The sequence below is a fragment of the Halomonas campaniensis genome, assembly GCF_002211105.1.
GTDB classification, from domain to species: Bacteria; Pseudomonadota; Gammaproteobacteria; order Pseudomonadales; family Halomonadaceae; genus Vreelandella; species Vreelandella campaniensis_A.
In genome coordinates this window covers 1-113993 of sequence record NZ_JPUA01000001.1, presented here as the reverse complement: position 1 = coordinate 113993, position 113993 = coordinate 1, and the positions used below count along the sequence as shown (strand labels likewise).

At 54.3% G+C, this 113993-nt stretch carries 107 protein-coding genes and 1 other RNA gene; 46 read left to right on the top strand and 62 right to left on the bottom strand.

The genetic code is table 11. The features are described from left to right. A partial coding sequence (locus JI62_RS00540) for a pirin family protein (protein WP_240513086.1) occupies nucleotides 1–621 on the bottom strand: 621 nt, incomplete at its 3' end. Nucleotides 622–734: 113 nt separating this feature from the next. Next, complete coding sequence (locus JI62_RS00535; protein ID WP_088698292.1) at nucleotides 735–1775, bottom strand: zinc-dependent alcohol dehydrogenase family protein; 1041 nt, start codon at nucleotides 1773–1775, stop codon at nucleotides 735–737. Nucleotides 1776–1912: 137 nt separating this feature from the next. On the opposite strand from JI62_RS00535, the gene JI62_RS00530 reads away from it, so the two are divergent. After that, complete coding sequence (locus JI62_RS00530; protein ID WP_088698291.1) at nucleotides 1913–2392, top strand: Lrp/AsnC family transcriptional regulator; 480 nt, start codon at nucleotides 1913–1915, stop codon at nucleotides 2390–2392. 68 nt (nucleotides 2393–2460) lie between these two features. Here JI62_RS00530 and JI62_RS00525 read toward each other — a convergent pair whose 3' ends face one another. Next, nucleotides 2461–3036, bottom strand: coding sequence for a histidine phosphatase family protein (locus JI62_RS00525; RefSeq protein ID WP_088698290.1), 576 nt, complete (start codon nucleotides 3034–3036; stop codon nucleotides 2461–2463). A 304-nt stretch (nucleotides 3037–3340) separates the two neighbouring features. Here JI62_RS00525 and JI62_RS00520 point away from each other — a divergent pair, with 304 nt between their 5' ends. Further along, nucleotides 3341–4165 carry a PDDEXK nuclease domain-containing protein gene (locus JI62_RS00520; RefSeq protein ID WP_240513085.1) on the top strand — a complete coding sequence of 275 codons (825 nt, stop codon included), beginning with the start codon at nucleotides 3341–3343 and terminating at the stop codon, nucleotides 4163–4165. Between the two features lie 87 nt (nucleotides 4166–4252). Here JI62_RS00520 and JI62_RS00515 read toward each other — a convergent pair whose 3' ends face one another. Both JI62_RS00515 and JI62_RS00510 read right to left on the bottom strand, forming a co-directional pair. After that, nucleotides 4253–5131: a YicC/YloC family endoribonuclease gene (locus tag JI62_RS00515; RefSeq protein ID WP_088698289.1), complete on the bottom strand. Its 879-nt coding sequence runs from the start codon at nucleotides 5129–5131 to the stop codon at nucleotides 4253–4255. A 94-nt stretch (nucleotides 5132–5225) separates the two neighbouring features. Then, the gene (locus JI62_RS00510) at nucleotides 5226–6242 is read right to left on the bottom strand and encodes a substrate-binding domain-containing protein (protein ID WP_088698288.1); all 1017 of its coding nucleotides are present in this window, start codon (nucleotides 6240–6242) and stop codon (nucleotides 5226–5228) included. A gap of 314 nt (nucleotides 6243–6556) precedes the next feature. On the opposite strand from JI62_RS00510, the gene JI62_RS00505 reads away from it, so the two are divergent. The 6 genes from JI62_RS00505 (at nucleotide 6557) to rph (ending at nucleotide 13516) form a co-directional block, all read left to right on the top strand. Beyond that, a complete protein-coding gene (locus JI62_RS00505; protein ID WP_170938446.1) occupies nucleotides 6557–7540 on the top strand; it encodes a substrate-binding domain-containing protein in 984 nt (327 codons plus the stop codon). Nucleotides 7541–7617: 77 nt separating this feature from the next. Then, a complete protein-coding gene (locus JI62_RS00500) occupies nucleotides 7618–9105 on the top strand; it encodes a sugar ABC transporter ATP-binding protein (protein ID WP_205737472.1) in 1488 nt (495 codons plus the stop codon). Further along, nucleotides 9098–10096, top strand: a complete 999-nt coding sequence (locus JI62_RS00495) for an ABC transporter permease (RefSeq protein ID WP_088698285.1) — start codon at nucleotides 9098–9100, stop codon at nucleotides 10094–10096. The genes JI62_RS00500 and JI62_RS00495 overlap by 8 nt, the downstream gene beginning before the upstream one ends. Then, nucleotides 10093–11085 (top strand): ABC transporter permease, encoded by a 993-nt coding sequence (locus JI62_RS00490; protein ID WP_088698284.1) that lies wholly within the window; start codon nucleotides 10093–10095, stop codon nucleotides 11083–11085. Before JI62_RS00495 ends, JI62_RS00490 begins: the two co-directional genes overlap by 4 nt. A 12-nt stretch (nucleotides 11086–11097) precedes the next feature. After that, nucleotides 11098–12654, top strand: coding sequence for an FGGY family pentulose kinase (locus JI62_RS00485; protein WP_088698283.1), 1557 nt, complete (start codon nucleotides 11098–11100; stop codon nucleotides 12652–12654). 139 nt (nucleotides 12655–12793) lie between these two features. Beyond that, the gene (gene rph / locus JI62_RS00480; RefSeq protein ID WP_170938449.1) at nucleotides 12794–13516 is read left to right on the top strand and encodes a ribonuclease PH; all 723 of its coding nucleotides are present in this window, start codon (nucleotides 12794–12796) and stop codon (nucleotides 13514–13516) included. A gap of 110 nt (nucleotides 13517–13626) precedes the next feature. Here the strand turns inward: rph and JI62_RS00475 are convergent, their stop codons facing one another. Further along, nucleotides 13627–14394: an exodeoxyribonuclease III gene (locus tag JI62_RS00475; protein ID WP_088698281.1), complete on the bottom strand. Its 768-nt coding sequence runs from the start codon at nucleotides 14392–14394 to the stop codon at nucleotides 13627–13629. Nucleotides 14395–14535: 141 nt separating this feature from the next. On the opposite strand from JI62_RS00475, the gene pyrE reads away from it, so the two are divergent. After that, the gene (pyrE, locus tag JI62_RS00470) at nucleotides 14536–15201 is read left to right on the top strand and encodes an orotate phosphoribosyltransferase (protein ID WP_088698280.1); all 666 of its coding nucleotides are present in this window, start codon (nucleotides 14536–14538) and stop codon (nucleotides 15199–15201) included. On the opposite strand, the gene JI62_RS00465 is transcribed toward pyrE, so the two are convergent. Continuing rightward, entirely contained in the window at nucleotides 15202–15672 is a 471-nt protein-coding gene (locus JI62_RS00465) for a tRNA (cytidine(34)-2'-O)-methyltransferase (RefSeq protein ID WP_088698279.1), read from the bottom strand. It lies immediately after the preceding gene. 96 nt (nucleotides 15673–15768) lie between these two features. On the opposite strand from JI62_RS00465, the gene rep reads away from it, so the two are divergent. After that, nucleotides 15769–17838 carry a DNA helicase Rep gene (gene rep, locus JI62_RS00460; RefSeq protein ID WP_088698278.1) on the top strand — a complete coding sequence of 690 codons (2070 nt, stop codon included), beginning with the start codon at nucleotides 15769–15771 and terminating at the stop codon, nucleotides 17836–17838. 127 nt (nucleotides 17839–17965) lie between these two features. Here the strand turns inward: rep and JI62_RS00455 are convergent, their stop codons facing one another. Then, complete coding sequence (locus JI62_RS00455; protein ID WP_088698277.1) at nucleotides 17966–18847, bottom strand: c-type cytochrome; 882 nt, start codon at nucleotides 18845–18847, stop codon at nucleotides 17966–17968. Between the two features lie 208 nt (nucleotides 18848–19055). After that, nucleotides 19056–20009, bottom strand: a complete 954-nt coding sequence (locus JI62_RS00450; RefSeq protein WP_088698276.1) for a GNAT family N-acetyltransferase — start codon at nucleotides 20007–20009, stop codon at nucleotides 19056–19058. Between the two features lie 170 nt (nucleotides 20010–20179). On the opposite strand from JI62_RS00450, the gene JI62_RS00445 reads away from it, so the two are divergent. From JI62_RS00445 to JI62_RS00435, 3 genes are all read left to right on the top strand, one after another. Beyond that, nucleotides 20180–20860 carry a response regulator transcription factor gene (locus JI62_RS00445; protein ID WP_088698275.1) on the top strand — a complete coding sequence of 227 codons (681 nt, stop codon included), beginning with the start codon at nucleotides 20180–20182 and terminating at the stop codon, nucleotides 20858–20860. Further along, nucleotides 20857–22242 carry an ATP-binding protein gene (locus JI62_RS00440; protein WP_088698274.1) on the top strand — a complete coding sequence of 462 codons (1386 nt, stop codon included), beginning with the start codon at nucleotides 20857–20859 and terminating at the stop codon, nucleotides 22240–22242. Before JI62_RS00445 ends, JI62_RS00440 begins: the two co-directional genes overlap by 4 nt. A 132-nt stretch (nucleotides 22243–22374) precedes the next feature. Next, on the top strand, nucleotides 22375–22974 hold the full coding sequence (locus JI62_RS00435) for a CBS domain-containing protein (RefSeq protein ID WP_088698273.1): 600 nt from the start codon (nucleotides 22375–22377) through the stop codon (nucleotides 22972–22974). 118 nt (nucleotides 22975–23092) lie between these two features. Here JI62_RS00435 and nhaD read toward each other — a convergent pair whose 3' ends face one another. The 5 genes from nhaD to JI62_RS00410 all read right to left on the bottom strand — a co-directional run bounded on the left by nhaD (nucleotide 23093) and on the right by JI62_RS00410 (nucleotide 30038). Then, the gene (gene nhaD, locus JI62_RS00430) at nucleotides 23093–24559 is read right to left on the bottom strand and encodes a sodium:proton antiporter NhaD (RefSeq protein WP_088698272.1); all 1467 of its coding nucleotides are present in this window, start codon (nucleotides 24557–24559) and stop codon (nucleotides 23093–23095) included. 157 nt (nucleotides 24560–24716) lie between these two features. After that, on the bottom strand, nucleotides 24717–26543 hold the full coding sequence (gene glmS / locus JI62_RS00425) for a glutamine--fructose-6-phosphate transaminase (isomerizing) (RefSeq protein WP_088698271.1): 1827 nt from the start codon (nucleotides 26541–26543) through the stop codon (nucleotides 24717–24719). 111 nt (nucleotides 26544–26654) lie between these two features. Next, complete coding sequence (gene glmU, locus JI62_RS00420) at nucleotides 26655–28025, bottom strand: bifunctional UDP-N-acetylglucosamine diphosphorylase/glucosamine-1-phosphate N-acetyltransferase GlmU (protein ID WP_088698270.1); 1371 nt, start codon at nucleotides 28023–28025, stop codon at nucleotides 26655–26657. Nucleotide 28026: 1 nt separating this feature from the next. Then, complete coding sequence (locus JI62_RS00415; RefSeq protein WP_240513088.1) at nucleotides 28027–29130, bottom strand: FAD:protein FMN transferase; 1104 nt, start codon at nucleotides 29128–29130, stop codon at nucleotides 28027–28029. Nucleotides 29131–29237: 107 nt separating this feature from the next. After that, nucleotides 29238–30038, bottom strand: a complete 801-nt coding sequence (locus tag JI62_RS00410) for an undecaprenyl-diphosphate phosphatase (protein ID WP_088698268.1) — start codon at nucleotides 30036–30038, stop codon at nucleotides 29238–29240. Between the two features lie 230 nt (nucleotides 30039–30268). Between JI62_RS00410 and JI62_RS00405 the strand changes: the two genes are divergently transcribed. Beyond that, entirely contained in the window at nucleotides 30269–31462 is a 1194-nt protein-coding gene (locus tag JI62_RS00405) for a cation diffusion facilitator family transporter (RefSeq protein ID WP_088698267.1), read from the top strand. A gap of 14 nt (nucleotides 31463–31476) precedes the next feature. On the opposite strand, the gene mgtE is transcribed toward JI62_RS00405, so the two are convergent. From mgtE to argC, 19 genes are all read right to left on the bottom strand, one after another. Further along, a complete protein-coding gene (gene mgtE, locus JI62_RS00400; RefSeq protein WP_088698266.1) occupies nucleotides 31477–32859 on the bottom strand; it encodes a magnesium transporter in 1383 nt (460 codons plus the stop codon). Between the two features lie 158 nt (nucleotides 32860–33017). Continuing rightward, complete coding sequence (locus JI62_RS00395; RefSeq protein WP_088698265.1) at nucleotides 33018–33446, bottom strand: F0F1 ATP synthase subunit epsilon; 429 nt, start codon at nucleotides 33444–33446, stop codon at nucleotides 33018–33020. A 24-nt stretch (nucleotides 33447–33470) separates the two neighbouring features. Continuing rightward, on the bottom strand, nucleotides 33471–34850 hold the full coding sequence (atpD, locus tag JI62_RS00390; protein WP_035556311.1) for a F0F1 ATP synthase subunit beta: 1380 nt from the start codon (nucleotides 34848–34850) through the stop codon (nucleotides 33471–33473). A 73-nt stretch (nucleotides 34851–34923) separates the two neighbouring features. Then, on the bottom strand, nucleotides 34924–35811 hold the full coding sequence (gene atpG / locus JI62_RS00385; RefSeq protein WP_009286339.1) for a F0F1 ATP synthase subunit gamma: 888 nt from the start codon (nucleotides 35809–35811) through the stop codon (nucleotides 34924–34926). A gap of 65 nt (nucleotides 35812–35876) precedes the next feature. Further along, the gene (atpA, locus tag JI62_RS00380; RefSeq protein WP_088698264.1) at nucleotides 35877–37421 is read right to left on the bottom strand and encodes a F0F1 ATP synthase subunit alpha; all 1545 of its coding nucleotides are present in this window, start codon (nucleotides 37419–37421) and stop codon (nucleotides 35877–35879) included. 16 nt (nucleotides 37422–37437) lie between these two features. After that, nucleotides 37438–37974, bottom strand: coding sequence for a F0F1 ATP synthase subunit delta (locus tag JI62_RS00375; protein WP_088698263.1), 537 nt, complete (start codon nucleotides 37972–37974; stop codon nucleotides 37438–37440). A gap of 11 nt (nucleotides 37975–37985) precedes the next feature. Then, complete coding sequence (locus tag JI62_RS00370; protein ID WP_088698262.1) at nucleotides 37986–38456, bottom strand: F0F1 ATP synthase subunit B; 471 nt, start codon at nucleotides 38454–38456, stop codon at nucleotides 37986–37988. A 76-nt stretch (nucleotides 38457–38532) separates the two neighbouring features. Continuing rightward, a complete protein-coding gene (gene atpE / locus JI62_RS00365; RefSeq protein ID WP_022521051.1) occupies nucleotides 38533–38760 on the bottom strand; it encodes a F0F1 ATP synthase subunit C in 228 nt (75 codons plus the stop codon). Nucleotides 38761–38836: 76 nt separating this feature from the next. Then, the gene (gene atpB, locus JI62_RS00360; RefSeq protein WP_088698261.1) at nucleotides 38837–39664 is read right to left on the bottom strand and encodes a F0F1 ATP synthase subunit A; all 828 of its coding nucleotides are present in this window, start codon (nucleotides 39662–39664) and stop codon (nucleotides 38837–38839) included. Nucleotides 39665–39696: 32 nt separating this feature from the next. Then, the gene (locus tag JI62_RS00355) at nucleotides 39697–40089 is read right to left on the bottom strand and encodes an ATP synthase subunit I (protein WP_088698260.1); all 393 of its coding nucleotides are present in this window, start codon (nucleotides 40087–40089) and stop codon (nucleotides 39697–39699) included. 205 nt (nucleotides 40090–40294) lie between these two features. After that, on the bottom strand, nucleotides 40295–41224 hold the full coding sequence (locus JI62_RS00350; protein WP_088698259.1) for a ParB/RepB/Spo0J family partition protein: 930 nt from the start codon (nucleotides 41222–41224) through the stop codon (nucleotides 40295–40297). 15 nt (nucleotides 41225–41239) lie between these two features. Continuing rightward, nucleotides 41240–42007 (bottom strand): ParA family protein, encoded by a 768-nt coding sequence (locus tag JI62_RS00345; RefSeq protein ID WP_088698258.1) that lies wholly within the window; start codon nucleotides 42005–42007, stop codon nucleotides 41240–41242. 47 nt (nucleotides 42008–42054) lie between these two features. Then, nucleotides 42055–42714, bottom strand: coding sequence for a 16S rRNA (guanine(527)-N(7))-methyltransferase RsmG (gene rsmG / locus JI62_RS00340; RefSeq protein ID WP_088698257.1), 660 nt, complete (start codon nucleotides 42712–42714; stop codon nucleotides 42055–42057). Then, entirely contained in the window at nucleotides 42711–44615 is a 1905-nt protein-coding gene (gene mnmG, locus JI62_RS00335) for a tRNA uridine-5-carboxymethylaminomethyl(34) synthesis enzyme MnmG (RefSeq protein WP_088698256.1), read from the bottom strand. The genes rsmG and mnmG overlap by 4 nt, the downstream gene beginning before the upstream one ends. Nucleotides 44616–45231: 616 nt before the next feature. Beyond that, nucleotides 45232–46002, bottom strand: coding sequence for an amino acid ABC transporter ATP-binding protein (locus JI62_RS00330; protein ID WP_170938445.1), 771 nt, complete (start codon nucleotides 46000–46002; stop codon nucleotides 45232–45234). Between the two features lie 11 nt (nucleotides 46003–46013). After that, complete coding sequence (locus JI62_RS00325; protein WP_088698255.1) at nucleotides 46014–46685, bottom strand: amino acid ABC transporter permease; 672 nt, start codon at nucleotides 46683–46685, stop codon at nucleotides 46014–46016. Between the two features lie 119 nt (nucleotides 46686–46804). After that, nucleotides 46805–47581, bottom strand: a complete 777-nt coding sequence (locus JI62_RS00320; RefSeq protein WP_088698254.1) for a transporter substrate-binding domain-containing protein — start codon at nucleotides 47579–47581, stop codon at nucleotides 46805–46807. 159 nt (nucleotides 47582–47740) lie between these two features. Beyond that, nucleotides 47741–48094 carry an iron-sulfur cluster insertion protein ErpA gene (gene erpA, locus JI62_RS00315; protein ID WP_088698253.1) on the bottom strand — a complete coding sequence of 118 codons (354 nt, stop codon included), beginning with the start codon at nucleotides 48092–48094 and terminating at the stop codon, nucleotides 47741–47743. 271 nt (nucleotides 48095–48365) lie between these two features. Next, entirely contained in the window at nucleotides 48366–49400 is a 1035-nt protein-coding gene (gene argC, locus JI62_RS00310) for an N-acetyl-gamma-glutamyl-phosphate reductase (protein ID WP_088698252.1), read from the bottom strand. A 155-nt stretch (nucleotides 49401–49555) separates the two neighbouring features. Here argC and JI62_RS00305 point away from each other — a divergent pair, with 155 nt between their 5' ends. The 5 genes from JI62_RS00305 to JI62_RS00285 all read left to right on the top strand — a co-directional run bounded on the left by JI62_RS00305 (nucleotide 49556) and on the right by JI62_RS00285 (nucleotide 54443). Next, nucleotides 49556–51355 carry a chloride channel protein gene (locus JI62_RS00305; RefSeq protein WP_088698251.1) on the top strand — a complete coding sequence of 600 codons (1800 nt, stop codon included), beginning with the start codon at nucleotides 49556–49558 and terminating at the stop codon, nucleotides 51353–51355. An 88-nt stretch (nucleotides 51356–51443) separates the two neighbouring features. After that, a complete protein-coding gene (gene hemJ, locus JI62_RS00300; RefSeq protein ID WP_022521043.1) occupies nucleotides 51444–51875 on the top strand; it encodes a protoporphyrinogen oxidase HemJ in 432 nt (143 codons plus the stop codon). Beyond that, nucleotides 51875–52684, top strand: a complete 810-nt coding sequence (gene thiD, locus JI62_RS00295) for a bifunctional hydroxymethylpyrimidine kinase/phosphomethylpyrimidine kinase (protein ID WP_088698250.1) — start codon at nucleotides 51875–51877, stop codon at nucleotides 52682–52684. Before hemJ ends, thiD begins: the two co-directional genes overlap by 1 nt. Before the next feature lie 36 nt (nucleotides 52685–52720). Further along, a complete protein-coding gene (gene hemL, locus JI62_RS00290) occupies nucleotides 52721–54001 on the top strand; it encodes a glutamate-1-semialdehyde 2,1-aminomutase (RefSeq protein WP_088698249.1) in 1281 nt (426 codons plus the stop codon). Between the two features lie 79 nt (nucleotides 54002–54080). Then, a complete protein-coding gene (locus JI62_RS00285; RefSeq protein ID WP_240513084.1) occupies nucleotides 54081–54443 on the top strand; it encodes a hypothetical protein in 363 nt (120 codons plus the stop codon). A gap of 58 nt (nucleotides 54444–54501) precedes the next feature. Here the strand turns inward: JI62_RS00285 and JI62_RS00280 are convergent, their stop codons facing one another. From JI62_RS00280 to JI62_RS00255, 6 genes are all read right to left on the bottom strand, one after another. Next, nucleotides 54502–55407: a curlin subunit CsgB gene (locus tag JI62_RS00280; RefSeq protein ID WP_240513083.1), complete on the bottom strand. Its 906-nt coding sequence runs from the start codon at nucleotides 55405–55407 to the stop codon at nucleotides 54502–54504. Between the two features lie 57 nt (nucleotides 55408–55464). Continuing rightward, a complete protein-coding gene (locus tag JI62_RS00275) occupies nucleotides 55465–55965 on the bottom strand; it encodes a hypothetical protein (protein WP_088698247.1) in 501 nt (166 codons plus the stop codon). Between the two features lie 275 nt (nucleotides 55966–56240). Continuing rightward, entirely contained in the window at nucleotides 56241–57071 is an 831-nt protein-coding gene (locus JI62_RS00270; protein ID WP_088698246.1) for a CsgG/HfaB family protein, read from the bottom strand. Nucleotides 57072–57155: 84 nt separating this feature from the next. Continuing rightward, entirely contained in the window at nucleotides 57156–57584 is a 429-nt protein-coding gene (locus JI62_RS00265; RefSeq protein WP_088698245.1) for a curli assembly protein CsgF, read from the bottom strand. Further along, a complete protein-coding gene (locus JI62_RS00260; RefSeq protein ID WP_170938444.1) occupies nucleotides 57584–58105 on the bottom strand; it encodes a CsgE family curli-type amyloid fiber assembly protein in 522 nt (173 codons plus the stop codon). The genes JI62_RS00265 and JI62_RS00260 overlap by 1 nt, the downstream gene beginning before the upstream one ends. 24 nt (nucleotides 58106–58129) lie before the next feature. After that, entirely contained in the window at nucleotides 58130–58822 is a 693-nt protein-coding gene (locus JI62_RS00255) for a response regulator transcription factor (RefSeq protein ID WP_088698244.1), read from the bottom strand. A 283-nt stretch (nucleotides 58823–59105) separates the two neighbouring features. Between JI62_RS00255 and rdgB the strand changes: the two genes are divergently transcribed. The 4 genes from rdgB to JI62_RS00235 all read left to right on the top strand — a co-directional run bounded on the left by rdgB (nucleotide 59106) and on the right by JI62_RS00235 (nucleotide 62545). Beyond that, the gene (gene rdgB / locus JI62_RS00250; protein WP_088698243.1) at nucleotides 59106–59714 is read left to right on the top strand and encodes an RdgB/HAM1 family non-canonical purine NTP pyrophosphatase; all 609 of its coding nucleotides are present in this window, start codon (nucleotides 59106–59108) and stop codon (nucleotides 59712–59714) included. Beyond that, the gene (gene hemW / locus JI62_RS00245) at nucleotides 59707–60891 is read left to right on the top strand and encodes a radical SAM family heme chaperone HemW (RefSeq protein ID WP_088698242.1); all 1185 of its coding nucleotides are present in this window, start codon (nucleotides 59707–59709) and stop codon (nucleotides 60889–60891) included. The genes rdgB and hemW overlap by 8 nt, the downstream gene beginning before the upstream one ends. Before the next feature lie 46 nt (nucleotides 60892–60937). Then, nucleotides 60938–61612, top strand: a complete 675-nt coding sequence (locus JI62_RS00240) for an OmpA family protein (RefSeq protein WP_088698241.1) — start codon at nucleotides 60938–60940, stop codon at nucleotides 61610–61612. A gap of 87 nt (nucleotides 61613–61699) precedes the next feature. Continuing rightward, on the top strand, nucleotides 61700–62545 hold the full coding sequence (locus tag JI62_RS00235; protein ID WP_088698240.1) for a 23S rRNA (adenine(2030)-N(6))-methyltransferase RlmJ: 846 nt from the start codon (nucleotides 61700–61702) through the stop codon (nucleotides 62543–62545). A gap of 19 nt (nucleotides 62546–62564) precedes the next feature. Here JI62_RS00235 and mnmE read toward each other — a convergent pair whose 3' ends face one another. From mnmE to rpmH, 4 genes are all read right to left on the bottom strand, one after another. Further along, nucleotides 62565–63935: a tRNA uridine-5-carboxymethylaminomethyl(34) synthesis GTPase MnmE gene (gene mnmE, locus JI62_RS00230; protein ID WP_088698239.1), complete on the bottom strand. Its 1371-nt coding sequence runs from the start codon at nucleotides 63933–63935 to the stop codon at nucleotides 62565–62567. A 122-nt stretch (nucleotides 63936–64057) separates the two neighbouring features. Further along, nucleotides 64058–65746, bottom strand: a complete 1689-nt coding sequence (gene yidC, locus JI62_RS00225) for a membrane protein insertase YidC (protein ID WP_088698238.1) — start codon at nucleotides 65744–65746, stop codon at nucleotides 64058–64060. Nucleotides 65747–65867: 121 nt separating this feature from the next. After that, on the bottom strand, nucleotides 65868–66260 hold the full coding sequence (gene rnpA, locus JI62_RS00220) for a ribonuclease P protein component (protein ID WP_088698237.1): 393 nt from the start codon (nucleotides 66258–66260) through the stop codon (nucleotides 65868–65870). A 13-nt stretch (nucleotides 66261–66273) separates the two neighbouring features. Further along, nucleotides 66274–66408 carry a 50S ribosomal protein L34 gene (gene rpmH / locus JI62_RS00215; RefSeq protein WP_088698236.1) on the bottom strand — a complete coding sequence of 45 codons (135 nt, stop codon included), beginning with the start codon at nucleotides 66406–66408 and terminating at the stop codon, nucleotides 66274–66276. A gap of 533 nt (nucleotides 66409–66941) precedes the next feature. On the opposite strand from rpmH, the gene dnaA reads away from it, so the two are divergent. The 4 genes from dnaA to gyrB all read left to right on the top strand — a co-directional run bounded on the left by dnaA (nucleotide 66942) and on the right by gyrB (nucleotide 73326). Next, nucleotides 66942–68408: a chromosomal replication initiator protein DnaA gene (dnaA, locus tag JI62_RS00210; RefSeq protein WP_088698235.1), complete on the top strand. Its 1467-nt coding sequence runs from the start codon at nucleotides 66942–66944 to the stop codon at nucleotides 68406–68408. Nucleotides 68409–68468: 60 nt separating this feature from the next. Continuing rightward, on the top strand, nucleotides 68469–69572 hold the full coding sequence (gene dnaN / locus JI62_RS00205) for a DNA polymerase III subunit beta (protein WP_088698234.1): 1104 nt from the start codon (nucleotides 68469–68471) through the stop codon (nucleotides 69570–69572). Nucleotides 69573–69699: 127 nt separating this feature from the next. Then, nucleotides 69700–70803, top strand: a complete 1104-nt coding sequence (gene recF / locus JI62_RS00200) for a DNA replication/repair protein RecF (RefSeq protein WP_088698233.1) — start codon at nucleotides 69700–69702, stop codon at nucleotides 70801–70803. Nucleotides 70804–70905: 102 nt separating this feature from the next. Beyond that, entirely contained in the window at nucleotides 70906–73326 is a 2421-nt protein-coding gene (gyrB, locus tag JI62_RS00195) for a DNA topoisomerase (ATP-hydrolyzing) subunit B (RefSeq protein WP_088698232.1), read from the top strand. Nucleotides 73327–73553: 227 nt separating this feature from the next. On the opposite strand, the gene gmhB is transcribed toward gyrB, so the two are convergent. The 3 genes from gmhB to glyQ all read right to left on the bottom strand — a co-directional run bounded on the left by gmhB (nucleotide 73554) and on the right by glyQ (nucleotide 77307). Further along, nucleotides 73554–74102 (bottom strand): D-glycero-beta-D-manno-heptose 1,7-bisphosphate 7-phosphatase, encoded by a 549-nt coding sequence (gene gmhB / locus JI62_RS00190; RefSeq protein WP_088698231.1) that lies wholly within the window; start codon nucleotides 74100–74102, stop codon nucleotides 73554–73556. A gap of 167 nt (nucleotides 74103–74269) precedes the next feature. Further along, the gene (gene glyS / locus JI62_RS00185; protein WP_088698230.1) at nucleotides 74270–76336 is read right to left on the bottom strand and encodes a glycine--tRNA ligase subunit beta; all 2067 of its coding nucleotides are present in this window, start codon (nucleotides 76334–76336) and stop codon (nucleotides 74270–74272) included. Continuing rightward, complete coding sequence (gene glyQ, locus JI62_RS00180; protein WP_088698229.1) at nucleotides 76336–77307, bottom strand: glycine--tRNA ligase subunit alpha; 972 nt, start codon at nucleotides 77305–77307, stop codon at nucleotides 76336–76338. The genes glyS and glyQ overlap by 1 nt, the downstream gene beginning before the upstream one ends. Before the next feature lie 109 nt (nucleotides 77308–77416). Here glyQ and rfaD point away from each other — a divergent pair, with 109 nt between their 5' ends. Both rfaD and waaF read left to right on the top strand, forming a co-directional pair. Continuing rightward, entirely contained in the window at nucleotides 77417–78373 is a 957-nt protein-coding gene (rfaD, locus tag JI62_RS00175; RefSeq protein WP_088698228.1) for an ADP-glyceromanno-heptose 6-epimerase, read from the top strand. Beyond that, entirely contained in the window at nucleotides 78366–79409 is a 1044-nt protein-coding gene (waaF, locus tag JI62_RS00170) for a lipopolysaccharide heptosyltransferase II (protein ID WP_088698227.1), read from the top strand. The genes rfaD and waaF overlap by 8 nt, the downstream gene beginning before the upstream one ends. Here waaF and JI62_RS00165 read toward each other — a convergent pair. The 5 genes from JI62_RS00165 to JI62_RS00145 form a co-directional block, all read right to left on the bottom strand. Continuing rightward, on the bottom strand, nucleotides 79399–81000 hold the full coding sequence (locus tag JI62_RS00165; RefSeq protein ID WP_088698226.1) for a sulfatase-like hydrolase/transferase: 1602 nt from the start codon (nucleotides 80998–81000) through the stop codon (nucleotides 79399–79401). The two genes, waaF and JI62_RS00165, sit on opposite strands and share 11 nt — an antisense overlap. 145 nt (nucleotides 81001–81145) lie before the next feature. Further along, on the bottom strand, nucleotides 81146–82123 hold the full coding sequence (locus JI62_RS00160; protein WP_240513082.1) for a glycosyl transferase family 90: 978 nt from the start codon (nucleotides 82121–82123) through the stop codon (nucleotides 81146–81148). Continuing rightward, nucleotides 82123–83178 carry a glycosyltransferase family 4 protein gene (locus JI62_RS00155; RefSeq protein ID WP_170938443.1) on the bottom strand — a complete coding sequence of 352 codons (1056 nt, stop codon included), beginning with the start codon at nucleotides 83176–83178 and terminating at the stop codon, nucleotides 82123–82125. The genes JI62_RS00160 and JI62_RS00155 overlap by 1 nt, the downstream gene beginning before the upstream one ends. A gap of 3 nt (nucleotides 83179–83181) precedes the next feature. Continuing rightward, nucleotides 83182–84027 (bottom strand): glycosyltransferase family 2 protein, encoded by an 846-nt coding sequence (locus JI62_RS00150; protein ID WP_240513081.1) that lies wholly within the window; start codon nucleotides 84025–84027, stop codon nucleotides 83182–83184. After that, entirely contained in the window at nucleotides 83961–85115 is a 1155-nt protein-coding gene (locus JI62_RS00145) for a glycosyltransferase (protein WP_088698222.1), read from the bottom strand. The genes JI62_RS00150 and JI62_RS00145 overlap by 67 nt, the downstream gene beginning before the upstream one ends. A 562-nt stretch (nucleotides 85116–85677) precedes the next feature. Between JI62_RS00145 and JI62_RS00140 the strand changes: the two genes are divergently transcribed. Both JI62_RS00140 and JI62_RS00135 read left to right on the top strand, forming a co-directional pair. Then, nucleotides 85678–86991: an O-antigen ligase family protein gene (locus JI62_RS00140; protein WP_088698221.1), complete on the top strand. Its 1314-nt coding sequence runs from the start codon at nucleotides 85678–85680 to the stop codon at nucleotides 86989–86991. Then, nucleotides 86991–87896, top strand: a complete 906-nt coding sequence (locus tag JI62_RS00135) for a glycosyltransferase family 8 protein (RefSeq protein ID WP_088698220.1) — start codon at nucleotides 86991–86993, stop codon at nucleotides 87894–87896. The genes JI62_RS00140 and JI62_RS00135 overlap by 1 nt, the downstream gene beginning before the upstream one ends. Before the next feature lie 45 nt (nucleotides 87897–87941). Here the strand turns inward: JI62_RS00135 and JI62_RS00130 are convergent, their stop codons facing one another. Beyond that, nucleotides 87942–88655, bottom strand: a complete 714-nt coding sequence (locus tag JI62_RS00130) for a 3-deoxy-D-manno-octulosonic acid kinase (RefSeq protein WP_088698219.1) — start codon at nucleotides 88653–88655, stop codon at nucleotides 87942–87944. On the opposite strand from JI62_RS00130, the gene JI62_RS00125 reads away from it, so the two are divergent. The 3 genes from JI62_RS00125 to waaA are packed head-to-tail and all read left to right on the top strand — an operon-like array spanning nucleotide 88654 to nucleotide 92474. Continuing rightward, nucleotides 88654–89751 carry a glycosyltransferase family 9 protein gene (locus tag JI62_RS00125; protein ID WP_088698218.1) on the top strand — a complete coding sequence of 366 codons (1098 nt, stop codon included), beginning with the start codon at nucleotides 88654–88656 and terminating at the stop codon, nucleotides 89749–89751. The genes JI62_RS00130 and JI62_RS00125 overlap by 2 nt on opposite strands. Beyond that, nucleotides 89741–91171 carry a bifunctional D-glycero-beta-D-manno-heptose-7-phosphate kinase/D-glycero-beta-D-manno-heptose 1-phosphate adenylyltransferase HldE gene (gene hldE / locus JI62_RS00120; RefSeq protein WP_088698217.1) on the top strand — a complete coding sequence of 477 codons (1431 nt, stop codon included), beginning with the start codon at nucleotides 89741–89743 and terminating at the stop codon, nucleotides 91169–91171. Before JI62_RS00125 ends, hldE begins: the two co-directional genes overlap by 11 nt. 10 nt (nucleotides 91172–91181) lie before the next feature. Continuing rightward, nucleotides 91182–92474: a lipid IV(A) 3-deoxy-D-manno-octulosonic acid transferase gene (waaA, locus tag JI62_RS00115; RefSeq protein ID WP_088698216.1), complete on the top strand. Its 1293-nt coding sequence runs from the start codon at nucleotides 91182–91184 to the stop codon at nucleotides 92472–92474. A 23-nt stretch (nucleotides 92475–92497) separates the two neighbouring features. On the opposite strand, the gene rpiA is transcribed toward waaA, so the two are convergent. Next, entirely contained in the window at nucleotides 92498–93172 is a 675-nt protein-coding gene (gene rpiA / locus JI62_RS00110) for a ribose-5-phosphate isomerase RpiA (RefSeq protein WP_088698215.1), read from the bottom strand. Between the two features lie 163 nt (nucleotides 93173–93335). Here rpiA and ilvA point away from each other — a divergent pair, with 163 nt between their 5' ends. Then, nucleotides 93336–94850 carry a threonine ammonia-lyase, biosynthetic gene (ilvA, locus tag JI62_RS00105; RefSeq protein ID WP_088698214.1) on the top strand — a complete coding sequence of 505 codons (1515 nt, stop codon included), beginning with the start codon at nucleotides 93336–93338 and terminating at the stop codon, nucleotides 94848–94850. Nucleotides 94851–95313: 463 nt separating this feature from the next. On the opposite strand, the gene JI62_RS00100 is transcribed toward ilvA, so the two are convergent. The 3 genes from JI62_RS00100 to JI62_RS00090 form a co-directional block, all read right to left on the bottom strand. Next, nucleotides 95314–95928: a 5-formyltetrahydrofolate cyclo-ligase gene (locus tag JI62_RS00100; RefSeq protein ID WP_088698213.1), complete on the bottom strand. Its 615-nt coding sequence runs from the start codon at nucleotides 95926–95928 to the stop codon at nucleotides 95314–95316. Between the two features lie 30 nt (nucleotides 95929–95958). Next, nucleotides 95959–96141: non-coding RNA, 6S RNA (gene ssrS / locus JI62_RS00095), on the bottom strand. Between the two features lie 92 nt (nucleotides 96142–96233). After that, nucleotides 96234–96533 carry a cell division protein ZapA gene (locus tag JI62_RS00090; RefSeq protein WP_088698212.1) on the bottom strand — a complete coding sequence of 100 codons (300 nt, stop codon included), beginning with the start codon at nucleotides 96531–96533 and terminating at the stop codon, nucleotides 96234–96236. A 288-nt stretch (nucleotides 96534–96821) separates the two neighbouring features. Between JI62_RS00090 and JI62_RS00085 the strand changes: the two genes are divergently transcribed. The 4 genes from JI62_RS00085 (at nucleotide 96822) to JI62_RS00070 (ending at nucleotide 101435) form a co-directional block, all read left to right on the top strand. Then, nucleotides 96822–97400: a UPF0149 family protein gene (locus JI62_RS00085; RefSeq protein WP_088698211.1), complete on the top strand. Its 579-nt coding sequence runs from the start codon at nucleotides 96822–96824 to the stop codon at nucleotides 97398–97400. 73 nt (nucleotides 97401–97473) lie between these two features. Beyond that, nucleotides 97474–98829 carry a Xaa-Pro aminopeptidase gene (gene pepP / locus JI62_RS00080; protein WP_088698210.1) on the top strand — a complete coding sequence of 452 codons (1356 nt, stop codon included), beginning with the start codon at nucleotides 97474–97476 and terminating at the stop codon, nucleotides 98827–98829. A 94-nt stretch (nucleotides 98830–98923) separates the two neighbouring features. Then, a complete protein-coding gene (gene ubiH, locus JI62_RS00075) occupies nucleotides 98924–100153 on the top strand; it encodes a 2-octaprenyl-6-methoxyphenyl hydroxylase (RefSeq protein WP_088698209.1) in 1230 nt (409 codons plus the stop codon). A 34-nt stretch (nucleotides 100154–100187) separates the two neighbouring features. Then, entirely contained in the window at nucleotides 100188–101435 is a 1248-nt protein-coding gene (locus JI62_RS00070) for a UbiH/UbiF/VisC/COQ6 family ubiquinone biosynthesis hydroxylase (protein ID WP_170938442.1), read from the top strand. A gap of 12 nt (nucleotides 101436–101447) precedes the next feature. Here the strand turns inward: JI62_RS00070 and JI62_RS00065 are convergent, their stop codons facing one another. The 3 genes from JI62_RS00065 to gpmI all read right to left on the bottom strand — a co-directional run bounded on the left by JI62_RS00065 (nucleotide 101448) and on the right by gpmI (nucleotide 105602). Further along, nucleotides 101448–102764 carry a S41 family peptidase gene (locus JI62_RS00065; RefSeq protein ID WP_088698207.1) on the bottom strand — a complete coding sequence of 439 codons (1317 nt, stop codon included), beginning with the start codon at nucleotides 102762–102764 and terminating at the stop codon, nucleotides 101448–101450. A 118-nt stretch (nucleotides 102765–102882) separates the two neighbouring features. Further along, nucleotides 102883–104019, bottom strand: coding sequence for a murein hydrolase activator EnvC family protein (locus JI62_RS00060; protein WP_088698206.1), 1137 nt, complete (start codon nucleotides 104017–104019; stop codon nucleotides 102883–102885). Between the two features lie 5 nt (nucleotides 104020–104024). Then, complete coding sequence (gene gpmI / locus JI62_RS00055; RefSeq protein WP_088698205.1) at nucleotides 104025–105602, bottom strand: 2,3-bisphosphoglycerate-independent phosphoglycerate mutase; 1578 nt, start codon at nucleotides 105600–105602, stop codon at nucleotides 104025–104027. A gap of 204 nt (nucleotides 105603–105806) precedes the next feature. Here gpmI and JI62_RS00050 point away from each other — a divergent pair, with 204 nt between their 5' ends. The 3 genes from JI62_RS00050 to JI62_RS00040 are packed head-to-tail and all read left to right on the top strand — an operon-like array spanning nucleotide 105807 to nucleotide 107542. Next, nucleotides 105807–106229 carry a rhodanese-like domain-containing protein gene (locus JI62_RS00050; RefSeq protein ID WP_088698204.1) on the top strand — a complete coding sequence of 141 codons (423 nt, stop codon included), beginning with the start codon at nucleotides 105807–105809 and terminating at the stop codon, nucleotides 106227–106229. A gap of 41 nt (nucleotides 106230–106270) precedes the next feature. Beyond that, the gene (gene secB, locus JI62_RS00045; protein ID WP_007112152.1) at nucleotides 106271–106771 is read left to right on the top strand and encodes a protein-export chaperone SecB; all 501 of its coding nucleotides are present in this window, start codon (nucleotides 106271–106273) and stop codon (nucleotides 106769–106771) included. Nucleotides 106772–106774: 3 nt separating this feature from the next. Then, on the top strand, nucleotides 106775–107542 hold the full coding sequence (locus JI62_RS00040; protein WP_088698203.1) for a 16S rRNA (uracil(1498)-N(3))-methyltransferase: 768 nt from the start codon (nucleotides 106775–106777) through the stop codon (nucleotides 107540–107542). 25 nt (nucleotides 107543–107567) lie between these two features. Here the strand turns inward: JI62_RS00040 and JI62_RS00035 are convergent, their stop codons facing one another. Further along, a complete protein-coding gene (locus JI62_RS00035) occupies nucleotides 107568–108116 on the bottom strand; it encodes a hypothetical protein (RefSeq protein ID WP_088698202.1) in 549 nt (182 codons plus the stop codon). Continuing rightward, nucleotides 108109–109737 (bottom strand): sodium:solute symporter, encoded by a 1629-nt coding sequence (locus JI62_RS00030; protein ID WP_088698201.1) that lies wholly within the window; start codon nucleotides 109735–109737, stop codon nucleotides 108109–108111. Before JI62_RS00030 ends, JI62_RS00035 begins: the two co-directional genes overlap by 8 nt. Before the next feature lie 172 nt (nucleotides 109738–109909). On the opposite strand from JI62_RS00030, the gene JI62_RS00025 reads away from it, so the two are divergent. From JI62_RS00025 to ruvX, 4 genes are all read left to right on the top strand, one after another. After that, complete coding sequence (locus JI62_RS00025; RefSeq protein WP_088698200.1) at nucleotides 109910–110602, top strand: CvfB family protein; 693 nt, start codon at nucleotides 109910–109912, stop codon at nucleotides 110600–110602. A 76-nt stretch (nucleotides 110603–110678) separates the two neighbouring features. Then, nucleotides 110679–111635 (top strand): glutathione synthase, encoded by a 957-nt coding sequence (gshB, locus tag JI62_RS00020; RefSeq protein WP_088698199.1) that lies wholly within the window; start codon nucleotides 110679–110681, stop codon nucleotides 111633–111635. A 72-nt stretch (nucleotides 111636–111707) separates the two neighbouring features. Then, a complete protein-coding gene (locus JI62_RS00015; RefSeq protein WP_088698198.1) occupies nucleotides 111708–112265 on the top strand; it encodes a YqgE/AlgH family protein in 558 nt (185 codons plus the stop codon). After that, on the top strand, nucleotides 112265–112720 hold the full coding sequence (gene ruvX, locus JI62_RS00010; RefSeq protein WP_088698197.1) for a Holliday junction resolvase RuvX: 456 nt from the start codon (nucleotides 112265–112267) through the stop codon (nucleotides 112718–112720). Before JI62_RS00015 ends, ruvX begins: the two co-directional genes overlap by 1 nt. A gap of 36 nt (nucleotides 112721–112756) precedes the next feature. Here the strand turns inward: ruvX and JI62_RS00005 are convergent, their stop codons facing one another. After that, entirely contained in the window at nucleotides 112757–113782 is a 1026-nt protein-coding gene (locus tag JI62_RS00005) for an aspartate carbamoyltransferase (RefSeq protein ID WP_088698196.1), read from the bottom strand. Nucleotides 113783–113993 lie beyond the last annotated feature (211 nt).

Below are 113993 nucleotides of genomic sequence, written 5' to 3'. Positions count from 1 at the left end.
CCCCTGCCGCCCGGGAGCCACGGGTAGCTGTTCGTGGCTACCGGCAGGCAGCCGCAATGTCGACATAAATATCCCCGTCAGCGTTTCGATAGGGCCTGTATCGCCCTGCCACTCCCCGGCGATCAGGTTCAGCTCACCGCCACCCGGCAGCTTAATAGCAGGTATGGATTCCTGCTGCAGCCCTACGTAGCGCGGCTCGCTCATTTTCAAGTGCGATGGCAGATTGACCCACAGTTGCAGAATCTCCAACCGGCCGCCGTCGCGTAGAAACTCCTCCGGCGAAATTTCCGCATGCACAATGCCGCTGCCCGCGGTCATCCACTGCACACCGCCCGCATTGATCACGCTTTGATGCCTGGCGCTATCCGCATGGGCCAGCGAACCTTCCAGAATAAACGTGACCGTTTCAAAACCCCGATGCGGATGCGGGCCAAACGGTAGACCCTGATTGTTAGCCGGGTAGGTTTGAGGGCCATGATGGTTAAGAAACAGAAAGGGATCTAGCTGCTCCAAACCAGGCCCCGGTAGCGGCCGACGAGTGGTTAAATCGCCAATATCATCGCGCTTGGCCGGGTGCTGGGCGATTACGCGACGCACGGTTTGGTTAGTGTTTGCTGGCATAACTTACTCCTTATCAATACTTTCCAGCGTAAAACCTATAGCCGCGGATGAGGAGCGAATAATTTGCCCTGTTTCGTTGCAGGAAATTGTTATTAACACGCTCAGCTACTTCCTCAGAACTCGGTGACGACGGTTACCCCCGTCCCTTCAAACTTGTCCATGTTTATCAACGCATCAATGGATTGCTCAAGCGTAACCCGCTTGCCGATCAGCTTCTCAGGTGCCAGCTTGCCAGATTGAATCATCGCCAGCATGGCGTCATAACGATGTGCCTGCATGCCATGACTGCCCAGAATCTCCAGCTCGTTGGCAATCACCTTGCTCATCGGTACAGCGGGGGTGCTGTGATCCGCCAGCATCAGTCCCACCTGGACATGCTTGCCACGCTTACGCAAATTGCTGATGGAGTTAAAGCAGGTCGTTGGGTGACCTAGCGCATCCAGCGAGAGATGGGCGCCCCCTTGGGTGATCTCGACCACGGCCTCGACCACATCGGCTACCTGGGTGGCATTCACCGTGGCCACAGCCCCCAACTGGCACGCCAAGGCCAGGGCCTGATCGGAAATATCCACCGCGACTACGTTCGCACCGGCCGCGCTGGCGATCATGATGGCCGACAACCCGACACCACCGCAGCCGTGCACGGCTACCCACTGCCCGGCGGACACGCGGCCCTGATCCACCACTGCCCGGAAAGAGGTCACGAACCGACACCCCAAGCTGGCGGCGGTGGCAAAATCCAAGGTGTCGGGCAGGGCGACCAAGTTCACGTCAGCGTAGTGAATGCCCACGTACTGGGCAAAGGAGCCCCAGTGGGTAAAACCGGGCTGGAACTGGCTATCGCACACCTGGTGGTGGCCTGCGTTACACTCCGGACAGGTACCACAGCCGCCTACGAAGGGTACCGTTACACGGTCACCGACCCGCCACTTAGCCACGTCTTTGCCCACCGCCTCCACCACCCCAGAAAGCTCGTGGCCGGGTACATGGGGCAGACGAATATCTGGGTCGTGACCCATCCAGCCGTGCCAATCACTGCGGCATACTCCGTTGGCCATCACCTTGACCACCACCCCATGAGGCGCTGGTGAAGGGTCGGGCACCTGCTGGATGCTGGGCCGGGCGGAAAACTGCTCAAACACAACGGCTTTCATGGGTGACTCCTGCGCGGTATTGATCGTTTTTAACTATAACCAACCACACCTGAAATTACTTTTCGAATCAATGGACATACACGCTAATTTTGCATCACTCTTTCTTTTATACGCATAAACATGAAAGAGATTTTCAAATGATCCCACTGGATAACGTAGACGCCCACATCATCGATAGCCTTCAAGCCGATGGACGGCTATCCATCGCCAAGCTGGCCGAGCGACTGGGAATGAGCGAAGCCACCTGTTGGCGACGCCATAAACGCCTGGAGGAACTGGGCGTGATCGAAAGCTACCAAGCCACGCTGAACCGGCGAAAGCTTGGCGGTAACGTGCTGGCATTTGTGCAGATCACCTGCACTCAGCACAGCGAAGCGGCCACTGCGGAGTTCGAACGCATTATCCGGGCCAGTTCCCGGGTACTAAGCTGCCACAACACCACCGGAGAGGCGGACTTCCTCTTGCAGGTCATCGCCCTCGACCTCGATGATTACAGCCGCTTCGTAGAAAAGGTGCTACGCCAGCTACCGGGGGTATCGAGTATTCACTCCAATATCTCCCTGCGGGAAATGAAGGCGACCAGCCACTTGCCGGTTAAAGAATTGCTAGGGCTATAAGCCAGCCAGTTAACGTTGGCTTTTTACCTGGTTCATTCCGCCAGAAAAAACGGCAACTGAACAACTGACTATTGACCACTAACGTTTAGCCGTCCCACGACTTGAAACGAATCAACCGTTGGGCGTAGTACGATCATCTCGCCAGAGCCCACACCACCGCCAACCAGCGCAGTGATATTCACTTGGTGGGTGACCAGCAGCAAGTTGCCCTCCCCCTGCCATGCTGCAATCTGTTCCTGGGCGGTTTGGGTAATTAGCGCCTGATCAACCTGCCCGCGAAAGAACGAATCCAGCCAGGGGACAGGTTCTACACTGCCTAACGCCATTAGCTCAGCGGTATCCAACGCCCGGCACCAGCTTGATGAATACACCGTCGCAATGGGGATATCCCGCTCACGAAACGCGCGACCAGCAGCTTCTGCCTGAGTACGTCCAGCCGCAGAAAGATTACGCTGAGTCTCGCAGCGGCCACGCTCAAAGCCTGGCGGGTCGCCAATGCCAGGGGCCAAGGAGTGGCGCATTAGAATCACCAAGCCGCCTTCTTGGAGTGCTTGCCAGGTGGCGTCGTTTGCCTGGCTAGTGGTCGAGATTACGCTCAACACAGCGAGCAGCAGGGCTATCGTGAAGTGGCGTAGCATGGGCATGGAAAGGCGTCCTTAAATCGGCAAAATTTGATATTGTTAGACATAAGTCAGCTGTAATTACTCTATGACGCCAAGGGTAAGCCTATGACCGAGCAGAGCCCAATCGCTTTTAGCAGCCTTGTCAGTGCGATTACCCAACAGATAGAGCAAGCCGCGGGCAGGTTCGCCAAGCCGTGAATACGGCCATGGCACAAAGCTACTGGGAAATAGGCCGTTTAATTGTCGAGCACGAACAGAAAGGTAATCGCCGTGCCGAGTTGGTAAGCAGCAGCTACAGCAGCTCTCGCAACAGCTAACCGAGCGGTTGGGTAAAGGCTTTGATGTCACTAACTTGCGCAATATGCGCCAGTTTTACCAGAGTTTTCCAATTCGCGACGCAGTGCGTCTCGAATTGAGCTGGACGCACTATCGCACCCTCCTGCGAGTGGAGAATCCCCAAGCTCGCGACTGGTATTTGCAAGAAGCAATCAACCAAAGCTGGAGCGCCAGAGCTCTAGAACGCCAAATAAGCACTCTCTACTTCGAGCGTCTGCTGGCCAGCCAGGATAAATCCCAGGTTGAACAGGAAGCCAAAGACAACACCCGGTCGCTGGCTGAAACCGCTAAGGACTACCTGCGCGACCCTTACATTCTGGATTTTCTTAATCTGCAAGATGAAACCTATCAGGAAAGCCAGCTAGAGCAGGCCATTATCAGCAACCTGCAGCAGTTTTTACTGGAGCTGGGCAAAGGCTTTGCCTTTGTGGAGCGCCAGCAGCGCATCCGTTTTGATGACGAGGATTTCTATATAGACCTGGTGTTCTACAACTTCAAACTGAAGTGCTTTTTACTGGTGGATCTAAAGCTCGGCAAGCTCAGGCATCAGGATATCGGCCAGATGGATACCTATGTGCGCCTATACGATGAGCAGCGCAGGGGCAGCGACGATAACCCCACCATCGGCCTGGTGCTGTGCAGTGAAAAAAGCGAAGCCGTGGTGAAGTACTCGATGCTGGCCGAACAAAAGCAGCTGTTTGCAGCGAAGTACCTGCCGTATCTGCCCACCGAGGATGAACTCAAACGCGAGTTGGAGCGTGAGCGGACTCAGGCAGTGGAACAGCTTCAGCAGCAGGGGCTGGACGATAGTTGACCCGTAAATTATTACCAAAGCTAAAGTTGTTGGTTCTAGAATGGCTATCCTTGCCATAACCGCTAAAGGCCGATTTTATAAGCTACTTCACTCAATATTCTGAATCTGCTCCCGCATCTGCTCGATCAACACCTTCAACTCCACCGCGCAGCGTGTCGTCTCTGCCACCACCGATTTTGACGAGAGCGTATTAGCTTCGCGGTTGAGTTCCTGCATTAGGAAGTCCAAACGGCGGCCTTTGGGGCCTTTCTGGGCGAGCTGGTGGCTCACTTCTTCGATATGCGCTGTCAGGCGATCTAACTCTTCATCTACATCGGCTTTTTGCGCCACCAGCACCAGTTCGGCTTCCAGGCGCTGGGGGTCGAGTTCGGTTTTGGCGATTTCTAAACGTTCCAGCAGTTGGGCGCGTTGGCGCTCCAGAATCTGCGGTAACAGGCTGCGCACGGTGGCGACCTGCTCACTTACCGCCGTCAGGCGGGTGGTGATCATCTCGGCGAGCTTGTCACCCTCGCGGGCGCGAGCGTTGATCAGTTCATCCAGCGCTTGGTCAAACAGGGTTTTGGCGGCGGCTTTGATGGCCTCTTGATCGAGGTGCTGGGTTTCCATTACGCCGGGCTGGTTGAGTAGCTCCAAGGTTGTCGGAGGAACGGCACTAGGCACTTGCTGCTGAATCGCGCTTAGCGCATCAGCAATGGCGGCTAGGCGAACGCTATTAACAGCGGGGGCCTGGGCAGTTTCGGCGCTCTCAAAGCGCACGCTGCACTCGACTTTGCCACGCGCCAAGCGAGCGCGTAGCGATTCGCGCAGTACCGGCTCTAGATCACGCAGGCTTTCATGCAAGCGGAAGTGAGGCTCTAAATAACGCTGATTCACCGAGCGGATTTCCACCTGCAGGGTGCCAAACGGGGCAGCCTGCTCGGTGCGGGCGAAGGCGGTCATGCTGTGTACGCGGCGGGAAGTGGCCATGGTTTATCCTGGTAGTGAATATCGGTGTATAAAGCATTGCCCTAAATAGCTAGCCTATTCATTCGATTCAATAAGTGCTGTGCGAAAGAGCGTATCAAACACCCATTATTTCTGGCTGAACCTCTATGAGCAGATGCGGATCCTGCGGTGGCGTATCAATCAGTTCGAAGACGCGGTCGATCATCTCAATCACATTTTGCCGAACCATCATCAAACGCGGATGAAAGGCAGCGGCTAGTGGATCCCAGTCAAAACAGCCGAAAATAATATCATCCAGGTAATAGCCATTTAGCTGTAGTCCGCGAACAATGCCTTCAAGGGAAATCGTGGAGTTGACGAACATAGCGCTGGGCGGGGTAGACCGCTTAAGCATATATCTTTCAAGGGCAGTCTGAGCCTTATCGGCAGCATAATCACAGGGGAGAATATTCTCTTCCGCCGTCACCAATCCCACTTCCTCTCTCGCTTGCTTGAAGCCGGCAATACGCTCGCGGGTATTGTGATCCTCATCACGGCCGCCAATAAAGAGTACAGGGTCGTCACTGCGCTTCTCTTCAACCAGGCGGTTGAGGATGGCATGAGTGAGCTGCCGCGCGCCCTCACGGTTATTAGAAATCACCGACGGTGCCTTACTGCCAGGAAGGTCGAGATTAATGCTTTGCACGCCGCTCTCTGCACACATCTGCGCAATCGTATCGGGATCCGTTGCGCCGGTGCATACCAGGCACTCGACACGGTAAGCAAGCATCATACGGGCAGCTTCACACTCTTGCTTGGGATCTCGATTCGTACACGAAACAATCGCAAACAGCCCCCGACGCCGTGCTTCTGATTCGAAGTGTTGGGCTATCGAACTGAAATAGCGGTTGTCGTACAGCGGCAAAATCATGCCGATGATACCTGAGCGCTCACTCCGCAAGGCACGGGCCTGCATGTTGGCCGAATAGCCCTCAGCCTGTGCAAGCGAAAGAATTTTGCTGGCCAGTTTCTTGCTGATGCGACGGCGCTGCCAAGTGCCGTTGAGCACGGCACTGACGGTACTGGGCGATGTTTCTGCCAACCTCGCCAGGTCGTAAATAGTCAGCCGCTTGGATGAAGAGTCGCTAACCACGTGGCAGCTCCTTGGGATTAGATAAAAGTAGCATTGACGTAATGCTGTAATAGATCAATCCTACGCTATGCACAACCGATTGTGCATGCTAGATAAAATGACAATAACGATAGCGATGACGCATCGCTTAGTACCACTCAACGTATCCAGCACTGTGTAAAGTTTCTGTGCATTAAATTCCTATGCATTGTGAGGCTCGGAAGCGTCTGCGCCATTTCATTTGACCACGACGCAACGTACAGCAGCACTATTAAAGCGCTTCAATGCACGCTATTCCACTGACTGGGTCAGCCAACAGCAAGCAGGAAATCACAATGAAATACAAAGCACTTCTTACCGCAGCTACGCTATCAGGCATTATCGGCAGCACTGGCGCAATGGCTCAGGAGTCTCCTACGATTGCCGTGGTCGCCAAAGTGGGCGGCATCCCATGGTTCAATGCCATGGAAATGGGCATCGAACAAATGGGTGAAGAGCTTGGAGTAGAAGCCTATATGGTGGGCCCCACCAGTGCTGACCCCGCCCTGCAGGTGCGTGCGATAGAGGATCTGATCAGCCGTGGCGTCGATGTCATTGGCGTTGTTCCGAATGATCGCGAGGTTCTTGAGCCGGTATTGGAACGGGCACGTGAGCAGGGAATTATCGTACTGACACACGAAAGTCCCGAATCGGTCAACATCGACTACGACTTTGAAATGATTTCAGCGCAGCAGTTAGGTGAGGAGCACGCCAAGCTACTGGCTGACACCACCGGCTGCGAAGGCTCTTATGCCGTTTACGTGGGCGGACTCAGCGTGCCCGCTCATAACGCTTGGGCAGATGCTGCCGTGAACTGGCTTGATGATAACTGCTCGGGCTTGACTCAAGCCGCTGATCGTTTCGGCGTTGCCGAAAGCGTCGATGACAGCCGCAACACCACCCTGGACTTGCTGCGGGCCCATGAAGACTTGGCCGGTATCATGTCGTTTGGTAGCCAGGGAACCATCGGCGCGGCTCGAGCAGTGAAAGAACGGGGATTGGAAGGGGATGTGGCCGTTATGGGCCTGTTCTCTCCGGGCCAGGGGCGCCGCCTGGTGCACGAAGGTGTGATTACCGGTGGTTTCCAGTGGAGTCCTCTGGATGCGGGCAAAGCGTTCGTTGCCCTGGGTGAGATGCTCTATAACGGCGAAGAGATTAGCGATGGCGCTGACTTGCCTGTACTGGATGAAATTACCCTGGACGGCAAAACGATCTTTGCCTCACAGCCACTCAAGCTGAGCAAAGATACCGTGGATGAGCTGGCAGAGCTCGGCCTGTAAGACTGCGCTTATTGATCGTGTAAAAGACTGCCGCGCTCCTGAAGAGCGCGGCAGTGATGTTGAGAGAGGAGCCTCCAATGGGCGAGATCGCGATTCGAGCGCGCCACGTCAGCAAAGTTTTCGGACAAAGCCGCGTCCTCGATGATGTCGAATTCGAACTTCGCCGTGGTGAGGTACTTTGCCTGGCAGGTGAAAACGGTTGTGGCAAAAGTACGCTCATTAAAATTATCAACGGTGTTTACAAGCCTGAACCCGGCATTGAGTTCACGTTCGGCGATGAAACCCTCTCTGCCATCAGCCCGATAGAGGCGCGCAGCCGGGGCATCCATGTGATCTGGCAAGATCTCGCGCTGTTCCCGCACCTGACCGTCGCGGAAAATATCGTCTTCGATGACTACGTTGCCAAACCCTGGCGACCTATTTCCTATAAAGATGCGCTGACGCAATCCCGCGAGATCATTCAGCAGTTTGGCCTAGACCTGGATCCGATGGCCCGTGTTGAAGACCTTTCAATTGCCCATCGTCAACTCGTTGCTATTTGCCGCGTGCTGCGTGCAGGGGCCAGTATCATTTTTATGGATGAGCCCACCGCCTCGCTTACCTATAAAGAGGTACAAACGCTGCTGGGCATTACCCGCTCACTGGCGGCGAAAGGCATCTCCATTGTGTTGGTCAGCCACCGGCTGGTGGAAGTGCTGGACGTTTGCCAACGCGTCACCGTGCTCCGCAACGGCAAGCTGGTCGGCACCTACCCCACCGAAGGGATGACCCAGGCGCGACTTTCCACTTTGATGACCGGACTGGAACTTGAACAGACCCCTCGCGCTGAAACACACACAGGCGCCCCAGTACTGGAGCTTAAAAACTTAAGTCGTGAAGGAGAATTCGAGAACATCTCTTTCACCCTGCATCGCGGTGAAATTCTTGGCCTAACGGGGTTGCTGGGTGCTGGGCGTACCGAAATAGCTCACACAATTTTTGGGATGACCCAGCCCACTTCAGGGCAGCTGCTAAAAGAGGGTCAGCCGCTGACGCTTCGCTCCAATCGCGATGCCGTGCGCCATCGCATTGCCTACCTCTCTGAAGACCGGCTCAATCTTGGCCTGGTGCAAAACCAGTCCATCAATATGAATACCGCAGTGACCGTCCTACCAAGACTGGAAAAACCGCGCTTTTTTCTCTCCCCTCAACGCATCAAGGCACTGACCGCCCACTGGATTGAGCAGCTTAAAACCAAGGTGAGTGATGCCGAGCTTGCCGTCTCCTCGTTATCCGGCGGTAACCAGCAACGCATTGCACTCGCCAAATGGCTGGCCACTGAGCCCGAGGTTCTCATTCTTGACTGCCCGACAATTGGCGTCGATGTAGGCGCCAAAGCCGGTATTTTCGACATCATCAGAAATCTTGCCGACCAAGGCATGGCCATCATTCTGATTTCAGATGAGGCGGGGGAAATCTGGATGAACGCAGATCGTGCGCTCGTATTGCGCGAGGGGCGCATCTACTCCGAAGTCATACCTGCGGAGACCACGGAAGAAGCGCTGGAGGCGATCATCAATGCATAAGCGACTGCTAAACAGAAGTATCGGCACTGAAGGTACTCTATTAGGTATCCTCATGCTGCTGTGCGTGGTGTTGGCACTAGCGACCGATAGCTTTCTTACCCTTCAGAACCTGTTCGACCTGCTTAACAATCAGTCGGTCAATATCATCTTTGCAGTGGGCCTGGTCGTCGTGCTGATTGCGGGAGGGATAGATATTTCCTTCGCAGTGGCGGCATCCGTGGTGCAGTACGTGGTGCTGTCACTGCTGATGAATTACCTGGGCGGGGGCAGTTGGTTGCTTGGCGTCCTGCTTTCGATGCTGGTTGGCATGCTACTGGGGCTCTTCAATGCGCTGCTGATCCATCGCTTCCGAATCGTTTCGATCATCGTCACCATCGGCACATTTAACCTGTTTTTCGGCCTCTTGATGTACTTCACCAGCGGAGTGTCCATCTACGATATTCCCGATTGGCTCTACTACTCCGTTCCACTGCTTGACCTACCCGCCGAACGCGGATCAGCCACGCTCTACTTACCCGCTGCCGTCATGGTGGTGATGGTCATACTCACCTGGTTCATTCTGGCCCGTACCGGTTTTGGTCGCGCGATCTACGGTTTCGGATCAAGTCCCGAGTCCGCTCGCCGCTCTGGCGTTAGCGCCTGGAAGATCCATGCCTTTGCCTACGGCTGGCTGGGGCTATGCGCGGGGGTGGCGGGCCTGATGCAGGCGCATATCGTGCAAGAGGTCGTACCCAACGCCTTGATAGGCCAGGAGTTGCCAATTCTGGCAGCTGTCGTACTGGGCGGCGCGACCCTGGGTGGCGGGCGCGGCTCAGTGCTCGGCGCCGTACTGGGTGTACTGCTTCTCGCCGTTGTCCAAAACGGACTGAATCTGCTGGGCGTCACTCCTTACGCCTTCCGCATGATTGTCGGGCTGATCATCTTGATTGCGATCACCACCAGCAACCTCGGCAACCTGTTGCCCCGCACCACCAAGGCGAGGAACGTATGACTAAGCGCCTAAATAAACAGCCCTCCACGGCCAGGCTCCGCCTGGGTGGCGATACCATTGAGGTCATCGCCATGACGGCTCTGCTCATCGGCAGCATTGGCCTCTTCTCGCTACTGGCACCGGGATTTCTGACCGCCACTAATTTTGGCTCGATGTCGATGCAGTTACCGGAACTGGGGTTACTCTCACTGGCGATGCTACTGCCCATCATTTCCGGTGGCCTGAACCTTTCGGTGACCTTTACCGCCAATATCGCAGGGTTGATGACCGCCTGGCTAGTACAGGGGTTACTGGCGGGCATGGGAATACTAAGCGTTCCCATGGCGATTATCGCCGGGCTTGCCGTTGGCGCTGCCGCAGGCTTTTTGATTGGCGTTATCGTTGCCTATGTGGGCGCCCACCCCATTTTAGTATCGCTGGGTGCGATGATTTTTCTCCAGGGGGTAGGTGAGTTTTTAACCCGCGGCGGCGGTATTTCAGGCATGCCGGGGGTATTTCAAACCATCGGTAGCGGCAGTTTTCTGGGCATACCCATCCCCATGTTGATCTTTCTCGCCGCTGCCGCAGGATTGATCTACATCATGCATTTCACCCGCACCGGCTTCTCGATTTATATGCTGGGCTCCAACCCACGCGCGACCGAGTACTCGGGCATTAACGTCAAGCGCGTGCTGATCACCGTCTACACGATTTCCGGCATTTTGGCAGGGTTAGCGGGCATGGTAATGCTCGCCCGCTTTAACTCTGTACGTGTAGGCCATGGCGAGAGCTACCTACTGATCACGGTGTTGGCCTGTTTTCTGGCCGGGGCAAACCCCTTTGGTGGCTTTGGGCGCGTCCTTCCCCTGGTGCTGGGCTTGATGAGCCTGCAGATCATCGCTTCCGGCATGAACCTGATGGGCGCCAGCCAGCATCTTGCCACCGCGGTATGGGGGGCTTTTCTAATTATTGTCATGGCACTGCGTATGCCATTTATCAAACAGTCTTGAGTAAGGTTTTCCATGAGTCATCAAGCACATGTTCTAGGCATCGATATTGGTACTGGCAGCGCCCGGGCGGGCATTTTCACGCCGGATGGCGTGATGCTGGCCGAAGCGAAAACACCGATTGCAATGCATCGCCCTGCCGAGCATCACGTGGAGCAGAGCTCAACGGATATCTGGCGCGCGGTATGCAGCGCGACACAGCGCGCCCGCGAGGCTGCCGGTGTAACGGCAGATTCCATCACCAGTATGTCGGTGAGCGCAACCTGCTCGTTGGTGCTCCTTGATAAGCAGGATAAGCCGCTAGCGCTCTCACCGGGCGATGAGGCGTGGAATATCATTGTGTGGATGGATCATCGGGCCACCGCAGAAGCCGCTGAGTGCACGGCTACCCAGGCAGCACCACTGCGCAACCTGGGGGGCGTCATGTCTCCCGAGATGCAGATGCCTAAGCTCATGTGGTTGAAGCGCCACCGGCCCGAGCTTTACGCCCAGATCGGCTACGCAGGTGATCTAGGCGACTGGCTGGGCTTTAAATGCACCGGCTCTCTCGAACGCTCGGTCTGCATGCTCTCCTGCAAGTGGACGTTTGACCCGCGCCCTGGTCATGGCTGGGATCACGACTTTCTAAACCAGATCGATATGCAGGATGTACTCGAATGCGCCCGCCTGCCCGAACAAGCCCTTCCCGTGGGCGTAGCACTTGGGCAGTTAACTGAAGAAGCCGCCAATGACTTAGGACTGACGACTCGGTGTACCTTTGCAGTGGGCATGATTGATGCCTATGCCGGTGCCCTTGGCACGCTAGGCAGAAGCCTCGCTGATGCGCCCGAGCGCCGCCTTGCCGTGATTGGCGGCACCTCCACCTGCCATATCGGCGCCCAGCCCGAACGGCGCGAAGTACCCGGCGTGTGGGGCCCCTATCCGGGGGCGCTATGCGATGGTTTTGTGGCCAACGAAGGGGGGCAAAGTATTACCGGCGCCCTTCTAGATCACTTGGCGGCGCTATTTTCCGCCAGCAGTGAATTCGGCGACGATCTTCATGGCGCATTATCAGACCTGCTACTCGAACGCTTGGCAGCCGGTGACCCTGCCTCTGATACCCATGTTTGCCCTGATTTCATTGGCAACCGCTCGCCCTTGGCCGATCCGGAAATTCGCGGCACCATCACAGGATTGACCCTTGATACGCCTCGCGAGAGTTTCATTAAGGTTTACTGGGCGGCAGCCACCTCGCTGGTTTACGGCACCCGCGCCATCATAGAGCGTATGAATGCCCATGGTTATGCCATCGATACCTTGCACCTCAGCGGAGGGCATGGACGTTCAGCACTACTGCGCAAGCTCTATGCCGACGGTACCGGTTGTCGGGTTGTGCTGGCGGATGCGCCGGAACCCGTACTGCTTGGGGTTGCCGTAGCGGCCCTGGCTGCCCAGGCCAATGGAGAGGTGCTCAGCGTTGCCAATGGCCTCACCCCAGGCGAACAAACAGTAGAGCCCGACCAGGCAATGCAGGCGCTGCACACTGTGCGTTATGCCGCTTTCAAGAAACTGTACGAAGGGCGCCTCGACTGACATAAACCACCTTTTTCAAAACGCTAGCTGGACGCTAGGCCAATCAGCGCACGCCCAGACGTGTACAATGGAGGGCTTTTCCTTGTTACGTGTTTATTGAGAGGTACTATTTGTGAGCAGTGCTAAGCGTCCTGATGTTGTGCGCCCAAGTGGTCGCGAAGCCGACCAGCTCCGTGAGATCCGCCTGACCCGCGACTACACTCGCCATGCGGAAGGTTCTGTACTGGTGGAGTTTGGTGATACCAAGGTGCTGTGTAACGCCAGCGTAGAAGCCACTGTACCGCGTTGGTTGCGTGGCAAGAATCAGGGCTGGGTAACCGCTGAGTACGGCATGCTGCCCCGCGCGACGCATTCGCGCAGCAACCGCGAAGCGACCCAGGGTAAGCAGGGCGGCCGCACGCTGGAAATTCAGCGCTTGATTGGCCGTAGCCTGCGCGCAGCGGTCAATTTGAAAAAGCTGGGTGAGTTCACCATTACCGTGGATTGCGACGTGATCCAGGCTGACGGCGGTACCCGTACCGCAGCGATCACCGGTGGCTGCGTGGCGCTGATGGATGCGATCCGTTACTTGCAGCGCGAGAAGAAGATTAAAAGCGATCCTTTCAAGCAGCTGGTAAGCGCCATTTCCGTGGGCATTTATAAAGGCGTGCCGGTACTGGATCTGGATTACCCAGAAGACAGCAAAGCCGATACCGATCTAAACGTAGTAATGACCGAAAGCGGCGAGTTGATCGAAGTACAGGGCACCGCCGAAGCGGGTGCTTTCACCCGCGCCGAGCTTAACGCGATGCTTGATTTAGCCGAAACCGCCGGTGGTGAGTTGCGCGAGAAACAGCGTGAAGCGTTGGGAATTCGCGGGTGAGGAGTAAGGCGTAAAAAACAACAGGCCAGCATTTAGCTGGCCTGTTGTTTGTCACCCCGGCTAATCAGCAAGGGTGACAGGCGACGCGGGAAAAGTGCGTTGTCTAACGCTTAAAGCGCCAGGTCGTACTCAACGATTAGCGGTGCGAACTCAGAGAAAGTCGCATCGTAATCGATCCACGCGTCGACCACGTGGCGGCGGAAGTTGGGGCCGACTAACTGATAGTCGATCCGCCAGCCTTCCTGGCGCTCACGGGGCACATCTTGGTCAAGCTTCGGCCACCAGGTGTACTCACCTGCATCGCGGTTGATTTCGCGGAAGGTGTCGATAAACCCGGTGGGGCCAAGCACCTGATCCATCCAGGCACGCTCTTCGGGGCGGAAGCCTGAGGTCAGTTGATTATCCGACCAGTTGGCCAAATCGACGGTTTTATGGGCAATATGCCAAGTACCGCAGAGGATGTATTCGCGGCGTTTGCGCGACATCTTCGTCAAGTACTCTTGATACTGCTCCATAAACGACTGTTTGGCTTTTTGATCACTTCCGTCAGGCATCAGGAAAGAGACGATACTGAAGCGTTCATAATCCGCCTGCAGAAAACGTCCTTCATGATCACACTGTGGAAACCCAAGGCCATACATAATCGCCTTGGGAATTTTGCGGCAATAGAGTGCCACACCGGAGAAACCGTCCTCTTCGGCATCCAGGAAGTAGCCTTCATAGCCTTCCGGATACAGAATGTGGTCACCCAGTTCAAAACTTTTTGCCTTGATGTTCTGCACGCAGACCACGTCGACATCCTGCTGAGCCAGCCAGTCCAGGAAGCCACGATCGACGGCATCACGAATACCATTGACATTGATGCTGGCAATTTTCATAAATCGTCCCTTTTGCGTCGCTGCTGTATGATACCCGACGTTTAGACGTTTGGGTAAAGGCAGCAGCTAAAACTTGCCATTTACCCTACTTTTATTGTTGCTTTCGTGCCGATTTAAACCTACCGCCTAGTGAGGAATACCGTGGCCACCACTCTACAACCCTACCAGCGCGATTTCATTGCCTTTGCCATTGAGCAGGGCGTGCTTAAATTTGGTGAGTTTACGCTTAAATCCGGCCGCGTTAGCCCCTACTTTTTTAACGCCGGCTTGTTCCAGACCGGCCGTGCGCTGGCCAAGCTGGGGCGTTTTTACGCCCAGGCGATTGTCGATAGCGATTTAAACGCCGACGTGCTGTTTGGCCCGGCCTATAAGGGTATTCCGCTGGCAGCCGTTACAGCGGCGGCCTTGGCCGATCATCACGATCTGGATATGCCCTACTCATTTAACCGTAAAGAGGCCAAAACCCACGGAGAAGGGGGCAATATCGTTGGCGCACCTTTATCAGGCGATATTTTAATCATTGATGATGTGATTACCGCAGGCACCGCGATTCGCGAAGTGATGACGCTGATTGAGCAGAGCGGTGCCCGCGCCGCTGGCGTCATTATCGCGCTTGATCGCCAGGAGCGCGGTCAAGGCGAGCAGAGCGCGATTCAGGAAGTGCAGGCCCAGTACGGCATGCCGGTAGTGAGTATCGTCACCTTAGAGCAAGTACTCACTTACCTTGAAGAGCACGCCGGAGGAGAAATGCTTGCCTACGCTGAAGCGATAAGAGCGTATCGCGACCGCTACGGCATTACTCACTGATTAGGCTTGCCCTGCGCCAGCAAAGCCTTGCTGGCGCCACGCTTCGTAGCTCACAATAGCCACGGCATTGGAGAGGTTCAGGCTGCGGTTGTTGGGCTGCATGGGCAGACGCAGCTTGTGCTCAGCGTCTAGCGCTTCGTGTACCTGGGGTGAAAGCCCGCCGGTTTCCGAGCCGAACAGCAGTACATCGCCTGGAACAAAGTCGGCATCGCTGTAGCGGCGCGTACCTTTGGTAGTGATCGCCCAGATGCGCCGCCCCTGCATCGCTGCTTGAAAGGCGTTAAAATCCGCGTGGCGAGTGACGTTAGCCAGGTCGCGGTAATCCAGCCCGGCCCGGCGCAGCTTCTTCTCCTCCAGGTCGAAGCCCAGCGGCTCAATCAGGTGTAACCGGCAGCCATTATTGGCCACCAAGCGCATGATATTGCCCGTATTGGGCGCCATACGCGGTTCAAAAAGCGCTACTTCAAACATCGCCACCTGCCTATTGTTCGCCCATTATGCATTGACCAAGCGCCGCCGATTGTAATCGAAATCGCCTAGCAACTCTCGCAGAGGATCACCCACGCCATGACGCCTGCAACGCCCAAGAGCATTCTTAGCCGGATTAAAGGGCTGAACCCGCGCCAGCAGGAAGCGGTGCGTTATATCGATGGCCCCTGTCTGGTGCTGGCGGGCGCAGGTTCCGGTAAAACCAGCGTGATCACCACCAAAATTGCCTACCTGGTTCAAGAATGCGGGATGAGCGCGCGCAGAATCGCCGCGGTGACTTTTACCAACAAAGCCGCCCGGGAGATGAAAGAGCGTGTGGGTCAGATGCTTCACGGCAAAGAGGGCCATGGGCTAACGGTCTCCACCTTCCACACCCTGGGGCTGAACATTATTCGCGGCGAGCTGAAAACCCTGGGCTACAAACCGGGCTTTTCACTCTTCGACCCGGAAGACGCCAAGGCACTGCTGCGCGATTTAATGAACAAAGATGCCCAGGTGGACGCCGAACAGATCAACGCCGTGCAGAGCAAAATCTCCACCTGGAAGAACGATTTAGTGCTGCCCAGCGATGCGCTTTCGTTTGCCTCAGATGATGATGAGCACTTCGCCGCCCGGGTGTACGAAGCCTACGTGCGCCACCTTAAAGCTTACAACGCAGTGGATTTTGACGATCTGATTCTGCTGCCAGTGGTATTGCTACAAAACGATACTGAGGCATTAGAGCGCTGGCGGCGCAAAATCCATTACATGCTGGTGGATGAGTACCAGGACACCAACGTCTCCCAGTACCTACTGGTGAAGCTACTGATGGCGGAGCGCTCCACCTTCACCGTGGTGGGCGATGATGACCAGTCGATTTACGCCTGGCGTGGCGCCCGGCCTGAAAACCTGATTACCCTGGGGGAAGATTTCCCACGCCTGAAAGTGATCAAGCTGGAGCAGAACTACCGCTCTACCGCCACCATACTGCGCGCCGCCAACACGCTGATCGCCAATAATCCCCACGTTTACGAAAAGACCCTGTGGTCCGATATGGGCGACGGCGCGCCGATTCGGGTCATCGTCAACCGCCATGAAGAGGCCGAGTCTGAGCGAGTCGCCAGCGAAATGCTCACCCGGCGCATCAAGGAGAAGGCCGAATGGCGGGACTTTGCGGTGCTTTATCGCGGTAATTTTCAGGCCCGTTTGTTGGAGCTTAAGCTGCAGCACTACCAGATTCCTTACAAGCTCTCCGGCGGCACGTCGTTTTTCTCGCGCAACGAGATCAAGGACACCATGGCTTACCTGCGCCTGCTAATTAACCCCGCCGACGACAATGCTTTTTTGCGCATAGTGAACGTGCCGCGCCGTGAAGTGGGCCCAGGCACCGTCGAGAAGCTTGCCAACTACGCCACCGAGCGCTCGATATCGCTGTTTGCCGCCTGCCACGAGCTGGGGTTGGAACAGGTATTACCGACCCGAGCCGTGGAGCGGCTATCGCGCTTTACCCACTTTCTCGACAGCGTGCGTAAACGCATGGATCAGGGCGATGCCATTGCCGCCATACGCGACATGCTACGGGATATGGATTACGAGGCGTGGCTGTATCAAAACGCCAGCGCGCCCACCGTGGCCGAACGGCGCATGGCTAATGTATGGATCTTGATCGATCAGTTAGAGAAGTCGCTTAACCGCGACCCTGAAGAGAGTACCGACGCTACAGAGACCGAAACCGACGGTGTGGAAGCAGCTATTTCGCGCCTGGTGCTGCGCGATATTCTGGAGCAGCAGGCGGAAGAGGATGATTCCGATCGCGTGCAGCTACTCACCATGCACGCCTCCAAAGGGTTGGAGTTCCCCCATGTCTATCTGATGGGCTTAGAGGAGGATCTACTGCCCCACCGCAACGCCATCGAAGTAGGCACCGTGGAGGAGGAGCGGCGACTAGCCTATGTGGGCATTACCCGGGCGCGGCGCACGCTAACCTTGACCCTTGCCCGCCAGCGCAAAGCCTACGGTGAACTGATGGACTGTGCGCCCAGCCGCTTTTTAGACGAGTTACCTGGGGAGGATCTAGAGTGGGAAGGTCGTGCCGATAAAGAGGATCCGGATAAAAAGCAGGCCCGTGGCAAAGACGCCATTGCCGGGCTGCGTTCGCTGCTAGGCTGATAAAGCGGGAGTGATAAAACCGATGCTTTAAAAATGAGGCCTTTAAAATAAGAATATCCACAGGGCGGTGACTAAAACACCCTGTGGATAAGATAGCTAAGCTATGAGCCTGCTGTGCTGTGTGTCGTTACTGAGCTTCGGCCATCATGTAATCGACAATCGCCATCACTTCTTCATCAGAAAGGTTCGGGTTGCCGCCTTTGGCTGGCATAGCGCCGATACCGTTAATGGCGCTGGCGTAGAGCTCATCAGCCCCCTTCTCTAAACGCGCCGCCCAAGCTTCTGAATCGCCTTTGGTCGGGGCTCCAGCGACACCATTGTCATGACAAGCCGCGCAGCCAGAGCTTGCGTAAAGGGCTTCGCCATCTAAATCGCTACCGCCACTCGCTTCTTCAGAGGCGGCCGCGTCTTCTTCACTCGCTGCGTCGTCATTTGAAGCCGTTGCTTCTTCAGTTGCCGCTTCTTCGCCTTCAGCAGCAGCGGTCTCTTCGCTAGCAGCCTCATCGGCGGCAACTTCGTCGCTGGACGCTTCGTCGTCTGCAGCAGCTTCGTCACCGCTACTCAACTCGGGTACTTCCATAACCGGCTCAACCATATAGGCAACTGCCGCTTCCACTTCCTCATCGGAAAGGTTGGGGTTACCGCCTTTGGCTGGCATGGCGCCAATACCGTTGATGGCGTGGTCTAGCAGCGTGGCGAAGCCTTGTTCAGCACGTTCAGCCCAAGCCTCTTCATCACCACGAATAGGTGCGCCCGCAGCGCCCGATTCGTGACAAGCGCTACACACATTGCCGTAGATGCCCTCACCGTCGATATCCCCGCCACTGCTGCTATCGCTAGGGGGTGCCGCTGCGGTGCCACAGTCTTGGCCTTGTAAACAGAGTTGACCCACCGGCGCCAAACGCTCGGCAATCGCATCACGTGCGGCGTCATCTTGGGCATAAACACTGGATGTGCCCGCCATGAAGCCGAGGGCCGCCAGCCCGCTCATGATCAGCTTAGCTTTCACTCTCACCACCTCTTGAGTATTGTCATAAAACGTTTTTTATCAATCTCTGTCTCAACTGCTGTCTCAAACCCTATGTGCGGTAACGCCAACATCGATGATGCACCGCCGAGACGCCAAGACGTGCGTATAGAACTAGTATACCGGCAACGTAAAGCGCAAGAAAATGCTACTAAGCGCGCTTATGTGATCCATAGGTACTATCTAAGCCTTATTTTGGCTCTTCGCTCCTCTCTCCACCACCTTTCCACGCTAATAAACGCTGCTGGGCGTAACACACAAAACCGGCCTGCTGATAGAGCCGCTTGGCTGGTAAATTAACGTCATCAACGCCCAGCGCCACTTCCTGTACACCGGCCTGTTGGGCGAGCGCCAGGGCTTTATTTAACAGCGAACGCCCCAAGCCTTTGCCACGCCATGCCGGCGTTAGGCCCATTAACATTAACTCCCAGCGGCCTAACGCCGGGCGTGGCGCCAGTAGTAGCACGCCTACTACGACATTTTGAAAGCCAACGGCGTACCAGTGCTGTGGCGCTTGGGGATCCTGTTGATAAAACCCGGCTAATAACTCTTTAATTGAAAGTATGTCGCGAAGGGGGCGGCTATCCAGCGATCCCTCGCCCACTTCGGTCAACAGACTCAGCTGCTCCGCCAGAGAAAGCTCACCAAAAGGCTGCAGGGACAGCGGCAACGCTTCATTCATCGCTAACCGGCGGTGAGTGCTACCGATTAAATACTCCAAGCAGACTAACCGCTGCATACCGTGTTTAACCAACAGCCCTTCTGTTTCGGCGGCTTCGGAAGAAAGCTCCAGATGACATAGACGAATATTTTGCGTTTTCACCCACTGGCGAGCCGTATCTAACAGCAAAGGTGCGGGAGCTGCCACTTTTTGCGGTAGCCCTGCTTTTGGTAGCCATAGCTGCGCCATATTCATGGGCAGACGTTGTACCCAGATAGCGGCCGTTACCTGCCCCGCCTCAAGCGTTACCCATAGTCCTTCCCACTGAGTATCTGACTGATGGTACATAGCCTTTACGGCAGCGCTCAGGGCCGATTGCTGGGTGGGATCATAGGCAGCAGCAAGCTTTAGCAGTGCCTCGCGTCGCTTCTCTGGCGGGCAGGGCATTACGTTTAAGGTGCTTGAGGGGTACTGAGACATCATAGTTGGTCAATCAAGTGCAGAAGCTCCGAAGGAGTCATAAAGCGTGCTACGTTATTAGCCTACAATTTATAACCTCATCCTGACGGCCTAAGCCTTTGCACGCCACCCTTATCACTGCTTATTTCAAGATTTAATGGTGACGAGTGATTTGAAGGAGTAACCCACCCGCCATGCGTATATTGTTGGTAGAAGACGATCCAAGCTTAGCCTCGGGTATTCGCTTGGCCTTAAAGCCCGAGCACTTCACCGTGGATCACCTTAGTGATGGCATTACTGCCCTGGCCGCATTAAAGGAGGGCGAACCCTTTGATGTGGTTATTCTCGACCTGGGGCTGCCGCGCATGGATGGTATGCAGGTACTAGAAGCCGTACGACGGCAGGGCAATCGCGTCCCCATTTTAGTGTTAACCGCCCGGGATGCCGTTGAAGAGCGTATCGCAGGGTTAGATGCGGGTGCCGATGACTATTTAACCAAACCGTTTGAAGTCGCTGAATTAAAAGCACGCCTACGCGCCCTGTTGCGCCGTAGCAGCGACCAGGTAAACAGTGCTTTGGAGTGCCGAGGTATTCGCCTTGATCCTTTGACCATGCAGGTTAGCTACCAGGGGAAACTCGTGGCGTTATCGCGCCGTGAGCTCACCTTACTGCAAGAGTTTATGAGCCACCCGGGACGCGTATTCACCCGCGATACGCTAACGCGCCTGGTTTATGGCTGGGATGAAGACGTAGAAAGCAACGCCATTGAAGTCCATGTGCACCACCTTCGGCGCAAATTTTTTCCTCACCTGATTCGCACGCTGCGCGGTATCGGTTACGTCATGGATAAAGCGGATCAGGATGAGCACTCATGAGCTCCATTCGCCAACGTACTCTAGGGCTGGCGCTGCTGGTATTTGGCATTAGCATGCTGGTGATTGGTTTTATCAGTTATCGCTATGCTGCTCATGAAATTGAAGCACTGTACGACGCCAGCCTTGAGCAGGACGCACGCTTATTAGAAGGTCTGCTGCAAGCTCCCCTACCGGAGGAGGCGCGCGATGGGCTGCTCAACAGTCTAGAAAAGGCCTTAGGGAATGCGGCGAGATCCAATCGCCGCCTTGCAGGACACCGGACGGACAGCCAAATGGGCTTTCAGCTATGGGAAGAGGGCCGCCTCTTGGTGCGCTCAGCCAATGCCCCTGAGTCGCCGCTGGCGAGCCTCCCCGCTGGCTTCAATAGTCAGTCTATTGATGAGGTCGAATGGCGCATTTATGTGCTTGATGTCAGTCACTCCACCCAGCGAATTGTCGTTAGCGAGCGCGAAGACGTACGCGGCGAACTGATCAGGGCGGTAGCGCTACGAACCCTTTTGCCCGACCTAATTGGCCTGCCGCTTCTTACGGCCCTGCTATGGTGGTCGATAGGCTGGGGCTTGGCACCGCTATCACGCATGGCTGAGCAGATTCGCAGTCGTGATCCGCACAATTTGCAGCCTTTGACGCTTAGCCCTCTGCCCCAAGAGTTAGGCACTATTGCCGGGGCGCTCAACCGTTTGTTAGAACGAATTCGCAGAATGCGCGTACGTGAAAAGCGTTTTATTGCCGATGCCGCCCATGAATTACGCACGCCCTTAGCAGTACTGGATCTACACGCTCAAAATGCCCTGACTGCCGATAACCTTGAAGATCGTCAGGAAGCACTCAATCACCTGCGCGGCGGCGTCGCGCGGGCAACACGTTTGGTCACCCAGCTCTTAACACTGGCTCGCCTGGAGCCTGAAGAGGAGTCACAACCAGAGTACCGCACCAGCCATCTGCTGAGTGAAGTGCGTGAGACCCTGGCCAAGATTTCGCCGCTGGCCGCTGAACGCGAACAACAGCTGCTGCTAAACGCGGATGAACAGGCGGAGTGGTCAATATTAGAAGAACCAGGCGCCATTGAAACGCTGGTACAGAATTTGGTAGGTAATGCCATCCAACACTCGCCTAGACAAGGTACTATCAGCGTCACGCTATCAACGACGCCACAAGGTTTTCAATTATTAGTCGACGATCAAGGCCCCGGCATACCCAGCAATGAGCGCAAAAAAGTGGTTGAGCGCTTCCAACGCGCAGGTTCCAGCGCTGGCTCAGGGTTAGGGCTTTCCATCGTTGAGCGATTGGTGACACGTCACGGCGGCACCCTACAGCTTGACGACGCACCCAATAGAGGATTGCGCGTACGAATTTACCTCCAGCGCCCAAAAGAGGACTAACACTTTCTTTGTGTAGTCAGGGGTAGTTTACGCCTCCCTTAAGGTTGCGATAAGAATTGCGTGCAACTGTGGAGATGCACGGTGAGCCAGATACCCACGGCTCCCCCTTTTCTCCATATGGAGGTTCCCCTGATGAACCAAGTTACCTTTTCACCGAAACCCTTAATTCAACTCGGTTCAGCGCCGCTACTCGCCAAACCTGCGGCGCGTCGGCTACAGCCTACTAGCCCAGCCATGACCGTGCTGACCGACTTCTCCCAAGTAATGCCTCAATCCGTCGATGCCGATACCCCCATCGACGAAGCACACTTGAAGATGCGTTACAGCGGCGTAAGACTGCTGTTCGTGATGGATCATAAAGCGCACTGTATCGGTATTATTACCTCGAAAGAAGTGATCGGTACTCGGCGTATCAACATCGCCATGCAGCAGCGTAACATCACCCACGATGAGGTGACTGCCGAAATGATCATGACGCCGTGGCACAAGCTTAGCGCTATGCCCGTCGCCCAGTTGGCCTCGCTCACCATTGAGGATCTGGTACTGTCGATGGAAGCGGTGACCGATCAGCACCTGTTAATCACTGAGCAAAATGATCACCACGAACTCAGAATTCGCGGCATTATTTCAGCAAGCGATATCCAAAATGCGGTGGGTAAAGAGATTAACCCAGTGCCTATGGCGAAAAGTTTCGCCGACATTTGCCAAGTCATTACCGGCCACGACCTCTAACCTCTCACCGCTAACGGTTTTTAAATCCTGAATCCATAAAATGCCAACGCCCTTCACCGATTTCTCGGTGAAGGGCGTTTAAGGTGTTAACGAACCACTATTCTTGGAAACAGATCGCCTAGAACAAAGCAGCATTGATCCAAAGATGTGCGGCAATGCTAGCGACATAGCCCAACAATATGGCGGGTACCCAGCGAAGGTGAACGGCAAAGGTATAAATGCCCCGCGCCTGGCCCATAAGGGCAACACCTGCGGCAGAGCCCATGGAGAGCAAACTACCCCCCACACCTGCGGTTAACGTTATTAGCAGCCAGTTACCCTCGCTCATATCCGGGGCCATGGAGAGTACCGCGAACATCACCGGGATGTTGTCTACCACCGCCGAGATAAGTCCCAGCACCACGTTGGCCCACACCGGGTTCCAACTACCGTAAAGCGTTTCGGAGAGCAGACTGAGGTAGCCCATAAAACCCAGACCACCGACACACATAACAACCCCGTAGAAGAACAGCAGCGTATCCCACTCGGAACGGGCGATACGGCTGAAAATATCGAAGGGTACCACGCTACCCAACTGCTCCAGCTTCTTCCAATCGCCCCGGCGAGAGTAGCGCTCCCGCTTGCGCTCAAGGGAGCGTGGCAGGCTGCGGCGCAGGTAGTAACCAAAGAACTGCAGTAGACCTAAACCAAACATCATGCCCATGGCAGGCGGTAGGTAGAGAATCGAGTGACAAAGCACCGAGATGGCCACAGTAATCAAAAACAACACGATAATGCGCCGCGCACCCCGCTTGAGCCAAACATTCTCTTTTAGCGAGGCTGGCTGACGGTTAACGATAAAGAAGTTCATGATCACCGCAGGCACCATGAAATTAACTATCGCGGGAATCAACAGCGCGAAGAAACCTTCAAACGGCACTTGTCCTGCCTGCCATACCATCAGCGTAGTGATATCACCAAACGGGCTAAAGGCGCCCCCTGCGTTGGAAGCCACCACGACGTTGACACAGCAAAGGCCAATAAACTTATTATCCCCCTCGGCCACTTTGAGCACTACAGCGCACATCAGCATGGCAGTGGTCATATTGTTGGCAATCGCAGAAATACCGAATGCCATCACACCGGTAATCCAGAACAGCGTGCGATAGCTAAAGCCTTTGCGCACTAGCCAAGAACGTAGCGCGTCAAATACACGGCGCTCTTCCATGGCGTTGATATAGGTCATCGCCACCAGCAAAAACAGCAGCAGCTCAGCGTACTCAAGCAGCGTTTCACGGAAGGCGGTTTCCGCCTCTTCCGGCATCCCCGCTTGTACGTAGACCCAGGCCACTAGCGCCCAGATAAGCCCCGCCGCCACCAGCACCGGTTTAGACTTACGCATATGCAGTAGCTCTTCACTCATCACCAACGCATAGGCGAGTACGAAGATCACGACAGAAGAGATACCGGCAAGCGAAAGAGTAAGATCAAGGGGCCCGGCGGCGGCGTAAGAGAGAGAAGGAAAGACAAAAAGCGTGCAGGCGAGCAACAACCAAGCGACCCGGCTAGCATAATGCCGGGTTACGAGGACGTTTGGTGGTTTCATGGCAGTGTTATCCAATCAGGAGGGAGAAAGACCGCCACGATAATAAGCACCCTAACCACATGCTGCAACGCAACGGTTGCGCATAAGATGCGACGTATTGCCGCATCTTGTAAAGTATTTTTATTGGCTTAACTCAATATAAAGTCTGATGCCTAAATCACTCTACCGTTACGCTTTTGGCCAGGTTACGGGGCTGGTCTACATCGGTGCCTTTAAGCACTGCTACGTGGTAGCTCAATAGCTGTAGCGGTAGGGTATACAGCAGCGGTGCAAGCGCTTCGTGCACATGCGGCAGGGCCAATACGCGAACATCTTCCTGAGTATCGATACCCACGCTCTCATCGGCAAATACAAACAGCTGGCCCCCGCGAGCACGGACTTCCTGAAGGTTGGATTTTAGCTTTTCAAGCAAGTCATCGTTGGGAGCGACCGAGATCACCGGCATTTCGCTGTCCACCAGCGCCAGCGGGCCATGCTTTAACTCCCCGGCGGGATACGCCTCCGCATGGATATAGGAGATCTCTTTAAGCTTAAGTGCCCCTTCCAGAGCAATCGGGTAGTGAGCTCCGCGACCCAAGAAGAGCGCGTGATTTTTCTCTGCAAACGCTTGGGAAAGTATTTCGATCTGGCTATCCAACGCTAACACGCGCTGACACACCTCCGGCAACGTACGCAGCGCAGCGATAATATCCGGATACTCAACCTGATTTTTGGCTTTACTGACCGAAAGCGTCAGCAGCATTAACGCCACTAACTGGGTAGTAAAGGCTTTGGTAGAGGCGACGCCAATTTCAGGACCCGCACGGGTCATGAGGGTAATGTCAGACTCACGCACTAGCGAACTACCGGGCACGTTGCAGATCGCCAGCGAGCCAATGTAGTCGAGGGTTTTAGCAAAGCGCAGCGCGGCCAGCGTATCGGCGGTTTCGCCGGACTGGGAGAGGGTGACAAACAGCGTGCCTTCAGGCACCACTGGGTGGCGGTAGCGATACTCGGAGGCCACTTCGACCTGCACCGGCACCCCTGCGTAGCGCTCTAACCAGTAACGCGCCACCAGCCCCGCATGGTAGCTGGTGCCACAGGCAATGATGTGGACGTGGCGAGTGCGCTGGAAAAGCGCCAGCGCATCGGGGCCAAAGCTCTCTACTAACACGCTTTGAGCGCTCAGCCGCCCCTCTAATGCCGCCTCAATCACCGTTGGCTGCTCGAAAATCTCTTTGAGCATATAGTGGCGGTAATCACCCTTACTGGCCGCGCCATCGCCGTGCTCAAAGGTGTGAATAGGGCGCTCGACGTCGTTACTCTGGCGATCCACAATGCGAATGGCACCCTGCTCGCGAAGCTCAACCAAATCGCCCTCTTCAAGGTAAATAAAACGATCTGTGACCGGCAGCAGCGCCAGCGGGTCAGAGGCTAAAAAGGCCTCATTGATCCCCACACCGACCACCAGCGGACTACCCTGGCGCGCGCCAACCACCACCCCCGGCTGTTGAGCACACATGACGCCCAGCGCGTAAGCACCGCCTAATCGGTTAACGATCTGCTGGGTAGCATCGAACAGCGTTAGACCGTCAGCCAGTTTTTCGGATAGTAAGTGAGCAATCACTTCGGTATCCGTTTCAGAGCTAAAAGCATAGCCATTGCGCTGCAAGCCTTCTTTTATCGGCTCGTAATTCTCAATAATACCGTTGTGCACCACGGCAACCTGATCACTGCTGTGATGCGGATGGGCATTGGCCTCAGAGGGTTTACCGTGGGTTGCCCAGCGGGTGTGGGCAATGCCCGAAAAACCAGGTAGTGAGGCCGTATCCAACCGTGCCGCAAGCGCTGCCACTTTACCAAGTGCACGGTGACGGGTTAATACACCCTCACTCAACACCGTCATACCGGCCGAATCGTAGCCGCGATACTCCAGGCGTTTGAGTCCTTCTAATAGAATTTCTTGGACGTTGCGCTGGGCAACGGCGGCCACAATGCCACACATAACGACTCTCCTGAGTTTTTACGAACCTACAAAACGCCTAAAACGGTATTACCCTGGCGGTGAGATAGGAATACGGCTTTTTAATGATTCTTAGCACTATGTTTTTTAGAGCTATGGCTTTATGCGTTTACTGGGGCGCAGCCAGTCAATTTTTTCTAACTGGCGGCCACGGGTGACGGCCAAGGCGTAGTCGGTGACATCTTTTGCAATCGTGGATCCCGCGCCAATGGTGGCACCTTTGCCTACTGTAACGGGTGCTACCAATGCAGAATTAGAGCCAATAAAGGCATTATCTCCGATCTCAGTGCGGTGTTTATTGGCACCGTCGTAGTTGCAGGTAATGGTGCCTGCTCCCACATTCACGTCACGTCCTAAGCGAGCATCACCAACGTAGCTTAGGTGATTGATTTTGCTACCTTCACCCACGTCGGCGTTTTTGGTTTCAACAAAATTGCCGACCTTGGCTTTTACCGCCATGCGCGTACCAGGGCGTAGCCGCGCAAAGGGGCCGATCTGGTTTAGGCCCGCTGCCACGGTGCCGTCTATCACGCTATGGGTATCTATCACGCTTTGCGCACCAATGGTGCTATTTTTAATCACGCAGTAAGGGCCAACCCGCACGCCTTCACCTAGCTCAACCTCGCCTTCAAATACACAACCCACATCGATAAACACATCGTGACCACAGATCAGGCGCCCACGCACATCAAGCCGTTCAGGGTCGGCAAGAGCTACTCCTTGTGCCATTAACTTGTCGGCCAGTTGGCGTTGATAAACACGTTCCAGGCGGGCCATTTGTGCCCTGTTGTTAACCCCTTCCACTTCAACGGCGGAGGCCGGCTGGGCGGTGCATACCTTGATGCCTTCCGCTGCGGCCAGGGCAATCACATCGGTCAGGTAGTACTCACCCTGGGCATTATTGTCTGAGAGCTGTGGCAACCAGCGTTTAAGCTGGGCGCTGGTCATGGCCATAATGCCGGTATTGCATTCGGTGATGGCAAGCTCGGCGCTACTGGCATCTTTTTGCTCAACAATCGCCACGGCATCGCCTGCGTCGTCGCGCACAATTCGTCCATAGCCGGTAGGGTCAGCTAGTGTTACCGTCAACAGCCCCATGTGCTGTTCATCCACATAGGCTAACAGTTCACTGAGGGAGTCCCGCTGCAGCAGCGGTACATCGCCGTACAGCACTAGCACCTTGCCACTGCCCAGCTGTTCAAGCGCTTGGGCCACCGCGTGCCCGGTGCCCTTCTGTTCGGCCTGCACGGCAAACTGCACGGTATTTTCTGCCAGCGCTTCGCGCAGTTGGTCAGCGCCATGACCAATCACCACATGCGTTCGGTCAGGCTGCAACCCTAAAGCGGTATCCAGCACGTGCTGCACCATAGGCTTACCCGCCAGGGTGTGAAGCACTTTAGGTATTTGTGAATGCATCCGCGTGCCTTTTCCCGCGGCGAGAATGACGATATCCAGTTCTTGCATGTTATTCACCTGTTACCGGTTGGTCGTCGGGACTGGTGGCTGTTAATGGAGCAACTGAAAATTGCTCAATGCCCAGTTCATCGACCAATGTTTCACCGAAGTAGTTACCAAATTCAGGACTGGCAATACTGCGCCACTGCTCGCCATCGCGCACCAGCAGGAGTACTTTGAGATTGTTCTGAACGGCAAGTTGCATCGCCTCCTGTTCGCCAACCACTAATAGCGCCGTCGCCCAGGCGTCCGCCCAGGCATTGGAGGGGTGAAAAACCGACACCGAGGCAAGCTGGTGGGTCACCGGCCGGCCCGTACGCGGATCAATAGTGTGCGAGAAACGCTGGCCGTCGACCTCAAAATAGTTGCGGTAATCACCCGAGGTGGCCACTGACATACTCTCTAGTGGAATAATATGCTGGGCTCGCTGCTGCCCATCCTCGGGTACCTCAATGCCAATTCGCCAAGGCGTCTGTTCGTCCTCATCACGCACTCCACGTGCAATCAGGTCGCCGCCTAAATTTACCAAGTAGTGTTCGATACCCTGCTGATTCAGGTAAGCGGCTACCCGGTCGGTAGCATGGCCTTTCGCGACGCCAGACAGGTCGACAAATACATCGCGAGTACGCCGTGCCTGCATATTTTGTGTATCGACCTCCACCGCATCAAAGCCTACCTGGGCAAGTCGCTCAGCCAGGATATCATCAGCGGGCACCTCTTCAGGCCTTGCGCCAGGGCCAAAGCTCCACAGATTAACCAGGTCGCCTACAGTAATATCAAAAGCGCCATGGCTGGCTTCAGCCACTGACTGACTGATCGCCAACACCTCAATAAGCTCATTAGAGAGCGGCTGCCACTCCTCTAACGGGGCCCCGTTAAACGCGATCAGCTCAGAGTCATCCCGGTAGGTGGACATCGCCTGGTCAACGCTCTCCAGCTCGGCTTTGAAACCCGCTTCCAATTCAAGGGATTCGCCCTGAGTGAGTGGATCCATAATGGTCACTTGGTAGAAGGTGCCAAAAATATTGCCCTCAAAGCGTACCGGTGGTTCCAGCGGGCGATCGCTCTCTGAGCAACCGGCCACGCTGATCACTAAGCCCATTAGAAGGCCCATCACGGTCAGTGCACGTCGCCACCTTGTACTGCGTTCAACACACAATTCCTGTTTAATTTTTTTCATCGTTGCATTGCCTAAAAATGAAGCCCTTAAAAATGAAGCCCTTAAAAATGAAAGAACCACAGCAGCCAGGCGCCGAACAGCACGCGGTAAATCACAAAGGGCTGCATTCCCAATTTTTTTATAATTACCAGGAAGTAGTGGATGCACAAGTAAGCGCTTACTCCTGATAGTAGCGTACCCACTAGCATGGCGACCCAATCGATAGAGTGCGCCGCGTTAACAAGACCGATGGCTTCCAAACCACCCGCCAACACAATCACCGGAATCGACAACAAGAAAGAGAAACGCGCAGCGCCTTCCCGGCTCATGCCCACCATTAGCGCCGCTGTAATAGTAATCCCCGAGCGCGACGTGCCGGGGATCAGCGCCAACGCCTGGGCACCGCCAATAATCAGCACATCCTTTAAACGCAGCTGGTACTCGCTTCGCGTGCCTTGCTTACGCCAGTCGGCATACCCCAACAATAGACCGAAACCAATTAAACTGAAGCCGATAATCAGCGTAGAGCGCATATAGTGAGAAATAACATCGTGCAGCAGTAAGCCAATAATACCCACTGGGATAGTGGCCAATGTCACCCATAAGGCCAGTCGCGCGTCTTCGTTCACCCCTTTACCGCTGATTGCAGCGAGGCTGCTCACTACCATCTGCCAAATTTCCTGGCGGAAATAGATAATCACCGCAGAGAGGCTGCCTAAGTGGAGTGCCACATCAAAGGCTAAGCCTTGATCTTGCCAATCTGTCAGAACGGGCACCAAAATCAGGTGGGCAGAGCTTGAAACGGGTAAAAATTCTGAAATGCCCTGAACAATCGCTAACACCACCACCTGGAGCCAATCCATAAAAAATCCTGTGTATAAAAACAATTTGATGGTTTGCAATGGCGCTTAAGGATACACATCCGTTTATTCGTTGTCCGCCATTGCCTTTGCTGACACGCTTTTACTGACACTATCTGCCACTGGCACGCAAACATGCCGTTTCACAGCTTGAACGCAGTGGAGGCTATACGAATATAAGGAGTGCGCTACAATAGGCGTCTATTGAATGCGTGCGTCCTTGCAAGGTACCCATGACTCAGACCATCGAAACGCCAGTGGTTCACGACCAAGCGCAACTTAGCCAAGAGGCCAAGCGTGTTACCTACATCGGTGCCTGGCTGGATGGCCTGTTAAGCGTCGTAAAAGTCACGATCGGTTTTATGGTCGGTTCAGCGGCATTGATCGCCGATGGCATTCACTCCTTGTCTGATTTAGTCACCGATGGATTTGTTCTGGCGGCCATTCACTATGGGCGCCAGGAACCCGATAAAGACCACCACTACGGCCATGGCCGAATTGAAACCCTGACGACGCTGCTACTGGGAAGCGTGCTGATTTTCGTGGCTGGCGCGATTGCCTGGTCGAGTCTGGATCGTCTGTTTAGCGGTACCGACGTTAACGCCCCAGGCGCGCTGGCAATCGTGATTACCGTCATTGCGCTGTTTAGCAAAGAGTGGATTTTTCGCTACACCATGCGGGTCGCCAAACGGGTAAAGTCTAAGTTACTCGAGGCCAACGCCTGGCACTCCCGCAGCGATGCGCTCTCCACCGCCGTGGTGCTGGTGGCACTGGTAGGCGCCCAGTTCGGTTTAGGCTGGCTGGATGCCGTGGCTGCTATCATCGTGGGTTTATTGGTCGGCAAGGTAGGTTTGGACTTGCTGTGGGAGTCGGCGCGGGAATTGGTGGATACTGCGCTACCTGAGGATGTACAGGATCAGATGCACGATGTGGCCTGCAGCGTTCCGGGTGTGGATAGTGTCCACGATCTGCGTACCAGGCAATCCGCTGGCTGGGTAATGGTCGATCTGCACGTGGTGGTGGGGCCGAAAATAACCGTGTCGGAAGCCCACGAAATCGGTAACGAAGTCAGCCGTCGCTTACGCCATGAGTTCCCCGCGCTTACCGACGTGATCTTCCACGTTGACCCCGAAGACGACGCCGGGGCGGGTGATCCTAGCCGCCTTCCCGGCCTTCCGCTGCGCCCTGAAGTCGAAGCTGCCCTGGATGCACGCTGGTACAAACACCCGGTGTGGCGCACCCTGAACGAGCTTCAGTTGCACTACTTGGAGGATAAAGTGTCAGTATCGCTCATCATTGATGACGCGGTGCATCAGCCGCCCCAGTGCCTCGCCAGCCAGCTAAAAGCGCTGGCGAGCGATATTGAATGGCTTGGCCACGTAGAGGTGCTGTTTATTACCCGCGCCGCCAGCAGCTCAATGCGTTAGGTTTAACTGCCTATTCACAGACCGGATAACATGAGGGTAGCAATACTGAAGTAGATCACTACCCCAGAGGCGTCTATGAGCGTAGTCACCAGTGGTGCCGAGGCTGTGGCAGGGTCGACCTTAAAGCGCTCGAGTACAAAGGGCAGGCACATGCCCAACAAGCTACCAAACAGTACGATAGTGACCATACTCAAGGCGACCACCATCGCTAGCGCCTCGCCGCCGCGCATAATGCCAATAGGCGTTACCGCGATGGCCATGGTGATACCCAGTGACCCGGCGACAAGTAGCTCGCGGCCCAGTAGCTTGCCCCAATCTTTAACGCCTACATCACCGGTCGCCATGCCGCGCACCATCAGCGTGGCTGCCTGGGCCCCGGCGTTACCGCCACTACCGATCAACAGCGGTAAAAAGAAGACCAGCGCTACCTGGGCGGCAATGGTCTCTTCAAAGTAGGCAATACCGGCCCCCGAAAACAGATTGGCAAAGACCAACAGTACCAGCCAGAACACGCGCTTACGGTACAGGCTCCACAGCCGTACACGGCTAACGCCATCCTCCAGTTGGCCAATCGACATCCCTTTGTGGAAATCCTCAGTGGCCTCAGACTCCGCTACGTCCATGGCATCATCGTGGGTCACGATGCCGACCATACGGTCATCGACATCAATCACCGGTAGCGCTAACAGGTCGTACTTCGCCACTATACGCGCCACATCCTCCTGGGCATCATCGACCCGGGTGCTGATAACATCTTTGATCATAATGTCATCAACAATGGCGCCGGGGCGTGCCACCATCAGTTGGCGTAGCGACATGGTACCGATCAGTTGACCATCACTATCAAGGATATACAGCTGATAGACCGTTTCCGCGTCGGGAGCTGTCTGGCGTACCCGCATCATCGCTTGTGACACCGTCATGCCACTGGCTATGGAGACATAGTCAGAGGTCATGATGGCGCCCGCGGTGCCCTCTTCGTAGCTGGCCAGCCGCTTTAGGTCTTCACGCTCACGGTGGGCCATACGACGTAGCAGTGCTTCACGGCGGTCTTCACTTAGCAGATTAAACAGATCAGCACGTTCGTCAGAGCCCATCTCTTCCAGCAACTTGAGCACCTGGCTGTCATCCAGTTTTCCAACTACCTCAAGCTGGCTCTCACCGGGGAGATAGCCCAATACGTTGGCGGCACGCTCAGCAGAGAGAATATCCAGCAGCGATAGCGCCGCAGGCAGCTCTTCGTCATCCTCAATCATCTCTTCGAGGATTTCACCAATATCCGCTGATCGGGTTTCGGCCAAACGCAAAGAGAGCAACGTTTTACTCGGTACCTCCTTGACCAACTCGTCGAGCAGTTCGGCTTTTAACTCCTGTAGGCTTTCATCATTCAGTGCCATAGCTCTCCCCTTCACGCAGACTGATGTCGTGCTGCCGACTTAATTCTACCTGCTCACTAATTTCATATGCTTACTTATCATACTGCCAGATAAAAAAACGCCCCTTAAACCCTAGAGCGGGTTTAAGGGGCGTTGGACACACGCCAAGTGCGTGGGTGTTAGCCTTTCCCCGCCTTTTTGCGCAGCTGCTGAATCGTTCGCAGTTGGGCAACGGCTTCGGCAAGTTCAGCGGCAGCGCGAGTATAATCGAGCTCCGATGACTTCTCATTAAAGGCTTTCAGCGCCTGCTGACGTGCTTCTTCGGCAGCGGCCTCGTTGAGGTCGCTGGCACGCGAAGCAGAGTCGGCCAGAATCGTCACGACATCCGGCTGGACTTCCATGAAGCCCCCCGAGACAAAGAAGTTCTCCTCCTTGCCATCATCGTGAATCACGCGAACCGGACCCGGCTGAAGCTCGGTCAGCAGCGGAGCGTGACCCGGCAAAACGCCCAGGTCACCCATAATCCCGGAAGCAATCACCTGCTCAACGGTACCTGAGAAGATTGATGCTTCAGCGCTGACGATATTGCAAGTAAAGCTATTCGCCATAGCGAATCCCCCTAATGGACGGGATTACTTCTTCATCTGGTTGGCTTTCTCGACGGCTTCGTCGATGGAGCCGACCATATAGAAGGCCTGTTCCGGCATATCGTCGTATTCGCCAGCGAGAATGCCCTGGAAGCCACTGATGGTGTCTTTCAGTGAGACATACTTACCTGGTGAACCGGTAAATACTTCGGCCACGAAGAACGGCTGCGACAAGAAGCGCTGGATTTTACGCGCCCGGGAAACGGCCAGCTTGTCTTCATCTGACAGCTCGTCCATACCCAGAATGGCGATAATATCCTTAAGCTCTTTGTAGCGCTGAAGAACGTTCTGCACACCGCGGGCGGTGGCGTAGTGCTCTTCACCGACGACCAGCGGATCCAACTGACGTGAGGTGGAGTCCAGCGGGTCGATCGCCGGATAGATACCCAGTTCGGCGATAGAACGTGCCAATACCACGGTAGCATCCAGGTGCGAGAAGGTGGTCGCCGGCGACGGATCGGTCAAGTCATCCGCAGGTACGTAAACGGCCTGTACCGAGGTGATTGAGCCGGTTTTCGTCGAGGTAATACGCTCCTGCAGAACGCCCATCTCTTCAGCCAGCGTAGGCTGATAACCTACCGCTGACGGCATACGACCCAGCAGTGCCGATACTTCGGTACCCGCCAGGGTGTAACGATAGATGTTATCGACGAACAGTAGAACGTCGCGGCCTTCATCACGGAATTTCTCAGCGATGGTCAGGCCGGTCAACGCTACGCGCAGACGGTTACCCGGCGGCTCATTCATCTGACCATAAACCAGCGATACCTTATCGATAACGTTGGATTCAGTCATTTCGTGATAGAAGTCGTTACCCTCACGCGTACGCTCACCTACACCGGCAAATACAGAGTAGCCGCTGTGCTCAGTGGCGATGTTGCGGATAAGCTCCATCATGTTAACGGTCTTACCGACACCGGCGCCGCCGAACAGGCCAACTTTACCGCCCTTAGCAAACGGGCAGACCAAGTCGATAACCTTGATACCGGTTTCCAGCAGCTCGTTAGAGGCTGCCTGATCGGCATAGCTCGGTGCTTTACGGTGGATCGGCATACGCTCTTGCTCACCGATCGGTCCCGCTTCGTCGATCGGTTCGCCGAGTACGTTCATAATCCGGCCCAGCGTTTCCTTACCTACCGGTACGGAAATCGCGGCACCTGTGCTGGTCGTTTCCATGCCACGCTTCAAGCCCTCAGTGGAGCCCATGGCAATGGTGCGCACCACGCCGTCGCCCAGCTGCTGCTGGACTTCGAGGATGGTCTCAACATCGGAGACCTTCAGCGCGTCGTAGACCTTGGGCACAGAGTCCCGCGGAAACTCTACGTCAATCACCGCGCCGATGATTTGTACGATACGTCCGCTCATCTTGGTTCCTCTCTAAAACCTGCAAATGAAACCTGTCTGCCGGGAGCCTTTTAAATAATTGGCTCCCTAGGCGTTATACGGCAGCAGCGCCGCCGACGATCTCAGAAATTTCCTGGGTGATGGCGGCCTGACGGGCCTTGTTGTAGACCATCTCCAGATCGTCGATAAGGCCGCCTGCGTTGTCAGTGGCACTTTTCATAGCGATCATTCGGGCGGCTTGTTCACAAGCGCCGTTTTCCACTACCGCCTGATACACCTGCGATTCGATGAAACGAACCAGCAGGCTATCGAGCAACGCCTTGGCATCCGGTTCATACAGGTAGTCCCAGCTTCCGGGACGGGCGTTTTCGTCGTCTTGCTCAGCGTCTGCGCCCATATCAGGCGACAACGGAAGAAGCTGACGAACCACTGGCTTTTGGGTCATGGTGTTGACAAATTCGTTGTGCACCACGTAAAGCCGGTCGAGACGTCCTTCATCGTACGCTTCGAGCATGACCTTAATACTGCCAATCAAACCTTCAACGGTCGGGGCTTCGCCTAAACCACTCTTCGCCGCCACCAAATTGCCGCCGTAGTTGCGGAAAAAGGTGCTGGCCTTAGCGCCCAGAGCACAGAAATCCTGCTCTGCGCCCTGCTTTTTCCACTCGCTGGCCTGTTTGAGTAAGGCTTTGAAGAGGTTGTGGTTCAAGCCACCGCACAGACCACGGTCTGTAGAGACCACAATGTAACCAACGCGCTTAACCTCGCTACGCTCGACCATATAGTCGTGCCTGTACTCGGGGTTCGCGTCGGCAATGTGGCCAACCACATTGCGGATCTGCTTAGCGTAAGGCTGACTAGCTCTCATCAGATCTTGCGCTTTACGCATTTTCGATGCAGCCACCATTTCCATGGCGCTGGTGATCTTCTGCGTATTTTTAATGCTCCCGATCTGGGTGCGTATCTCTTTTGCAGCTGCCATAGCGATCTACCCTTCGTTCGTGGCTCTCAGAAAGCATGCAAACCCGCCCGCAGGCGGGCCAGACATTACCAGCTCTGAGTCGCCTTGAACTTCTCGAGACCCGACTTCAAGCTGTCTTGAATCTCACCGTTGTAGTCGCCGGTCTGGTTGATCTTGTCGAGCAGATCACCGTGTTCAGACTTCATGTAGTCGTGCAACGCACGCTCGAAGTCCAGCACTTTGGTCACGTCGACGTCGTCCAGGTAACCTTCGTTGGCGGCATACAGCGAAAGCGCCATCTCGGCAACTGACATTGGCGAGTACTGGTTCTGCTTCATCAGCTCGGTAACACGCTGACCGTGCTCAAGCTGCTTACGCGTCGCTTCATCAAGATCAGACGCAAACTGCGAGAAGGCCGCCAGTTCACGGTACTGAGCCAAGGCTAGACGTACGCTACCGCCCAGTTTCTTGATGATTTTGGTCTGCGCCGAACCACCGACACGAGAAACCGACAGGCCTGCGTTAATCGCCGGACGAATACCGGAGTTAAACAGGTTGGTTTCCAGGAAGATCTGACCATCGGTGATCGAGATCACGTTGGTCGGAACGAACGCAGAAACGTCGCCACCCTGGGTTTCGATGATCGGCAGCGCGGTTAAGGAGCCGGTTTTGCCTTTCACTTCACCGTTGGTGAACTTCTCAACGTAGTCGACATTAACGCGCGCAGCACGCTCAAGTAGACGCGAGTGGAGATAGAAAACGTCACCGGGATAAGCTTCACGACCTGGCGGACGACGCAGCAGCAGCGATACCTGACGGTAGGCAACGGCCTGCTTGGAAAGATCGTCATACACAATCAGCGCGTCTTCACCGCGGTCACGGAAGTATTCGCCCATGGTGCAGCCAGAGTAAGGAGCAAGGAACTGCATCGGTGCCGGGTCGGCAGCGCCGGCCGCAACGACGATGGTGTGTTCCATTGCGCCGTGCTGCTCTAACTTGCGTACCACGTTAGCAATGGTCGACTGCTTCTGACCAATGGCTACGTAGACACAGGTCACGCCCTTGCCTTTCTGGTTGATGATCGCATCAATGGCAATGGCGGACTTACCAATCTGACGGTCACCGATGATCAGCTCACGCTGACCACGGCCGATCGGCACCATGGCGTCGATAGACTTAAGACCGGTTTGAATCGGCTCATCAACAGATTGGCGGGTGATAACGCCCGGTGCCACTTTTTCAACGGCATCGGTCATGGTGGTGTTAATGTCACCTTTACCATCAATGGGGTTACCCAGCGCATCGACAACGCGGCCAATCAGCTCAGGGCCTACCGGCACTTCGAGGATACGACCGGTACACTTGGCGGTCATGCCCTCTTCAAGCTGCAGGTAGTCACCCAGTACCACGGCACCTACGGAGTCACGCTCCAGGTTAAGTACCATGCCAAAGATGCTGTTGGGAAATTCAATCATTTCACCAAACATCGCGTCTTCGAGGCCGTGAATTTTCACGATACCGTCGGAAACGGTGACGATGGTGCCCTGATTATGGGCTTCGGATGCGACGTCAAGCTTTTCAATTCGCTGCTTGATGATGTCGCTGATCTCGGAAGGATTCAGTTGCTGCATGCCATGTCCCTCAGACTCAAGCGGTTAGCGCTTCGGAAAGGCGGTTCAATCGACCACGTACGGAGCCGTCAATAACGGTATCACCAGCACGCAGGATGACACCGCCAATAAGCGACTTGTCCACCTGAGTAGTAATAGAGATTTCGCGATTCAGACGTTTCTTAAGCGCGTTCGCTAGTTTGGTCTTCTGCTTACTATCTAACTCGTAAGCAGAGGTGACGTTCACTTCAACCCGCTGCTCGTGTTCGGCACGCAGGTGCTCAAACTGATCAGCAATGGATGCCAACGCCATCAGGCGGCCCTGGTCAGCCAAAACAGTCAAAAATCGCTGTAAAGCCTCATCCTGTTGCTCAGGAATTAGCTCGACAAGCAGCGACACTTTTTGCTCGCTGTCTAATTTTGGACTGCTTAGCCGATGGCGAACGACGTCATCTGCTACCGCAACACTTAAAAAACTCAGCGCTTGTGACCAGCTATCAAGCGCCTCATGATCACGCGCGTATTCAAACGCTGCCTTAGCGTAAGGACGAGCGACGGTCAGTAATTCCGCCATGGTTCACCTCCTTACAGTTCAGCAGCAAGCTCATCAAGTAACTTGCGATGGGCTTGTTCGTCGACCGACGCTTCAAGAACACGCTCGGCACCCATAACGGCGAGATAAGAGACCTGGGCACGAAGTTCATCCTTAGCGCGATTCACTTCTTGCTCAATCTCGGAACGTGCACTCGCTACTAGGCGTTTGCCTTCGGCGCGGGCCTGTTCGCGGGCTTCTTCAACTATCTGGGCAGAGCGTTTGTTGGCCTGCTCAAGAATCTGAGAAGCTTGCTCCTTGCTTTCGCGCAGCGTCTGTTCTGCCCGCTCTTGAGCAAGCTCAAGATCACGGTTAGCACGGCTAGCTGCATCCAAGCCATCAGCAATTTTTTTCTGACGCTCATGAAGCGCGTTGCTGATCGGAGGCCACACATACTTTAAGCAAAACCAGACAAAGATCGCGAAGGCGATCGTCTGCCCGATTAGCGTCATGTTGATATTCACAGGAATGTACCTCTGACAAGTTCGTGGCGACCGGAGTGAAACAAAACCGAGCGATTACCGCTCGGCTGAGCTGTCATTAACCGGCAACAACGAAGATCAGGTACATTGCGATACCAACACCGATCATCGGAACGGCATCCAACAGACCTGCCATTAGGAAGGTTTTAGTTTGCAGTTGGTCGCCTAGTTCAGGCTGACGCGCTGTAGATTCCAACAGCTTACCACCCAAAATAGCGAAGCCAATGCCGGTACCTAGAGCGCCGAGACCGATCATGATGGAAGCGGCAATGTAGATAAGTTCCATGGTAATGCTCCTAGTTTTTCAAGTTAAAGGTCGAGGGTTGAGGTTAAGGGTTAATGTGTTTCAAGCATTGCTCGGGTTAGTGATGCTCGTGGGCAGCGCTTAGATACACCACGGACAGCACTGTAAAGATGAAAGCTTGTAGTACGACGATCAAAATATGGAAAATGGCCCACGGCACATCCAGCACCCAGATGGCCCAGAACGGCAGCATGGCGATCAAGATAAAGATCACTTCGCCGGCAAACATGTTGCCGAACAGACGCATCGCCAAACTAAACGGTTTAACCAGCAGCGCGACGATTTCTAACAGTAGGTTGAAGGGAATCAGCGCCCAGTGATTGAACGGTGTCAGTGACAGCTCTTTGGCGAAACCGCCCACGCCTTTAACTTTAAAGCTGTAGTAAAGGATCAGGCCAAATACCCCCAGTGCCAAGCCAAGCGTGGCATTCACATCGGTGGTGGGGACAATTTTCATGTAGTCCACGCCCAGCTTACTGAACAGTACGGGGAAATAGTCGACCGGAATAATTTTGAGCGTGTTCATGAACAGAATCCACACGAACAGCGTCAAGGCCAGAGGAGCAATAAGCGGATTATGCCCTTTGAATGTTCCTCTGATCATGTCCTCGACAAATTCAACAACCATTTCAACCGCATTTTGCAGGCCACTGGGTACACCCGTGGTGGCCATTCTGCCTGCTTTGCGGAAAATCCAGATAAACAGCAGCCCCATGGCGATTGACCAGCCCATGGTATCCAGGTGAATGGCCCAAAAGCCCATTTCACTTGCTTCTTCTGCTGAATGCGCCAGCGACCAACCATTTTCAGGATGGTTGCCAAAGGTCAAATTCTGCAAGTGGTGCTGGATATAGTAAGTCGTTGAGACTTCGTTTCCTGCGGCCATGGATGTGTCACCTCAATCAGTTGTGCAATTTTCTAGGCATCAGCATTTTTTGGCATTAACCAAGGTGTAAGCCAATGCGTTAGAACAACTGCAACGTAAGCATAAAAAAAGAAAGTAGGGTTTGAGGGGGGCGCTGCTACGAACACTGCAACAAACAGTGCCACCGTCAAACCAAACTTGCCTGCCTCGGCGCGAAACAGGCGCATCGCTGCCTTTGAAGGACTAGTCGCGCGTAAAACCCCCATTCGCTTGATAAAAAAGGCGTGCGGTAATAAGGCTACCAGCGCCCCTTTAAAAACCGATGACACGCCTTCAAAATCAGCGACTAGATAGGCGGCCAGCATACCAACGAAGGTGATCATCAGTTGCGCGATCGTGAGTCGAACGATGTAGGCTTTTCGACGCTGGGTTTCGTATCGCTGCATACCGGCCCAGCCTCACTGATAAAAACCAATACCTCGACAAGCTAATAGCTAGACAAACCAAGGCAACCTGCACAAATCTTGCGCGATTATAGGGAAGCGCTATCACACCTTCAACCGAAGTCGCACCGATTTTGCTCGCTTAAGGGCTGATTTGCGACCAAAGGGGGAAAACGTGTGCGCTTCTTACGCGATATTGACTAGCCTGCTATTTAATATGATTTAAGATACCGTCCAATTCTTCGAGGCTGGTATAGCGTATCGTTAATTTACCTTTGCCTTTTTGCCCATGGTCAATGGAGACAGGCGCACCGAGCAGCTCGCCAAGGTGGGTTTCAAGCTTGGCCACATCGGGCTGCTTGCTTTGGCGATTAGGCGTTTTGATGGGTGTTTGGCTGGTTTGGACTTTTTTCACCAGCGCTTCGGTGGCCCGCACCGTCATATCGTTATTAACTACCTCATGAGCCACTTGGCGCTGCTGGGTGCTGTTCAGCGTCAGCAAAGCTCTTGCGTGCCCCATATCCAGGTCACCCCGTTCAAGCAGGGTTTGCACTTCCGGATCCAGCGCCAGCAGACGTAACAGGTTGGCCACCTGAGTGCGCGACTTACCCACCGCATCCGCAATCTGCTGCTGGGTAAGCTCAAACTCTTCACCCAGGCGTTTTAGGGCCATGGCTTCTTCAATGGCGTTAAGGTTTTCACGCTGAATGTTTTCGATCAGCGCCAGCGCCAAAGCAACTTCATCGCTGACTTCGCGGATCACCGCGGGGATAACATCCAGCTCGGCGAGTTGAGCTGCCCGCCAGCGGCGCTCACCGGCAATAATTTCGTAGCGATCCACGCCGATTGGGCGCACCACTATGGGCTGCATAACGCCCTGGGCGCGAATGGAGTCCGCCAGCTCTTCTAGCGCTTCGGGCTGAATATCCCGACGCGGCTGGTATTTACCGCGGGTTAATTGCCCTAGCGGCAGGCGTTCAAGGCGATCCTCGCTAACGTCGTCGGTCGCGGCGCTACGCGCGGCGTCAGTAAGCTCCAACGGGGTGCCGCTACCGGCAAGTTCTAAGCTGTCACGGCGACGGGCACCGGCACCAATCAGGGCATCCAGGCCACGTCCCAGCGCGGGTTTACGCGTCATTCGCTTTTCCTCATTTTATAACGCTAGGCGACGAATCATCTCTTTCGCCAACACACGATAGGCCTGGCTACCCCGGGAGAACCGGGCATATTGCGTCACGGGCAGCCCATGGCTTGGTGCTTCAGCAACTTTCACGTTACGCGGGATGGTCGTTTTTAACAGCATATCGCCAAAATAGTCACGCAGTTGCTTATCCACTTCACGGGTTAGGCTGGTGCGCTTGTCGTACATAGTGCGCAAAATGCCTGCAATCGCCAGATCAGGATTCACATTTTGCTTAATCTGCTCAACAGTATCGAGCAGTGCCGATAGTCCTTCCAGTGCATAGAACTCACACTGTAGAGGGATCAGCACGCTATCCGACGCCGTTAACGCATTGACGGTCAGCATGTTCAAAGAGGGCGGGCAGTCGATCAGAACGACATCATACGCATCTGAGACCGAAGCAAGCGCAGTGGTTAAGCAGCTTTCACTTTTTTCGCGGTCTAAAAGTTCGACTTCAGCGGCGGTGAGATCGCCGTTTCCCGGCAGCACGTCGTACTTGACCGCCAGCTTTTTGACAATGGTATCAGCGGCCGTTGCTTCGCCCAGTAGCACGTCAAGCACGCTTTTATCGAGCTCGTATTTATCGATGCCGCTGCCCATGCTGGCATGGCCTTGGGGATCAAGATCCACCAGCAGTACGCGACGGTCGAGCGCAGCGAGACTGGCCGCCAGGTTAACGGCTGAGGTGGTCTTGCCCACGCCGCCTTTTTGGTTGGTCAGGGCAATGATCTGGCTCACTTACTCAACTCCTTCTGGGGGTCAGAATCAACATTCAGCTTTCGCACTTAGCTCTTAACATTCAAGATCAGCAGCTGCCGCTGGGCCGCTTCAAAGGGTACTTCCAATAGGTGACGCTGGTGTAAACAAATACCCGCAGGCAGGTCGCGCAGTTCATCATCCGCTCCCGGGCCTTTCATGGCTAACCACTGGCCATCGGCGCTGGGTAACTGGCGGGTCAGGGTGACAAAGTCGACCAAACTGGCAAAGGCCCGGGAAATCACCTGATCGAAAGCGGCGGCCTCAAACTGCTCCACCCGTGCCTGGACGGGGGTAACGTTTTCAAGCCCCAGTTCCATCACCGCCTGGCGCTGAAAGCGCACCTTTTTGCCATTACTGTCCAGCAGCGTCACATCAAGCTGGGGGGCTAATATCGCTAATACGATGCCAGGAAGTCCAGGGCCCGCGCCCACATCCAGTAGCCGCGGCCCCTGAACATAGGGCAACACAGCGGCGCTATCCAGCACATGGCGCGAGACCATGTCTTCCACGTCGCGTACCGCTGTGAGGTTATAAGCACGGTTCCACTTGTGCAACAGTGCCAATAAGCCTAGCAGCTGTTGGCGTTGATGGTCGTCAACGGGGATACCTAACTGGCTAAGCCCTTGATCGAGCTGAGGAGCAACGCTTGCAGGTAGCGCCTTCAACAGCGGGTTCAACGAACTCATCCGTTAACTACCTCAGCTGCGGCTACCAACCGGCGCTTTTTCAGATGCACCAGCAAAATAGAGACGGCTGCCGGGGTAACGCCTGAAATCCGCGCTGCATGAGCAAGGGTTTCCGGCCGTGCTTCAGCCAGCTTTTGGCGAATTTCGTTAGACAAGCCTTCCACTTTTAAATAATCCAGCTCCGCAGGCAGTGGCGTGGCTTCGTGGCGTTTGAGTTTATCAATCTCATCCTGCTGGCGATCGATATAGCCTTGATATTTAGCCTGGATCTGCACCTGCTCGGCAACGGCCGGATCGCTAACCAGGGTGCCCTCTATACCGGGTAGATTGGCCACATCACTGTAATTGAGTTCAGGACGTTTTAGCAGATCGCTCAACCGATACTCGCGGGTAAGGGGTGCACCGGTTTTTTCCGCCACTTGTTGCGCCGCTGGGCTGCCCGGTTGTATCCACAGGGTGCTCAGCCGCGCGGTTTCTTGCTCAATGGCTTCACGTTTTTGGCTAAACGCAGCCCAGCGAGTGTCGTTAACCAGGCCCAACTCACGGCCTGTTTCGGTTAAGCGCAGATCGGCATTGTCTTCCCGTAGCAGCAAGCGGTACTCCGCACGAGAAGTAAACATCCGGTAGGGCTCTTTGGTGCCCATGGTGATCAGGTCATCGACTAGCACACCGAGATAGGCTTCATCGCGGCGGGGATACCAGGCATCCAGTTCCATAGAGCGACGGGCAGCGTTCAGGCCTGCCAGCAAACCTTGTGCACCAGCTTCTTCGTAGCCGGTGGTGCCGTTGATCTGGCCAGCAAAAAACAGGTTGTGGATAAATTTTGTTTCCAGCGAGTGCTTTAAGTCCCGTGGATCAAAAAAGTCGTACTCAATGGCATAGCCAGGCCGGGTGATATGGGCGTTTTCCAAGCCTTTGATGGAGCGCACCACTTGAATCTGCACATCAAAGGGCAGCGAAGTCGAGATGCCGTTGGGGTAGAGCTCATGGGTATCCAGACCTTCCGGTTCGATAAACACCTGGTGGCTGGATTTATCGGCAAAGCGATGAACCTTGTCTTCGATCGACGGACAGTAGCGTGGCCCGATGCCTTCAATCACGCCGGAGTACATCGGCGAGCGATCAAGGTTGGCCAGAATCAGATCATGAGTTTGCTGATTGGTGTGAGCAATATGGCAACTCACCTGCTGAGGGTGCATTTCCCGCGCTCCCAGGTAGGACATCACCGGCGTAGGGCTATCACCAGGCTGCTCTTCCAGCTGAGAAAAATCCACTGTTTTGGCATCAATCCGCGGTGGTGTGCCGGTTTTCAGACGATCAACGCGAAATGGCAGTGCGCGCAGCCGTTCGGCCAGCGCATTGGAAGGCGGATCACCGGCGCGCCCCCCCTTGCTTTGATCCAGACCAATGTGAATCACGCCACCCAAAAACGTGCCGGTACACAGCACGACGCTGTCGGCATGAAAGCGAATACCGGTTTCCGTAACGACCCCTCGTACGGTGTCGTTATCCACAATCAGGTCGCCAGCGGCCTGCTGGAAGATCGTCAAGTTGGGCTGGTTTTCCAGCATTCCGCGGATCGCCGCTTTGTAACGAATGCGGTCAGCCTGGGCACGGGTGGCCCGAACGGCAGGCCCTTTACGGGCGTTGAGCACGCGAAACTGGATGCCACCCAAGTCCGTGGCAAGCCCCATGGCGCCGCCCAGGGCATCAATTTCCTTGACCAAATGGCTTTTGCCAATCCCGCCAATCGCAGGGTTACACGACATTTGGCCCAGGGTTTCGATGTTGTGGGTGAGCAGCAGGGTCTGACAGCCCATGCGAGCAGAGGCCAGTGCGGCTTCAGTTCCCGCATGGCCACCGCCGATGACAATCACGTCAAAGCGGTCGGGGTAATTCAAGAGACACCTCGTCTTGTGCCCTTCGGCACGGATGATGTGGCCAGTGCAGTCGGTTTAGACGCAGCCACCTTAGATCAATGAGGCGGCAAGTATAAACCCCCTGTGGGTAACCGTCAGGTTTTTCCACACCCTCAATCGCTAAACAGCCTCTATTAATAACAACATAAATATAAAATAAGAGAAGTTCTGTAAATGTTGTAACTACTAGTGTGGACAATTTCTGTGCATAAGCGATTAATCATTAATAATTTCACCAGCTTATATTGTTGACTTCTACATGTTTGAAGGCGGGAGTGCCTGGGTAGAAAGGGTGCTAAGCCTGTGGATGAAATAGCGCCTTATCCACAGATGTAATTAGCCACGCCTTATCCACCGGCCAGTACCTGGGTTGTTACCGCACCTGTGAACAACCACCGTTGGGTGTGGAGCTAACGCTAAGAGACTCTCATGGTAGGCCTTACGGAGATAAAAACGATCTATGTAAAAAAAGGTTATCCACAGGCAAAAAAATGGCCTGTCGTGTCGACAGGCCGGTAAAAAAGCGTCATTTCGCATTAGCGAACGGGTTATTTAGGTGCCAAGCGCAGGTCTATGCGAAGGCATGAAGTGATCACATTTAGTGTTTAAGCACCCGGGCAAGGAAGGATTGAGTACGTTCATGCTGCGGTGAATCGAACAGTTTTTCCGGGTGGCCCTGCTCAGTAATCTCGCCTTTATGGATAAAAATCACCCGGTCGGCAACCTCACGGGCAAAGCCCATTTCATGGGTCACAATCACCATGGTCATGCCCTCTTTGGCCAGTTCGCGCATGGCATCCAGCACTTCACCGATCATTTCCGGGTCAAGCGCCGATGTGGGCTCGTCAAACAGCATCAGCCGGGGCTCCATGGCCAAGGCGCGAGCAAGTGCCACACGCTGCTGCTGGCCGCCTGAGAGCTGGCTGGGGTACTTATCGGCCTGGTCGGCGATTCCCACCCGGTCAAGCAGGCGCTTAGCGTTGCTGACCGCGTCTTCTCGGCTTAAACCGCGTACTTTCATGGGTGCCAGAGTGACGTTGTCGATCACGCTGAGGTGGGGAAAGAGGTTGAACTGTTGAAAGACCATGCCTACTTCGGTGCGAATGGTCTGCAGTGCCTTGGTGCTCTTGCCATGGGGCAGTAGCTCGTTGCTGTCGACCACCAGGCTGCCGGATTGGAACTCTTCCAAACCGTTAATACAGCGAATGAGCGTGGATTTGCCTGAGCCACTGGCGCCGATAATCACCACCACTTCACCGGGCACAATCGTAAGATCAATATTGTTAAGTACGTGCAGGTTGCCAAAGTGCTTGTTGAGCTGCTGCATACGCACAATTGGTTGCATTGTGTTGTTCAATGTCTCGTTCATTGCGCGTGTCCTTATTGTCCGGCCAGGCCTCTGCGCTCAAGTTGGCGCAGGATGATGGAGAGCGTCCAGGTGATCGCCAGATACATCAGGGCGACCATAAAGTAGACCTCAAGGGCGGTGAAGGTGGTGGCGATGTAGATTTGTCCCTGACGCACCAGTTCACCGACGCCAATCACTGAAAACAGTGAGGTGTCTTTGATGCTGATGATGCCCTGGTTACCCAGGGGAGGAATCATGCGTCGAAACGCCTGGGGCCAGATCACATAGCGAAACGCCTGGCTCCGGGAGAGCCCAAGGGAGAGCGAAGCTTCACCTTGGCCGCGTTCGATCGACTGGACACCGCCGCGGACAATTTCCGAGATATAGGCACCGGAGTTCACCGCAATGGCGGCAATACCTGCGACCAGGGCGTTGATTGGCCCACCCAGCAGCTGTGGTAAGCCGTAAAAAATAAACAGCACTTGCACCAGAATTGGCGTGCCGCGGAACACTTCGACATAAATGATGGCCGGCCAGCGTAGCCAGCGCAGACGGCTAATGCGTAACAGCCCAAAGAAGATGCCGATAAAAAAACCAATGGCCAAGCCGCCAAATGAGATAAGTAGCGTCCAGGGAATACCCGGCAGCAGGTAAGGGATAGACCCAAACGCCGCCGACCAATCAAACTGAAAATTGACGTCCACGCGTAGACTCCTGAAACAAAAAAAGCAGTTGGCAAAAAACACATGATCAACGCAGCAGGGCCGGGGGTTTTGGCCACCCGGCCCTGTAATGGCGTTACGCTATTACTGAGCTTTTACGCTCACTCTTCGCTGGGGGCTTCACCAAACCACTTGGTGTAGATCTCGTCGTAAGTACCGTCTTCCTTCATCGCTGCGAGCGCTTCGTTGGTGGGCTCTACCCACTCGCTGCCTTTGTGGAAAACAATACCGTACTGTTGGCCTTCGTAAAGCGGGCCAACGACCTTGGTACGGCCTTCACCACGGGTCTGCGAGAAGTAGGCGACGTTAGGTGCGTCATAGAGCACGGCGTCGACGTTACGTCCTAACAGCGCCATGTACATATCGGCGGTGGCGGGGTAGGGAGTGATCTCAGCATCATCGCCTAGTTCTTGCTGAAGGAAGTCGTAGCTAGTGGAGCCGATCTTAGTGGCGACGCTAAGGCCTTCTAGGTCTTCCAGGGTCTCAACATCGTCATTATCCGCACGCACGATAATTCTCAAACCCGAGTCGTAATAGGGGTCAGAAAAGTCGACGACTTCCGCACGCTCTTCGGTGATGGTAGTACCGGCAATGGCGATCTCCTGGCTGCCGGTTTGCACGGCGGGAATAATGCCCGAGAATTCCATGGTGGTGAGGTTGACTTCAAAACCTGCCCGTTCGGCAACTTCGTTGATGATATCCATATCGAAACCGACCATTTCGCCGGTCTCTTGATCCATCATTTCAAAGGGTACAAAGCTTGGGTCAGTGGCCACGTTCACCGATGGCGTTTGGGCCATGGCGGCAGTGGCGCTGCCCAATCCCAGTGCGAGCGCCAGCGTTGTTTTGGTTAGGCTGAGAGGTAGTGCTACTTTCATAAGTTTCCCCGTGCTTTGTGTGGCTTTTGCGGGTTGCAAAGCGGTTTACACCGTTTGATGTTCTTTATAAACCGCTTTTTAAGCCATTGTTGACCTATAAACCTTGGCGAGAAACCGTCAGGGCGTCAAGTCACGGGGCGTGCTGTGAGCCAACGCTGTTTAGACCATAAAGGAGGCGCCGCAGCCGCAAGTGGTGGTGGCATTAGGGTTTTGAATGCGAAAACGCGCGCCCGCCAGGCCCTCTTCGTAGTCGACGGTGGAGCCTACCAAATATTGGTAGGAGAGGGGGTCAACCACTAGGGCAGCGTTACCGAACTCAATAACGGTGTCATCGTCGGCGACGTTATCAGCAAAGTCGAAACCGTACTGAAAACCGGAACAGCCGCCACCGGTCACGTAGACCCGCAGTTTAAGGGATGGGTTATTCTCTTCAGCAATCAGCGCATTAATACGTTTGCGTGCGCTATCAGAGAGCAGTAGTGGAGTAGGAACAAAGGCTTCTGCACCGCTCATGGGTACCTCCCGCGAGCTTTAAGAACGAATAAATCGGCATTGGGGGGTGATTATGGGTAATTCCCAGCAAATTGGTCAACTATTGCTGGGAATTAGTTAGGTGAATCTTAGCTGGCGAGGGCAGGTTTCCGCGAGGGCGCTGTGAACCCATCCCTGGGCGCTACTTTCGACATCCATGTCGAAAGACCCTCGCTCCAACCTGCCCTCGCATCACGTTAACTGCCTTGGTAAAGAACCCCTTTGAGGTATTCTCTGAATGCTGGTGTTTTGTTCAAGGCATCAGCGCGGGGGCGGTGAGGCCGGTGTTCTCATCAAAGCCGAACATCAGGTTGAGGTTTTGAATCGCTTGCCCGGAGGCGCCTTTGACCAGGTTATCAATCACCGATAGCACGACGACGGTGTTGCCATTGCCCGGGCGGTGCACTGCCAAGCGGCAGGTGTTGATACCTTTGACACTGCGCGTTTCAGGATGGCTTCCCGCAGGCATCACATCGACAAAGGGTTCATTGGCATAGCGCTGCTCAAAGAGTGCCTGCAGATCACCGGGGTCAGCGGTTAGCTGGCCATAAAGTGTGGCGTGGATACCGCGGATCATCGGCGTTAAGTGGGGCACAAAGGTCAAGCCAACCGCGGATTGCTGGATATCTCGAAGGCCCTGGCTAATTTCCGGCAGATGCCGGTGGCCCGAGGCGCCGTAAGCTTTCATGGACTCGCTGGCTTCAGCGAGCAGTGAACCTACTTTAGCGCCACGGCCTGCCCCGGTGACGCCGGATTTACAGTCAGCAATCAGTTGGTTTGGATCGATTAGTCCGGCTTCCAGAAGCGGTAGGTAGCCCAACTGAACGGCGGTGGGATAGCAGCCGGGTACCGCAATCAAGCGTGCGGTTTTGATTTTCTTCCGGTGCATTTCCGGCAGCCCGTATACTGCCTCTTGCAACAGTTCCGGGGCACCGTGGGCCTGGCCGTACCAGCGGCTCCACTCGTCAGCATCGCGCAGCCGGAAATCGGCCGATAGATCAATCACCCGAGTGCCGTTTTCGAGTAGCTCCCCGGCTAGGGCGTGGGCAACGCCATGGGGTGTGGCAAAAAATACTGCATCCATGGCGCCCAGCTGTTTGGCGTCCGGCTCGCTAAACGCCAAGGTGTCGTAGTGGCCGCGCAGGTTGGGGTACATATCGCACACCTTGACGCCGGTTTCCGAGCGCGAGGTAATCATGGCGACGTTGACCTGGGGGTGCTGGGCGAGTAGCCGCAGTAACTCAACGCCGGTATACCCGGTACCGCCAACAATGCCGACCTTAATCACAAATCACTCCTTGCGGGTTACGCAGAACGGTTTTCACATTCGCTTCAGTTATACAGCCTAAGCGGATTGCTGCGTGCTGTCGAAGCTTAGCAGTCTATGATACACAAGAGAGTAGAGAGATAAGAACACTAGAACTCATCATCAGGAAGGTCGCTGTGGCGCGTTTTTCCCTGTCGGATTTTACCTTAGAGAGTTTTCGTCGCCAGCTGGCCAACGTCGACGCCCTTCCACAGCTATGTGTGCTGGGGCTGGTCTCAGGCGTTATTACCGGCGCTGTGATGGTAGCGTTTCGGCTGCTTTTGGAAGCGGGCGCCGCGCTCTACATGACCGATGGTGACCCAGAAGCGTTTGAAAGCATGGCGCCGTGGCTGCGCGCGCTGTTGCCCATGCTGGCAGTAACGCTAGTGGGAGTGTTGCTGTACAGGCAAAAACCGGCGGCGCGTAAGCTGGGTGTTGGCCATGTGATCGAGCGGCTTACCTACCACCAAGGCCGTTTTCCCCTGCGCAACTGGCTCAACCAGTGGTGGGTCGGTGTCATATCCGTCCTGGGTGGCCTCTCTGCTGGCCGTGAGGGGCCGGCGATTCACTTGGGGGCCGCGGCGGCCAGCGGGCTTGGCCAGCAGATGCGCCTGCCTAATAACAGCCTTAGGGTGCTGGTTGCATGCGGGACTGCAGCCGCCATCTCCGCTTCCTTTAATACCCCCATTGCGGGTGTCATCTTCGCTATGGAAGTGGTGATGATGGAGTACACCTTGATGAGCTTTATGCCGGTGATATTGGCCTCCACCATGGGGGCGCTGGTGGCGCAGTTGGCTTATGGCAACGAGCCCGCCTTCCGTATCCCTGAGATAGCACTAGGCTCATTGATCAATTTGCCGTGGATTGTCGTGACGGGGCTTGTGATTGGCCTACTCGCAGGCTTGTTTATTCATATTTCTCGCAGTCAGCGGATTATACAGTGGCCACTCTGGATACGGCTGGGCTTGGTAGGTGTGGCGACGGGGGTGGTGGCTTGGTGGTTCCCCCAGGTTCAAGGCATTGGCTATGACAGCGTAGCGGCAGCGCTCAATAATCAGTTGGAAATTAAAGTGCTGCTGGCGCTGATGATCATCAAGCTGCTGATTACGGCGTTAACCGTCGCAGGCGGTGTGCCTATCGGTATTATTGGCCCTGTGCTGGTGATAGGCGCTGCCACAGGCGCGCTGTTTGGTTTGTTGGGTGGCTGGCTTTGGCCAGATAAAGCCGCTGATCCGGGCATTTACGCGATGCTAGGCATGGCTGCGATGATGGGGGCGGTGCTACAGGCACCCCTGGCCGCGCTTATGGCACTTTTGGAGTTAACCCATACGCCGAGTATTATGCTTCCTGGCATGTTGGCGGTGGTGGTGGCGTGTTTAACCTCGCGGCAATTGACCGGTTGCGAAGGCTTTTTTATTAGCACGGTGCGCTATGGACTCCATCCACTTCAGCAGCCGTTGATGCAGGCACTCTCACGGGTCTCGGTGCCAGCGGTGATGGAGCGCCAACTGGTGCGCACCGAACGAATGATCACCCCTGAAAAGGCCCGGCAGCTACTCGAAACTAACCCTGTATGGCTGGTGATTGAGCGTTCGAGCGAACAAAAACCGGTGCTGGCGCTCAAAGCTGCTGAGTTGGCGCGCTGGCTGCTTGAACACGATGAGGCGCTACAGGGGGAGGAACCGCCTGCGGATGAGCTAATTGATTTACTCGAAATCCCTGGGCAGCGTTTGGAGCTGGCGCCGATTGGTTTACAGGCGACGCTTTCCGAAGCGTTTCTAAAACTGCAGGATGACGCGCTGGGAGCGCTCTACGTAGTTCATGGCTATCGCCCAAAGCAGCGGCGTATTTCAGGTATTATCACCCGTGGCGCCATCGAGCGTTATTACCACTACACTGATCCACGCGGCGTCGATTCCCGTGGCACCGATGCGTAAAACGATAATTTTCAAGGCATTATTTTAAAGACCTGATTTTAAATTCCTAGACGTACGCGAGAAGGATTCATCTCTTTAAGGAGCGACAATGTACCTATGGGTAAAGGCTATTCACTTAATGGCCGTAGTAACGTGGTTCGCTGCGCTGTTCTATTTACCCCGCCTGTATGTGTATCACGCCACCGCGCGGGATAACGGCGATGAACAGGCCATTAGCTATTTCAAAACCATGGAGCGTAAGCTTTACCGTGGCATTATGACGCCGTCGATGATTGCGGTACTCATTTTTGGTGGCTGGATGCTCTACCTGGTGCCCGAATGGTTTAGCCAGGGCTGGATGCACGCCAAGCTGGCACTAGTGGTTCTACTTATCGCCTATCATCACGTTTGTTTGATCTATTTGAAGCAGTTTGCCCAGGATCGCTGTACCAAAGGCCATGTGTTTTTCCGCTGGTTTAACGAAGCGCCGGTGATCGCGCTCGTGGCAATTATTCTGCTTGCCGTTGTGAAGCCCTTTTGATGCGCCAACCGCTTCCTCCCGTGGTGTTGGTACTCGCCGGGCATGACCCGACTGGTGGCGCAGGGTTAATTGCTGACAGTGAAGCCATTGCGGCCTGTGGTGGTTGGGCGGTAACGATTCCCACTGCGCTGACGGTACAAAATTGCCACAATGTGACCCGCGTGATTCCTGCTGAGCCGGCCGCGATGCGCCAAATGGCCGAGGCAATTAGTGAGATGCAGGTCGCGGCGATAAAGATTGGTCTACTCGCTGACGAAGATACCCTGCGCGCAGCGGAGCAAATCATTCGCCGTTTTCCAGGCATTCCCGTAGTGGCCGATCCGGTCTTTAAGGCCGGTGGTGGGACTGAGTTATCCACACCTGCTTTGCGTCAATTGTTTATTGATCGCTTGCTACCGCTTGTGGATATCTTAACCCCCAATCGTGCTGAGCTGGCCCAGCTTACGCCCGACATAATGACCCCTTTCGATGATACGGCCCGTGCGGTGGTACTAATGTCACAAGGGTGCCAAGCCATTCTGGTCACTGCCACGGATGAGCCGTTGCCCGGCAATGACCAGCAGGTGGTGCATACCTTGCACTCGCCCGATACCACACGCCAGTGGCAGTGGCCACGTTTGCCCGACATCTTCCATGGTTCTGGCTGCACGCTGGCATCGGCCATTGCCGCTCGCCTAGCAGTTGGTGAGCGCTTACCAACTGCTTGTGAACAGGCGCAGCACTTTACTTGGCAAAGCCTGTCTCAAGGCTTTCAGCCGCCCAGCGGGCAATGTTTGCCACATCGTTTTTCACGGGCTGTCCGTTTTTAATCCTATCTTCTGTACGCCATCGACCGAGAGGATGCCATGACTACATCAGCTGAACTGTTCGATCTTGCCAGTCGCCATATACCGGGTGGGGTAAACTCGCCCGTGCGGGCGTTTAAAGGGTTACACCGCCCGCCGGTCTTTATGGAGCGTGCCCAAGGCGCCTTTCTGTTTGACGTCGAAGGTAATCGCTACGTGGACTATGTCGGCTCCTGGGGGCCCATGATCACCGGGCATGCCGATCAAGACGTATTGGCTGCGGTTCGGGCACGATTGGATAACGGCCTCTCCTTTGGTACCCCTACCGCGGTTGAAACCACCATGGCAGATTTGATCTGCGAGATGATCCCCTCCATGGATATGGTGCGTATGACCAGCTCGGGTACCGAAGCCACCATGTCGGCGATACGCCTGGCACGCGGCACCACCGGCCGCGATAAGATCGTTAAATTTGAAGGCAATTACCACGGCCACTCCGATTCACTGCTGGTAAAAGCGGGATCCGGCGCACTCACCCACGGTGAGCCTAGCTCGCCGGGTGTGCCCGCCTCGCTGGCTGAACACACTATTACCCTGTCGTTTAACGACCCAGAAGGTGTAGAAGCGTGTTTTAGCGAGATTGGCGATCAAATTGCCTGCATTATCGTTGAACCCGTTGCCGGCAATATGAACTGTATCCCACCCCAGCCGGGCTTTTTGGAAACGCTGCGCCGGGTATGTAACGAGTACGGCAGCGTGCTTATTTTTGACGAAGTGATGACCGGTTTTCGAGTGGCATTGGGCGGCGCCCAGGCCCACTACGGCATAGTGCCCGACCTAACCTGCTTGGGAAAAATTGTCGGTGGTGGCATGCCAGTGGGCGCCTTTGGTGGCAAGCGCGAGATAATGCAAAATATCTCCCCCCTGGGGCCGGTTTACCAAGCGGGCACGTTGTCGGGTAACCCGTTGGCGATGGCCGCAGGTGTGGCACTGTTAACCAAACTTCAGGTGCCGGGCTTCCACGATGCGCTCTCCCAGCGGGTTAACACGCTGTGTACGGGCCTTCAGGAGCGAGCCAATGCGGCACGGGTGCCGATGATGACGCAGTCGGCCGGCGGTATGTTCGGCCTCTTCTTCACCTCGCAAAGTCGTGTGGATAACTTTGCCCAAGCCACCGCCTGTAACCCGGATGCCTTCCGCCGCTTCTTTGGTGCGATGCTCGATCACGGTGTTTACTTGGCGCCATCGGCTTACGAAGCAGGTTTTATGTCCAGCGCTCATACGCCGGAAGACATTCAGTTCACCCTGGATGCTGCAGAAAAAGCCTTCGCAGTAATGTAACGGCAAGTAACTTAAAGCCCGCTATACTGTAAGAGCCGCTCAACTTGAGCGGCTCTTGGCTTATATGAGAGTTACACTCATGACACGACCAACGGCTTGGCGATACATGATCTGCGCAGCGGGGCTGCTGGTTTGCTTCCCGCTGGCTGCTCAGTCGCCTCAGGAGCAGGACATGACCCAAATTCATATCACCATGAGCGGTTCGCCAGGCGCCGAGTTTTCCGCCCACTGGCGCATTACCCACGAAGGCGAAACCACCGAGCACGTTGAAGAGAGCGGGACAGTACCTGCTGAGTACACCTTCACTGGCACGGAGCTTGAAGGCACGGTAAAGCTGTTAAGTGACGATGAGCGGCTGGAAGTGGATATTCAAAAAGGCAGTAACCGGTCGCGTTCATCGACTCAGGGGGCAGGGGGGACATTGACAGTATCAATTCGCTAACAAATAAAGCCGCCCTGATGAGGGGCGGCTAATTCATAGATGGTGATGATCTATGTGATTATTGGCCTTGGTGCACAGTGTTCATGTTACCGTTGCCAAATGTGTAGATAGTCGAGTTATGGTTTAAGCCGACTTGAGTAACTTCATTAGTATTGTAGGCACCAACAGTCTTGATATAAGAGTCGCTATACATGCCTGACTGATCTACAGTGCTGCTGTTGCTGAGACCGGAGGTAAGAATGGTGCTATCTAGATAATCACCATTCTGAACAACAGAGTCGACGTTGGAGACACCATACTGCTCTATCCACGACTCATTGTAGTCGCCGCTCTGTTTAACACTGGCCTGGTTGTTGAAGCCGCCAAAAAAGCCAGATTGTTGAATACCTGACTCGTTACGTGTTCCTGTTTGCTCCACGTTTGCTTCATGGTTGGTTCCACTCTGATCCACCCAAGAGTTATTTTTAAACCCATCTTGAGCAACGCTAGCAGTATTCAAAGAACCGCTTTGTTCAACTACTGAGTCGTTATACCAGCCAGTCTGGGTTACATCGGCTTCGTTGGCTGGTCCCCAGCCCTGTTTAATGTATGAATCATTACCTTTGCCGTCTTGGCTAACGTTGGCATAATTGTTACTACTTGTTTGGTAAATACCAGAAACGTTATAAGCTCCTAGTTGGTCGACAATGGCTTCGTTACCATTAGCCGTTTGCTCAATATTTGAGTCATTCTGGCCAGGAGCATAAGTTGCAACTCCTACTTCGTCGTCTTGAGTTACCGTGGCGCTGTTGCTATCTCCTTGTTGATAAATTCGAGATTTTTGCGTTCCCCACTGGGTAACACTGTTAACGTTGCCGTTACCGGTTTGGTAGATAGAAGAGTCACTACCAACGTACTGTGCGGAAGCAGCGGTGCTCATAGCAAAGGCAACAGCGGCAGCGAGAGTGGTGATTTGAGTTTTCATGGTGTTTCCCCATTATGTCATGCTTGCTTTAGTTATTACTGAGACAACCTTTGTTGCTCAGTAGGTTTCGACGGTGACTGGGCGTGCATTGCTTGAAAACGCTTGTTGTTCAACACTAATGCCACGGTAGCCACTCCCCGATTGTGAAATCTGTATGTCACTACGATTGCCAAGTTGGCGCACAGAAGAATTTAGCTCTCTTGATGTGCCTCCTGACTGGGTAATATTCACGTTATGATTTCTACCGATTTGTGAGATATTACTAACGTTATTACCGCCTGCTTGATTGACTGCTGCGGTGTTGTAGTTGCCTAGTTGATAAATACTGGAAAAATTCCCTGCTTGATAACTACCAGATTGCGAAACTATGGTGCGATTATTGTTACCAATTTGCGCAATAATGCTGTAATTACCCTGACTGCTTTGAGCAGCGGTTTGCTTGGAAAATTGTTCGACCCGGCTGTTGTCGGCATTGATTGTTAAGGAAACTGAAAGAGTTGCCGTCAAGACTGTTGTCATCAACAGAGCTCGCTTGGTAGTGGTGTGCTTCAGTTTCATCATATTTCCCTTTGAAACATTTTGTATCAGTTTGTATTTCTATTGTTCAGTTTGAATCAATTCGAAATTTTCGCTATCAGACGTTTTCTTATTTATGTTGTGCAAATTCTCGTGTTTATTAATAAGTAAATGATGAGTTTTCTAATCTCGATTTTAACTTTTTTGCTTACAAAAACGGTCAGGCTATTAGCCTGACCGTTAATTTTGTTTAATTTTCGATAGTTAATGATTTTATTTTTTCTTTAACGAAAACAACCCCAGTAAAATTGTGGTGATTACAGTATAGGCACGGGGGCGTCAAGATAGTCCGCTAGAATGGTATCTTGCAAATTAATATTATTACCCAAATTCCAAAGGTTATTCTCTACCCCTCTCGCGACTAAATGTATAACTGCTGATTCAATCGCAGACATAACGGCAAGTTGTACTGGTTCGTTGGTGGTCAGTCCCACTTCGGCTTCTAACAAACGCCGAAAGTCGATAAAACGATAAACGCCCGCCCGCATTTCTTTTGAATAGATGGTTTTTGTCGTGGTGACGTTAGCCAATACTTCACCGGTCGATATTTCAACCGCGCGTAAATTGACCGTTACCTGGTCAACTTGGTATTGCCCCGAGGCGCCAATACCAAAATACTCAGCGCCTGCACCACCGGTGCGCACGTTTGACTCGTAGGCGATAATGCCGCCTTCGAGCATCACAGAGGCAGCACGGAGTGATGGCAATGTATCTGGCTGACCGAAGCGCTCGAACTCCGCGCGAATAATGCGTCTTTCGGTAAGTAAGTTCTGTAACCCTACTCGTTCAAGCGGTATAAACCAGCCGGAGTCTGCTAGTGCTCCAGTCAGCATTGCCGCCGCACCTTGTGTTACAGCGGTTGAAAACGTGCTGGCGGGGGCGGGTCGGTACTGACCTGTTTGGTCACGGAAGTCATAAACTGAAACGAATATTCGCCCCGCTGGAGGGGGTAAAGAGACCAAGTCTTGATAGGTTGCCCCCCGGGGCGTGAGCGTTGCTTGTGCCCCTTCTAAATTTTCAGATGTCGCGACCATACCAGCACAGCCGCTGAGCAAACCAACCATGAGTAGCGAAGCGATAATTTTCATAATGTTCCCCTGAATGACGCGCAACCGTAAGTAGGCTGATTGATAGTCCCGTTAGTTTTTTTCGTATAAAAAGCAGGTAATAGATCAAGGGTTAAATAAACCGCCCACGCTAATATTGGTAACATCACCGGTGACTTTATCGATCACTCTTACTATTAGCTGCCCGCCTTCATCACGTACCACAACGCTAAAATCTCCACTATCGAACGATCCTTCACCCACATTACCTGCCCCAACATCACTGATTAATTGTGATATCAAGCGACTCTCAAGACTTTGAATAAGCCGTTCGGTCGCTGAGAGTGACTCGATACCCCTGGCATTAGGGTCGGTGTTTGTATCCTGGGACTGCGCTTTACCCAGTAAATAGCTACCCATGAAGGGGTCACCGCCAAAGGAGGGATTGATGGGTGTATAAATCAGTTCTCCTGCGTTTGCGTTTTGGGGCAGCGTAGTTGCCAGGATGATAGTTGCCAGAGCACTGCCAGCTGTTATTTTGAGTATGTTTTTCATTAACGTAGCTCCTCTTTTCCCAGGTCTTTGTCAGAGGTAAGCGCAGAGGCTAGCTGTTGACGTAGCAGCGCTTCTTCGACGGTTTGCACGGCTTCCCCTGCGGCACGATCGGCTTCATTGATCCTAGGGGAGAGCTGTGTACGGAAATACATACGATTGCCTTCCATCACCCATATTTGGCTACCCCAGCGCGCATCAGGGCGCTCATTGATAGTGATAGTGGCATTGCCGATAATCAGGTTATCCATTGCCCGCTGGCTAAAGGCGCGATAAAAGGTTTTACCTGCCATGGTGATTGTTCGGTCGACCATGACGCCGGTTAGCTCACTTCCACCGTTGGCGTTACCCCGAACTTCAGGCCCGTCTGGGCTAGAGAGCTGATTAATAGCGTCAATCGCTTCTTGTTCGTTGGCGGGGAATGCCTCGGCAGGATCAGCCGGTTCGTTGGCTAATGCTGAAGATGACATAATCCATACAGCCATGGTTAAAAACCCCATGCTTAAACGGTTTATTAATGACATAGCAGTTACCTCTACCCGCTAGCGTTACCGATGTCGCTGAAGGCTGCGTGCGGTTTCTATATTGGGCAAAATTGGCCCCAAGTTTTGATGAATCCAATTGAGCGCTTGAATACGGTTGTGAACGTTAATCTTGCGAAAAATGTTGTATAGATGTGACTTAACGGTGTGTTCGCTTACAAATAGCTTTTCAGCAATTTGTTGATTGGATGAGCCTGCGCTAAGCAGCGAAATAATTTCCATTTCTCGGTTAGTGAGTCCGCAGGCCGGGCGGAAAGCATTACTTTGGTATTTGCGATAGAACAGGATCAAACGCGCCATTAAGTCGCGCGACATCCACAGTTCCCCTTCCAATAGTGCGTGAATGCCTTTGCAGATGACCTCAAGACTTTCGTTACGATAAAACACACCTTTTAGCTGAGCGCACGATAGTGCTTCCAAGGCGTGATCCATATCGTGAATGTTGAAGGCGGCTAGAGGTGTTTTAGTCAGTGCATCAGGTAACTTATCTTGCCACTCGGGCAGCGTATCAACCCCTATATGATCACTGTCGATAAGAATCAGCATGTTACCTGTGGCGGAAATAGGTAACGCCGAGTGGGGAGAGTGAATACTGATTTGACATCCGGTGTGCTTGTTCAAGTACTCAGCGAATAGCTGTACTTGAGGACTTTTTTCGGTCACGACATACACCGTTCCGGTAGACTTTTCCTGCGACATTGGGGAGCCCTCGTGGAGAGAAAGAGTGAGCAGGGAGCTTCTGAATTGTTGACTATAAGATACGTTTCGTAAAGTTTTGTTATTAAAAATATGGTAAAAATATTTCAGAGTGAGTCGTAATATTTTCTTTCATTCGTTTTAATTCCTTTTAAAACAAAAGCTAACTTGTTTTATTAGTATATATTGAAGTAATTCGCCTTGGATACGTTGAGTAACACTTTGCTGGCTTTTGATACGCTGAATGAGCGCGTAAACTGACTCTCTACTGTCAGGAGTGCTATACATGACCGCCGCCAATACCCTTGTTCTAGCCAGTGGAAATTCAGGAAAATTAAAAGAATTCAATCAATTACTTTCACCTTTGGGCTTCGATGTTCGCCCCCAGGCAGACTTTGGTGTTACCGAGGTGGAAGAGACGGGCCTAACCTTCGTCGAAAATGCCCTGTTAAAAGCACGTGAAGCGAGCCGCGTTAGTGGATTGCCGGCATTAGCTGACGATTCGGGGCTGGAAGTGGACGCACTGAACGGCGCCCCCGGTATCTATTCCGCCCGGTATGGCGGTGAGCCCAGGAGCGATGAGAAAAATAATCAAACGTTGTTAACCGCGTTAAGTGACTATGCGGAAGGGCAGAGAAGCGGTCGTTACTGGTGCGTGCTGGTTTATTTGCGTCACCCGAAAGATCCAGTGCCGGTCATTGTGCAGCGCAGTTGGGAAGGCGAGATTCTTGCTCATCCCCGAGGGAAGGAGGGGTTCGGCTATGATCCGCTTTTTTGGTTACCTGATCAGGGGATGAGTGTTGCCGAACTGCCCAGCGAAAGTAAAAATCGCCTTAGTCATCGTGGTCGTGCGCTGCAAGGCTTGGTTGAGCTGCTGAAGGTGGCGCATGGCTGATAAGCTGCCGCCGCTATCTCTCTATATCCATACGCCGTGGTGTGTCCGTAAATGCCCGTACTGTGATTTCAATTCTCATGAGCCGGGGACGCATGGTTTTACGCCTCGGGATTTACCTGAAGCGGCTTATCTTGATGCGTTGTTACAAGACCTGGATAACGATCTAGTCCTCGCGGCTGGGCGGGAAATTCAGACTATCTTTATCGGCGGAGGGACACCCAGCCTGCTGTCGCCCGCTTTTTATGACCAATTATTAAAAGCGATCAACGCCCGTTTGCCCTTCGCCAATGGTATAGAGATTACCTTAGAGGCAAATCCAGGCACCACTGAGCAAGAGCGTTTCATTGGTTACCGGAAAGCAGGGATTAATCGCCTCTCGCTGGGTATTCAAAGTTTTCAGCCCGATCAACTGCATTCACTGGGGCGAATTCATAGCGGTGATGAAGCGATTACTGCGGTGACACAGGCTCGCCAAGCAGGTTTTAGCAACATTAATATTGATCTGATGCACGGTTTGCCCGACCAAACGCCTCAATTGGCGATGGATGATATTAACCAAGCGCTGGCATTGGCACCTGAGCATCTCTCTTGGTATCAATTGACCCTTGAGCCAAATACGGCTTTTCACTCTCACCCTCCGGTGCTTCCCGAGGAAGAGGCGCTTTGGGATATTCAGGACACGGGACATCAGCTTTTGGAGCAGGCGGGTTTCAAGCGTTACGAGATTTCGGCTTACGCAGCCGCTGATCATCAGAGCCGCCATAACCTTAATTACTGGCAGTTTGGTGATTACCTCGGGATTGGTGCTGGTGCCCATGGCAAGCTTAGCCGTATTGACCCAAATGGGGAGTGGTACATTGAGCGGCGCTGGAAAACTCGCCAGCCGGACGCATATTTAAAGCGCACGGGTGACCTGCGTGGCTTTATAGCCGGTAAGCAGCTTATAAAAGCGGATGAGCTGCCGTTAGAGTTTGCCATGAACGCTTTACGGCTCACCGATGGGGTGTCACTTGAGACATGGAGAGCTAACACTGGGCAGCCAAATGCTATGTTACTGGCGCGTTTACAATCCGCCGAGAAAAAAGGACTTTTGATGCAAATGCCTGAAAAGCTGCGTGCATCGCCTCAAGGTCTATTATTCTTGAATGAGTTGCTAGCCTTGATCAGTGATGATTGATTAGCGATGAATATAAAGATGTCTCGAACATAACAAGGAGTGAGTGATGCGAATTTCTAGACTACTGACACCGTTGGCGGCTGCTATTCTACTGGCCGGTTGTGCTACATCGGATCCTTACGGTGGCCAAACGCAGCGCTCTAGCACCGCGATGGGTACCGGGATTGGTGCCGCCGTTGGTGCCGCTGCTGGGGCACTTTCTGGCGATGGTAGTACCAGCCGCCGTGACCGTGCGTTAATTGGTGCGGCTGTGGGTGCGGCGGCGGGCGCCGGTATTGGTGTCTACATGGATCGCCAAGAGCAGCAACTGCGTGAAAATCTGCAAGGGTCACGCATAGAGATTGATCGCAGAGGCGACGATATCGTGCTCAATATGCCTAGCGGCGTTACCTTTGGCTTTGACTCTGCTGAGTTGACTAGTGAAGCGCGTGGTTCACTCAATGAAGTGGCTAATGTACTTTCCCAGTATCAGGATACCCGCGTTAGTATCGCTGGCCACACTGACAGTACCGGTGATGCGAGCTATAACCAGCGTCTATCTGAGCGTCGTGCCCAAGCCGTGGCCAGCTACTTGTCTCAGAACGGCGTTTCATCCATGCGCCTGAATACTTCTGGTTACGGTGCTACTCGGCCAGTCGCTAGCAACGACAATGAGCAGGGCCGTGCTCAAAACCGTCGGGTAGAAATTACCTTAACGCCTACTGGTAACGGCCAGGGCTAAGTAAGCCTCTTAAAGCTGCACATTGCCGCTCAAAGCCCGCTATGCTTCTATAGCGGGCTTTTTTCGTTCACCTGTTTACGAGCTACCATGCTGTCCTATCAACATGCCTACCATGCCGGTAATTTTGCCGATGTACATAAACATCTAACGCTTTATGCGGTGATGGATTATTTGTTACGTAAAAAAACTTCTATTACATATGTCGATACTCACGCGGGTCGAGGACTCTATCCGCTCAACGCCCAGGAGACGCAACGCTTGCAGGAGTACCGCGAGGGCATATGGCCGGTGTGGCAAGCCCGTGCTGGGTTTGGTGATGCGCTGCTTAACGCATGGCAAGCAGCGCTAGCAAGCGCTCAATCCATGCCTGAGGCACTGACCCACTATCCAGGCTCACCGTGGTGGCTGAGTTATTTTCTACGCGAGCAGGATCAACTGCGGCTGTTTGAGCTGCACCCCGGAGAGCATGAGCAGCTAAGTGCCCAGGGGTTAGCGCCACACGCACAACATGTGTTTGGTGACGGTTTGACGGGGCTAACAGCGATGCTGCCTGTCACATCGCCACGCTTGTGTGTGCTTATTGATCCTAGCTACGAGCGTAAAGTGGAGTATCAGGAAGTTGCCGAGGCAGTGGCTTATACGCTGAATAAAGCGCGCCATGGGGTGGTATTGATTTGGTACCCGCTGTTGCCTGCAGGCCATCATCACACGCTTTTAAGCAGCCTCAAAGAGAGTGGGATTCTCAAGATATGGCGCAGCGAGCTACTGCTTCGCGAACCAGGAGAGCAGGCCCGCGGCATGTTCGGTAGCGGTATGCTGGTGATTAATCCGCCCTGGGGGCTGGATGAACGGCTGGCTGCGGCGATGACGGAAATTACCCCGCTATTCGGTGCAAAAAGTCGCTATCAGGCGGACTGGTGGGTGGGGGAGTAGTTGTTGTAACGAAACGGCACTATTTGCCAATACAAAAACTGCCGAAAATCTCGCCCAAGAGATCATCGGCGCTGAATTCGCCAGTGATCTCGCCTAATGCCTGTTGGGCATCACGCAAATCTTCTGCCAGCAGCTCTCCAGCGCCGTAGCCACTTAGTTGAGCCTGTCCGGTCGTAAGCGCCGTCATTGCTCTATCCAGGGCATCCAGATGTCGCCGTCGCGCGGAGAAGCGACCTTCCGTCGTCACGGTATAGCCCATCACCTCTTTTAAATGCGCTTTTAAGTTATCCACACCCTCGCCCGTTTTAGCGGATAAGCGCACGGTAGGTGGCGTTGTGGATAAATCTAAACCAGCGAGTTCTGCGCTGGTATCAATCTTATTGCGCACGAGTGTCAAGCGCTGCTGATCAGGGAGACGAGCGACGAACTCGGGCCAGATCGCCATAGGGTCGGTGGAAGCCGTGGTGCTGGCATCAACGAGTAGTAGTACCCGGTCAGCTTTCTCTATCTCGGCCCAGGCACGTGCGACACCAATTTTCTCAACCGCATCGGGCGTATCGCGCAGCCCAGCGGTGTCGATGATATGCAGCGGCATACCGTCGATATGAATATGCTCACGGAGAACATCCCGGGTGGTGCCTGCGATATCGGTCACAATGGCGGTATCTTGCTCAGTGAGTGCATTAAGCAGACTCGACTTACCCGCATTGGGTCTTCCCGCGATAACCACGCTCATCCCTTCACGGAGCAGGGCGCCTTGCCCTGCTGCCTGACGAACGTCGCTCAGCGCTTGCTGGACGCTGCTTAAATGTTGGGCAACATGGCCGTCAGCAAGAAAGTCGATCTCCTCTTCGGGGAAGTCGATCGCCGCTTCCACATAGACGCGTAGCTCTATCAATCGCTCCACCAGTGCAGAGACACGCTTTGAGAACTCGCCCTGCAGTGAGCGCACGGCGTTTTCTGCCGCTGAGCGTGATGTGGCATCGATAAGGTCTGCGATGGCTTCTGCCTGGGCCAGGTCGAGCTTATCGTTCAAAAACGCCCGTTCTGAAAACTCACCTGGCCGGGCCAGGCGAGCCCCCAATGCCACGCAGCGCTCCAGCAACATATCCATAATAATCGGGCCGCCGTGTCCCTGGAGTTCCAGCACGTCCTCGCCGGTAAACGAGTGGGGACCATTGAAGAACAGGGCGAGACCCTCATCAATGCTGCCCTCCGTGCCTTGAAAGGGGCCGTAGTGGGCGTACCGTGGGGCAGGGCAATGCCCAACCATGGCCTGAGCGATTTCGCGGCAGGCAGGCCCAGAGACGCGGATAATACCCACGCCACCGCGTCCAGGGGGGGTTGCCAGCGCCGCAATGGTGTCAGGTGTATAGAGGCGTTCGGCCATGGTGAATCTCTTTTTAAATTGGCAGGTAACGAAATTGATCGACCTAGTGTGAATTTTTCGGTCTTAAAACGCCAGACCCCCGCTCGAGGCGGGGGTCTGAAGGCGTTAATTAAAACGGCGGACTATTTGGTTTTCATGCCCTTACCGATACTCGGATCATTCTCGATTTTACGCGTAATGTAGTACTGCTGCGCCACCGAAATGATGTTGTTGACCACCCAGTAGATGACCAGACCGGCCGGGAACCACAGGAAGAAGAAGGTAAAGATGATAGGGAGCATCTTCATTATCTTCGCCTGCATTGGATCTGGTGGTGTTGGGTTCAGCATCTGCTGCACGAACATCGAAATGCCCATCAGAATCGGCAGAATGAAGTACGGATCCTTCACCGATAGATCCTGAATCCAGAAGATAAACGGTGCATGCCGCAATTCAACCGACTCCAGCAGCATCCAGTAGAGAGCGATGAATACAGGCATTTGAATTACAATAGGTAGACAGCCCCCCAGCGGATTGATCTTCTCCTTCTGGTAGAACTTCATCATCTCTTGCGACATTTTTTGCCGGTCGTCGCCATACATCTCTTTCAGGCGCTGCATTTCCGGGCCGAGTTTACGCATCCGACCCATGGATTTGTAAGCTTTGGCAGAGAGCGGGAACAGTACCGTTTTAACCAGTACGGTTAACAGAACAATTGACCAACCCCAGTTACCGACAATGTCGTGGATGTGATCCAATAGCCAAAACAGCGGGTTAGCAATAAACCACAGCCAGCCATAATCCACGGTTAATTGCAGGTTGGGAGCGACTTGCTCCAAGTAATCCTGAACCTTTGGCCCCATGTAAAGTGTGGCGCCCAGCGTCGCTTCACTGTCGGCTGCGATAGAGCTGGTGGGGCCAGCAAAGGCCACTACGTTACGGTTACTGGAGTCAGTGGTGACGTAGTAAAGGTTCTGTTGATCCTGCTGCGGCGCCCATGCGGATACAAAGTAGTGCTGGATGATGGCTATCCAACCGCCTTGTGCTTCGCGGTTTTCAAATTTATGGCTTTGAATATCTTCGAAGTCGATCTTCTCGTAGCGCGCATCCGGCGTTGAGTAAGCTGCCCCCAAATAGGAGTTCATCCCCATTGAGACACCGCTTGAGGGATCAGGGCTATTGTCGCGTGCCAATTGGCCAATAAAGCGCGCACTCACCGGTGCATCGGTGTTATTGGCCAGGTAGTAATTGACGCTGACCGCATAGCTACCGCGCTCAAAGGTGAGACGTTTAATCACCTCAACGCCGTTAACGTCAGCGGTTAGATCAACGCTGAGTTCGTCATCGTTATCGCCTAAACGATACTCTGAGTTTTCAGGTGTGAATGCGATACGGCTAGCTTGGCCATCGAGCTGAAGACCTGAACGAGCCACGTAGCTACGGCTGCTGTTATCCGATAACAGCACGTAGTTACGGTCTGAATCGAGGGAGAGCTTGTGCTGCGGTAACGCGGCATAAACAATGTCGCCGCCGTGTGGGTCAATACGCACATCGAGGACGTCAGTGGTCACGGCAATAAAGTCGCGGCTGGATGTCTCGCTTTCGGTATCCGGAATACCGTCACCTACCGCACTCTGCTGTGAAGACGTGCTTGGCACCGCTAAGCCGCCCTCTCCATCTTCAGCATTGCCAGGAGGTGTGGAATTGCTGCGTTGCGTCGTTTCAGGCACTGAATCGTAATTCGGCTGCCCGTAATCCTGATTCCACTGGACGACTAGCAAGTAGGCGAGTACGGCTAGTGGAATCAGTAATAAAAGTCGTTTTACGTCCATGAGGGTTCTGCCCGCTGGGTGGTGAACATGCTAATGGCGCAGTGTCATTTACTCGACTCTTGACACACGAAAGCCTGCCAGTTGGCAGGCCGAGGTCGAGCGGCGAGGGGTGCACCAAAGGTCACGTGTCACGCTTAGGCGTTGGTACTGATGACACCGCCTGTGCGTCACGCTGAAGTCGCTTCCACATGCCATGTAACTGGCGATGCAAGGTGTCGTTATCGATATCCTGAACACCGCGTCGTGCAAGCACCACTATATCCACAGAGGGTAGTTGATGTTGACGAAGGCGAACGGATTCTCTAACCAGACGCTTGAAACGGTTGCGATCTACGGCGCGTTTAACATTTTTTTTGCTGACCACTAGTCCAAGGCGGGGGTGTCCCCGAGTACTCAGGCGGACTAACGCCATCATACCTTTGCCATGCACTTTTAGGTCGGCTTGCTCAAACACGTGACTAAAATCCCCAGCATTTAGTAACCGTAATTGCCGGGGAAAGCCTTGCTGCGGCACACGCAATCTGAGATCAGGCGCTCAGACGCTTGCGGCCCTTAGCACGACGACGTGCGAGGATGGCGCGACCGTTTTTGGTTGCCATACGAGCACGGAAGCCATGCGCGCGCTTGCGCTTGAGAACGCTAGGTTGAAAAGTGCGTTTCATAACTCGTTATTCCCACGTGGTTTAGGACGGAAAGTGAATTCCAAAAAGCCCGGTCCAGTGAGGAACTAGCCGGGGAGATTCAATTCAAGACCGGAAATTGTAGAGACTTCCTCTGCTGGGTGCAATTTTTCCTTGCATAAAAGTGTTATCACACTTCAGCCAGCGTGCTTGATACGCTGAGAGTAGCCATTAATCAAGTCACTATTATTACTAGTAAGTAGTTCTAAACCTGTTGTTATTAATAGTGGGGATACTATTTGTGGATAAGTGTTTTTAGTTATTATTTTTCAACGCCTTATAATTATAAAAAATCTGTGTGTAAGTCGCGTATAAGCCGTCCACAAGGTGTTGGGTAGATGTGATTAACCCGTGGGTAAGACACGTATTTAATGGTTATCCCCGCCCCTCCACAGGGTTTTCCCATGGGCTCATGTTAAGTTGTCCACAGGTGGAAATTGAAGACCAAACCCGTGTGGATAACCGAGGCTTTGGGCGCTACAATGGTCGGCCGTTTTCAACCGATGGTGAGATGAGTGTCACTGACGCTTTGGCAACAGTGCCTGGACAACCTGCAGGATGAGCTGAATTCACAGCAGTTCAATACCTGGATACGCCCGCTGCAGGCAGAAGAAGGAGAGTCCAACGAGCTGCGCTTATTAGCGCCGAATCGCTTCGTGCGCGATTGGGTGAGCGATAAGTATGCCAAGCGGATTAGTGAGCTGATGCGGGAACTCGCACCGGCCAAACCGCCCAAGGTAAGCCTGACGGTGGGCAGTCGGCGCTTGGCAACCCAGGCCCCTCAGCATCGTGATTTAGGTAATCCTGTATCGGCTTCATCTTCGCGACCGTCATCGCCAGCGGTACATACGCCCCCCCGTGGCGATATTGCCGATGAGCGCGAAATCGACAGGTTGCGTGATGAAGCGCCGAGCCGGCGCAATAATGAACGTCAGGTGCAGGTAGAAGGCAGTCTGAAACATGGCAGCGGGCTCAATCCGAATTTTACTTTCGATACGTTTGTAGAAGGTAAGTCGAACCAATTAGCTCGTGCGGCCTCTAGACAGGTGTCTGAAAACCCCGGTGGTGCTTATAACCCCTTGTTTTTATACGGCGGTGTCGGCCTGGGTAAAACCCACTTGATGCATGCAGTGGGAAATGCTTTGGCGACTCGGCGTGAAAACGCCCGGGTGGTGTACCTGCACTCCGAACGGTTTGTCGCTGATATGGTAAAAGCGCTCCAGCTTAACGCCATCAATGACTTTAAACGCTTTTACCGCAGTGTTGATGCGTTACTTATCGATGACATTCAATTTTTTGCGGGAAAAGAGCGTTCTCAAGAAGAGTTTTTTCATACCTTCAACGCGCTATTAGAAGGTGGTCAGCAAATGATCCTGACCTCTGACCGCTATCCTAAAGAGATCAGTGGAGTAGAGGAGCGCCTTAAATCTCGCTTTGGTTGGGGGCTTACGGTCGCGATAGAGCCGCCAGAGCTTGAAACCCGGGTGGCTATCTTGATGAAAAAGGCCGACCAAGCTAAGGTCGATTTACCTCATGATGCGGCTTTCTTTATTGCCCAGAAAATTCGTTCCAATGTGCGCGAATTGGAAGGGGCATTGAAAAAAGTCATTGCCGATTCGCATTTCATGGGTAAAACGATTACCCAAGACTTTATTCGAGAGTCCCTGAAAGACCTGTTAGCCCTTCAGGATAAGCAGGTAGGGGTTGATAATATTCAGCGTACGGTTGCCGAATATTACAAAATTAAGGTGGCGGATCTGCTTTCCAAGCGTCGTTCACGCTCAGTTGCTCGCCCTCGTCAGGTGGCGATGGCGCTTGCTAAGGAGCTGACCAATCATAGCTTGCCTGAGATTGGCGATGCCTTTGGTGGGCGAGACCATACAACAGTGTTGCACGCTTGCCGAAAAGTGAAATCATTGCAGGAAGAGAGCGCGGATATTCGTGAGGATTACAAGAATTTACTGCGCCTGTTGACCAGTTAATCATCCCATGGGACGGGCCTGTTACGCGCAGGCCTTTCAGGATATAGAACCGGAGTATTGATGAAATTTTCGATTTCCCGAGAGGCGCTGCTACGTCCGCTGACTCTGGTCGCTGGTGTTGTTGAGCGTCGTCAAACGCTGCCAGTACTGTCTAATGTGCTGATTCAAGTTGAGGGTGACCAAGTGTCGCTCACCGGCACTGATTTAGAAGTCGAGCTCGTTGGTCGCACGGTGGCAAGCCAGGTTGATCAGGCAGGTTCTGCGACAGTGCCCGCGCGTAAGTTGATGGATATTTGTAAGTCACTACCCGATCAGTCTGATATTCAGCTGGGTGTGGAAGAGGGGCGCGCGGTACTTCGCAGTGGGCGTTCGCGTTTCACTCTTTCGACTCTCCCGGTGGCTGAATTTCCCAATATTGAGGATGCAGATGGTAGCCAGGAGATTAGTGTGCCCCGTGGCACCTTAAAGCACCTGATCGAAGCTACCTCGTTTGCTATGGCGCAGCAGGATGTGCGTTATTACCTCAACGGTATGCTACTGGAAATTCAAAGTAATTTACTGCGCACGGTTGCCACTGACGGGCACCGTCTGGCGATGTGTTCGCGCCCAATCGAAGTCTCTGTTAGCCAGTCTCAGAAGCTGATTGTGCCGCGCAAGGGCATTCTAGAGCTATCGCGCTTGCTAGATGATAGCGATGAGCCTGTCAGTTTAACGCTTGGCTCCAGCCACGTGCGTGCACATACGGGAGACTTTACCTTCACCTCTAAGCTAATCGACGGTAAATTTCCTGACTATGAGCGCGTTGTTCCACGTAATGGCGATAAAGTATTGATTGCAGAGCGTGCCGAGCTGCGTCAGGTGCTTTCGCGTACAGCCATTCTCTCTAATGAGAAGTACCGCGGTGTGCGTCTTTATCTGGAGGAGAATAACCTCAAAGTGATGGCTAACAACCCTGAGCAAGAAGAGGCCGAGGAGAATATCGCCGTCGAGTACAATGGTGGGGCGATGGAAGTTGGTTTTAACGTTGGCTATTTGGTTGATGTGTTAACCGTGCTTAATGAAGATCGCGTACAAATTACCTTGGCTGACCCCAACAGCAGTGCTTTGTTGGAAGAGCCTGGCGGTGGCGATGCGCTTTATGTTGTTATGCCTATGCGCCTGTAAACGGTTTTGTATAGAGGCATGACAATCGATAGATGGCAGTCCATGTTAGCGGCGCTTCTGGTAGCAGAAGCGCCGCTAACGCGTTGGAATACTCGCTTTCGAGGACTTTTTAAGTGGTGATAATAGGATGAGCCTGACACTGCTTAATTTTCACGCTGTGCGCAACCTGCAGCCTGTTGAGATGACGCCCTCTTCGCGCATCAATGTTATTAGTGGTGCCAATGGCAGTGGCAAAACCAGCTTATTGGAAGGAATCCATATTCTAGGAATGGGGCGCTCTTTTCGCACGCGCCAGTTAAAACACGTGATCCAGATGGATCAGCCATATATGACGCTGTATGGGCGTTTAAGTGGTGAGCCTGAGGTCACCCTTGGTGTACGCCGTTTGCGTGCGCAGAGGGAGCTTGAGCTGCGTTTGAAAGGTGACAAGAACGCTCGGTTGGCGGAGCTGGTAGAGGCGATGCCACTTCAGTTAATTAATCCGGATGCTTTTCGATTGCTTGAAGGTTCTCCCGCCGGTCGGCGTGAGTTTCTTGACTGGGGTGTGTTTCACGTGAAACACGATTTTTTAGCAATCTGGAAGCATACCCGGCGTGCGTTGAAACATCGGAATGCTCTGCTCAGGCGTGGTAGAATACATCCTCAGGAAATAGCGGTGTGGGAGCATGAGCTAGCCGTTTGGGGCGAGCAGATGGATACGCTACGTCGAGATTGGTTCAGTAGCTTTTTACCGGTCTTTGAAGAGACCCTTAAAGTGCTACTTCCCTTGCCGGGTTTGTCGCTCCATTACGCCAGAGGTTGGGATAAAGAGAAATCTCTTGCGGCGGTGTTGCATGATAGTCGGCCAACCGATCAGCAGATGGGGTTTACTCAGCAAGGCCCACAGCGCGCAGACTTACGCATCAGGATAAATAAACAGCCTGCTGTTGAAGTGCTTTCCAGAGGCCAGCAAAAGTTAGTGGTGAGTGCGTTAAAGCTCGCCCAGGGGCGGTTTCTGGAAAGAACAGCACAGCGGCACTGTATTTATCTTATCGATGATTTGCCAGCAGAGCTTGACGAGCAGAATCGGCAACAGTTTTGTGGGCTACTCGAAGATATGCAGTGCCAAGCATTTATTACCAGTGTCGAACCTTCTGCATTAAAAAATGCCTGGCGCACTGGAACCTCCGTAGCAATGTTTCACGTGAAACATACCAAAGAGGGTTTCAGTGATTTATTAAGCGATAGCTAGTGTAGGCCGCTAAATGTGTGGTCAAGCAAGCTATCGTGGTAATGCCAGCGCAGGAAGAGGTAGGCGATACGGGATGAGGCAGACTTCACGACGGAGTGGTCAATGAGCGAGCAGGCTTACGATTCATCAAGCATTAAGGTGCTCAAGGGACTGGACGCGGTGCGTAAGCGGCCAGGTATGTATATTGGTGACACCGACGACGGTACCGGGCTGCACCACATGGTCTTCGAGTTGGTGGATAACTCCATCGACGAGGCGCTGGCTGGGCATTGCAGCGAAATTCGCGTTGTCATTCACCCGGATGAGTCGGTCACCGTTAGCGATAACGGCCGCGGCGTACCTACCGAACTGCATGAAGGGGAGGGGGTTTCCGCTGCTGAAGTTATCATGACGGTTCTGCACGCAGGCGGTAAATTCGACGATAACTCCTACAAGGTTTCCGGTGGCTTGCACGGTGTAGGCGTTTCCGTCGTCAATGCGCTTTCCGCGGAGCTGCGCTTGACGATTTGGCGTCAAGGTGAAGTGTTTGAGCAGATGTACCATCATGGTGTCCCTCAAGCACCATTAGCTGTTGTGGGCAAAACCGAAAAAAGCGGTACGCGTGTTCATTTCCGACCATCTCCAGAAACCTTTGGCAATATCGAATTTCATTTTGATATTTTAGCTAAACGGCTGCGCGAACTCTCTTTCTTGAACTCTGGCGTGGCTATCCGTTTGCTGGATGAGCGCAGCGGTAAAGAGGAACTGTTCCATTACGAAGGTGGTTTAAGAGCCTTTGTTGACCACCTCAATACGAACAAGAGCGTGATTAACCCTGTGTTCCACTTTAACGCTGTTCGTGATGATGGCGTTGAGGTTGAGGTAGCCATGCAGTGGAGCGAAGCCTTCACTGAGAATATTTTCTGCTATACCAATAATATTCCGCAGCGAGACGGTGGCGCGCACTTGGCTGGGTTCCGTGCAGGCCTTACCCGTACGCTCAACAACTATATTGAAGCCGAAAACCTGCTCAAAAAAGCCAAGGTTAATACCACCGGTGACGATGCTCGTGAGGGATTGACCGCGATTATTTCGGTCAAAGTGCCGGATCCGAAGTTCTCTTCTCAAACCAAAGATAAGCTGGTTTCCAGTGAAGTGAAAACAGCGGTTGAGCAGGAAATGAGCCGCCTATTTTCCGAGTATCTTGTTGAAAAGCCAAACGAAGCAAAGGCAATCGTTAATAAGATGCTGGACGCGGCACGTGCCCGTGAAGCGGCCCGGAAAGCGCGGGATATGACCCGCCGCAAAGGCGCGCTGGATATTGCCGGGTTACCTGGCAAGTTGGCAGATTGCCAGGAAAAAGACCCCAGTCAGTCAGAGCTTTACTTGGTGGAGGGTGACTCGGCAGGTGGCAGTGCCAAACAGGGTCGCGATCGCCGCACTCAGGCTATTTTGCCGCTCAAAGGTAAGATCCTGAACGTCGAAAAAGCGCGTTTCGATAAAATGCTCTCCTCTGCAGAAGTGGGTACGCTAATCACGGCATTGGGTTGTGGTATTGGCCGTGAAGAGTTTAACCCCGATAAGCTACGTTACCACTCGGTTATTATCATGACCGATGCCGACGTCGATGGGTCGCACATCCGCACCCTGCTGTTGACGTTCTTCTTCCGTCAGATGCCGGAATTGATTGAGCGTGGCCATATCTTCATCGCTCAACCGCCGTTGTATAAAATTAAGCGCGGTAAGCAAGAGCTCTATTTGAAAGACGAGCAGGCGATGGTGGATTACTTAACCACCACAGCCTTAGACGGCGCAGGCCTGCATGTAAACGCCAATGCACCCGGTATTTCGGGTTCTCAGCTTGAAGCACTTGTGAATCAGTATCGCAACGTAATGAAGCGGATTGATCGTTTGTCACGGGTTTATCCCAATGAAGTGCTTAAGCAAATTGTGCATGTGTCGGCGCTGAAAGGTGAAGAGAGTTTGAAAGACCGTGTGACCATGGAGAACTGGATAGCCGAACTGCAGAAGATTATGGACGATATGGTGGCTTATGAAGGCGGGCCGCGCTATCACTTCCATCTTCAAGAAGATTCTGAGCGCGGGCTGTTCTTACCTACGGTATCTCTGGTTGCTCACGGGGTCACGACTGAGTATATGTGGGGTCTCGACTTCTTTGAAAGCGCCGACTACCGCGGCATTGCTGAACTGGGCGAAACTCTGGATGGCTTCCTGGAAGAGGGGGCCTTTATTGCCCGTGGCGAGCGCCAGAAGCCTGTATCGCACTTCTCAGAAGTGCTGGCATGGCTAATGCAAGAGGGTCAGCGCGGGCTGTCTGTGCAGCGCTATAAGGGCCTGGGTGAAATGAACCCGGATCAGCTCTGGGATACCACCATGGATCCCGATAGCCGCCGTATGCTGCGCGTAACGATCGAAGATGCCGTGGGTGCTGATATGATGTTTAATACCTTGATGGGTGATGACGTTGAGCCGCGTCGTGACTTTATTGAGACCAACGCACTGGTGGCAAATTTAGACGTGTAAGATATGGATGTGCTCGTAAGTGTTTCACGTGAAACTCTACGTTAACGAGCCTTGCCTTAACATGATTTAATGTCACTATGAAAAGCGCCGCTATGTATTCCATAGCGGCGCTTTTCTTGGTAGATAAAGTGGCAGGATGCGTTTAGAGCAGAAGAGGGTACTTCGTTTCAGTCAAATTTTCGCAAGCAACACAAAGCGTTTAGACTCTCCAGCTCGGTGTCGCTTAGCTATTTAATGAGCCACTCAACAAATTGCGCTAAATCATCGAACACCTTGGATTTTTCAAGTCCAACGCCTTTTTGCTCCGTCTTAACTCCCTTTCCTGTTCTGACCAGTGCTGTTTTACAGCCTACTGCTTCGCCCGCTTGAAGATCCCGTAGACTATCACCGATCATCCAGCTTCCTGTTAAGCTTGCTAACCCCAGGTATTGTTGTATGTTTAGCAGCATTCCTGGCAAGGGTTTACGGCATCGGCAATTATCATCTGGCCCATGGGGGCAGTAAGCAATATGAGCAATACGCCCGCCTTCCGCTTCTACTAACGAAATTAAGTGTTCATGCATCGCATGGAGGGTGGCTTCATCATAATAGCCACGGGCAATGCCCGATTGATTTGTCGCAATGGCAACGGTGTATCCCGCGTGAGTAAGGCGGGCAATGGCAGTGATTGAAGTGGGGTAGGGCGCCCACTCGTCGAGAGATTTGATGTAGTTATCAGAGTCATGGTTGATGACGCCGTCTCGATCCAGGATGACAAGTTTCTCGGCATTTAACATAGAGATCCTATTGTTACGGTTGCCAGGTTGTGCTTTCTGCCCGCCAGTTTTCAAACTATCTTACCCTGATCTGGCAAAAGTGTTTCACGTGAAACACATACTCCCGTCAAACAACAAAAAGCCCAACCGTTAGGGCTGGGCTTGGGTTGAGAACAATTAGTCGACGACTACTGAGGGAGCAGCGAGATATCGGCGACTTCTAAAAACAGCGCTTGAAGGCTAGCAAGAAGCGCTAATCGATTACGCTGAATAGTCGGGTCGTCCGCCATCACCATCACCTGATCAAAGAACGCATCCACTGGAACGCGAAGTGTGGCAAGTACGTCGAGTGCCTGCTGATAGTCACCGGCAGCAAATAGCGGCGCCACCTGTGCCTGGCAACCGGTTACAGCATCAAACAACGCTCGTTCGGCATCTTCCTGTAGCAAGCTTTGATTGACCGACGTGCTAGCGTCATGCTTCTGCTTGCTTAGAATATTCGAAACACGCTTGTTAGCAGCCGCCAACGCAGATGCTTCGTCACGCTGAGCAAAGGCCTTCACAGCACGCAGGCGGCGCGCGAAGTCGAGCGGGTTAGTGACTGGGCGTGCACGTACGGCAAGGTACATTTCAGCGCTGATGCCCTCTTCCTGGCCCCAGGCGCGGAAGCGATCCAGCATGTACGTCAGCACGTCCTCAACCAATCCCTCAGCCTTGGGGAGGCTCTGGTGCTGCTCAGAGGCAACCGTAAGCAGCTCGCGCAGGTCAAGATCCAGCTCGCCTTTGACCAGAATGTTAAGCACACCAATTGAAGCACGACGTAGAGCGAACGGATCTTTTGCACCGGTAGGGCGCTGGCCAATCCCGAAGATGCCCACTAGGGTATCCAGTCGATCCGCCAGAGCTAAGGCCTTGCCTGTAGCACTTTGGGGTATCGCATCAGTCGCAAAGCGGGGCAGGTACTGCTCCTCAAGGGCTTGAGCAACTTCTGCGGGTTCGCCATCCTGCTCGGCGTAGTAGCGTCCCATAATGCCCTGGAGTTCAGGGAATTCGAGCACCATCTCCGTCACAAGGTCACACTTGGCGAGCGACACGGCGCGCTGGGCGTGAGCTTCGTCGCCATTGATGCGTTCGGCAATAAACGTCGCAATAGCCGAACTGCGGCGCGCTTTATCCGCTAAGGTGCCTAGCTGTTGCTGGAACACCACACTCTCTAACTGTGGTATACGCGAAGCTAATGTGCGCTTGCGATCGGTGTCGTAGAAAAACGCTGCATCGGCCAAGCGCGGGCGAATGACTTTTTCGTTACCGGCAATGACCTGGTCGGGATCAGCGCTGTCGATATTGGCAATGGTGATAAACAGCGGCTTCAACTTGCCAGCGTCATCCAACAGGTGAAAATATTTCTGGTTAGCCTTCATTGAGGAGATCAAACACTCAGCGGGGACTTCCAGAAAGCGCTCATCGAAGCTACCCGTGAGGGCGACCGGCCATTCTACCAAGCCACTCACTTCTACCAGCAGATCTTCGTCGATAACCGCATTGGCTTCCTGAACCTCAGCTTCTGCCAACACCTGCTCGCGGATGCGCTCGCGGCGCTGCTCTCGATCCACCAGTACATAGGCATTTTCCAGCGCAGTCACGTACTCGTCGGCATGAGCCAACTGAAGGGCATCAGGGGCGTGGAAACGGTGGCCATAGGTGGTGCAGCTAGCTTCTAGGCCCAGCGCCTCAGCGGCCACTACATCACTACCATAAAGTGCTACCAGCCAGTGAACGGGGCGGGAAAACTCAACCCGTGAAGCACCCCAGCGCATGTTTTTAGGCACAGGGAGAGCACTGATGGACTTGCGGATAATCTCGGGCAGCAGCGCTTGAATCGTTTCCCCTTGCTGCTGCTCGCGGAAACCTAGCCAAGTGCCTTTGTCGGTTTCCAGATGAATCAGTTCGTCGACGCTGACGCCACAGGAGCGGGCGAAGCCTTCCGCAGCTTTGGTAGCAACCCCCTCCTTAAAGGCAGCCGCCAGCGCTGGGCCACGGCGCTCAACGTCGCGGTCAGGCTGTTTATCAGCCAGCTCACGCACTTGAACCGCTAAACGGCGTGGTGTTGCATAAGCGGTAACGCTGGTGAAGGGAACATCCGCTTCTAGCAGGCCTTTCTCTATGCCTGCGGCAAACGCATCGGAAAGCGCGTCCAGGGCCGTGGGAGGAAGCTCTTCTGCACCGAGTTCCAGTAAAAGGGTATTTACAGCCATTAGTTGTCTCCCTGATCGGCGAGTAGCTCTTGTAACAATTCTCGGCGAAGTATTTCTGGCGCCATGGGGAAACCTTCGGCTTTACGCGACTCAAAGTAAGCAGTGGCGACATCCCGGGCCATAGTGCGTACGCGCAGGATAAAGCGCTGACGCTCGGTGACCGAGATAGCGTGACGGGCGTCCAGCAGGTTGAAGGTGTGCGATGCCTTCAGGACTTGCTCGTAGGCCGGAAGCGGCAGGCGGGCAGAGAGCAACTTGCCACACTCTTTTTCCTGGTGATCAAAGTTGGCAAACAGCTGATCAACGTCAGCGTGCTCAAAATTGTAGGCGGATTGTTCGCGCTCATTTTGCAGGTAAACATCGCCGTAAGTCACTTTGCTGCCATCGGGGGCAATGGCCCAAACGAGATCATAAACGCTGTCGACGTCCTGCAGGTACATGGCAATACGCTCAAGTCCATAGGTCAGTTCGCCGGTGACTGGGTAGCATTCGATGCCACCTGCCTGCTGGAAGTAGGTAAACTGGGTGACTTCCATGCCGTTTAACCAGATTTCCCAGCCCAGGCCCCAGGCGCCTAGGGTAGGGGATTCCCAGTTATCTTCGACGAAGCGGATATCGTGAACCAGCGGATCAAGCCCAAGACGTTTGAGCGAGCCCAGATAAAGATCCTGCAGGTTGCTCGGCGACGGCTTCATCACTACCTGGAACTGGTAGTAGTGCTGAAGGCGGTTAGGGTTTTCGCCATAGCGGCCATCAGTAGGACGTCGGGAAGGCTGTACATAGGCAGCGTTCCAGGTTTCGGGACCAATCGCCCGCAGAAAGGTGGCGGGGTGGAAGGTGCCCGCGCCGACTTCCATATCGAGCGGCTGCAGGATGACGCAACCCTGTTCTGCCCAGTACTGCTGCAGAGCAAGGATCAAGCCTTGAAAGGTCGACACATCGGGTGTCGATTGGTTTGTCGAGACACTCATCGCGGAAAGCACCGTTGGCCATGAATTCATAAGGCGTCAAGTATACAATCCTAGACAGATGGGTTATAGGCACATAGGCCAACAAGCCGCTTTAGGTAAGGAGAACAGTATGATTGTGGTAACAGGCGGTGCCGGTTTTATCGGGGCCAACATAGTCAAAGCATTGAATGCCCGTGGGCGAAATGACGTGATGGTCGTTGACGATTTGCGCGATGGTACCAAATTCGTCAATTTGGCCGACTGCACGCTGGCGGATTACCTCGATAAGGACGATTTCCTTGCCAGGGTAAAAGCTGCCCTGCGCGGTGATAGCGTCGACCTACCCAAGATCGATGCTATTTTTCATGAGGGCGCCTGCTCGGATACCACCGAGTGGGATGGTCACTATATGATGGAGAATAATTTCGAGTACTCCAAAGTGCTGCTTAATTACTGCGAGCAGCAGAGTATCCCCTTCTTGTTCGCCTCGTCAGCCGCCACCTATGGCGGTAGCGAGATATTTAGAGAGGCGCCCGAGTGCGAAAAGCCACTTAACGTATACGGCTACTCAAAGCTACTGTTCGATCAGCACGTGCGTTCGCGCTGGAGTGAATTAACCACCCAGGTGGTGGGGTTCCGCTACTTTAATGTCTACGGCCCCCGTGAACAGCATAAAGGCAAAATGGCCAGCGTGGCTTATCACAATCATCTGCAAATTCGTAATGGTGAAACGCTCAAGCTGTTTGGCGCCTACGACGGTTTTGAAGCCGGTATGCAGAGCCGTGACTTCGTTTATGTCGGCGATGTAGTCGATGTAAACCTATGGTTTTTGGATCATCCCGAACAGTCCGGCATTTTTAATCTGGGGACTGGCCGTGCAGAACCCTTTAAAGCGATTGGTGAGGCGGTCATCGACTTTTACGGCAAGGGCGAGATTGACTACATTGCGTTTCCCGAAGAGCTTAAAGGGCGCTATCAGAGCTATACCCGAGCTGATATCAGCCGGCTACGTGAGAGTGGCTGCGATGTTGAGTTTAAAACCGTTGCTCAAGGGGTGAAGGCCTACCTGGAGTGGCTAAATGGCTAACTCAGCTCAGCGACTGCTGGTGATTGGCCCCTCATGGGTGGGTGATATGGTCATGGCACAGAGCCTGTTCATGACCTTAAAAGCCCGTCAGCCAGGGGCGACAATCGCGGTGGTGGCACCAGCCTGGTCTCAGCCTATTTTAGAGCGTATGCCTGAAGTGGACGAAGTGCTGCCGCTGGCAGTGGGGCACGGTGAGTTTGGCCTGTCCAGCCGCCGCGAACTCGCTAATCGGCTGCGCGGGCGTTTTGACCGCGCCATTGTACTGCCTCGCTCTTGGAAAGCTGCACTGGTGCCCTTTATGGCACGTATTCCTGAGCGTATAGGCTTTCTAGGGGAGCACCGTTATGGGCTTCTCAAGGAGCGCCGCAAGCTCGACAAGCAAGTGCTGGATCAAACGGTGAAGCGCTTTGTATCGCTGGGCCTCCCCCTGGAAGAGGCAGCCAGCGGTGAGTTTGCGCTGCCTAAACCACGCCTCCAGATAGACCGCGATAACTTGGTCAATTTACGCCTGACACACTCGCTCTCTTCGCGCACGGCGATTGGCATGATGCCGGGCGCTGAGTATGGCCCCGCCAAGCAGTGGCCGGTGAGTTATTTTCATACATTAGCCAAACGGCTGGTGAAAGAGGGTTTTGAAGTACGCGTACTCGGTGGGGCAAAGGATCATCCGGCGGGGGAACAGATCACGCAGGGGCTTTCTCATGCCCATAACCTGTGTGGCAAAACACAGCTGGCTGATGCGGTTGATCTGCTGGCGGACTGCCGACAGGTAGTTACCAATGACTCGGGGTTAATGCATGTGGCTGCCGCGGTCGGCGTTCGCATTCATGCACTGTACGGTTCTTCATCGCCTGCCTACACGCCGCCATTGACCGATAACGCCGTCATCCATTACCTAGCGCTCTCTTGCTCTCCCTGCTTTCAACGTACCTGCCCGTTGGGTCACACCAACTGCCTTAATCAGCTCAGCGTTGAGCAAGTCTATCGACAGATTCATGCGACTCATCACTGGGAAAGTGTAATCGTTAATGGATGAGCTCGACTTCGTCTGCCACATCAGCAGGCGTCTCCAGAGTTTGCTCTTGGGAGGTGCCTTGAGAAGATTCATCGGGCTCGCGCCGCTGCGGGGAGATGCCCTCCCAAAGGCGGTGCTGCAGCGCTGTCTCTTCTCGCAAGCGTTCATTAAGCACTTCGATACCATGCGCCTCTACCAGCGTTCGGTTGTTGCTGAAAAGCGAAGTGCCTAGGCCTGCGCGGTCGCGCTCCAATTTAAAGCCCAACGCATCGAGTATCGTAGGGAAAACATCCAGCATGGTAGCGTCTCGCCGGATACGCTGTGGCTTGATACCGTTACTCAGCATGATGAGCGTATTGTCGCGGTCTAATGCGGTCAGTTGATCCCAGACAGAAACGCGCATCGTCAAATGGTCGCTAAGTATGACCACTAACGTGTTATCGAGAAGCCCCTCGGACTCCAAACGTTCAACCAGATTTCGTGCAAGCCAAGTAGAGCATTTCACCGAATAAAGAATATCTTGCCCATCGAACTCTCCCTGCTCTTCCACACAGGACTGAGAAGGGTAGCCATTTGGCGCATGGCCTGCCAAATTAAGACTAACCACGCCCCAGGGGCCGTTATCTTCATTGTCTAATCGTCTGATCTCATCGGCTGTGATGTCATACAGCGTATCGTCATACAGCCCCCAGCTATTAACGTACTCAGGATCCTCCAGCAGGGGCTCTAAATCTTCACGGCCTTTGACCGTATTGAATTGATGTCCGCGGTAGAACAGTCCTTTACCGGCGAACTGTGTGCTAGCCCCGCCTAGATAGCTTAATTGGTAGCCCTGTTCCGCAAGGATATCTCCCAGGCAATCGACGCCAGGGACAACCTTCGATAGCGGCTCAAATTGGCTATCGTGGAGAAGCCCTGCGGGCATCAGTGGCACACCGCACTGGCTGGCAATCATGCCGGCCATCGTCCACCCCGTGTTATCCATTTGGCGCACGCCCTCAAAAACGGCACCTCGTTCACCCAGGGCGTTAAGGTCGGCGTAGGCATCCTCAAATAGCTCATTGGAGTAGGTGCGCTCAATGCTTTCCAGATATAGGATGAGTAAGTTAGGCGCCTCCCTTAGCTCTTCAGTGGGGGGTGGCTTGTAGCGGCGATCCAGCCAGGCTCCATCATCGGTGACAATCGACGCGCTGCGTTGGCCTAGGCCATAAAGCAGCGGGTTGCTAGCCAATAACAGAATAGCGAAAAAACGCTCAGCTAAGCGCCAGCGCTGGTCATGACGTGATAGCCACGTTACCGCTGCCAGTACGCCGATCATTATCAGCGTATAGAGCAGCGCGGAAATCATTTTGCCTGCGCCACCGTGTTCGGCCATACCGGCTTGAAGGTGAAAAAACACCGCGCCTAGGTCGACGATGCCAAAGCTATCCGCCAGATAAACGTACACACCCCATAGGCTTAGCGGTAACAGCGACCAGGGCCACATTTTACGATAACGAGCGTTCGCAGGATGGCCCCAGCGTAACTTTAAGCCCACGCCAATCCACATGGCCGCTACAAAAAATAGCGTCCACCAGGGCAGGCGGGTCATGACCGTGGTGGCATAACCCATGCAGAGGCCAATTAGCGTCAGTGCTATGGTGGCCAGCCTCGCGGTATCCCATGCAATGAAAGAGCGATAACTTCTGATGACTATTACCTAATATAAACAGTGAAAATGGCTTTGACAGAAAAATGGATAGCTCTGATGATAACGGCTACTCAGGAAGAAGTTGATGGGTGCGCTCGAAATATTTCTGCATCACCAAAATGCCTAGCAAACGTTCCTGGCCCGTATTCATAAATTGAGCGAAGTAGCGGTTGGCATTACCGATAATTTTTTTGGCCGCCGCGGGGTTATCCTGGTAATAGATGATTTTTTCCTCCAGATCTGAGTAATCATCCTTGAGCTTCACATAGTGATAGTCAGGTAACAAAGTGCCTTCCATAAACCATGTTTCAAAGCGCGGCTGTCGCATAAAACAGAGTGAGTTGGAGGCCATTATCCATTTGAGATTTGTTGCAACATCTTTGCCTTCTATACTGAGCACGAATTTATATTTCAGTTGCTCCTGTACCGACATAAAATGGCGATGCCAGGGCTGGCCATGCGCATTTTTGTGAATGTCACCCACATTGCATAGCGGGTGATCATAAAAATCTCGAACGAATTGTCGCCGGTGTTCTTGATGACAAGAACCCCGCCATACCACAAGGTCAAGCTTGTCATCATAGCGGTAAGGATCTTGTACCGTGTAGTAATGGCGAACACGGTTTAACTTAAGTAAAACCGAGTTTTGATTGTGGTCATTAATGGGGCGGCTTTTCACCAAGGTCGGCGCGTCTGGCACGGTGGTTACATCACCAAAGCGATGGCAGAAGCGTAGTTCAGGCGGGAAGTAGCGTAATATACTGAGCAAGTCTAAATAATAAGTGCCGCTTTTCTCGCGCTTGAATCCAGACAAACTTTTTGCTGAACCCGGCAGCTCAACAGTGTCATCCAATTGGTTACAGTAGTTAACTCGGAAAAGTAATTGCTGCTGCTCCTCTTCTGGCAGGTGCTTTAATGAGTGAAGTAAGCTGATTCTTTGCCGTTGTAGAAACGTACTGGGAATCAGACGGTGAACGGTATGCTGCGCATAAAAGCCCAGCTTATGAAGGTTTTTATGCGCTTTTGCAGAAGCCGCAAACATCATTATTCGCTCACTATGGTTTGATAGAGGTGCCAGTACGATGCAGTCATTGACTGCGGGCTATAATGATCTAAACGCTCAGTGGCTCCTTGAACCAATCGCTGCCGAAGAGCGACATCCTGTCTTAATCGCATAATACCGCTAGCCAGTGCATCGGCGTCGCCGGAGGGTATCAGTAACCCTGTCTGTTCGTGCTTGACGATATCGGGTATGCCGCCAACGTCGGTAGCAATGACAGGAACACCGAGCTGCATGACATCCAGTAACACCGAGCCCAAGCCTTCATTGCGTGAAGGAAACGCAAACACATCCAGGCCAGCCAGATAGTCGGCAATATTGCTTTTAAACCCCAGCCAGGAAACATTGCCAAGCGACGAGTATTCTGTTTTTAGCGTTTCCGTATCTTCACCATCGCCTAGCAAAATAAACTGTATATCAGGTGCTTGATGCTCAAGCTTCTGAGCAGCTTTTAAGAGCACTCGCTGGCCTTTATGGCGGTCAACCACTGCGCCCGCATGGCCAACCAAAAACTTACCGGTAAAATCATCACGGAAATGATGGGTCGCTTCAGACGCGGGTATTAAGTGGGCATGGGCACTGGCGATTAAAGTAACGTCGCCACACTGATTATCTTCCAGAAGCCCCTTTATAACGTGGGAAAGGGCAACTCTGGCGGATGCATGAGAGTAACACTGCTGGTTAAACCACTTACGTTTGACGGGGGAATCGACACGGCGTGTAATTAAGTAGGGCGTGCCTTTCAAACGGTAGTGTAAGTAAGCCCAATGAACGCCTTTTGCATCGTGGGCGTGCACCAGCTGCGACTTGTTGGCCGATGTCGCGCCGAAACGAAAATGCCCTGCTAACTGATGATTGGCTGTCTGGAAATCGAGTCGCGCTACTCCCTGCAGGTGTTGGCGCATGGGAGAGTCACGACGGCAAACCAGTGTTTGTGAAATATCGTATTCAGGTTGTTCTGCTAACGTCTTAATTAATAACTCAGTTTGGCGCTCACCGCCGCGAAAACCGCGGGCCAAATTGACATGGGTAATATGCATCAATCACCAAACCTTTTTAAAGTCTTCGGCTTCGAGGACTTTTGGGTCGCGCTGGTATTCGAGTAGCTTGGCATACTTTAAGTAACTATTGAGTCCTGCGCTGATCGCAACGGTCATGCCATCGACCCCGCCCATGAAGCCTCGCTGAAAAATATATTTGCGTATAAAGGCATTCAGGCCATGGGTAAATGGCGAGAAAGCGTTGGCCCGTTTACCCTTTTGAAACATGATTTTGGCCGCACGACCGCTGAAATTGCGTCCTGGCTTGGCAAATAACTGGCCTAGGTTAGCAAAAGAGTAATGCACTATATCTGCATTAAGTCGCTTGGGGTTAGAAGCCCCTATGCTGGCATGCTGTTTTACATCAGCAAAGCGAGCATGGTGTCGGTTGTAGAGTCGAATGCAGTAATCCGGATACCATCCACAGACTCTAATCCAGCGTGAGCCAATCATATTGCGACGACGAAAGGCAAAGGCGTCATGTTCAGTTGCAGAAAGGTCGAGCTGCCTGATCGCTTCGACCATCTCTGGTGTTAGGCGCTCATCGGCGTCTAAGCTGAGCACCCAGTCATATTTTACATGCGCTAGCGCGATATTTTTTTGAATGCCGTCGCCTAGGTAGGCCTGTTGAACCACTTGGGCACCTAACTCGTGCGCGATAGCAGTGGTGCGATCTTGGCTGCCTGAATCCACTACAACGATGTCGTCACATACCTGGCGAACGGAAGCAATACAGTCCGCAATATTGGCTTCTTCATTAAAGGTAATAATATTAGCCGATATCATTGTGCAGGCATCTCTTGCAAAAAGGCAGTCGTAATGTGCGCTGGAGAAAAGCGTTCCAGCCAACGTTCATCAATAGCGTAGCCGTCCGCTTCAAGAATGGCATCGACACGGTCTGCTAAGGCCTCCGGCGTCATGTCACAAAGGTAAGCTTCCAGCTCTCCGGCCATAATATCACGTACCCCGCCTGGACAATCGACCGAGACAATAGGCGTTTGGCAAGCCAGCGCTTCAAGCAGCACAATGCCAAGCCCTTCGTGGGCAGAGCTCAAGATGAATAGGCGCGCATGATGCATCCAAGGATAAGGGTTTAATTGGCGACCGACAAAAGTCACCCGCGCTGCAATACCCAGCTCACCGGCTAGCGCTTCCAGCTCTGCACGCAGTGGCCCCTCGCCGACAATCACCAGCGGAAGGGTGGTGTGCATCTTGGCGTATGCTCGTAGCAGTAGGTGGTGATTTTTTTGCGGCACCAAGCGTGCTACGTTGAGCAAATACGGGGAAGGGGGCCGCTCTGGAATATCTTCGCACATGGCTTTGCGAATGGTCGCTAAAGGGCATGGGTTGGTGATGGTTCTCAGCGAGAGCGGCTTGACTTGTAGTGTCTGCAGAACAGTGGCGATTTGCTGTTCAACACCGTGGGATACGGTAACTAAGTGTTTGTTATGAAAAAGGCAGCGTGCTTTTAGCCGCTCTAGCCAGGCGGCATGGCCAGGGGGCGCTTTAACGATATTCTCCAGAACATAACAGGCACGGGAATCTTGAAAAGACCATACCGTTTCAAACGTACCGATACCGCGGAAAATTATCCGGTCAAAAGTGCCATATTGACGCTCAAGGCGACGTATTTCACGGCGAAAAAGCTTGCCCCCCCACCAGCCCGACAATAAAAAGTAGCTCTTCCTTAACACGCTATTGAGCAAGCGTGCCACCACCTCGATAATGCCACCTACACCCGATGTCCACATAGCACGAGACAGTGCGAAATGGTGGACATTTACCCGCCCATTGCTCGGTGCTAACTGAGGCGGACGCGGCTTAAAGTACATTAAATGGCTCTCATGGCCCTGTTCAGCAAAAGCGTCGGCAAGGTTCACCGCCACACGCTCCATGCCGCCAATTTTTAACGTACGCACAACAATTAATACCTTCATGTGGGCGAGTCCTTTTGGTGGGGCGGAAGTTGCATCACAGGGTTGTTTAGTCGCGCTGGTGCCGATTATGAAACCAGGATAGCGCATGCTTCAGAGGCTATGGCAGGATGGCTGAGGAGATATGAATGATTTCATGACATTAATGAGTGAAAGTACCTATACACGTAATAGGCAAGTGAGTGAAGGTTATCGATGTGCCATGGTTTTCGTTAGCGAATGGGCCCGCGTTATTTCTAAAACAGGTCTGAAAGAGAAAGAGCATAGACAGATTATAGACAATAATATTGTTCATAATCAATAAATTACGCCATTATTATGGCTCAAAAAACAGATCATGATGCTCAAGACCTTATCCACCTAGCCATCTGTTTGCAACCGATCTGTTGATGCCCTGCTAAGATTGCACGGCAGGTTATCCCCATATGAATTAGGCTAGCACCGGTGTGGTTTCTGATATCCTAGCGCCCTTGAAAGAATCAATTGATAACACTTGGTGAGTGTCGAGCGACTCGCTGAGTATTTCGGGGCGGGCGGAGAACTCACATCAGGAGTAGGCTGATAGATGGAAAGGGGTAGAGAAGGGCTGCAATGCGGCTGGAATACAAAAAATAATGCAGTTGGTTGGATTGCATTATCTGTTTATGCTTTTTCGTGGCTTATCAATTTTGACGTTTCTCGTGCGGCGGAGTCAGTATTTCTTCTATGCTTTGTCATTGCTTGGTTTAAGGAGCCTGACCCAGCAATTAAGTGGAATAAGGTTTTTCTACTCTTCATCGCTTTTGTTGCGCTTCAGGTCTGGGTGCATATTTTTGCGATAGAACGCTTCCCAGAGGTTGCCGATGGGCAGATCAAAGCTGCACGGCATATGACCAAACTTTTCTTTTGTATTGCAGTTGCTTGGTGGCTGAGAGGTTCTATAGATGCTGCCAAGTATTTACTGTTTATCTTTTTAGCAGGAATCGTCACTTCTTTAGTTATTAATTCAAATACTGAAACTTGGATGGCGGGTCTGTCAGGCAAGCGCGTCGATTTTGGATACACTAATGCCCAACATACAGCCTTTTACTTGGGCCTACTACTGATTATGGGGGGGGGCTGGCTTGTCAGATGCCTGCGTTGCGGCGCTAATAAGCCCGAGTGGGGGCTGGCGTTGGCTTTGACACTACTTGGTTTGATAGGTGTTGTCGTAACCCAAACTCGGGCGGTCTGGTTAGCCCTGACCGTGATACTGCTAAGTTTGATAGTCTTTAGCTTGTGTCGTTTCGTTAAGCAAAGACAACGACGCTGGTTGCGCCCAACAATGCTGTTTCCAGTTGTTGCCCTAGTCGGCGTGCTCACACTTACGGTGATCACGATGGTGCCGGTTATTGAAAAGCGGCTGTTAGATGAGCAGGATGTGATCGAAACTATCGGACAAGGCAACCTCGATGATGTCCCTCTCAGTAGTATTGGTATACGTATTCATACCTGGGTATATGGATGGGAAAAAGTTAAGGAAAGGCCTCTGACGGGATGGGGGCCTAAAAGCCGAAACTCGCTGATTGATGAAGGGCCTTTCCCCGATTGGCTGAAAGACATGTTTGGACATTTCCATAACGTCTACCTGGAAATCCTATTGGCATATGGTGTGTTAGGGCTGGCAGCACTAGCTGCGCTGACAGTGATGGTTCTCAGGGGGACAATTATGTTACTTGGGAGGGGGCACCAATATTTGGGCATGGGAATGCTCGTGTCGTGGGTATTTTTCTTCATCATAAACTTGTTTGAGTCCTACCTGATTTTCAGTTCTGGCATGTATTTTTTCATCATTTTCGGCGGGATCGGGATGTCCTTCTATCTTTTCGGTGAAAATCGAACAACCAGTGCAGAGGCATAATGAATATTGTTCTGTGTGCAGATGAATCTTATGCTCGGTATGGTTCTGTTGTTATGGCCTCGGTTATCGCCCATGCCATTAATATTGAGCAGATCCACTTCTTCATGCTGACGCCAGGTATGAGCGAGGAGACTAAAAATTGCCTACGTGAATCCGTTGAGCGATCCGGTGCTGCCCTTGATGTCATCGACGTCGACGTGGCGGCGTTGCAAGGATTCAAGGCTGGTCGCTTTGGTATCGCGGCGCTGCTTCGCCTGCTGATGCATCGTTATCTGCCTGCCGATTGTAAGCGCATCATTTACCTTGACTGTGATTTGCTAGTTCGTAGTGACCTCTCTGAGTTATGGTCTATGCCGCTCAATGGTCATACCGCTGCGGCTACCATTAACCTGTACAGCTCTTCCAGCAGGGGGGCTCGAAAGTTACCGGATGACTACTTCAACTCAGGGGTAATGCTTGTCGATATGACGGCTTGGCGTGAAAAGTGCGTGGGTGAAAGGGCTTTGGCATACCTTGAAAGAGAGGGCGACAACTTTCAGTATCCAGATCAGGATGCCCTGAATCGAGTGCTGGAAGGGGATTGGTGCTGGCTACCGGCAGAGTGGAACTTTCAACCGACGGCCTATGCGGCTGTAGAGAAGCGCTATCCGCATCTTTTTACACATATGGCCTCTCTGGAAACGGCTATTCGCCATCCGCGCATCGTGCATTTCATTGGATCGGTCAAGCCATGGCATGCCAAATGTGTGCATCCTTTTCAGGAAGACTTTATTGCCTATTCTCGCCATACCGCTTGGCCTATTGATAGCAAGGCATTGGCGTCCTCGCTATCGTGGACGGAACGCATCCGTATGGCATTCAAGCAGCCTAAGATTCGCCGTCGTCGCCGATTAACCCAGGCCTAAACTTCATAATTTACAAAATGTAACAAATTTCAGTATAAGGGTAGATCATCTTGTTGCTCTGTATCCTTGAATGATAGGGGAGGTTGTCGTAGCAGGTTTAAATTTGTGTACAGACCTCTCCAGTCTCTCTAAATTTGCTTTACCCCATTTCCCTGGAGACCGCAGCCTGCAACGATCGAAATCAATCAGCCAAGGCTCGCCCCTGGAGTCGATCAAAATATTGCGGGCATTCAGGTCAACATGGTCAAGCCCCGCTTGATGAAAGCGGTAAATCATAGCACCTACACGCTTTAACAACGCCTCATCCGCCAGATCGTTGACGAGTAGCTCAGCGAATGCTTTGGCGCCAGCAATGCGCACGGTAATCAACGCGGCTTCATAAGTAAGCCCATAGTGGGTAACGCAGCTCGCCACGGGGCGGGGCACTGGTAGGCCTTGCTCAAAAAGCTTGGCGGTTAAGCGCAGTTCACGAAACGCCCGGGTGCGCTCAGCGCCAGTCCATAAATAGCGTTTCTTACTTAATTTGGCCGCCACGCCCCCCCGGCGATAGGGCCTTAATACCCACTGCTCGGTCGGCGTTGCCTGTAAAAACAGGCTACTGCCCCGGCCAGGCGCTTCGCCCACAATTAATCCACGCTCACGCCAGTAATCCCCAGTGAATAGGTCTGGATCAATTTGGTGTGTTCCCGGTGCGTCACATAAACTGTCTACATCATGTAAAATCAGCCAATTTCTCTGCTGGAGTGCCGCTAAGCGCATGAAGCCCTCTCTGCCTGTTCAGCCTAACCACATTGCCATTTTGCGCCTCTCCGCCCTAGGAGATGTGTGCAATCTCGTGCCCACGGTACGGGCGTTGCAGCGTCAGTGGCCCGATGCGCGTATTACCTGGATTATCGGTAAGGGGGAGCACAGTCTACTGGCGGGGCTTTCCGGGGTCGAGTTCGTTGTTTACGACAAGTCCACCGGTTTTGCCGGTATGCGCGCATTATGGCGGCAGCTTGCCGATACGCGCTTCGATGTACTGCTGCATATGCAGCAGGCCATCCGTGCCAGCCTACTCTCACTGGGGCTGAAGGCCGACGTCCGCGTGGGCTATGACAGGGCGCGCGCCAAAGACGCTCAGCACTGGTTCACCCAGCATCAGCTCGCGCCGCACCCCAATGCCCACGTACTGGAGTCCTTTATGGACTTCGCTCGGGTGCTCGGTGTAAACGATGACCACCTAGCATGGGATTTGCCGGTGCCCGATACGGCACGCAATGAAGCCCAGGTCATCAGTGGGGACGCGCCTTATCTGGTCATTAACCCATGCAGCAATGTGCGCCTGCGTAATTTTCGCAATTGGTCGGTAGAGGGTTACGCTAGCGTGATTGAGTACGCTTGGATGCAGCACGGCCTTAAAAGTGTATTAACTGGCGGTGGTAGCGCCCTGGAACGGGAGATCGGCGATCAAATTGAAGCGCTGTGCCAGCCTGCAAGCGTGATTAACGCTATTGGCGGCACCTCGCTAAAAGGGGTTTTAGCGCTGATTGATCAAGCCCAAGCGGTAATAGCGCCGGATACCGGACCTATCCATATGGCCAATGCCATGGGCACCCCGGCGTTAGGACTCTATGCTTCGACCAATCCCCAGCGTGCGGCGCCCTATTTGTGGCGTGATTTTGCGGTCAACGCATACCCCGAAGCGGTACGTACCTATCTGCATAAGTCGGTAGAGGAGGTGAGCTGGGGCCAGCGGGTGCGTCATCCCAGTGCCATGATGCTGATTAAAGCCGACGACGTTATCGCTAAATTGGACACACTATTGGCGCATACCGCCTCTACCGCCAGCGCAGGGAGCACTGATGAAGATTGATTTAACCGCCTTAGAGCATGCCCACGTTCTGGTTGTCGGGGATGTGATGCTAGACCGCTACTGGCATGGCGGCACCTCGCGCATTTCTCCTGAAGCGCCGGTGCCGGTGGTGCGTGTGGAAGATGTCGAGGATCGCCCAGGCGGGGCAGCCAATGTGGCGCTGAACATTACCTCCCTTGGCGGCCATGCCGTGCTGGCGGGCGTGATCGGCGACGATGACAACTCGCAGATTTTACAAGCTAGCTTGACTGCCTCCGGTGTAAGCACTTACTTCCAGCGTAGCGCTCAGGTACCGACGATCACGAAGCTGCGAGTGATGAGTCGTAACCAGCAGCTACTGCGCCTGGATTTCGAGCAGCGCTTGGACAGTGTCGATACCACTGAGCTAGTGACGCAGGTAGAAAAGGCGCTCCCCGATTGCGACATAGTGATCCTTTCCGACTACGGCAAAGGCACGCTGAACCAAGTAGAGAACTTGATAGCCAATGCAAGAGCTCAGGGCAAGCGGGTGCTAATCGATCCGAAAGGGCAAGATTTCAGCAAATATCGTGGGGCGAGCTTAATCACCCCCAATCTCACCGAATTTGAAGCCGTGGTTGGCCATTGTGCGACCGATGCTGAGTTATCTCGCCGGGGCGAGGCGCTGCGCGCTGAGCTTGAGCTTGAAGCGTTGCTGATTACCCGCAGCGAAAAAGGCATGACGCTGATTCGTGAAGGGCATGCGCCGCTACATTTGCCTACCCGGGCCCAGGAAGTCTTCGATGTGACGGGGGCAGGGGATACTGTTATCGGCCTGATGGGGCTGGCGCTTGCGGCGGGCCACGCCTTTCCCGAAGCGATGATGCTGGCCAACCTGGGGGCCGGGCTGGTCGTGGCCAAACCGGGTACGGCAACGCTTTCCATCGCCGAGCTCTACACTGCGCTACACGGCGATAAGCTGGCCGAGTTTGGTGTGATTGAGCCGAATATATTGGTCGAGGCGGTGCGCGCTGCTCAACTTCGCGGTGAGCGGGTGGTCATGACCAACGGCTGCTTCGATATTCTGCACGCAGGCCATGTCGCTTACCTGGAGCAGGCCAAGCGCCTGGGCGATCGTTTAATTGTCGCGGTTAACGATGACGCCTCCATTGGTCGCCTGAAAGGGCCCAAGCGGCCGATTAATCCGCTTAACCGGCGTATGCAGGTGTTGGCGGGATTAGGGGCTGTCGATTGGGTTGTGCCGTTCAGTGACGACACCCCTCAGGCGCTGATCGAAGCGGTGCTACCCGATATTTTGGTCAAAGGTGGCGACTACCGGCCAGAAGATATCGCCGGGGGCGCGGCCGTAATCGCTAATGGTGGCGAGGTTAAAGTACTGGGCTTTGAAGATGGCGTGTCGACCTCGGCGATGATTAGTTCGATTCTAGATCGTGAGCGCTAAGAAACCTCTGATGTCTTCACCTGCCTGGCCTCGGCTTGCCTACTCAGCGGCGCTGTATGCACTCTCGCCGCTGATTGGCTGGCGTATCTGGCGTGAGCAAGTACCCACATACTCACGCCTTCAACGGCTGGGTTTGCGCCTTCAGCCGCTTCCCCCAGCGCCACGCATTTGGCTGCACTGTGCCTCGGTGGGGGAAGTACGCGCTGCGCGTCCGCTGATTGAGGGGCTATTAGCGGGTTTTCCAGCCCATAGCCTGCTGCTCACCACCATGACCGCGACCGGTGCCGGGCAGGCTCAAGCGCTCATTAGCGAGCACCCCCCAGCCGATCAGGCAAGACTTTCTCACCGCTTTCTGCCGCTGGACTTTCCAGGTGCTTCCAAACGTTTTGTGCGCTGTGTTGAACCCGAGCTTGCCATCCTGTTTGAAACCGAGCTGTGGCCTAATCTGATCCACGCCTGCCGACAGCAGGGTGTCTCCGTCGCGGTGGTGAACGGGCGCTTGTCTCCGCGCGCCTTTAAGCGTTACCAACGTTTGCGCCCGCTAATGGCCAGTACCCTCGACGAGATTAGCTGGCTCGCTGCAAAATCATCAGCAGACGCCGAACGCTTTAATACCCTCGGCTGCAGCACGGATATCACCCGCGTCGTTGGGTCACTAAAATTTGAAATAGCTAGCCAAAATAAGCCCCTTGAAGAGGGTGAACACTTACTTCAAGCGTGGGGAGAACGTCCGGTTTGGGTCGCGGGCTCCACCCGAGACGGCGAAGAAGCGCTACTGCTTAACGCCCATCGCCAACTGCTGAACCGTTTCCCTGATGCGCTGCTGGTACTCGTGCCCCGCCACCCCCAGCGCTTTGACGCTGTCGCCAAGCTTTGTCAAACCGAAGGCTGGATCCTAAGCCGCCGTAGCCAGCAGCAGTCCGTGGCGGCACAAACACAGGTCTACCTGGGGGATACGTTAGGTGAACTGGCTATGCTCTATGCAGCGGGCCGTGTGGCCTTTGTCGGGGGCAGCCTAGTGGCGCTGGGCGGACATAATATACTTGAACCGGCGGCGCTAGGCAGGCCGGTGCTTAGTGGTTCCTCGATTGAGAACTTCGCCGATGTGGCTGAACCGCTGCAAGCGGCAGGAACGCTAACCCTGGTCGATACCACGGAGGCCCTGGCAGACGCCGTAGCAGACTATTTCGCTAACCCTGAGCGCGCCCAGCGGGCCGGTCAAGCAGGGCGCGCGGTAATTGAGGCACACAGAGGCGCACTTGATCGCACCCTGACAGGATTGGCTTCACTGCTGTCTTGTTAGCCCGTAACGTTATCTAAGAACCTTTATTTCAGCGCGATCCTTTCTACGCCATCTTCTTTGCCTAGCAGTAGAACATCCGCGCCGCGGGCGGCAAACAGGCCATTGGTGACAACACCGACGATTGCGTTGATGCGTGCTTCCATGGCCACGGGGTCTGCAATCATAAATTCATAGCAGTCGATAATTTGGTTGCCATTGTCGGTGACCACTCCTTGGCGATAGACCGGCTCGGCGCCAAGTGCGACAAGCTCGCGGGCGACATAGGAGCGAGCCATGGGGATGACTTCTACCGGTAGCGGAAAATGACCTAACTGAGGCACGTACTTTGAGCCATCGGCAATGCAGATAAAGCGTTCGGCACAGGCAGCCACGATTTTTTCGCGGGTAAGCGCGGCACCACCGCCTTTAATCATGTGTAAGTGAGTATTCACTTCGTCTGCGCCATCTATGTAAAAGGGCACTGTGCCGACGCTATTAAGCTCAAACACCTCAATGCCGAGTTTCTCAAGGCGCTCGGCGCTTGCCTTAGAGCTCGCCACCGCGCCTTTAAAGTGATGGCGTAGGGGGCCCAGGCGGTCAATAAACAGGTTAGCCGTGGAGCCGGTGCCAATTCCTAAGATGGTATCCTTTTCCAACTGAGATTTAATTTCTTCAATTGCTGCGTCCGCTACAGCAGCTTTCAATTCGTCCTGGTTCATAGTCAGCCTTATGCGTCAGAGGAGAGTTAGAGAAATGAGCAAGCGGCGCTAGTATAACGAGCTAAACGCTGCCTGCCGATGGAAACGCTGCTAGACGCCGCTATGGGTAATCTGCTACCAATAAAAGCTTTGTCCGTTCACGTTCTTCCCTTGGGATATCCGCATGCTAGAAGCAACCGTCAAAAAGATCCTCCAAGCCCGCGTTTATGAAGCCGCTTGTGAGACCCCGATTTCTCCTGCACCCTTTTTGTCGCGTCGCTTTAATAACCAGATTTTGATTAAGCGCGAAGACCTACAGCCGGTGTTTTCGTTCAAAATTCGTGGCGCCTATAACAAAATGGCGCAGCTATCGCAGGAGCAAAAAGATAAAGGCGTGATTGCTGCTTCTGCCGGCAACCATGCCCAAGGGCTGGCCATGGCTGCAAAGCTGATGGGGGTCAAAGCCGTCATTGTGATGCCGCGGATCACCCCGGATATCAAAGTCCAGGCGGTGCGCGCCCGGGGCGCCAAGGTCATCCTCAAAGGAGATGCCTTCGCCGCCGCCGCCGAGCATGCTCAAGAGCTGATCAAAGAGCACGGCTACACCTACATTCCGCCGTTCGATGATATCGATGTGGTAGCGGGTCAGGGCACGATTGGCGTGGAGATTCTGCGCCAGCACGCTGGGCGCTTGGATGCCATCTTCGTACCGGTCGGCGGCGGTGGATTAATCGCAGGTGTAGCGGCCTATGTGAAGTACCTGCGTCCGGATATCAAAGTGATCGGTGTCGAAGCCGAAGACAGCGCTTGTCTTAAAGCCGCTTTAGACGCAGGTGAACGCGTAGTTCTCGACCAAGTGGGCGTATTTGCCGAGGGCGTCGCGGTCGCGCAAGTCGGCGAAGTGCCGTTTTCGCTGATCAAAGACCTGGTCGACGATGTTATTACCGTCAATACCGATGAAATGTGCGCAGCGGTAAAAGATATTTTTGAGGATACCCGTGCGGTGGCGGAAACCTCCGGCGCGCTCTCGCTGGCGGGGCTAAAAAAATATATCCAGCAGACCGGCGCTGAAGGGGAGACGCTGCTGTGCATTAACTCAGGCGCCAATACCAATTTTGATCGCCTACAGCACATTGCCGAGCGCACGGAGCTGGGCGAGCAGCGTGAAGCAATTCTGGCAGTGACCATTGCCGAGAAACCCGGCAGTTTTAAAAAGTTTTGCCGCACGCTAGGCAAACGCATGGTCACTGAATTTAGCTATCGCTATGCCGATAGCAACGAAGCACATATTTACGTGGGGGTTCAGGTGAAGCCCGGTGGCGAGGATCGACAGGCAGTGATCGACAAGCTGCGTGAAAGCGGCTACCAAGTGGAAGATCTGACCGAAAATGAGTTGGCAAAGCTGCATATTCGCCACTTGAGCGGCGGTCGTCCCAGCGAGCGTTTCGAAGAAGAAGTGTACCGCTTTGAGTTCCCCGAGCGCCCAGGCGCGTTGATGAACTTTTTGACCCAACTGCCCCACGACTGGAATATCTCGTTGTTTCATTATCGCAACCATGGTGCGGCCTATGGTCGAGTACTGGTGGGTATGCAAGTGCCTAACGGTGATCGAACCCATGTGGCGGAGTATTTAGATGCCATCGGTTACCGTTACTGGCGCGAGAGCGATAATCCAGCCTATCGACTGTTTATGGCTTAATCGTTCACTACTGTATGTAAGTGCTTGCTCACCTTAAAAGTCAGAGCTGCTAGTAACGCAACGTAACTTAATCCTTAGAAATGAGGCTAAAAAATGCCGCTAAACCAGTTGTCAGTGATGGCCTTATAGCTCTATAGTCGTGAGCGAAATTAAGCAAATTCGTCATTCTTTAGAAAACATCAAAGAGTGGCGGGTTTGGTACATTCGGCAACAATATAGGTGTTGGAGAAGCGGCATGCGGCGGAAGAAGCCTGATATGGTAATGGCGTTGATGGTGGTGTTTGCATTAGGGGTGCTTGCTACCGGTTATGCGCAGGCGTTATCGGGAAGCTAAACCCTGTTGGTTTGCCACTATACGTTAGCACCGATAAGGTGACAGATATCAGACGAAAGGGGCTGATCCTTCATTGGGTCGGCCCTTTTTTATGGTCAGTTTTAAGTTTGTGGCCAGTTTTTAAGAAAGCTATTGACGGCGAAAGCAATCTTGGTCACTGACGACGACCTGTAAGGGCACATCCCAGGGTTCTACAGGCAGCGAAGCCACTTGTTGGCAGGCATGGGCTACGCCAATCAAGGTAGGCGACGGGCCGGGCCGATGCATAAATGCTAAGCTGCGATCATAAAAACCTCCCCCCATCCCCATGCGGTTAGCGTTAGCATCAAACCCGACTAACGGCACAATCAGCGTATCCAGTGCCCAGGTCGGTAGCCGATTACGCCGCTGTGCGCTGAATCGAACGTCAGGCTCCCAAATACCAAAACGGTTTTTTACCATTGGTGTGTCAGGGCGGTAGGCCACAAACCACAGACGGTTAGCGCTAAACGGGCATAAAACCGGCAGGTAAATATCGACATTACGTTGGCGCAGCCAGGGAAGTAGCGGGGTAGGATCAATTTCGCCGTTAACAGGTAGATAAAGGCTTAAGCGCCGCGCGCGACGAATTTCAGGCAGGGATTTCAATTGCTTGCACAAGCGCTGAGCCGCAAGGCGCTGTTCATGCTGAGAAAGGGCTCGGCGTTGATGACGTAAAAAACGGCGCAGTGCACGCTTATCGACGTCCCGATGGAGGCTTTCCATGCAGTTGGTCTCTCTACCCTACTAGGTTGGGTGTTCTCCAGAGTGCCGCTGTCATTCTGGCCCTGAACCTACTGGTTCAGGTGGGTGGCCGCAGCCAGACCGTCAGGCTTTCCGACGCACGGACATGCACACTGGCCTGGCTAGCATTTGGCCCCCTGGGTATTACGCATAGGCTCGAGGGACTATAACGACTGGCGTACACCCCAGAGAACCCCGCCATCCTAACAGAGCGACGGCCAATGCCAAAGGGCTGGGTTAAACGTTCGCAGGGCTTTTAGGTCGTAGACAGCGCTTTAAAACACGACCTAGGAGAGGCGTGTTTTGGCCAGTGCCCGCTCAAGTCGCTCATTTAACCGGTTCAGGTTCTCTTCGCCGGCACGGTGTTCATCCATGGCTTCAAGCAGTTCGTGGGTGATATTGAGGGCCGCCATGATCGCTACACGCTCACTTCCCAGCACGCTGCTTTGGGCATTGATACCCTGCATGGCACGGTCTAAGTAGCGCGCGGCACGGTCAAGTTTGGCTTCTTCGCCCGTGTCGCAGGCAATGATATAGCCGCGCCCTAATAGGGTTATTTCTTTGGTTGGCCGCTTGGCGTTGCTCATCAAAGACTCCAGCACGGGCCAGCAAGGGGCCCAATGCGTTAACATCACAGCATAGGAAGATAGGTCTCACTCACTATAAGAGAGGCGCTTGTGCGCGGTCAACGCGCAGAGATCTCTGTTACACATATTATCCAAGGAGCATGAGGGCAGATTGGAGCGAGGGTCTTTCGACCATGGATGTCGAAAGTAGCGCCCAGGGATGGGCTCACAGCGCCCTCGCGGAAACCTGTCCTCGTGCCGAACCCCAGATGTGCCACACACCCAGTGAATATGAGGTTATTAACGACTATGTCATTGATTGATGAGCGTCAGGACTTCTCTGACGTGGCGGATATTTTTCTTCTCCATGGCAGCATGCAGTCACCGGCTTTTCTGGATGGCCGTCTATGCGCACTGCTGGCGCTTCGCGATGTTAGTGCAGATGCTTGGTTGGACGAAGTCTGTCAAAGCCTTGGCGTCGAGCAGCCCCGCGATCAGGCAAGTGCCGAGCGGCTATTAGGCTGGCGGCGGCAAACCGTGGAGGCGCTCAGCGCCAGCGATCTGGACTATTCGCCGCTGTTGCCCGATGAGCTTTTCTCCTTGGGCGAGCAGGCGCAGGGTCTGAAAGAGTGGACGCTGGGCTTTATTGAGGTGATCGATGAAGTGGCCGACAACGAGCTGCGCGAGCGCTGGTCACAAGCGCTCCGTGAAGCGATTGAAGACTTGGACGCGCTGGGCCGGATAGATACTGATATCGACGACAGTCCTGAAAACGAGAACGATCTGTTTGCGCTGACCGAGCATGCCCGCATGGCCGCTATGCTGCTGTATACCGAGCAGCACCCAGGGATGCCACAAGTCGAGCAAACCGACGCGCCTGTTCATTAATTCGCCTTTGCTTAAAACACTTAGCTATCCACGGCGCTTGACTCTTTAAGCCGCCTTGCTAGGAGGAACCGCTATGCTGCCTGACCCTGAGTCGCCTACGTTGCTATCTCGCCCACCTGCCATCAGTGTGGACGAATATCGCCAGCGCCGCGAAGCGCTAATGGCCCAACTGCCAGATAACGCTGCGGTGGTGCTTCCTGGCGCTGAACTGATGACCCGCTCCCGGGATAGTGAATTTGCCTTCCGCCAGAACAGCGATTTTTACTACCTGACCGGCATTCGAGAACCGGATGCGCTGCTGGTGCTGCTCCCAGGGCGCGCTGAGGGTGAAAGCGTGGTGTTCTGTCAGGATCGTGACCCCACCATGGAAGCGTGGACAGGGCGCCGTTTGGGTGCCGAAGGCGTTGTCGCTGAATACGGCATTGAACAGGCGTTTGAAAACACCGACCGCGACAAGCAGCTACTCACGCTGTTAGCGGGGCGCGAACTACTCTACTTGCCGCTGGATAACACCGAGGCGGTGAGCGTTGCTGAAGACGCTTTAAGTGATGCCCAGGCCGGGCTTAGACGCGGCAGGCCGCCGCTAAAAGGTTGGCTGGATATTAGCCCGTTGATTCACGCCATGCGGCTAATCAAAAGCGACGCTGAAATTGCCCTGCTCAGACATGCGGCGCTGATCTCTGCTCATGCTCACCGGCGTGCCATGCAAGTGGCGCGTCCAGGGCTGTGCGAATTTCAGCTCCAGGCCGAGTTAGAGCATGAGTTTGTCTGGCAAGGCGCCAGCGGCCCCGCCTACAGTACGATTGTGGGCAGCGGTGCCAACGCCTGCGTACTGCACTATATTGAAAATAGCGCACCGCTAAGTGACAACGACTTGGTGCTAATCGATGCGGGAGCCGAGTTTGAATTGTATGCCGGTGATATCACTCGCACATTCCCGGTCTCCGGGCGGTTCAGTGATGCCCAGCGAGCGCTCTACCAAGTAGTGCTCCATGCCCAGCAGCGTGCTGTTAACGCCGTCCAGCCGGGGGGCACCCTGGCTGATATCCACCAGGGCGTGGTATACGACTTAACCGCCGGGCTGATTGAGCTTGGCCTGCTGGAAGGCGAGGTTCAGGCGCGCATCGATGACGAGAGCTATCGGCGCTTCTACCTGCACTCGACGTCACACTGGTTGGGGCTGGACGTGCACGATGTCGGTACCTATCGGCTGGATGAGCAAACACCTCGGCCGTTGGCCTCAGGCATGGTGCTCACCGTAGAGCCCGGCCTGTATATTCCTAGCGATGACGATATTCCTGACGCCTATCAGGGTATTGGTATTCGTATTGAAGACAATGTGGTCGTCACCAATGAGGGTCATGAAGTACTGACCGCAGATGTGCCTAAGCAGGTCGACGAAATCGAGGCACTGATGGCTAAAAAGTAACCAGTCTTCAATGTCTGCAGTGGCCTTTATGTAAATTACGTTACGAAATTATTATTGCCTCTTTATGAGGCGGTGTTGCGGTCGGGAGAAGCCAATGCAGCAGTCTAATCATGCGGTTAAAGGAGCGCTGACCCATGACATTGTGATAGTGGGCGGTGGACTGGTAGGCGCCAGCTTAGGCTGCGCGCTGGCACCGCTGATTGAGCGCTATGGCTGGCGTGTGGCAATCATTGAATCGGCGCCTGTGGCTGTTCAGCCGCAGGAAACTACCTGGCAGCCCAGTTTTGATGCCCGGGCCAGTGCGATTGCAGAAGGTTCAGCCCAGCGCTTCCAGCAGTTGGGTGTGTGGGAGGCAATGCGCGACGAGGCCACGCCTATCAAGCGCATTCATATCAGTGAGCGCGGCCGCTTAGGCGCGACACGGCTGAGTGCTGACGAGCTGGGCGTCGCCGCGCTGGGGCATGTTATTCCCAATGCGTGGATGGGGCGGGTACTGCACCAACGGCTTGCCCAACTGCCATTGGAATGGCACTGCCCGGCAAAAGTCGAACAGCTTACGCCTGTGGCCGGTGGGCATCATCTTCAACTCTCAGACGGTAGCCAGATAACCGCAGGGCTAACGGTATTGGCCGATGGAGGGCGCTCCGGGCTCAAGGAGCAGCTAGGCATAGGCAGTCGCCGTGAATCATACGAGCAAACAGCACTGATCGCCCACGTGGGGGTAAGCCAGCCCCACCTTGGCGTCGCTTATGAGCGCTTTACTTCCCAAGGACCAATGGCGCTGTTGCCCCTCCCCGGCCAGGCCATGGAGCTAATCTGGACGCATCCTAGTGGTAGCGAACAAGCGCGTATGGCACTTCCCGAGCGTGAATTCTTGCTGCAACTTCAGCGGGCGTTTGGCGACCGAGTGGGTCGCTTTACCCGGGTGGGCACCCGACACGCCTACCCGCTTTCACTGGTCACCGCTGAAGAGCCGGTGCGGCCAGGGCTGGCAGTATTAGGCAACGCGGCCCACGCCTTGCACCCCGTCGCGGGGCAGGGGTTTAACCTTGCGCTGCGCGGAGTAATGGATCTTGTCGAAGCGCTGGAGCAGGGCGAACAGGCCAAGCGGCCGCTAGGTGATATGACCACGCTGCAAACCTTTGAAAAGCAGCGCTCCCGAGACCGCGCCAATGTGATTCGCTTTAGCGACGGACTTGTGCGGCTGTTTGGGCTCTCCTTCCCGCTGTTGCCTCATGCCCGCGCGGCGGGGTTAATTGGCCTGAATCTGGTGGGGCCGCTGCGGCGAGGGCTGGCTCGACGCGCGATGGGTTTGGAACGCTAACGCTCTTGGCCACAACAACAGGAACGCAATAGATATGAGCTCATCATCAGCGACACCGTCGGTGGAAAGTTTTGAGGCGGTCATTGTCGGCGGCGGTATGGTTGGCACCGCGCTATGCGCTCTGCTAGCTCAAGCGGGTATGCGGGTGGCACTGGTGGAGGTTCAGCCAGCGCCGCTTACCCTTGAAAGTGCTGTGAGAAAGCTGCCCAACCCACGGGTAAGCGCGCTGACGCCAGTCTCCCAGCGTTTGCTAACGCATCTAGGCGCCTGGCCTGCCATGCAAAAAACGCGGGTCACGCCTTATAAAGGTATGCACGTATGGGATGCCGAAGGGAGTGGTGAGATCGCTTTTTCCGCGGATGAGGCGGGAGTGGCAGTGCTCGGACATATTGTTGAGAATACGGTCACGCTGGCCGCACTGAATAACCACGTGATTGGTGATCCCAACGTCACCCCCTATTTTGGCGTTCGCCTGCAGGCACTGCAACGTAGCAGTGGCAGCAGGCTGGTACTGGATGATGGCCGTCAACTCCATTCGCCATTAATAGTGGCTGCTGATGGCGCCCGCTCGGTGCTGCGGGAAATGGCGGGTATTGATGTGGCCAGTGACGATATGCAGCAGGAGGCTGTGGTAACGACAGTGCAGTGTGCGAAACCCCATGGCGGCATAGCGCGGCAAGCATTTATCGATGGCCGCCCTTTGGCATTTCTGCCTTTAACCGTGGAGGGTAGTGATCATTACTGCTCCATCGTATGGTCGACCACGCCTGAGCATGCCGCTGTGCTTAGTGAATTGCCCCGTGAAGCCCTTGGGGAGGCACTGGGTAAAGCCTTTGGCCACCGCCTAGGTGAGGTCACGGTCTGCGATAAGGCCCATCGTTTCCCTTTGGTACAGCGCCATGCCCGCCACTATGTGCAGCCGCATTTCGCATTGGTCGGGGATGCTGCCCACAGTATCCATCCGCTGGCGGGCCAGGGGGTTAATTTAGGGCTAATGGATGCGGCGGTGCTGGCGGAAGAAGTGGTGCATGCCTGGCAGCGCGGCGCGCCTTGGGGAGAGTTAAGCACCTTGCGGCGCTATGAGCGTCGTCGGCGCTTTGATAACAGTGCCATGCTGGGGCTAATGAAGGGGTTTAAAGTGCTGTTTGGCAGCCATGACCCAGCGCTTACCCTGGCGCGCAACCTGGGGATGAGCGGAATGAATCAGTTGGTGCCATTAAAGCGGGTATTGATGCGGCAGGCGACCGGAGAGCGCGGCCGCCTGCCTCTCAGTTGTTGCTAAAGCAGGTTGTCGTTACCGTCGCTGTCGATCAACGACGTTGAGCGCTTTAAGCAGATTAAGCGCCTCGCTGAGCTGGTAATCATTGAGTAGCCGCTCAGCCATTTCCTGACGATCTCGTGGCGCCTGCTGCGAGCTTAGGTGCCCTTCAAGGTCGGCCTCGCGAATTTCACGCCGGCTCTCGGCCACTTCCAAACGGCCGCGCACTACATCTACGTCGGGCTCAATGCCTTGGGCCTGAATGGAGCGCCCGTTGGGGGTGTAGTAGAGCGCGGTGGTGAGTTTGAGCCCTTCGCCATTGCCTATTGGCATAATCTGCTGCACCGACCCCTTACCAAAACTATCGGTACCCATAATCACGCCGCGCCGCTGATCCTGGAGCGCGCCAGCGACAATTTCCGCCGCTGACGCACTGCCGCCGTTGATCAGCACTACCAGTGGAACATCGGCCGCGGGCGTGTTGGGTGAGGCTGAGAACGACATCTCAGTATCCGAGAGGCGCCCCTCGGTATACACAATCAAGCCTTCATCCAGGAACAGGTCGGCGATCCCTACCGCGGCCTGCAAAACACCGCCTGGGTTATTACGTAAATCGAGTACCAACCCTTCTAGAGGTTGTTCGCTGCTCATGCGCTCAAGCGCCTCCCGGGCCTGCTCTGGTGTGCGCGATTGGAATTGGCTGACGCGCAAGTAGCCGTAACCGGGCTCGAGCAGCTCATGTTTAACGCTTTCGCTGCGAATAACCTCGCGGGTCAAGGTAAATTCTCGCGGTGAATCTTCGCCTGAACGCAGCACGCTAATACGTAGATCGGTACCCGGCTCGCCGCGCATCAGGGTCACCGCTTCTTGTAGTGACATGCTGTCGGTGGGGGTGCCGTCAATGGCGACGATAATATCGCGTGAAAGCAACCCGGCGCGGGAGGCGGGAGTGTCATCGATAGGCGTAATCACCATGAGCTGACCATTCTCGGTGCCTACCTCGATACCGATGCCGCCAAATTCGCCCTGAGTCGACTCACGCAGGCTTTGGTACTCCCCCTCATCCAAGTAGGCGGAGTGGGGGTCTAGCTCGCTCAGCATGCCGCGCATAGCGTTACGTAGCAGCGTGCTGTCATCGACCTCCTCAACATAGGCACGCTTAATACGCTCAAACACTTCGGCGAAGGTTTGAATATCTTCCAGGGGGAGCTGGTCGTAGGGAGGCTCACCCGCCGCACCGCTGCCGGCTGGTTGGGCGAGCAGCGGTAGCGGGGCCGACAGTAAAGCAATCGGCAGCAGGGTAGCCAAGAAGCGCTTGGCGGGGGCTGATACCCCGGTAACAGATAGCGTCATGCAGACTCCGCAGGGCGATAGGTGGCGTCAGTGTGCGTCACCCGTTAGTTGGAACATAAGTTTGTAATAACAATAAACGCTGAGACATTAATCATGCATAGTAGTGCAGCTTATCCCGTCAACGGCGCGCAATCCAACGCTGAGGATTAATTGGTTCGCCGCCGCGGCGAACTTCGAAGTAGAGCGCCGCACGGGTTTGGCCGCCGCTATCGCCGACACGTCCAATTTCATCGCCGCGACTGACCTGCTGTCCTGGCCTGACGCTGAACTGCTGCAGGTGGGCATGCAGCGTCATGATCTGGTCACCGTGATCAATAATCAGCAAGTTGCCAAATCCTCGCATCCAGTCGGCGAATACCACGCGGCCAGTGTGTACAGCGGTGACTGGCGTGCCTGCGCTGGCCTGAATCACTATACCGTTATAGTGCACACCGTCGCGATGATGGAAATTACTGCTGATTGATCCCTGTACCGGCCAAGGTAAGTCGCCTTGAGTACTGACAATATGCGTAGTGGGCGTGGGTTCGGCAAGTCTTGCCATTTCCGCCTGGATATTGCGCAGCATGCGTTCGGCTTCTTCGCGGCTCTGGTTGAGGTCGGCCAACCGCTCCTCTTCACTGCCGTAGCGGTCGTCCAGGTTGGAAACAACGCCGCGTCGCTCGGTAGTGCGCTGAGCTAGCAGCGCGCTCTGCTCTTCTAACTCATCGGCCAACGTATCCAGGCGGGCTTGTCGCTCGCTGAGCTCCTTCTGGGTATCGGCGAGCGCTGTATCTAGCCGGGCGATTGTATTTAAGCGGCGGTTGCGTGCGTCGGTCAGCCGGTTCATATACGCCTGCATGCGATCAAGCTCGGCAGGGTCGCCCTGGTTAAGCAGCAGTTTGAGCTGCGGCGTTGGGCCAAGGCGGTAAAGTGCTGAGAGCTGCTGGCCCAACGCTGCGTACTGATCGGCGCGCTCGCTCTCCAGCCGGTCGCGATGCTGGCGCAGCTGGGTAGTTTCATCATTCAACTGGCGACGCTCAGCTTGTAGTGCGTCTAATCGCTGATGGGTTTCGGCCAGTTGGGTTTCAACTTCCTTAAGCTCGCGTTCGGCGCTGTCCCGGGCCGCGCCAGTCGCACGCAGACGCTGGGCAGCGGACTCGATCTCTTGGCCAATCGCATCCAACTGCTGGCGCGCCGCCCCTTCATCTTGCTGAGAGAAACCTGCTGGCGCATAACTTAGCGCCAGGAGGAGCGTTATTGCTACATATGGCCGCATGGGCACTACTTGAAATGAATCAATGGTTTACCCGTCATCGCCTCGGGTTGCTGTTGATCCATCATGGTCAACAGCGTGGGGGCCAGGTCGCATAGCTTGCCCTCTTCAAGCGAGGCCGCACGTTCGCCGACATAGATAAGCGGTACCACAAAGGTAGTGTGGGCGGTTTGCGGTGCACCGGTTTCGGGATGAACCATCTGTTCGGCATTACCGTGGTCGGCGGTAATTAAGCAGGCGCCGCCTGCACGCTCGATGGCTTCAACGACACGACCCACGCAGGTATCGACGGTCTCAATGGCTTTTACCGCGGCGTCGAAATCTCCGGTGTGGCCGACCATGTCACCGTTGGCGTAGTTGCAAACGATCAGATCAAAGCTGCCGCCATCGATGGCGTCGACAAGCTTATCGGTAATCTCAAAGGCGCTCATTTCAGGCTTTTCGTCATAGGTGCGCACATCTCGCGGTGAGGGCACCAGGATTCGCTCCTCGCCTTCGTACTCGGCTTCATTGCCGCCTGAAAAGAAGAACGTCACGTGGGGGTACTTCTCTGTTTCGGCAATACGCAGCTGTTTCATGCCACGCTTGGCGACGACTTCCCCCAGGGTGTCATTGAGATCTGATGGCGGGAAGGCGGCAGGCGCAGGAATGTCAGCGGCGTACTGGGTCATCATCACCAGTCCTTTACCGGCAAGCTTGGGACATACCCGGCGCTCGAAGCCGTTGAAATCCGGCTCGGCAAAGGCGCGGGTCAGCTCCCGGGCGCGGTCGGAGCGGAAGTTAAGGAAAATCGCTGCATCGCCATCCTGCAGGGTGATGGCATTTTCTTTGGAACCATCTTTGAGCGGTATGCTGCTAGCCGATACGAATTCGTCGCTTTCACCGCGCTGGTAGGCGTCACGCAGTGCGGTTTCAGCGCTGGTGGCGTAGTACTCCGCTTGGCCCTCGGTGAGCAGGCGGTAGGCTTGCTCAACCCGCTCCCAGCGGTTGTCGCGATCCATGGCGTAGAAACGGCCAATAATTGATGCCACAAAGCCATTATCAGCGCCCACCAGCTCGGCCAGGCGAGCATTGGCGCGCTCTATCGACGCCAGCGCACTTTGCGGAGGCATGTCGCGACCATCAAGAAAGGCGTGAATAAAAATACGCTGGGCGCCACGGCGTGCCGCAAGTTCGGCCATGGCAATAAAGTGGTCTTCATGGCTGTGGACGCCGCCGGGGGAGAGTAGGCCAATTAAGTGTACCGGCCGACCATTGGCGACAGCTTCGTCAATTGGCTGGGTGAGGTTGTCATTAACATCCAGGTCGCCGTCTTCAATCGCCTTGCTGATACGGGTGAAATCCTGATAAACGATACGTCCGGCACCAATATTCATATGGCCGACTTCAGAGTTGCCCATCTGGCCGTCGGGTAGCCCCACGTTAAGGCCATCGGTATGAACGAAGGCGTGAGGGCGGCTTTCCCACAGTTTATCCATCGTCGGCGTATGGGCAGCGGCCACCGCATTATGGTCGCTCTCGGGGTTGTGGCCGTAGCCGTCGAGAATAATCAGCGCCACGGGGCGCGGGGTGCGAGAAGAATCCATAAAAAAACCTCGTTAAGATTGGCAAGCCGAACGACTCGAAAATTCGGGGTCGCGACAGGCGCACGCTTGGGGCATCATAACGCAGGCAACTGCCAGGCGTCATGAGTTAGGCCTGCGCGGGAAGCTATCTGACGTGTATACTTGTCGCGTTTTGGCAGCGGTTAGGCCGCTTTTTTCTGCATAGACCAAGAGATTGTGTTCGCGATGATCGATCAGGTGTTCGAATTCGTACAGAACCACCCCCTGCTAGTTGGGGCATTTTTGCTGGTGCTGATAGCGTGGATTATTTATGAAACGCGCAGCGCCTCCACCAATGCACTGACCGCCTCGCAGGCCACTCAGCTTATCAACCGTGAAGACGCGGTGGTGCTGGATATCCGTGAAAACAAAGACTTCAAAGCCGGGCATATCGCGGGGGCGCGCAACATTCCGCAGAGCAACCTCGATAGCCGCATGAACGAACTGGATAAAGTGAAAGCCCAGCCGATCATCGTGGTATGCAAGCACGGCCAGAGTTCTGGCGCCGCACAGGCCAAGCTCACCAAAGCAGGCTTTGAACGCGCTTACAAGTTGAGAGGCGGTATGGTGCAGTGGCAAGGCGACGGCCTTCCGGTGGTTAAAAAGTAATCAACGCTAGCTTTATTTAATCAACAATCAGGAGTTTTCTCATGGCGGAAGATAACAACACCCCGCAGGCAGGCGCCGCGGCGGACGAAAAACCGCAGCTCAAATTTTCGCTGCAGCGTATTTATGTAAAAGATATTTCCTTTGAAGCGCCTAATTCGCCCTCGGTGTTCAAGCAGGCGTTCAAACCCAAGGTGAACCTGGATCTTAATACCACCAGCACTAAAATTGCTGATGACCAGTATGAAGTGGTGGTCAAAGTCACTGCCCAGGTGAACGACAACGAAACTGGCACTACCTCTTTCCTAGCGGAAGTGGAGCAGGCAGGCCTTTTCCGTATTGCCGGTATTGAAGGTGCGCAGTTGGATCAGACTCTAGGTGCCTTCTGCCCTAACCTGCTGTTCCCCTATGCCCGCGAGTGCGTGGATAACTTGGTCAACCGTGGCGGTTTCCCGCCGCTGATGCTGGCACCGGTTAACTTCGAAGCGATGTACGCCCAGCGTAAGCAGCGCGAAGCCAAGCAAGCAGAAGAGAATACCCACTAAGCGATGTCGTCTGAAACGCACGCCGCTGATTGGTATGCTCGGCATGGCAAAATGCCACGACTCTATGTGCCTGCTGCTTTCGTAGCAGGCAGTGACGTCGTACTGCCTGACGGCCCGGCGCGCCATATCACCCGCGTATTGCGCATGGGTGAAGGCGCGCCGCTGGTGCTATTTGACGGCCAAGGTCTTGAGGCGGGGGTGCGCTTGGCGGAAGTTAGCCGCAAGCAGACGCTAGCGCGGGTCGAAGCGGTATGGTCGGGCAGTGGTGAATCGCCGCTGTCTGTCCATTTAGGCCAGGCCATCTCTAAAGGCGACCGAATGGATTACGCCATTCAGAAGGCCGTCGAGTTGGGCGTTGCGGCGATTACTCCGCTGTATACCGAGCGCGGTGACGTTCGCTTAAAGGGCGACCGTGAAGATAAAAAGCTCGCCCACTGGCAGGCGGTGGCTGCTAGCGCTTGCGAGCAGAGTGGTCGTGCGGTGGTGCCCCAAGTGCATTCACCGATGCCGTTATCAACATGGCTTGAAGCGCGTCAGGAGCCGCTGCGCTTGATGTTGCATCTAGCGACCGGCAATGCGTTTGATCGCCAAGACCGCCCGGCGTCGGTAGCGCTGCTTATCGGCCCTGAAGGCGGTTTAAGCGAGAGTGATATTGCCGCTGCCCAAACCGCTGGCTTTACGCCGCTGACTCTCGGCCCGCGGGTGTTGCGTACAGAGACGGCTCCTGTTGTGGCACTTTCGCTGCTGCAGCACTACTTTGGCGATTTGTAAGTACTTACTACCTGCCAAGGCCTTATCAAACTGCTTTTTCCCTTCGTTTGTTTACCCCTGAACTCTTTGTCTCTGATTCCGATCCATTTCGATATGCCTGCTCAAGGCCCTTAAGCACGATGGGTTTAAGCATCGGCAGCGGTTCACCTGACAGGCCACTGATTACCAGCAAGCGGTGTTGCCGGCCACGCGCATAGCCCAGCCAGCAGGGCAACCATATTGACGTTGGTGCGCTATCCAGCACCTGAATTCGCCAATGGCGAGGTGTCGCCATGCGCTCCCATAGCCACAGTCGGTTCAGCGCTTCTGGCGTTGGCGGCAGACCGCTCTCAATTCTAAGCTCAGTATCGATGGCAGTGGTCTGAGCGGGCAGTTCAGCACCCACTATTAGCAGCGCCCGGCGCATTTTCTGTGCGGAGAGTAACCAAGCACCTGGTGTGCCATTTGGCAGCCCTAACGCTGCCGCCCAGAGGCTGACCCAAGCAGGCTCGCAGGCCGTTGCGCCCAGGCGCTGTAGTCGCTTTTTGGCGGCCTCTTCGTCAATCTGCCTGGAAAGTATTAGATGCTCAGCCATTTGCCCACCCCTGCAGCAGCGCTAGCATGCCCAGCATGAGACAAAACCAAGCGAATAGGCCGATACAGCGACGACGGGTTAACCGCGCCTCCTTGCCAATCACCTCGGCATTATCGGCTCTGGCCGCCAGCACGGCCTGCATATCCGGCGCCGCTTCGGCCATCATCACATCGCTTAACTGATCTTGGCTGGGTGCAGGTGCTGACAGGCTAACGAGATAGCCAACGCTCATCGAAACTGCTACACCGACCGTGTTGTTATACAGCCACGAGATATCGAGTAGCGAAGAGACGCACCATACGGAGAGCATGCCGGCAATCAGCCCGGCCATCGCTCCCCGTGCGTTGGAGCGGTGGCTAAAAATAGCCAATAGGAAGGTACCCAGTAGCGCCCCGTAAAACCACGAGCCGATTTGGTTGACCGCCTCTATCACCGGGCCAAGATTACCGGCGAAGAAAGCAAACAGGGTGGCATAAAGACCCCAAAATATGGTGGCCATTCGTGATGCTTTCAGATAGTGAGCATCGCTGGCATTGGGTTTGATATAGCGACTATAAAAATCCCGCACGGTCACCGCCGAAAGCGAGTTGAGCGCCGAGTCGAGACTCGACATCGCTGCGGCAAACACCCCAGCAATTACCAGCCCGGCCATACCTGAGGGAAAGGCACTGACCACATAGCGGGGTAGCAGCTCATTAAGATCCTCGGGGGGCGTTAGCCCATGCTGCTGGTAATAGGTGGCCAGGATGACGCCAATAAATAGAAACAGCAGCATCTGGGGAATCAGCAAGTAGCCGCCGATCAGCAGCGAGCGCTGAGCATCAAGCACTGATGGGCTGGAGAGCACGCGCTGAATTTGGCTCTGGTCGGTGCCGAAGTAGGCCACATGGAGGAAAAAGCCACCGAACAGCCCGGCCCATAGCGAGTAGGTTACGCTGGGGTCGAAGGACAAGTCGATGGCGTTGAACATGCCGCTGGCCGCGCCGAAGTCGAAGACATCGCCCCAACCGTCAGGCAGGCTGGTGACTAAAAAGAAGATGCTTAACAGTGCGCCAAGCCAGAGTACGAACATTTGCACCACATCGGTCCAAATTACCGCGCTGATACCGCCCATCACGGTATAAGTGATGGCTAGTACCGCCATAATGATAATGGTGAGGTTAACGCTCCAGCCGGTTACTACGGCAAGCACGAGGGCTGGCGCATAGAGCACCACGCCCGTGGCTAGGCCGCGGGCAATTAGAAACAGCAGGGCGGTAAGGGTTCGCGTCGCTGGGCCGAAACGACGCTCCAGCAGTTCGTAGATACTGTAGATGCCTGCACGGTGAAAAATAGGCACCAGCACCAAAATCAATACAATCATGGCTAGGGGCACATTGATAAAGGTCACCAAGCGTTCAAGACCACCTTCGAAGCCCCAGCCCGGCGCCCCGATAAAGGTGATCGCGCTGGCTTGGGTTGCCATAACCGAAAGACCGATGGCCCAGCCAGGGATTTTGCGGCCGCCTAGAAAATAGTCCTCAGGGTTATGCTGATCTTTACCGAAGCGTGAACCAATCCAGGCGATTAAGCTGATGTAACCAATCAAAACGACCGTATCAAAAAGCGTGAACCCTTCCATGTTCGCCCCCCTACGCCTAATTTTGTCTAGTGTTTTTGATAGTAGCAGGTTGTGGAGTGTTTGCTTTTTCAGGCGTCAGGCATGCTTTCAACCACTAAAAGATGCTATCTCGCTTTGCCCTGTGGGTGTCAGGCACCATAATGTTGGTCTATTTCCTTGAAGGACGTTACCCATGGTGCGTGAGTCAAACTCATCCCCCCGATCCGCCAGCGATGCAGCCGCCCAGTTGGGAGAAGTGGCGTACCTAACGGTCACGGCCGTCAATAACATCGGCGCGTTTTTGCAGTGGGGGCAGCCGAAAGATGTGTTGCTGCCGTTTAGCGAGCAGCACTTTCGCCCTGATCCCGGCAAACGTGTGTTGGTCATGCTGTACAGCGACGACCAGGGGCGGCCAGTGGCGTCGATGAAGCTGGATCGTTTTTTGACCGATGACGCCTGGGCCATGGAAAAGGGTGACGAAGTCGCCGTCGTGGTGGCGGAGCGTACTGATCTGGGTATGAAGGTGGTGGTGAATCACCGCTACTGGGGCCTTATTTACCAGGACGACGTCACTCAACCATTGCGCCGTGGCCAATCAGTCAAGGGCTATGTAAAGCAGCGCCGTGATGATGGTCGCCTAAATATCTCGCTGCTACCGCCAGGTGCTGCTCGTTTAGATGTGGTGGGCGATAAGATACTGCAGGCATTGCGTGAAAGCGGCGGCTATTTGGCGCTGGGGGATAAAAGCCCTGCTCATGAAGTTAAGGCCCGTTTAGGGGTGAGTAAAAGCGCCTATAAACAGGCCATTGGACGGCTTTATAAGCAGCAGTTAATTACCCTGGAGCCTGACGCTATTCGTTTAGTGCCTGGCGCGCTCAGCGAGTAGTGAGCTAGGGCAGTTGGAGCCTAGCGGGCAGTGCGGCATACTGGGCCTCTATTGTTCATGTTTGGATAGTGCCCCGATGAGCCAATCAAATCTGCAGCTCGGCGTTGTGATGGATCCCATCAGCGACATCGCTTACAAGAAAGACACCACCATGGCCATGCTATGGGCCGCCCAGGATCGCGGCTACACCCTGCACTATATGGAGCAGGAGGATCTTTTCTTGAATGCAGGGCAAGCCTACGCACGTATGCGGCCGTTAACGGTGCATCGTGATCCGAACCACTGGTACGATTTAGGCGAACCCTCAGCGCGACCGCTGGTTGAGCTGGATGTGGTGCTGATGCGTAAAGACCCGCCCGTCGATGCCGATTTTACTAATGCCGTGCATTTATTAGGTTTTGCGGAACGTGAGGGTGTGCTGGTGGTTAACCCCACGGCAGCGCTGTTGCAGTGTAATGAGAAGCTGTTTGCGCAACAGTTTCCACAGTGCTGCGCGCCGACGCTCGTGGCCAGCCGAGATGATGTGCTGCGCGCCTTCCACGCGGAGCACGGCGACGTCATCTTCAAGCCTCTGGATGGCATGGGCGGCACCGGTATTTTCCATATTGGCCCGGAAGGCCGTAATATCGGCGCGGTCATTGAGCAGCTTACCTTGCGCGGCCAGCGGCAAATTATGGCCCAGCGCTACCTGCCGGAAATTAAGGATGGCGATACGCGTATCTTGTTGGTCGATGGTGAGCCCGTTCCCTTTGGGTTGGCGCGTATACCCTCGGCGGGCGAGACTCGTGGCAATTTAGCCGCCGGTGGGCGGGGTGTTAGCCGCGAGCTTACCGATCGTGATCACTGGCTAATTGAGCAGGTACAGCCAATGATTCGTGAAAAGGGGCTAATGTTCGTGGGTCTAGACGTCATCGGTGACTATATTACTGAAATCAACGTCACCAGCCCTACCTGCGTGCGTGAAATTGATGATCAGCGGGGCACCAATATTGCCGGTTCGCTACTGGATGCTATCGAGCGTCGCTTAGCCTAAGCACGGCTTAACTCTTATAATGACACTTATTACGCTATGCCTGCCGGGATGCCGGCAGGCAGTGGGAGACGCATGCAAAGTTTGAAACATCACTTTCTAATGGCCATGCCGCATTTAGAAGATCCTAATTTTGCCGGTAGTCTTATCTATCTTTGCGATCACGATAACAATGGCTGCATGGGGGTGATTACTAACCGACCGTTAGAGATCACGCTCGATGCACTGTTTGATCAGCTGGAATTAGGCGGTGAAACAAGTCCGCACCGTAATGCGCCGGTTTATTACGGCGGGCCGATGCATAAAGACCGTGGCTTCATTCTGCATGTTGGCGATAGCCAGCAGTGGGATTCGAGTATCCAGGTGGAGGATGGCATTGCATTGACCACTTCGCTGGATATTCTCCAGGCCTTTGCTGCCGGCGAGGGGCCAGAGCACTTTTTAGTTTGCTTAGGTTGCGCGGGCTGGGAAGTAGGGCAATTGGAAGAGGAGCTAAAGGAGAACAGCTGGCTAACGGTAGAAGCCGAGGGCAGCGTGCTCTTCAATACCCCGCCCGTTGAACGCTTAACCGCGGCGGCAGGTTTGCTGGGTATTGATCTTAACCTAATGACCCGAGACGCGGGGCACGCCTGATGGCCGAAGCGAGGCAGCGCTTAATCCTGGCCTTTGACTACGGCACTCGGCGTATCGGTGTGGCGGTGGGCAACGAGCTACTGCGCAGCGCCCGCGAACTTCCCCCCCTGACGGCGCGGGATGGAATCCCCGACTGGAATATGGTGGCGCGGTTGCTTAACGAGTGGCAGCCGGATCTGTTAGTGGTGGGGCTACCACTGAATATGGATGGTAGCGAATCAGAGATGAGCACCCGCGCTCGCAAGTTCGGAAATCGTTTACATGGCCGTTTTGGCAAGCCATGTGAAATGGTAGACGAGCGTGGCACCACGCGGGAAGCAAAAATGATCGCTCGCGAGGCGGGGCATAAAGGCAACTATCGTCAGGACAGTGTCGATGGCATCGCGGCTATTCTTATTCTTGAAGGCTGGTTCGCCCACCAGGAAGGCCTGCCTGGCGGGCGCCTCTCTCTATAATGCCTGTCTTGAATTCCTCTCCTTAACCTTTGCGCTTTATCGATCCAGCGTGCCCGTTTGGGTGGGTACGTACCAGCGTACGGGGCGTAGCTCTTTTTCGATTAGTTCATCGACATTGAGCAGCGTCGCGAAAATCGCCATTCGCACGGGGATACCGTTATCGGTTTGACGGAAAATCGCCAGACGGGGGGCGCCGTTAAGGTCGACGTTTAAGTCATTGGCGCCGGGGCGGCTATCCCTGGGCAGCGGGTGCATCACAATGGTGCTTTGGCTGCAGCGGTGATCGAGAAAATCGCGGTTAACCATAAAGTCGTCAGAGAGCCCCTGAAAGCTCTCATTCATCTCGTCGGTAAAGCGCTCCTTCTGTATCCGCGTGGTGTACACCACATCTAAATCGGCAAAATCACTAGCGAGTGAATCTCGCTGCTCAATGCGGTGGCCGCGAGAGGCTACTAAGTCAATCAGTTTGGAAGGCATCTCAAGGCCCGGCGGCGACACCAGGGTAATGCGCAGTGGGTCATAAAGGGATAAAAGCTTAATCAGTGAATGTACGGTACGGCCATACTTCAAGTCGCCGGTGAGTAAGATGTGTGCACCGGGCAGCGATTTACCCAGGCGTTGAAACTCTTTGTCAATCGTATACAGGTCGAGTAGTGCCTGGCTGGGATGCTCCCCAGGGCCGTCGCCGCCATTAATCACCGGTACATTGGTCGCCGCGGCAAACTCCGCCACCGAACCTTGATCAGGGTGACGCATGACAATGGCATCGCAGTAGCCACTCATCACGCGGCTGGTATCGTATAGCGATTCACCCTTCGCCATGGAAGAGAAGGTAAAGCCCGTGGTATCGCACACACTGCCTCCCAAACGGCAAAAGGCAGCATTGAAGCTTACTCGCGTACGGGTACTCGCTTCAAAAAACAGATTACCGAGTACGGCGCCTTCTAATACTCGGGTTACCTGGCGTCGCTGAGCAATCGGCTCCATGCGCGCAGCCACACGCAGTAAGTGGTCTACGCTTTCGCGGTTTAATGAGTCGACAGTTAATAAGTGGTGGCTCATAGCGATCCTCGGCACAGTGGTGGAAAGAGCGGTAGATAGCGCTAGTGTAACCGTCAATCAGGCTGGTGCCGAAGGGCTTTCATCCACGTATGGCGGACAATCTGTAATTTTTCTACAAAACCGCTTGCCAACCCGGCTTTGAGTACGTAAAGTACGCATCCGCTGCCGGGGACGCCAAGCGTTACCAGCGGTGCATAAGGTGTAAAAGCCT

What these genes read in the sequence shown, in the direction of transcription:
- JI62_RS00130 (WP_088698219.1), bottom strand. Translation starts at nt 88,655, where the DNA reads ATGCGCTTAGCGGCACTCCAGCAGAGAAATTGGCTGATTTTACATGAT.
- JI62_RS00040 (WP_088698203.1), top strand. Translation starts at nt 106,775, where the DNA reads ATGTCGTCTGAAACGCACGCCGCTGATTGGTATGCTCGGCATGGCAAA.
- JI62_RS00165 (WP_088698226.1), bottom strand. Translation starts at nt 81,000, where the DNA reads ATGGGTTATGCCACCACGGTCATGACCCGCCTGCCCTGGTGGACGCTA.
- thiD (WP_088698250.1), top strand. Translation starts at nt 51,875, where the DNA reads ATGCGCCAACCGCTTCCTCCCGTGGTGTTGGTACTCGCCGGGCATGAC.
- JI62_RS00060 (WP_088698206.1), bottom strand. Translation starts at nt 104,019, where the DNA reads ATGCGGCCATATGTAGCAATAACGCTCCTCCTGGCGCTAAGTTATGCG.
- glmS (WP_088698271.1), bottom strand. Translation starts at nt 26,543, where the DNA reads ATGTGTGGCATTGTGGCCGCCGTTGCCCAGCGCAACGTCCAAGAAATT.
- JI62_RS00435 (WP_088698273.1), top strand. Translation starts at nt 22,375, where the DNA reads ATGAACCAAGTTACCTTTTCACCGAAACCCTTAATTCAACTCGGTTCA.
- JI62_RS00355 (WP_088698260.1), bottom strand. Translation starts at nt 40,089, where the DNA reads ATGCAGCGATACGAAACCCAGCGTCGAAAAGCCTACATCGTTCGACTC.
- atpD (WP_035556311.1), bottom strand. Translation starts at nt 34,850, where the DNA reads ATGAGCGGACGTATCGTACAAATCATCGGCGCGGTGATTGACGTAGAG.
- JI62_RS00285 (WP_240513084.1), top strand. Translation starts at nt 54,081, where the DNA reads ATGACACGACCAACGGCTTGGCGATACATGATCTGCGCAGCGGGGCTG.
- JI62_RS00160 (WP_240513082.1), bottom strand. Translation starts at nt 82,123, where the DNA reads ATGATGTTTGCGGCTTCTGCAAAAGCGCATAAAAACCTTCATAAGCTG.
- glyS (WP_088698230.1), bottom strand. Translation starts at nt 76,336, where the DNA reads ATGGCTGTAAATACCCTTTTACTGGAACTCGGTGCAGAAGAGCTTCCT.
- JI62_RS00275 (WP_088698247.1), bottom strand. Translation starts at nt 55,965, where the DNA reads ATGAAACTGAAGCACACCACTACCAAGCGAGCTCTGTTGATGACAACA.
- JI62_RS00515 (WP_088698289.1), bottom strand. Translation starts at nt 5,131, where the DNA reads ATGGCCACTTCCCGCCGCGTACACAGCATGACCGCCTTCGCCCGCACC.
- JI62_RS00140 (WP_088698221.1), top strand. Translation starts at nt 85,678, where the DNA reads ATGGAAAGGGGTAGAGAAGGGCTGCAATGCGGCTGGAATACAAAAAAT.
- JI62_RS00505 (WP_170938446.1), top strand. Translation starts at nt 6,557, where the DNA reads ATGAAATACAAAGCACTTCTTACCGCAGCTACGCTATCAGGCATTATC.
- JI62_RS00025 (WP_088698200.1), top strand. Translation starts at nt 109,910, where the DNA reads ATGGTGCGTGAGTCAAACTCATCCCCCCGATCCGCCAGCGATGCAGCC.
- waaA (WP_088698216.1), top strand. Translation starts at nt 91,182, where the DNA reads ATGTCTTCACCTGCCTGGCCTCGGCTTGCCTACTCAGCGGCGCTGTAT.
- glyQ (WP_088698229.1), bottom strand. Translation starts at nt 77,307, where the DNA reads ATGAGTGTCTCGACAAACCAATCGACACCCGATGTGTCGACCTTTCAA.
- atpE (WP_022521051.1), bottom strand. Translation starts at nt 38,760, where the DNA reads ATGGAACTTATCTACATTGCCGCTTCCATCATGATCGGTCTCGGCGCT.
- rfaD (WP_088698228.1), top strand. Translation starts at nt 77,417, where the DNA reads ATGATTGTGGTAACAGGCGGTGCCGGTTTTATCGGGGCCAACATAGTC.
- pepP (WP_088698210.1), top strand. Translation starts at nt 97,474, where the DNA reads ATGCTGCCTGACCCTGAGTCGCCTACGTTGCTATCTCGCCCACCTGCC.
- JI62_RS00450 (WP_088698276.1), bottom strand. Translation starts at nt 20,009, where the DNA reads ATGATGTCTCAGTACCCCTCAAGCACCTTAAACGTAATGCCCTGCCCG.
- JI62_RS00155 (WP_170938443.1), bottom strand. Translation starts at nt 83,178, where the DNA reads ATGCATATTACCCATGTCAATTTGGCCCGCGGTTTTCGCGGCGGTGAG.
- JI62_RS00410 (WP_088698268.1), bottom strand. Translation starts at nt 30,038, where the DNA reads ATGGATTGGCTCCAGGTGGTGGTGTTAGCGATTGTTCAGGGCATTTCA.
- JI62_RS00350 (WP_088698259.1), bottom strand. Translation starts at nt 41,224, where the DNA reads ATGACGCGTAAACCCGCGCTGGGACGTGGCCTGGATGCCCTGATTGGT.
- JI62_RS00490 (WP_088698284.1), top strand. Translation starts at nt 10,093, where the DNA reads ATGACTAAGCGCCTAAATAAACAGCCCTCCACGGCCAGGCTCCGCCTG.
- secB (WP_007112152.1), top strand. Translation starts at nt 106,271, where the DNA reads ATGGCGGAAGATAACAACACCCCGCAGGCAGGCGCCGCGGCGGACGAA.
- JI62_RS00330 (WP_170938445.1), bottom strand. Translation starts at nt 46,002, where the DNA reads ATGAACGAGACATTGAACAACACAATGCAACCAATTGTGCGTATGCAG.
- JI62_RS00235 (WP_088698240.1), top strand. Translation starts at nt 61,700, where the DNA reads ATGCTGTCCTATCAACATGCCTACCATGCCGGTAATTTTGCCGATGTA.
- JI62_RS00065 (WP_088698207.1), bottom strand. Translation starts at nt 102,764, where the DNA reads ATGACGCTATCTGTTACCGGGGTATCAGCCCCCGCCAAGCGCTTCTTG.
- JI62_RS00475 (WP_088698281.1), bottom strand. Translation starts at nt 14,394, where the DNA reads ATGAAAATTGCCAGCATCAATGTCAATGGTATTCGTGATGCCGTCGAT.
- hemJ (WP_022521043.1), top strand. Translation starts at nt 51,444, where the DNA reads ATGTACCTATGGGTAAAGGCTATTCACTTAATGGCCGTAGTAACGTGG.
- JI62_RS00415 (WP_240513088.1), bottom strand. Translation starts at nt 29,130, where the DNA reads ATGGGCCTTCTAATGGGCTTAGTGATCAGCGTGGCCGGTTGCTCAGAG.
- JI62_RS00050 (WP_088698204.1), top strand. Translation starts at nt 105,807, where the DNA reads ATGATCGATCAGGTGTTCGAATTCGTACAGAACCACCCCCTGCTAGTT.
- JI62_RS00255 (WP_088698244.1), bottom strand. Translation starts at nt 58,822, where the DNA reads ATGTCGCAGGAAAAGTCTACCGGAACGGTGTATGTCGTGACCGAAAAA.
- rep (WP_088698278.1), top strand. Translation starts at nt 15,769, where the DNA reads ATGACGCCTGCAACGCCCAAGAGCATTCTTAGCCGGATTAAAGGGCTG.
- JI62_RS00240 (WP_088698241.1), top strand. Translation starts at nt 60,938, where the DNA reads ATGCGAATTTCTAGACTACTGACACCGTTGGCGGCTGCTATTCTACTG.
- JI62_RS00465 (WP_088698279.1), bottom strand. Translation starts at nt 15,672, where the DNA reads ATGTTTGAAGTAGCGCTTTTTGAACCGCGTATGGCGCCCAATACGGGC.
- gmhB (WP_088698231.1), bottom strand. Translation starts at nt 74,102, where the DNA reads ATGTTAAATGCCGAGAAACTTGTCATCCTGGATCGAGACGGCGTCATC.
- ilvA (WP_088698214.1), top strand. Translation starts at nt 93,336, where the DNA reads ATGCTAGAAGCAACCGTCAAAAAGATCCTCCAAGCCCGCGTTTATGAA.
- JI62_RS00005 (WP_088698196.1), bottom strand. Translation starts at nt 113,782, where the DNA reads ATGAGCCACCACTTATTAACTGTCGACTCATTAAACCGCGAAAGCGTA.
- JI62_RS00485 (WP_088698283.1), top strand. Translation starts at nt 11,098, where the DNA reads ATGAGTCATCAAGCACATGTTCTAGGCATCGATATTGGTACTGGCAGC.
- gshB (WP_088698199.1), top strand. Translation starts at nt 110,679, where the DNA reads ATGAGCCAATCAAATCTGCAGCTCGGCGTTGTGATGGATCCCATCAGC.
- rpmH (WP_088698236.1), bottom strand. Translation starts at nt 66,408, where the DNA reads ATGAAACGCACTTTTCAACCTAGCGTTCTCAAGCGCAAGCGCGCGCAT.
- JI62_RS00495 (WP_088698285.1), top strand. Translation starts at nt 9,098, where the DNA reads ATGCATAAGCGACTGCTAAACAGAAGTATCGGCACTGAAGGTACTCTA.
- JI62_RS00015 (WP_088698198.1), top strand. Translation starts at nt 111,708, where the DNA reads ATGCAAAGTTTGAAACATCACTTTCTAATGGCCATGCCGCATTTAGAA.
- mgtE (WP_088698266.1), bottom strand. Translation starts at nt 32,859, where the DNA reads ATGGCACTGAATGATGAAAGCCTACAGGAGTTAAAAGCCGAACTGCTC.
- yidC (WP_088698238.1), bottom strand. Translation starts at nt 65,746, where the DNA reads ATGGACGTAAAACGACTTTTATTACTGATTCCACTAGCCGTACTCGCC.
- JI62_RS00125 (WP_088698218.1), top strand. Translation starts at nt 88,654, where the DNA reads ATGAAGCCCTCTCTGCCTGTTCAGCCTAACCACATTGCCATTTTGCGC.
- JI62_RS00135 (WP_088698220.1), top strand. Translation starts at nt 86,991, where the DNA reads ATGAATATTGTTCTGTGTGCAGATGAATCTTATGCTCGGTATGGTTCT.
- hldE (WP_088698217.1), top strand. Translation starts at nt 89,741, where the DNA reads ATGAAGATTGATTTAACCGCCTTAGAGCATGCCCACGTTCTGGTTGTC.
- JI62_RS00375 (WP_088698263.1), bottom strand. Translation starts at nt 37,974, where the DNA reads ATGGCGGAATTACTGACCGTCGCTCGTCCTTACGCTAAGGCAGCGTTT.
- atpA (WP_088698264.1), bottom strand. Translation starts at nt 37,421, where the DNA reads ATGCAGCAACTGAATCCTTCCGAGATCAGCGACATCATCAAGCAGCGA.
- JI62_RS00530 (WP_088698291.1), top strand. Translation starts at nt 1,913, where the DNA reads ATGATCCCACTGGATAACGTAGACGCCCACATCATCGATAGCCTTCAA.
- JI62_RS00070 (WP_170938442.1), top strand. Translation starts at nt 100,188, where the DNA reads ATGAGCTCATCATCAGCGACACCGTCGGTGGAAAGTTTTGAGGCGGTC.
- JI62_RS00030 (WP_088698201.1), bottom strand. Translation starts at nt 109,737, where the DNA reads ATGGAAGGGTTCACGCTTTTTGATACGGTCGTTTTGATTGGTTACATC.
- erpA (WP_088698253.1), bottom strand. Translation starts at nt 48,094, where the DNA reads ATGAGCGGTGCAGAAGCCTTTGTTCCTACTCCACTACTGCTCTCTGAT.
- ruvX (WP_088698197.1), top strand. Translation starts at nt 112,265, where the DNA reads ATGGCCGAAGCGAGGCAGCGCTTAATCCTGGCCTTTGACTACGGCACT.
- recF (WP_088698233.1), top strand. Translation starts at nt 69,700, where the DNA reads ATGAGCCTGACACTGCTTAATTTTCACGCTGTGCGCAACCTGCAGCCT.
- JI62_RS00500 (WP_205737472.1), top strand. Translation starts at nt 7,618, where the DNA reads ATGGGCGAGATCGCGATTCGAGCGCGCCACGTCAGCAAAGTTTTCGGA.
- dnaN (WP_088698234.1), top strand. Translation starts at nt 68,469, where the DNA reads ATGAAATTTTCGATTTCCCGAGAGGCGCTGCTACGTCCGCTGACTCTG.
- rsmG (WP_088698257.1), bottom strand. Translation starts at nt 42,714, where the DNA reads ATGAGTTCGTTGAACCCGCTGTTGAAGGCGCTACCTGCAAGCGTTGCT.
- JI62_RS00090 (WP_088698212.1), bottom strand. Translation starts at nt 96,533, where the DNA reads ATGAGCAACGCCAAGCGGCCAACCAAAGAAATAACCCTATTAGGGCGC.
- mnmE (WP_088698239.1), bottom strand. Translation starts at nt 63,935, where the DNA reads ATGGCCGAACGCCTCTATACACCTGACACCATTGCGGCGCTGGCAACC.
- JI62_RS00265 (WP_088698245.1), bottom strand. Translation starts at nt 57,584, where the DNA reads ATGAAAAACATACTCAAAATAACAGCTGGCAGTGCTCTGGCAACTATC.
- JI62_RS00270 (WP_088698246.1), bottom strand. Translation starts at nt 57,071, where the DNA reads ATGAAAATTATCGCTTCGCTACTCATGGTTGGTTTGCTCAGCGGCTGT.
- glmU (WP_088698270.1), bottom strand. Translation starts at nt 28,025, where the DNA reads ATGCAAGAACTGGATATCGTCATTCTCGCCGCGGGAAAAGGCACGCGG.
- gyrB (WP_088698232.1), top strand. Translation starts at nt 70,906, where the DNA reads ATGAGCGAGCAGGCTTACGATTCATCAAGCATTAAGGTGCTCAAGGGA.
- hemW (WP_088698242.1), top strand. Translation starts at nt 59,707, where the DNA reads ATGGCTGATAAGCTGCCGCCGCTATCTCTCTATATCCATACGCCGTGG.
- nhaD (WP_088698272.1), bottom strand. Translation starts at nt 24,559, where the DNA reads ATGAAACCACCAAACGTCCTCGTAACCCGGCATTATGCTAGCCGGGTC.
- atpB (WP_088698261.1), bottom strand. Translation starts at nt 39,664, where the DNA reads ATGGCCGCAGGAAACGAAGTCTCAACGACTTACTATATCCAGCACCAC.
- JI62_RS00280 (WP_240513083.1), bottom strand. Translation starts at nt 55,407, where the DNA reads ATGAAAACTCAAATCACCACTCTCGCTGCCGCTGTTGCCTTTGCTATG.
- hemL (WP_088698249.1), top strand. Translation starts at nt 52,721, where the DNA reads ATGACTACATCAGCTGAACTGTTCGATCTTGCCAGTCGCCATATACCG.
- JI62_RS00445 (WP_088698275.1), top strand. Translation starts at nt 20,180, where the DNA reads ATGCGTATATTGTTGGTAGAAGACGATCCAAGCTTAGCCTCGGGTATT.
- JI62_RS00525 (WP_088698290.1), bottom strand. Translation starts at nt 3,036, where the DNA reads ATGCCCATGCTACGCCACTTCACGATAGCCCTGCTGCTCGCTGTGTTG.
- JI62_RS00395 (WP_088698265.1), bottom strand. Translation starts at nt 33,446, where the DNA reads ATGGCGAATAGCTTTACTTGCAATATCGTCAGCGCTGAAGCATCAATC.
- JI62_RS00145 (WP_088698222.1), bottom strand. Translation starts at nt 85,115, where the DNA reads ATGAAGGTATTAATTGTTGTGCGTACGTTAAAAATTGGCGGCATGGAG.
- JI62_RS00035 (WP_088698202.1), bottom strand. Translation starts at nt 108,116, where the DNA reads ATGGCTGAGCATCTAATACTTTCCAGGCAGATTGACGAAGAGGCCGCC.
- ubiH (WP_088698209.1), top strand. Translation starts at nt 98,924, where the DNA reads ATGCAGCAGTCTAATCATGCGGTTAAAGGAGCGCTGACCCATGACATT.
- JI62_RS00085 (WP_088698211.1), top strand. Translation starts at nt 96,822, where the DNA reads ATGTCATTGATTGATGAGCGTCAGGACTTCTCTGACGTGGCGGATATT.
- gpmI (WP_088698205.1), bottom strand. Translation starts at nt 105,602, where the DNA reads ATGGATTCTTCTCGCACCCCGCGCCCCGTGGCGCTGATTATTCTCGAC.
- JI62_RS00535 (WP_088698292.1), bottom strand. Translation starts at nt 1,775, where the DNA reads ATGAAAGCCGTTGTGTTTGAGCAGTTTTCCGCCCGGCCCAGCATCCAG.
- JI62_RS00260 (WP_170938444.1), bottom strand. Translation starts at nt 58,105, where the DNA reads ATGTCATTAATAAACCGTTTAAGCATGGGGTTTTTAACCATGGCTGTA.
- waaF (WP_088698227.1), top strand. Translation starts at nt 78,366, where the DNA reads ATGGCTAACTCAGCTCAGCGACTGCTGGTGATTGGCCCCTCATGGGTG.
- atpG (WP_009286339.1), bottom strand. Translation starts at nt 35,811, where the DNA reads ATGGCAGCTGCAAAAGAGATACGCACCCAGATCGGGAGCATTAAAAAT.
- rpiA (WP_088698215.1), bottom strand. Translation starts at nt 93,172, where the DNA reads ATGAACCAGGACGAATTGAAAGCTGCTGTAGCGGACGCAGCAATTGAA.
- JI62_RS00440 (WP_088698274.1), top strand. Translation starts at nt 20,857, where the DNA reads ATGAGCTCCATTCGCCAACGTACTCTAGGGCTGGCGCTGCTGGTATTT.
- JI62_RS00405 (WP_088698267.1), top strand. Translation starts at nt 30,269, where the DNA reads ATGACTCAGACCATCGAAACGCCAGTGGTTCACGACCAAGCGCAACTT.
- JI62_RS00320 (WP_088698254.1), bottom strand. Translation starts at nt 47,581, where the DNA reads ATGAAAGTAGCACTACCTCTCAGCCTAACCAAAACAACGCTGGCGCTC.
- rdgB (WP_088698243.1), top strand. Translation starts at nt 59,106, where the DNA reads ATGACCGCCGCCAATACCCTTGTTCTAGCCAGTGGAAATTCAGGAAAA.
- JI62_RS00100 (WP_088698213.1), bottom strand. Translation starts at nt 95,928, where the DNA reads ATGGAAAGCCTCCATCGGGACGTCGATAAGCGTGCACTGCGCCGTTTT.